At 57.3% G+C, this 115,052-nt stretch carries 106 protein-coding genes, 14 tRNA genes, 1 other RNA gene and 2 pseudogenes (2 of these 123 only partly in view); 65 read left to right on the top strand and 58 right to left on the bottom strand.

The annotated features are described in order from the left end of the window. Positions 1-182, bottom strand: partial view of a cation-transporting P-type ATPase gene (locus CE636_RS23365; protein ID WP_004886078.1) — the beginning only. Its footprint begins 2,506 nt before the window's first position; 182 of the gene's 2,688 nt are visible here — the first part of the coding sequence; its start codon is at positions 180-182; the stop codon falls past the left edge of the window. 51 nt (positions 183-233) lie between these two features. Next, positions 234-665, bottom strand: a complete 432-nt coding sequence (locus tag CE636_RS23360; RefSeq protein ID WP_004886076.1) for a universal stress protein — start codon at positions 663-665, stop codon at positions 234-236. 534 nt (positions 666-1,199) lie between these two features. On the opposite strand from CE636_RS23360, the gene CE636_RS23355 reads away from it, so the two are divergent. Genes CE636_RS23355 through CE636_RS23345 form a run of 3 tightly spaced genes read left to right on the top strand, consistent with a single transcriptional unit; the run spans position 1,200 to position 6,313 of the window. After that, on the top strand, positions 1,200-2,285 hold the full coding sequence (locus tag CE636_RS23355; protein ID WP_017899624.1) for an efflux RND transporter periplasmic adaptor subunit: 1,086 nt from the start codon (positions 1,200-1,202) through the stop codon (positions 2,283-2,285). Then, on the top strand, positions 2,286-5,351 hold the full coding sequence (locus tag CE636_RS23350; RefSeq protein ID WP_017899623.1) for an efflux RND transporter permease subunit: 3,066 nt from the start codon (positions 2,286-2,288) through the stop codon (positions 5,349-5,351). Positions 5,352-5,389: 38 nt separating this feature from the next. Beyond that, complete coding sequence (locus CE636_RS23345) at positions 5,390-6,313, top strand: acyltransferase (protein ID WP_074186554.1); 924 nt, start codon at positions 5,390-5,392, stop codon at positions 6,311-6,313. A 16-nt stretch (positions 6,314-6,329) separates the two neighbouring features. On the opposite strand, the gene CE636_RS23340 is transcribed toward CE636_RS23345, so the two are convergent. After that, complete coding sequence (locus CE636_RS23340; protein WP_017899621.1) at positions 6,330-6,836, bottom strand: hypothetical protein; 507 nt, start codon at positions 6,834-6,836, stop codon at positions 6,330-6,332. 53 nt (positions 6,837-6,889) lie between these two features. Next, positions 6,890-7,186 carry a hypothetical protein gene (locus tag CE636_RS28975; protein WP_164852339.1) on the bottom strand — a complete coding sequence of 99 codons (297 nt, stop codon included), beginning with the start codon at positions 7,184-7,186 and terminating at the stop codon, positions 6,890-6,892. A 370-nt stretch (positions 7,187-7,556) separates the two neighbouring features. Between CE636_RS28975 and CE636_RS23330 the strand changes: the two genes are divergently transcribed. Both CE636_RS23330 and CE636_RS23325 read left to right on the top strand, forming a co-directional pair. Continuing rightward, entirely contained in the window at positions 7,557-7,769 is a 213-nt protein-coding gene (locus CE636_RS23330; RefSeq protein ID WP_004886058.1) for a biofilm development regulator YmgB/AriR family protein, read from the top strand. 82 nt (positions 7,770-7,851) lie between these two features. Beyond that, positions 7,852-8,406, top strand: a complete 555-nt coding sequence (locus CE636_RS23325; protein WP_017899620.1) for a helix-turn-helix transcriptional regulator — start codon at positions 7,852-7,854, stop codon at positions 8,404-8,406. Between the two features lie 41 nt (positions 8,407-8,447). Here the strand turns inward: CE636_RS23325 and CE636_RS23320 are convergent, their stop codons facing one another. Both CE636_RS23320 and CE636_RS23315 read right to left on the bottom strand, forming a co-directional pair. After that, positions 8,448-9,182 carry a MerR family transcriptional regulator gene (locus CE636_RS23320; RefSeq protein WP_017899619.1) on the bottom strand — a complete coding sequence of 245 codons (735 nt, stop codon included), beginning with the start codon at positions 9,180-9,182 and terminating at the stop codon, positions 8,448-8,450. 154 nt (positions 9,183-9,336) lie between these two features. Further along, entirely contained in the window at positions 9,337-10,548 is a 1,212-nt protein-coding gene (locus tag CE636_RS23315; protein WP_017899618.1) for a diguanylate phosphodiesterase, read from the bottom strand. Positions 10,549-10,875: 327 nt separating this feature from the next. Between CE636_RS23315 and ycgZ the strand changes: the two genes are divergently transcribed. From ycgZ to CE636_RS23300, 3 genes are all read left to right on the top strand, one after another. Beyond that, a complete protein-coding gene (gene ycgZ, locus CE636_RS23310) occupies positions 10,876-11,121 on the top strand; it encodes a regulatory protein YcgZ (protein WP_017899617.1) in 246 nt (81 codons plus the stop codon). Positions 11,122-11,245: 124 nt separating this feature from the next. Continuing rightward, a complete protein-coding gene (locus tag CE636_RS29205; protein ID WP_017899616.1) occupies positions 11,246-11,551 on the top strand; it encodes a hypothetical protein in 306 nt (101 codons plus the stop codon). 51 nt (positions 11,552-11,602) lie between these two features. Next, a complete protein-coding gene (locus CE636_RS23300; RefSeq protein WP_004886050.1) occupies positions 11,603-11,869 on the top strand; it encodes a biofilm development regulator YmgB/AriR family protein in 267 nt (88 codons plus the stop codon). A 109-nt stretch (positions 11,870-11,978) separates the two neighbouring features. Here CE636_RS23300 and pgl read toward each other — a convergent pair whose 3' ends face one another. Beyond that, on the bottom strand, positions 11,979-12,974 hold the full coding sequence (pgl, locus tag CE636_RS23295) for a 6-phosphogluconolactonase (protein WP_017899615.1): 996 nt from the start codon (positions 12,972-12,974) through the stop codon (positions 11,979-11,981). Positions 12,975-13,201: 227 nt separating this feature from the next. On the opposite strand from pgl, the gene CE636_RS23290 reads away from it, so the two are divergent. After that, on the top strand, positions 13,202-14,020 hold the full coding sequence (locus CE636_RS23290; protein WP_004886041.1) for a pyridoxal phosphatase: 819 nt from the start codon (positions 13,202-13,204) through the stop codon (positions 14,018-14,020). Here the strand turns inward: CE636_RS23290 and modC are convergent, their stop codons facing one another. The 4 genes from modC to CE636_RS23270 form a co-directional block, all read right to left on the bottom strand. Further along, complete coding sequence (modC, locus tag CE636_RS23285; protein WP_004886036.1) at positions 14,021-15,079, bottom strand: molybdenum ABC transporter ATP-binding protein ModC; 1,059 nt, start codon at positions 15,077-15,079, stop codon at positions 14,021-14,023. Positions 15,080-15,081: 2 nt separating this feature from the next. Further along, positions 15,082-15,771: a molybdate ABC transporter permease subunit gene (gene modB, locus CE636_RS23280; RefSeq protein ID WP_017899613.1), complete on the bottom strand. Its 690-nt coding sequence runs from the start codon at positions 15,769-15,771 to the stop codon at positions 15,082-15,084. Further along, on the bottom strand, positions 15,771-16,544 hold the full coding sequence (modA, locus tag CE636_RS23275; protein WP_004886031.1) for a molybdate ABC transporter substrate-binding protein: 774 nt from the start codon (positions 16,542-16,544) through the stop codon (positions 15,771-15,773). Before modA ends, modB begins: the two co-directional genes overlap by 1 nt. Before the next feature lie 142 nt (positions 16,545-16,686). Beyond that, a complete protein-coding gene (locus tag CE636_RS23270) occupies positions 16,687-16,836 on the bottom strand; it encodes an AcrZ family multidrug efflux pump-associated protein (RefSeq protein ID WP_002895156.1) in 150 nt (49 codons plus the stop codon). Between the two features lie 152 nt (positions 16,837-16,988). Between CE636_RS23270 and modE the strand changes: the two genes are divergently transcribed. From modE to gpmA, 7 genes are all read left to right on the top strand, one after another. Beyond that, complete coding sequence (gene modE / locus CE636_RS23265; protein ID WP_017899612.1) at positions 16,989-17,777, top strand: molybdenum-dependent transcriptional regulator; 789 nt, start codon at positions 16,989-16,991, stop codon at positions 17,775-17,777. 67 nt (positions 17,778-17,844) lie between these two features. Continuing rightward, a complete protein-coding gene (gene modF / locus CE636_RS29200) occupies positions 17,845-19,317 on the top strand; it encodes a molybdate ABC transporter ATP-binding protein ModF (protein ID WP_017899611.1) in 1,473 nt (490 codons plus the stop codon). 209 nt (positions 19,318-19,526) lie between these two features. Next, the gene (galE, locus tag CE636_RS23255) at positions 19,527-20,543 is read left to right on the top strand and encodes a UDP-glucose 4-epimerase GalE (RefSeq protein WP_017899610.1); all 1,017 of its coding nucleotides are present in this window, start codon (positions 19,527-19,529) and stop codon (positions 20,541-20,543) included. A gap of 9 nt (positions 20,544-20,552) precedes the next feature. Further along, on the top strand, positions 20,553-21,599 hold the full coding sequence (galT, locus tag CE636_RS23250) for a galactose-1-phosphate uridylyltransferase (protein WP_004886023.1): 1,047 nt from the start codon (positions 20,553-20,555) through the stop codon (positions 21,597-21,599). 2 nt (positions 21,600-21,601) lie between these two features. Further along, on the top strand, positions 21,602-22,750 hold the full coding sequence (galK, locus tag CE636_RS23245; protein ID WP_025999183.1) for a galactokinase: 1,149 nt from the start codon (positions 21,602-21,604) through the stop codon (positions 22,748-22,750). Beyond that, a complete protein-coding gene (gene galM, locus CE636_RS23240; protein ID WP_017899608.1) occupies positions 22,744-23,787 on the top strand; it encodes a galactose-1-epimerase in 1,044 nt (347 codons plus the stop codon). Before galK ends, galM begins: the two co-directional genes overlap by 7 nt. Before the next feature lie 290 nt (positions 23,788-24,077). Then, positions 24,078-24,830 (top strand): 2,3-diphosphoglycerate-dependent phosphoglycerate mutase, encoded by a 753-nt coding sequence (gene gpmA / locus CE636_RS23235; protein ID WP_002895089.1) that lies wholly within the window; start codon positions 24,078-24,080, stop codon positions 24,828-24,830. Positions 24,831-24,902: 72 nt separating this feature from the next. On the opposite strand, the gene aroG is transcribed toward gpmA, so the two are convergent. After that, positions 24,903-25,955, bottom strand: coding sequence for a 3-deoxy-7-phosphoheptulonate synthase AroG (gene aroG / locus CE636_RS23230; protein ID WP_017899607.1), 1,053 nt, complete (start codon positions 25,953-25,955; stop codon positions 24,903-24,905). 316 nt (positions 25,956-26,271) lie between these two features. Between aroG and CE636_RS23225 the strand changes: the two genes are divergently transcribed. Together CE636_RS23225 and zitB are read left to right on the top strand one after the other, a co-directional pair. Continuing rightward, on the top strand, positions 26,272-26,649 hold the full coding sequence (locus CE636_RS23225; RefSeq protein ID WP_017899606.1) for a YbgS-like family protein: 378 nt from the start codon (positions 26,272-26,274) through the stop codon (positions 26,647-26,649). A 118-nt stretch (positions 26,650-26,767) separates the two neighbouring features. Further along, a complete protein-coding gene (gene zitB / locus CE636_RS23220; RefSeq protein WP_017899605.1) occupies positions 26,768-27,712 on the top strand; it encodes a CDF family zinc transporter ZitB in 945 nt (314 codons plus the stop codon). Here the strand turns inward: zitB and pnuC are convergent. Together pnuC and nadA are read right to left on the bottom strand one after the other, a co-directional pair. Further along, entirely contained in the window at positions 27,709-28,428 is a 720-nt protein-coding gene (pnuC, locus tag CE636_RS23215; RefSeq protein WP_004151689.1) for a nicotinamide riboside transporter PnuC, read from the bottom strand. The two genes, zitB and pnuC, sit on opposite strands and share 4 nt — an antisense overlap. 35 nt (positions 28,429-28,463) lie before the next feature. After that, a complete protein-coding gene (gene nadA, locus CE636_RS23210) occupies positions 28,464-29,507 on the bottom strand; it encodes a quinolinate synthase NadA (RefSeq protein WP_017899604.1) in 1,044 nt (347 codons plus the stop codon). 69 nt (positions 29,508-29,576) lie between these two features. Here nadA and CE636_RS29435 point away from each other — a divergent pair. Further along, positions 29,577-29,739 (top strand): annotated as a pseudogene (locus CE636_RS29435) (hypothetical protein). A 59-nt stretch (positions 29,740-29,798) separates the two neighbouring features. On the opposite strand, the gene CE636_RS23205 reads toward CE636_RS29435, so the two are convergent. From CE636_RS23205 to sdhC, 27 genes are all read right to left on the bottom strand, one after another. Beyond that, positions 29,799-29,920, bottom strand: a non-coding RNA gene (locus tag CE636_RS23205) — RtT sRNA. Between the two features lie 36 nt (positions 29,921-29,956). Then, positions 29,957-30,032: transfer RNA gene (locus tag CE636_RS23200), tRNA-Lys, on the bottom strand. 134 nt (positions 30,033-30,166) lie between these two features. After that, positions 30,167-30,242, bottom strand: a tRNA-Lys gene (locus tag CE636_RS23195). A gap of 146 nt (positions 30,243-30,388) precedes the next feature. After that, a tRNA-Lys gene (locus CE636_RS23190) sits at positions 30,389-30,464 on the bottom strand. A 3-nt stretch (positions 30,465-30,467) separates the two neighbouring features. Continuing rightward, positions 30,468-30,543, bottom strand: a tRNA-Val gene (locus CE636_RS23185). A gap of 52 nt (positions 30,544-30,595) precedes the next feature. Then, positions 30,596-30,671: transfer RNA gene (locus tag CE636_RS23180), tRNA-Lys, on the bottom strand. Between the two features lie 2 nt (positions 30,672-30,673). After that, positions 30,674-30,749, bottom strand: a tRNA-Val gene (locus CE636_RS23175). A 125-nt stretch (positions 30,750-30,874) separates the two neighbouring features. Further along, positions 30,875-30,950: transfer RNA gene (locus tag CE636_RS23170), tRNA-Lys, on the bottom strand. A gap of 161 nt (positions 30,951-31,111) precedes the next feature. After that, positions 31,112-31,906, bottom strand: a complete 795-nt coding sequence (gene cpoB / locus CE636_RS23165) for a cell division protein CpoB (RefSeq protein WP_004886003.1) — start codon at positions 31,904-31,906, stop codon at positions 31,112-31,114. A gap of 9 nt (positions 31,907-31,915) precedes the next feature. Further along, on the bottom strand, positions 31,916-32,440 hold the full coding sequence (gene pal, locus CE636_RS23160) for a peptidoglycan-associated lipoprotein Pal (RefSeq protein WP_002895068.1): 525 nt from the start codon (positions 32,438-32,440) through the stop codon (positions 31,916-31,918). Positions 32,441-32,474: 34 nt separating this feature from the next. Continuing rightward, positions 32,475-33,767 (bottom strand): Tol-Pal system beta propeller repeat protein TolB, encoded by a 1,293-nt coding sequence (gene tolB, locus CE636_RS23155; RefSeq protein WP_004885999.1) that lies wholly within the window; start codon positions 33,765-33,767, stop codon positions 32,475-32,477. A gap of 132 nt (positions 33,768-33,899) precedes the next feature. Then, positions 33,900-35,240 (bottom strand): cell envelope integrity protein TolA, encoded by a 1,341-nt coding sequence (gene tolA, locus CE636_RS23150; protein WP_004885996.1) that lies wholly within the window; start codon positions 35,238-35,240, stop codon positions 33,900-33,902. A gap of 99 nt (positions 35,241-35,339) precedes the next feature. After that, positions 35,340-35,768, bottom strand: coding sequence for a colicin uptake protein TolR (gene tolR / locus CE636_RS23145; protein WP_002895061.1), 429 nt, complete (start codon positions 35,766-35,768; stop codon positions 35,340-35,342). 3 nt (positions 35,769-35,771) lie between these two features. Then, positions 35,772-36,464, bottom strand: a complete 693-nt coding sequence (gene tolQ / locus CE636_RS23140) for a Tol-Pal system protein TolQ (protein ID WP_004152221.1) — start codon at positions 36,462-36,464, stop codon at positions 35,772-35,774. Then, entirely contained in the window at positions 36,461-36,865 is a 405-nt protein-coding gene (gene ybgC / locus CE636_RS23135; RefSeq protein ID WP_002895056.1) for a tol-pal system-associated acyl-CoA thioesterase, read from the bottom strand. The genes tolQ and ybgC overlap by 4 nt, the downstream gene beginning before the upstream one ends. A 149-nt stretch (positions 36,866-37,014) precedes the next feature. Further along, on the bottom strand, positions 37,015-37,305 hold the full coding sequence (gene ybgE / locus CE636_RS23130) for a cyd operon protein YbgE (protein WP_002895053.1): 291 nt from the start codon (positions 37,303-37,305) through the stop codon (positions 37,015-37,017). Beyond that, positions 37,305-37,421: a cytochrome bd-I oxidase subunit CydX gene (gene cydX / locus CE636_RS23125; protein ID WP_002895051.1), complete on the bottom strand. Its 117-nt coding sequence runs from the start codon at positions 37,419-37,421 to the stop codon at positions 37,305-37,307. Before cydX ends, ybgE begins: the two co-directional genes overlap by 1 nt. Positions 37,422-37,436: 15 nt before the next feature. Beyond that, positions 37,437-38,576, bottom strand: coding sequence for a cytochrome d ubiquinol oxidase subunit II (gene cydB, locus CE636_RS23120; RefSeq protein WP_017901410.1), 1,140 nt, complete (start codon positions 38,574-38,576; stop codon positions 37,437-37,439). Between the two features lie 15 nt (positions 38,577-38,591). After that, positions 38,592-40,160, bottom strand: coding sequence for a cytochrome ubiquinol oxidase subunit I (gene cydA, locus CE636_RS23115; RefSeq protein WP_002895047.1), 1,569 nt, complete (start codon positions 40,158-40,160; stop codon positions 38,592-38,594). Positions 40,161-40,988: 828 nt separating this feature from the next. Continuing rightward, positions 40,989-41,858 (bottom strand): succinate--CoA ligase subunit alpha, encoded by an 870-nt coding sequence (gene sucD, locus CE636_RS23110; protein ID WP_004885990.1) that lies wholly within the window; start codon positions 41,856-41,858, stop codon positions 40,989-40,991. Further along, on the bottom strand, positions 41,858-43,024 hold the full coding sequence (sucC, locus tag CE636_RS23105; protein ID WP_002895039.1) for an ADP-forming succinate--CoA ligase subunit beta: 1,167 nt from the start codon (positions 43,022-43,024) through the stop codon (positions 41,858-41,860). Before sucC ends, sucD begins: the two co-directional genes overlap by 1 nt. A 103-nt stretch (positions 43,025-43,127) precedes the next feature. Next, the gene (odhB, locus tag CE636_RS23095; protein WP_004885986.1) at positions 43,128-44,354 is read right to left on the bottom strand and encodes a 2-oxoglutarate dehydrogenase complex dihydrolipoyllysine-residue succinyltransferase; all 1,227 of its coding nucleotides are present in this window, start codon (positions 44,352-44,354) and stop codon (positions 43,128-43,130) included. 14 nt (positions 44,355-44,368) lie between these two features. After that, the gene (gene sucA / locus CE636_RS23090) at positions 44,369-47,176 is read right to left on the bottom strand and encodes a 2-oxoglutarate dehydrogenase E1 component (protein ID WP_017901411.1); all 2,808 of its coding nucleotides are present in this window, start codon (positions 47,174-47,176) and stop codon (positions 44,369-44,371) included. A gap of 440 nt (positions 47,177-47,616) precedes the next feature. Continuing rightward, entirely contained in the window at positions 47,617-48,333 is a 717-nt protein-coding gene (gene sdhB, locus CE636_RS23085; RefSeq protein ID WP_002894954.1) for a succinate dehydrogenase iron-sulfur subunit SdhB, read from the bottom strand. Between the two features lie 15 nt (positions 48,334-48,348). After that, complete coding sequence (gene sdhA, locus CE636_RS23080; RefSeq protein WP_004179067.1) at positions 48,349-50,115, bottom strand: succinate dehydrogenase flavoprotein subunit; 1,767 nt, start codon at positions 50,113-50,115, stop codon at positions 48,349-48,351. After that, on the bottom strand, positions 50,115-50,462 hold the full coding sequence (gene sdhD / locus CE636_RS23075; protein ID WP_002894949.1) for a succinate dehydrogenase membrane anchor subunit: 348 nt from the start codon (positions 50,460-50,462) through the stop codon (positions 50,115-50,117). The genes sdhA and sdhD overlap by 1 nt, the downstream gene beginning before the upstream one ends. Continuing rightward, entirely contained in the window at positions 50,456-50,860 is a 405-nt protein-coding gene (sdhC, locus tag CE636_RS23070) for a succinate dehydrogenase cytochrome b556 subunit (protein WP_004142216.1), read from the bottom strand. The genes sdhD and sdhC overlap by 7 nt, the downstream gene beginning before the upstream one ends. A 640-nt stretch (positions 50,861-51,500) precedes the next feature. Between sdhC and gltA the strand changes: the two genes are divergently transcribed. After that, positions 51,501-52,784: a citrate synthase gene (gltA, locus tag CE636_RS23060; RefSeq protein WP_004885983.1), complete on the top strand. Its 1,284-nt coding sequence runs from the start codon at positions 51,501-51,503 to the stop codon at positions 52,782-52,784. 89 nt (positions 52,785-52,873) lie between these two features. On the opposite strand, the gene nei is transcribed toward gltA, so the two are convergent. The 6 genes from nei to CE636_RS23030 are packed head-to-tail and all read right to left on the bottom strand — an operon-like array spanning position 52,874 to position 57,437. Next, positions 52,874-53,665 carry an endonuclease VIII gene (gene nei / locus CE636_RS23055; RefSeq protein ID WP_017901412.1) on the bottom strand — a complete coding sequence of 264 codons (792 nt, stop codon included), beginning with the start codon at positions 53,663-53,665 and terminating at the stop codon, positions 52,874-52,876. 15 nt (positions 53,666-53,680) lie between these two features. Continuing rightward, on the bottom strand, positions 53,681-54,325 hold the full coding sequence (gene pcp / locus CE636_RS23050; protein WP_017901413.1) for a pyroglutamyl-peptidase I: 645 nt from the start codon (positions 54,323-54,325) through the stop codon (positions 53,681-53,683). Between the two features lie 29 nt (positions 54,326-54,354). Next, positions 54,355-55,107, bottom strand: a complete 753-nt coding sequence (gene pxpA, locus CE636_RS23045; protein ID WP_017901414.1) for a 5-oxoprolinase subunit PxpA — start codon at positions 55,105-55,107, stop codon at positions 54,355-54,357. Next, a complete protein-coding gene (pxpC, locus tag CE636_RS23040; protein ID WP_004885976.1) occupies positions 55,097-56,029 on the bottom strand; it encodes a 5-oxoprolinase subunit PxpC in 933 nt (310 codons plus the stop codon). The genes pxpA and pxpC overlap by 11 nt, the downstream gene beginning before the upstream one ends. Continuing rightward, a complete protein-coding gene (pxpB, locus tag CE636_RS23035; protein WP_017901415.1) occupies positions 56,023-56,679 on the bottom strand; it encodes a 5-oxoprolinase subunit PxpB in 657 nt (218 codons plus the stop codon). Before pxpB ends, pxpC begins: the two co-directional genes overlap by 7 nt. Before the next feature lie 14 nt (positions 56,680-56,693). Beyond that, positions 56,694-57,437: a type 2 GTP cyclohydrolase I gene (locus CE636_RS23030; protein WP_004885970.1), complete on the bottom strand. Its 744-nt coding sequence runs from the start codon at positions 57,435-57,437 to the stop codon at positions 56,694-56,696. Between the two features lie 267 nt (positions 57,438-57,704). Between CE636_RS23030 and dtpD the strand changes: the two genes are divergently transcribed. Next, entirely contained in the window at positions 57,705-59,183 is a 1,479-nt protein-coding gene (dtpD, locus tag CE636_RS23025) for a dipeptide permease DtpD (RefSeq protein WP_017901416.1), read from the top strand. On the opposite strand, the gene phrB is transcribed toward dtpD, so the two are convergent. Then, a complete protein-coding gene (phrB, locus tag CE636_RS23020; RefSeq protein WP_017901417.1) occupies positions 59,155-60,597 on the bottom strand; it encodes a deoxyribodipyrimidine photo-lyase in 1,443 nt (480 codons plus the stop codon). The genes dtpD and phrB overlap by 29 nt on opposite strands. A 183-nt stretch (positions 60,598-60,780) precedes the next feature. Next, on the bottom strand, positions 60,781-60,990 hold the full coding sequence (locus CE636_RS23015) for a DUF2517 family protein (protein WP_004142243.1): 210 nt from the start codon (positions 60,988-60,990) through the stop codon (positions 60,781-60,783). Between the two features lie 306 nt (positions 60,991-61,296). Here CE636_RS23015 and kdpF point away from each other — a divergent pair, with 306 nt between their 5' ends. Genes kdpF through kdpE form a run of 6 tightly spaced genes read left to right on the top strand, consistent with a single transcriptional unit; the run spans position 61,297 to position 69,082 of the window. Further along, entirely contained in the window at positions 61,297-61,386 is a 90-nt protein-coding gene (gene kdpF / locus CE636_RS23010) for a K(+)-transporting ATPase subunit F (RefSeq protein WP_020323459.1), read from the top strand. Further along, on the top strand, positions 61,386-63,065 hold the full coding sequence (gene kdpA, locus CE636_RS23005; RefSeq protein WP_017901418.1) for a potassium-transporting ATPase subunit KdpA: 1,680 nt from the start codon (positions 61,386-61,388) through the stop codon (positions 63,063-63,065). Before kdpF ends, kdpA begins: the two co-directional genes overlap by 1 nt. A gap of 20 nt (positions 63,066-63,085) precedes the next feature. After that, positions 63,086-65,134, top strand: a complete 2,049-nt coding sequence (gene kdpB / locus CE636_RS23000; protein ID WP_017901419.1) for a potassium-transporting ATPase subunit KdpB — start codon at positions 63,086-63,088, stop codon at positions 65,132-65,134. A gap of 10 nt (positions 65,135-65,144) precedes the next feature. Next, positions 65,145-65,720: a potassium-transporting ATPase subunit KdpC gene (gene kdpC, locus CE636_RS22995; protein ID WP_004885963.1), complete on the top strand. Its 576-nt coding sequence runs from the start codon at positions 65,145-65,147 to the stop codon at positions 65,718-65,720. Further along, a complete protein-coding gene (kdpD, locus tag CE636_RS22990) occupies positions 65,721-68,408 on the top strand; it encodes a two-component system sensor histidine kinase KdpD (RefSeq protein WP_017901420.1) in 2,688 nt (895 codons plus the stop codon). After that, the gene (kdpE, locus tag CE636_RS22985; protein WP_002894776.1) at positions 68,405-69,082 is read left to right on the top strand and encodes a two-component system response regulator KdpE; all 678 of its coding nucleotides are present in this window, start codon (positions 68,405-68,407) and stop codon (positions 69,080-69,082) included. The genes kdpD and kdpE overlap by 4 nt, the downstream gene beginning before the upstream one ends. Here kdpE and CE636_RS22980 read toward each other — a convergent pair. Genes CE636_RS22980 through seqA form a run of 3 tightly spaced genes read right to left on the bottom strand, consistent with a single transcriptional unit; the run spans position 69,064 to position 71,777 of the window. Beyond that, positions 69,064-69,501, bottom strand: coding sequence for a hypothetical protein (locus CE636_RS22980; RefSeq protein ID WP_004885958.1), 438 nt, complete (start codon positions 69,499-69,501; stop codon positions 69,064-69,066). The genes kdpE and CE636_RS22980 overlap by 19 nt on opposite strands. Positions 69,502-69,555: 54 nt before the next feature. Then, positions 69,556-71,196, bottom strand: coding sequence for a phosphoglucomutase (alpha-D-glucose-1,6-bisphosphate-dependent) (gene pgm / locus CE636_RS22975; RefSeq protein ID WP_002894773.1), 1,641 nt, complete (start codon positions 71,194-71,196; stop codon positions 69,556-69,558). A 32-nt stretch (positions 71,197-71,228) separates the two neighbouring features. Then, complete coding sequence (seqA, locus tag CE636_RS22970) at positions 71,229-71,777, bottom strand: replication initiation negative regulator SeqA (RefSeq protein ID WP_017901421.1); 549 nt, start codon at positions 71,775-71,777, stop codon at positions 71,229-71,231. 183 nt (positions 71,778-71,960) lie between these two features. Here seqA and ybfF point away from each other — a divergent pair, with 183 nt between their 5' ends. The 8 genes from ybfF (at position 71,961) to CE636_RS22930 (ending at position 79,620) form a co-directional block, all read left to right on the top strand. Then, positions 71,961-72,734, top strand: a complete 774-nt coding sequence (gene ybfF, locus CE636_RS22965; protein WP_004885955.1) for an esterase — start codon at positions 71,961-71,963, stop codon at positions 72,732-72,734. A 133-nt stretch (positions 72,735-72,867) separates the two neighbouring features. Then, on the top strand, positions 72,868-73,161 hold the full coding sequence (gene ybfE / locus CE636_RS22960) for a LexA regulated protein (protein ID WP_004885954.1): 294 nt from the start codon (positions 72,868-72,870) through the stop codon (positions 73,159-73,161). A gap of 151 nt (positions 73,162-73,312) precedes the next feature. Continuing rightward, positions 73,313-73,843 (top strand): flavodoxin FldA, encoded by a 531-nt coding sequence (gene fldA / locus CE636_RS22955; protein ID WP_002894765.1) that lies wholly within the window; start codon positions 73,313-73,315, stop codon positions 73,841-73,843. A 291-nt stretch (positions 73,844-74,134) separates the two neighbouring features. Next, positions 74,135-74,587 (top strand): ferric iron uptake transcriptional regulator, encoded by a 453-nt coding sequence (fur, locus tag CE636_RS22950; RefSeq protein WP_004885952.1) that lies wholly within the window; start codon positions 74,135-74,137, stop codon positions 74,585-74,587. A gap of 127 nt (positions 74,588-74,714) precedes the next feature. Continuing rightward, complete coding sequence (gene tcuR / locus CE636_RS22945; protein ID WP_017901422.1) at positions 74,715-75,641, top strand: tricarballylate utilization LysR family transcriptional regulator TcuR; 927 nt, start codon at positions 74,715-74,717, stop codon at positions 75,639-75,641. Between the two features lie 97 nt (positions 75,642-75,738). Next, a complete protein-coding gene (tcuA, locus tag CE636_RS22940) occupies positions 75,739-77,142 on the top strand; it encodes an FAD-dependent tricarballylate dehydrogenase TcuA (RefSeq protein WP_017901423.1) in 1,404 nt (467 codons plus the stop codon). Next, the gene (gene tcuB / locus CE636_RS22935; protein WP_017901424.1) at positions 77,129-78,268 is read left to right on the top strand and encodes a tricarballylate utilization 4Fe-4S protein TcuB; all 1,140 of its coding nucleotides are present in this window, start codon (positions 77,129-77,131) and stop codon (positions 78,266-78,268) included. The genes tcuA and tcuB overlap by 14 nt, the downstream gene beginning before the upstream one ends. A gap of 56 nt (positions 78,269-78,324) precedes the next feature. Next, positions 78,325-79,620 carry an MFS transporter gene (locus CE636_RS22930; RefSeq protein ID WP_004885943.1) on the top strand — a complete coding sequence of 432 codons (1,296 nt, stop codon included), beginning with the start codon at positions 78,325-78,327 and terminating at the stop codon, positions 79,618-79,620. A gap of 51 nt (positions 79,621-79,671) precedes the next feature. Here CE636_RS22930 and chiQ read toward each other — a convergent pair whose 3' ends face one another. From chiQ to nagE, 4 genes are all read right to left on the bottom strand, one after another. Then, on the bottom strand, positions 79,672-80,004 hold the full coding sequence (chiQ, locus tag CE636_RS22925; protein WP_004885941.1) for a ChiQ/YbfN family lipoprotein: 333 nt from the start codon (positions 80,002-80,004) through the stop codon (positions 79,672-79,674). 47 nt (positions 80,005-80,051) lie between these two features. After that, positions 80,052-81,455, bottom strand: a complete 1,404-nt coding sequence (gene chiP / locus CE636_RS22920; RefSeq protein WP_017901425.1) for a chitoporin ChiP — start codon at positions 81,453-81,455, stop codon at positions 80,052-80,054. A gap of 437 nt (positions 81,456-81,892) precedes the next feature. After that, positions 81,893-83,560 carry a glutamine--tRNA ligase gene (gene glnS, locus CE636_RS22910; protein WP_004885933.1) on the bottom strand — a complete coding sequence of 556 codons (1,668 nt, stop codon included), beginning with the start codon at positions 83,558-83,560 and terminating at the stop codon, positions 81,893-81,895. A gap of 178 nt (positions 83,561-83,738) precedes the next feature. Further along, complete coding sequence (nagE, locus tag CE636_RS22905; RefSeq protein ID WP_017901426.1) at positions 83,739-85,694, bottom strand: PTS N-acetyl glucosamine transporter subunit IIABC; 1,956 nt, start codon at positions 85,692-85,694, stop codon at positions 83,739-83,741. Positions 85,695-86,009: 315 nt separating this feature from the next. On the opposite strand from nagE, the gene nagB reads away from it, so the two are divergent. The 12 genes from nagB to CE636_RS22845 all read left to right on the top strand — a co-directional run bounded on the left by nagB (position 86,010) and on the right by CE636_RS22845 (position 93,106). Next, positions 86,010-86,810, top strand: coding sequence for a glucosamine-6-phosphate deaminase (gene nagB, locus CE636_RS22900; RefSeq protein ID WP_002894749.1), 801 nt, complete (start codon positions 86,010-86,012; stop codon positions 86,808-86,810). A gap of 113 nt (positions 86,811-86,923) precedes the next feature. Continuing rightward, positions 86,924-88,072, top strand: coding sequence for an N-acetylglucosamine-6-phosphate deacetylase (nagA, locus tag CE636_RS22895; RefSeq protein ID WP_004885928.1), 1,149 nt, complete (start codon positions 86,924-86,926; stop codon positions 88,070-88,072). An 8-nt stretch (positions 88,073-88,080) separates the two neighbouring features. Further along, positions 88,081-89,301 (top strand): DNA-binding transcriptional regulator NagC, encoded by a 1,221-nt coding sequence (nagC, locus tag CE636_RS22890; protein WP_004885919.1) that lies wholly within the window; start codon positions 88,081-88,083, stop codon positions 89,299-89,301. 119 nt (positions 89,302-89,420) lie between these two features. Beyond that, positions 89,421-90,173, top strand: coding sequence for an HAD-IIA family hydrolase (locus tag CE636_RS22885; protein ID WP_004885918.1), 753 nt, complete (start codon positions 89,421-89,423; stop codon positions 90,171-90,173). A 278-nt stretch (positions 90,174-90,451) separates the two neighbouring features. Further along, positions 90,452-92,116 carry an asparagine synthase B gene (asnB, locus tag CE636_RS22880; protein WP_017901427.1) on the top strand — a complete coding sequence of 555 codons (1,665 nt, stop codon included), beginning with the start codon at positions 90,452-90,454 and terminating at the stop codon, positions 92,114-92,116. A 237-nt stretch (positions 92,117-92,353) separates the two neighbouring features. Next, positions 92,354-92,430, top strand: a tRNA-Met gene (locus CE636_RS22875). 9 nt (positions 92,431-92,439) lie between these two features. Further along, positions 92,440-92,524 (top strand) — tRNA-Leu (locus CE636_RS22870). 23 nt (positions 92,525-92,547) lie between these two features. After that, a tRNA-Gln gene (locus CE636_RS22865) sits at positions 92,548-92,622 on the top strand. Between the two features lie 36 nt (positions 92,623-92,658). Next, positions 92,659-92,733, top strand: a tRNA-Gln gene (locus CE636_RS22860). A 23-nt stretch (positions 92,734-92,756) separates the two neighbouring features. Then, a tRNA-Met gene (locus CE636_RS22855) sits at positions 92,757-92,833 on the top strand. A gap of 47 nt (positions 92,834-92,880) precedes the next feature. Next, positions 92,881-92,955 (top strand) — tRNA-Gln (locus tag CE636_RS22850). Positions 92,956-93,031: 76 nt separating this feature from the next. Continuing rightward, a tRNA-Gln gene (locus CE636_RS22845) sits at positions 93,032-93,106 on the top strand. A 119-nt stretch (positions 93,107-93,225) separates the two neighbouring features. Here the strand turns inward: CE636_RS22845 and ubiF are convergent. Continuing rightward, positions 93,226-94,401 (bottom strand): 3-demethoxyubiquinol 3-hydroxylase, encoded by a 1,176-nt coding sequence (gene ubiF, locus CE636_RS22840; protein ID WP_017901428.1) that lies wholly within the window; start codon positions 94,399-94,401, stop codon positions 93,226-93,228. A gap of 179 nt (positions 94,402-94,580) precedes the next feature. On the opposite strand from ubiF, the gene miaB reads away from it, so the two are divergent. The 13 genes and pseudogenes from miaB to CE636_RS22775 all read left to right on the top strand — a co-directional run bounded on the left by miaB (position 94,581) and on the right by CE636_RS22775 (position 108,882). After that, entirely contained in the window at positions 94,581-96,005 is a 1,425-nt protein-coding gene (miaB, locus tag CE636_RS22835; protein WP_017901429.1) for a tRNA (N6-isopentenyl adenosine(37)-C2)-methylthiotransferase MiaB, read from the top strand. 153 nt (positions 96,006-96,158) lie between these two features. Continuing rightward, positions 96,159-97,205 carry a PhoH family protein gene (locus CE636_RS22830; RefSeq protein WP_017901430.1) on the top strand — a complete coding sequence of 349 codons (1,047 nt, stop codon included), beginning with the start codon at positions 96,159-96,161 and terminating at the stop codon, positions 97,203-97,205. After that, positions 97,202-97,675, top strand: coding sequence for an rRNA maturation RNase YbeY (gene ybeY, locus CE636_RS22825; RefSeq protein ID WP_002894722.1), 474 nt, complete (start codon positions 97,202-97,204; stop codon positions 97,673-97,675). The genes CE636_RS22830 and ybeY overlap by 4 nt, the downstream gene beginning before the upstream one ends. 146 nt (positions 97,676-97,821) lie before the next feature. Further along, positions 97,822-98,700 (top strand): CNNM family magnesium/cobalt transport protein CorC, encoded by an 879-nt coding sequence (gene corC / locus CE636_RS22820; protein ID WP_004197606.1) that lies wholly within the window; start codon positions 97,822-97,824, stop codon positions 98,698-98,700. 126 nt (positions 98,701-98,826) lie between these two features. Further along, on the top strand, positions 98,827-100,365 hold the full coding sequence (gene lnt, locus CE636_RS22815; RefSeq protein WP_017901431.1) for an apolipoprotein N-acyltransferase: 1,539 nt from the start codon (positions 98,827-98,829) through the stop codon (positions 100,363-100,365). A gap of 354 nt (positions 100,366-100,719) precedes the next feature. After that, the gene (locus CE636_RS22810; protein WP_004885900.1) at positions 100,720-101,631 is read left to right on the top strand and encodes an amino acid ABC transporter substrate-binding protein; all 912 of its coding nucleotides are present in this window, start codon (positions 100,720-100,722) and stop codon (positions 101,629-101,631) included. Positions 101,632-101,795: 164 nt separating this feature from the next. Beyond that, entirely contained in the window at positions 101,796-102,536 is a 741-nt protein-coding gene (locus CE636_RS22805; protein WP_002894709.1) for an amino acid ABC transporter permease, read from the top strand. Next, complete coding sequence (gene gltK / locus CE636_RS22800) at positions 102,536-103,210, top strand: glutamate/aspartate ABC transporter permease GltK (protein ID WP_002894707.1); 675 nt, start codon at positions 102,536-102,538, stop codon at positions 103,208-103,210. The genes CE636_RS22805 and gltK overlap by 1 nt, the downstream gene beginning before the upstream one ends. After that, on the top strand, positions 103,210-103,935 hold the full coding sequence (locus CE636_RS22795) for an amino acid ABC transporter ATP-binding protein (protein WP_004885898.1): 726 nt from the start codon (positions 103,210-103,212) through the stop codon (positions 103,933-103,935). Before gltK ends, CE636_RS22795 begins: the two co-directional genes overlap by 1 nt. Before the next feature lie 300 nt (positions 103,936-104,235). Beyond that, on the top strand, positions 104,236-105,906 hold the full coding sequence (locus tag CE636_RS22790; protein WP_017901432.1) for a ShlB/FhaC/HecB family hemolysin secretion/activation protein: 1,671 nt from the start codon (positions 104,236-104,238) through the stop codon (positions 105,904-105,906). Between the two features lie 63 nt (positions 105,907-105,969). After that, positions 105,970-107,334 (top strand): annotated as a pseudogene (locus tag CE636_RS22785) (filamentous hemagglutinin N-terminal domain-containing protein); the annotation flags it as partial. A gap of 27 nt (positions 107,335-107,361) precedes the next feature. Then, complete coding sequence (locus tag CE636_RS22780; protein WP_072096747.1) at positions 107,362-108,330, top strand: IS5 family transposase; 969 nt, start codon at positions 107,362-107,364, stop codon at positions 108,328-108,330. 135 nt (positions 108,331-108,465) lie between these two features. Further along, positions 108,466-108,882: a hypothetical protein gene (locus CE636_RS22775; RefSeq protein ID WP_017899094.1), complete on the top strand. Its 417-nt coding sequence runs from the start codon at positions 108,466-108,468 to the stop codon at positions 108,880-108,882. A 308-nt stretch (positions 108,883-109,190) separates the two neighbouring features. Here CE636_RS22775 and CE636_RS22770 read toward each other — a convergent pair whose 3' ends face one another. Continuing rightward, positions 109,191-109,673 (bottom strand): zinc ribbon-containing protein, encoded by a 483-nt coding sequence (locus CE636_RS22770; protein WP_025999140.1) that lies wholly within the window; start codon positions 109,671-109,673, stop codon positions 109,191-109,193. Positions 109,674-109,899: 226 nt separating this feature from the next. Between CE636_RS22770 and leuS the strand changes: the two genes are divergently transcribed. From leuS to CE636_RS22745, 5 genes are all read left to right on the top strand, one after another. Then, positions 109,900-112,482 (top strand): leucine--tRNA ligase, encoded by a 2,583-nt coding sequence (gene leuS / locus CE636_RS22765; protein WP_017899092.1) that lies wholly within the window; start codon positions 109,900-109,902, stop codon positions 112,480-112,482. A 14-nt stretch (positions 112,483-112,496) separates the two neighbouring features. Further along, positions 112,497-113,087, top strand: coding sequence for an LPS assembly lipoprotein LptE (gene lptE, locus CE636_RS22760; RefSeq protein WP_004885890.1), 591 nt, complete (start codon positions 112,497-112,499; stop codon positions 113,085-113,087). Continuing rightward, the gene (gene holA / locus CE636_RS22755; protein ID WP_004885888.1) at positions 113,087-114,118 is read left to right on the top strand and encodes a DNA polymerase III subunit delta; all 1,032 of its coding nucleotides are present in this window, start codon (positions 113,087-113,089) and stop codon (positions 114,116-114,118) included. Before lptE ends, holA begins: the two co-directional genes overlap by 1 nt. Beyond that, entirely contained in the window at positions 114,111-114,761 is a 651-nt protein-coding gene (gene nadD, locus CE636_RS22750) for a nicotinate-nucleotide adenylyltransferase (RefSeq protein ID WP_017899090.1), read from the top strand. The genes holA and nadD overlap by 8 nt, the downstream gene beginning before the upstream one ends. A 72-nt stretch (positions 114,762-114,833) precedes the next feature. Beyond that, on the top strand, positions 114,834-115,052 hold the start of the coding sequence (locus tag CE636_RS22745) for an adenosylcobalamin/alpha-ribazole phosphatase (RefSeq protein WP_004885883.1). 411 nt of this gene lie beyond the right edge of the window; only the first 219 of its 630 coding nucleotides appear in the window; it begins with the start codon at positions 114,834-114,836; its stop codon lies off the right edge, out of view.

Raw genomic sequence — 115,052 nt, 5'->3', positions numbered from 1 at the left:
TGCACAATAAAACGCAGCCAGGCGGGTTTACCCGGCTTCTGCGGCAGGGCGTTTTCGCCATACTGCTGCAGGCGCGTGGCCGCCTCTGTTCCGCTAATCCCGTCCGGCGAACTCTGCACGCTGGCGAGCGTCTCCTCGACGGAGCGCTGATAGTAGGGCGCCCCCGGTTTATCTGTATTCATACTCTCTCCCTCGATTTATGAAGCGGAAGTCAGAACGACATCCCGCCGTCATCAGCGCACAACGAAAACCGGTACATGGGCATAGCGCACGATATTGGCCGCTTCCGAGCCCAGCAGGTGAGTCTGGATCCCCGGATTGCGTGAACCGACAATCACTACGTCCGCTTTTAGCTCATCGGCCAGGGCGATCACTTGATCGCGAACATTGCCACTGCGCACATAAAGATGGCTGGCGTCTTCCGCCAGGCCATTTTTTTTGACCAGCTCGGTCAGTTTTTCCTTAGCGGTAGTAATCAAATGGTCTTCCATCTTTCGGGCATCAGAGATAAATCCACGCGTTAACACCGGAGAGAATGCCGGAATGACATGGACAAGATGAATTTGCCCGGCAGAATGTTGGGCAAGGAATTTTGCATGAGAGAGCGCTTTGTCGGCCAGGCCTGCATCAAAAACGTCAACGGGAACAACGATATTTTTATACATGAGATAATCCTTTTATTACCAATACAATGCGTAGTGATGAATAACCCCATACTTGGGGAGGAACGAAATCTCAACAACAGAAGCGGCGAGCGGAATAGATGTTATTAAACGTAGCACAGGAAAATTAACATTAGAAAATGACGGATTAATAGACTGAAAAATATTATAAAAAGCTCTTATCACCTGCGAATCTCCTGCCCTTTCCCCAACGATGCCGCCAACGCTCGGGGTATTCACTTTTTTAACACTTCACCTTTTCTCCGACTATGCTGATTACAAGCAGGAGTGCCGCTCCGAATGTCCAGTGGTCACAGCGAGGGCCGAATTAAATGACATTCGCGGTTCGGGTGGGTGTTAAGGGAGAAAATCATGTTTGGTTATAGCCTGTTACGTCTGGGATTCTTTGTCGCGCTGGCCATTGTCGCCTGCACGCTGGTGGGACTATTCACCTATCTGGTTGTCGCCGCCCTCGCCGAATAAGCGTGCGCCGCGTAATAAAAATGTAAAATAAATCCTGAATCTGAGGGGAATACTGTGAACCGTTATTTTTCTCTCATCCCGGTTGTTATTTTATTGGCAACCGCTTGCGATCAGAAATCGCCGTCCGTCGAGTCCGCCCCGCGCATGGTCAAGGTGGCGCAGGTGACCGCCGTGGGCAATACCCAGCAGCGAACGTTTCCGGCACGTATCGAGTCTGGCGACTCCACCGAGCTGTCGTTTAAGCGGGGGGGCCAGGTGGAATCGCTGGATATTCGCCAGGGGGCGACCATCGCTCAGGGACAAACGCTGGCGCGCCTGAATGCCCGCGAGGCCCAACAGCGGGTCAATGAGCGACAAACGGCGGCCACCCTCGCCCAGCGTCAGTTCGACCGCTTCCAGACCCTGGCGGGACGTCAGGCCATCTCCCAGGCGGAAATGGACGTGCAGCGCGCCAATCGCGATGCCGCCAACGCGGCCTTAAAAATCGCCCGTGAAGAGCTGGCGCAAATGAGCCTCACCGCGCCCTTCGGCGGGATTGCCGCCGGCGTGCATATCCGCAACCATCAGGTGGTCGCCGCCGGCCAGCCGGTGATCACCCTGACGCGGACCGACCTGCTGGATGTAGTCTTCAGCATTCCCGAAAATCTGTTCACCTCCCTGGATATCCGTAATACCGCCTACCGTCCCGTCGTCAGGATCAATACCCTGCCGGGCCGCGAATTTACGGCGGAATACAAAGAGCATACCGGCAGCAGCGATAACAGCACCCTCACCTGGCAGATCATTTTAACCATGCCGCGGCCGGATGATTTTCCCACCGTCGGCGGGGTTAGCGGCACCGTGACGGTCAACCTTGGCAATTTACCGGCCAGCGCCGGAAAGGAAACCCTCGTGGTGCCAGTGGAGGCGGTGTTTAACCCGGATAACCGGCCGAAGAATGAACCCATCGTCTGGGTGGTGAAAGGCGACAATGCGCATCGGTTTCTTGAAGAGCGCAAAGTCACCGTCGGCGAGGTGACCGCGCAGGGAGTGACTATCACCGACGGTCTCCACGCGGGTGAGCAGGTGGTCGCGGCGGGCGTGAGCGAGCTGCATGCCGGGCAGCCGGTGCGGATCTGGACGCGTGAACGAGGATTATAAATGGACATTTCCCGTCAGTTTATTAATAACCCGACCCGCGTCTGGTTAGCCATTCTGCTGTTGGGGGTGGGGGGTCTGTTCGCCCTGCTCAATATCGGCCGTCTGGAAGATCCGGCCTTCACCATTAAAACGGCGGTGATCGTCACCCACTACCCTGGCGCGTCCGCTCAGCAGGTGGAGGAGGAGGTGACCCTGCCGCTGGAAAATGCGATTCAGCAGCTTCCCTCACTGGATAACGTCAGCTCCATCTCCTCAAATGGCTTATCGCAAATTACGGTGAATATCGCTTCGCAGTACCATTCCAGCGAGCTGCCGCAAATCTGGGATGAGCTACGTCGCCGCGTCGGTGACGCCAGCCGACTTTTCCCGCCTGGCGTCGTGACCCCCTTCGTCAATGACGACTTTGGCGATGTGTTTGGCTTTTTCTTCGCCATCTCGGGCGACAGTTTTACCAACCCCGAACTGGTGCGCTATGCCGAACAGCTGCGTCGGGAGCTGGTGCTGGTTCCTGGGGTCGGTAAAGTCGCTATCGGCGGCGTCATTCCGCAACAGATCAATGTTGATATCTCGCTGGCGAAGATGGCGGCGCGCGGGATCACGCTCAACCAGCTCGCCGCTATCCTGACCCGGCTCAACGTGGTGTCCAGCGCCGGAGAGATCCGCGTTGGCAGCGAATCGATCCGCCTTCACCCCACCGGGGAGTTTCAGAGCATCGATGAGCTGGGGGATCTGCTGGTCAGCCCTCACGGCGCCAGCGCCACCACCCGACTGCGGGATATTGCCACACTGTCGCGCGGGCTGACCGACTCGCCGTCCAGTACCTATCATGCCAACGGCCGCCAGGCGGTGACCATGGGGGTCTCTTTTATTCCTGGCGTCAACGTCATTGACGTCGGGCACGCCCTTGAAGCCCGCCTCCAGCAGATGGCCGCCGACAAACCGGCGGGGATCGACATCGCCATTTTTTACGATCAAGCGGCAGAGGTCGCCCACTCGGTCAATGGCTTTATTACCAACTTCCTGATGGCCCTGGCGATCGTGGTCGGCGTGCTGCTGGTGTTCATGGGGGTACGCAGCGGGATCATTATCGCTCTGTCGCTGGCGCTCAACGTTCTCGGCACCCTGCTTATCATGTATATCTGGGGGATAGAGTTACAGCGGATCTCCCTCGGGGCGCTGATCATCGCCCTGAGTATGCTGGTGGACAATGCCATCGTCATTGTCGAAGGGGTGCTGATCGCCCGCCAGCAAGGTTCGCCGCTGCTGGGCGCCATTAACTATGTGATCCGCCGCTCCGCCCTGCCGCTGCTCGGCGCCACGATCATCGCCATCCTCGCCTTCGCGCCGATTGGCCTCTCGCAGGACTCCACCGGGGAGTATTGCAAATCCCTGTTCCAGGTGCTGCTGATCTCGCTGATGCTAAGCTGGTTCTCCGCCCTGACCATCACGCCGGTACTCATTAAGTGGTGGTTGTTTAAACACGCCCCGTCGGCCGCCGCGTCGGCGGAAAAAGCCGATCCATACCGCGGCCGCTTTTATCGCGGCTATCAGCAGACGCTGCGAATACTGCTGCAGCAAAAGACCGTGACCCTGGTGCTGATGGGCGCCCTGCTGGCCGCGGCTATCTGGGGCTTCACCTTCGTTCGGCAGAATTTCTTTCCGTCATCGAATACGCCCATTTTCTTTGTCGACCTGTGGCTCCCCTACGGTACCGATATTAACGCCACCGAGCAGATGACCCGCGATATTGAGCGGTCGATCGCCGGCCAGCCGGGGGTAGTCACCACCGTCGCCACCATTGGCCAGGGCAGTATGCGTTTTATTCTTACCTACAGCGGCCAGCGGCAGTACAGCAACTACGCGCAAATTATGGTGCGGATGGACGACCAGCGCGGCATCGCCCCCGTCACCCGCCACGTGGAAGCCTGGATCGCCAGAAACTACCCGCAGGTGAACGCCAGCACTAAACGCATTATGTTCGGCCCCTCCGGGGATAGCGCAATTGAAGTGCGCATTAAGGGCCCTGACCCGGATACGCTGCGCGCGCTGGCCAGTCAGGTGAGCGATATTCTCGCCGAAGATCCGGCCACCGACAGCGTGCGTAACGACTGGCAGAACCGCAGCAAGGTGATCCGCCCACAGTACTCCCCGGCGCTGGGGCGCGAGCTGGGGGTGGATAAACAGGACATTGATCATGCGCTGGAGATGAATTTCTCCGGCAGTCGCGCCGGGTTATATCGCGAGGGCGCCGATCTGCTGCCGGTGATCGTCCGGCCGCCGGCAACGGAGCGACAGGATGCCAACCACCTGAATAACGTGCTGGTCTGGAGCCAGAGCCGCCAGCAGTATATCCCGTTGAGTAACGTCATCCATGGCTTCTCACTGGAGTGGGAAGATCCATTGATTCTCCGCCGGGATCGCACCCGGGTGCTGACGGTCCAGACCGACCCCAGTCCGCAAAGCGGCCAAACCTCGGGTGATATTCTCGCCCGGGTGAAACCGCGCATTGACGCATTGACGCTGCCGCATGGCTACCGTATCGAATGGGGCGGCGATGCGGAGAATTCCAGTGAGGCGCAGCAAGGGCTGTTCACGACCCTACCGCTTGGCTATCTGGTGATGTTTATCATTACGGTGCTGATGTTCAGTTCGCTAAAAAACGCCGTCGCCATCTGGCTGACCGTCCCGCTGGCGCTGATCGGCGTCACGCCCGGCTTTTTGCTGACTGGCATCCCCTTCGGCTTTATGGCTTTAATCGGCCTTCTCAGCCTCAGCGGCATGCTGATCCGCAACGGCATTGTGCTGGTGGAAGAGATAGAGCAACAAAAACAAGAGAAAGATCAACGACAAGCGATCATTGATGCGGCAACATCCCGTCTGCGGCCAATCCTGCTGACCGCCTTCACCACCGTGCTTGGCCTTGCCCCGCTGCTGCGCGATGTTTTTTTCCAGAGTATGGCGGTGGTGATTATGTTCGGTCTGGCCTTCGCCACCGTGCTGACGCTGCTGGTTCTGCCGGTGATTTACGCCTGCTTTCACCATAAGGATATGACGCATCAACGATGAACAGTACCGGTCTGAGCATTATTAAGACACTCGGCTGTATGACAGCGGTGACTTTTTTCACCATCTATAACACCTGGGATCGCTTTGATTATGACTATCACTGGATCCTCGGGCTGCTGACCTTCGTCTCGACCATCGCCACGCCGCTGTTTTTTGTGGTAGCCGGCTATCTTGATGCGCAGACGCGCCACGACGCCAACTGGCAAATTGGCAAAATTAAAAGCGTGGTGATCGTCTTTCTGTTTTGGATGACGGTCTATTATGTCTGGGAGCCTTATCAGCGCGGCTACCTGATCCAGCCCTGGTTTATTTTCGCCCTGATCGTCATCTATACCTTCCATCCCCTGATTGCCTGGCTCAGTCAGCGGCGCGGCCTGTTTTTCACCGTGGTCCTGACGCTGCTGTGCTGCTCTTATGGTTACGACCTGCTCTCAGTGCTCTATCCGGAAAGACATCTTTTCAGTCTGGCGCCGCAGTATCGTCTGTGGACATGGCTACTTTTTTATTTAACCGGGCAGTTGTTTAACGATCCGCGAGTCACGGAGTGGATACGCGACCCGCGGGTCATTAAAGGGTCGATTATCGCCCTGCCCTTTGTCTATTTATTTACCTGGTTTTATGAGCGCCACTTTTTCTTCGCGCTGTTTAAAGCCGATCGCAATGCGTTCATTCTCACGGGGTCGCAGATTTATATTCTGATCGTCCTGCTGGTGATCGCCGCTAACGCCGTGCAGTTTAAAAAGAACCGCGAGCTGAAGGAGGCGGTGCTGGCGACGGTTAGCAAAGCGATGACCGGGGTCTATATTCTGCACTACTCCGTTTTTCACCTGCTGGTGATGCTGATCCCTATACACTCGTTAGCCACCAAGCTGGGAGTGATTGCGCTAACGTTTGTCCTGTCGGTGCTCATTTCCCTTGCCGCGCTCTCCAGTACGCTGCTCAAGAAGGTGATAACCCTGTAACCGACAACGCGGCGATTTAGCGGAAGCTCCACTGAATGCTGATCACAAACACGCTGGGAATAATGATGCCACTCTCAAGAGCGAAATAGTCGGTAAAGTTGTACTGGATGGCATGGTAAATATAAGGTGAAAAGCCGATCCCGGTGGCATCCTTAAAATCTTTATAGGAGCCATGATCGCCGCAATGCTCGAAGGCGTCGAAGAAGAATTCGCCGGTATAGCCGTAAATGCCTTTGAAGGTCCATCCGCTGCCGTTGTGGTACCAGTCTCTTCTCACGCCCAGCGCCAGGCAGCGATCGTCGAAGCTATTATTCATAGTGCCAATCAGCAGACTGTATTTCGAGTCTTCTGAGAATTTACGTTCCACTGAGAAAAAGTGGTTTTCGAAATTCTCAGTATATTGCCCATGGTTATTGGTCAAATGGTAAACATAGGAACCGGTATTCATCGAATAGAGGTTAATCTCTTTCGCCTGCGCGAGAGTCGCTAACCCGGCCAGGAGCATTACGGTTCTACCGCGCATTTTCCCTCCTCAGTCTTCAAGGCCTGTCCATGGACAGATAGCTTCTGCCATATTTATCCGTCGGGACAAGGGGAAAAGCCCGAGAGGGAAATGGGGGAAAGATAACGATGCCGAACCGCCACATCGGTATTAAAAAGCGTAGCACACCCCTTATCCGCCAACAAACTGAGCAAACCGACAACGAAATGACCGATGTGTTTCCCTTTACCTAATTGTGCAAAAAAAAGACAAAACCTCACCTGCTTTTCGTTATGATCAGCGTCCGACGCGGAAGAAAGCCACCTGTCGACGACAGAGTTGCTGTGTACCCCTTCCTGCGTCGGCGCTATTTCATCCAGCACGCCGGTCAAAACATCACCTTCTCATTATCGTCAGCCTCTTCCCGCCAGTTTTACAAAGGTATCTTGCACAAACCGGATTTTATGTACAAGTAATGCAAACAACAAAATTCTTTAAAATCAATCAATTAATACAAAATACAAAAATAAGTCGTTCCGTTGTACATATAGTCCTGAAAAAAGTTGTACATAGCAGAATCACCGTCTATAGTTTTGGAGTGTTAACTGCTTGTTGCGCAACGAAGCGGGGATGTTTAACGGTGGCGCGGCAAGTCAGGCGGTGGTTCCTGGTTTTGCATTTCCTGTTCGTGACTTAGCGCGTACCAATGGTACGTAGCGACTTTTATTGTCAGTTTGCGTTATACGTGGGAGAGTTCGAGCTATGCATATTAAAAATACCATTCCAGCAGAGTTTGTCTTCAATTCGGCCCTGATGAAGAATATTGAAAATACGCTCATTAAGCAGCACAGAACGATAAATAATGAGCGGATGATTACGGAAATCCAGCATCGCCTGCAAACGGAAAGTAATGAAATACTTTCCGACCTCTATTTGCAGGCGCTGGATATGCTGTCCAGCAAACCTCATCATTAATTAACCCCGCGGAGCTGGCAGCAGGCTCACCCCCGCGGTGCCGGCACGCCTGGGTCTCTATCGGCTAACTGAGGCAAATAAAATGTCACACCATAATACCTGCTATCGTACTGAACATTACGATCTGTGGTTTGATAATCGTTTTCTTCTCTACGGGATGTCGCTGATCCTGAATAGTCTGCCGGCATCTTACTTTCGCAAAAAACATGTTTTCTTTACCAGCGACAATTATTTCGCAGTACTGCAGCACAACTATAACCGTCGGGATACGTTATTTATTCTGTTAACCGAAGGCAACGATCTTAATTTTCTGAGTGAACTGCCTATGCTGCGCTTACCGGCCAATTCAACGCCGGAAGAGTTAAAGATATTTCTGCACCAGCCCACCCGCTACTATAAAACCCACCCGGCGCCGGGCGCCTCGGTGCAGTTTACCGAGCGGGAAAAGAAAGTGATTCAACTTATCAGCAATGGCGAAGCGGTCGCCAGCATTGGCCGGTCGCTGAATCTGCATATTAAAACCATTTATCAGATCCGGCTGAATCTGATTAAAAAGCTCGGCTGTAGCGGTAGGACCGATTTTTTTAATATCAGCCGCAGCGAAACCTTTAAATCCTGGAGCCAGATCCACCTGTAACCCGGCGCGTTAGCCCCGGTCTGCTTTGCGGATCGGGGCGATTAATTATTACCGTGAAAATGGATGCTGAAGCCCTGCTCTTGCCAGTGGCTGAGCAGCTCTTCCTGCAGAGGGGTGGCAGCGCGTCCGGTCCAGACGAAGATATGCTGGCCGGGAAACAGCTCGGGCCGCGGCGACTCCAGCGGTTCGGCGAGGACGTTGACGTGCCAGCCACGCTGGGAAAGACGCCATGCTTCCAGCCACAGACGGGTCCTGTCCTCATTGCTCCAGCCCACCAGCAGCGTCTCCCTGCCGTTCTTCTTACGCGCTTCGGCAAGAAACAGCGCCACGCAGTCAATCAACAGACCATCCAGCATACTGCTAATCACCAGCGAGGTATTCTGATCGAGCTTCAGACGCTGACGTACCGGCACTAACAGGCTGTCGATGAGCGTGTCGACGGGGTGTTGATGGCTTAGCGCCATTAATTTGGCACGGATTCTGGCAGGCTGCATATAACGCAGAATGGACATCATCTCTTCCTGAAGATGCGCGGATTCGTCGCGCGCCGCCGGCAGGTTATCCTCCAGCAGCGCTTTAACTTTCCCTACTGATACACCGCGCTCTATCCAGCGCTTGATCTCTTCAATGCGCAGGATATCTTCTTCATCAAATTGTCGATGCCCACCTTCGCTACGCTGCGGTTTCAGTAGACCGTAACGACGCTGCCAGGCGCGCAGTGTGACCGGATTGATTCCGCAACGTTCGGCTACCTCACCGATACTGTAAAACGCCATAGCAGCCTCACATCAATCTGATACTTTAATACCTAAACTAACGAATTCAGGCATCCTGTACAACTCTATTTTCTTGTACAGATAAAGATATCAGGTTGTGGCTCACAGCGCTTGGGAAAAAGATGAAAAAATAATTAGCTGATTTCGAGATGGATCATTTTTTCTCTGGCCAGGCGACGGCGGGCAAGCCTCCCAGACGCGCGCTGGCGAACAAATTCCCTTGAAACTGCGAAATACCGGCTGATTCCAGCCACATCCACTCTTCAGCGCGCTCAACGCCGACGGCTGAGACCGCAATCTCCAGTGAAAAACAGCATTTGATAATCGCCTGTACAATCGACTGGCGCGGCCCATCCTGGTGGATATTGCGGATCAGCTCATGGTCGATTTTAATTCTGTCGGGCTGGTATTGCGCCAGCAGTGACAGCCCGGCAAACCCGGCGCCGAAGTGGTCGATGGCGAGATTGATGCCCGCCCCCTTTAGCTTTCGCACCGCATCGGTAAAATCATCCATCCGCGAAATCACTTCCCGCTCGGTAAACTCGACAATAATCTGCTCAGGAATAAGATCATTCCGCTGAATTTGATCGAGCAGGAAACCCACCGCGTTCGGCGCTTTAACCAGCGTCATCGGCAGTAGATTAATACTTAACGCCTTATTGCGTAAGCCTAATTTCCCCGCCAGCGACAGCGCCACCCGTTTACTGTGCAGATCGGCGAGATAAATGTCGTCCCCGGAAAGCCCGGCAAAATAGGCGCCAGGCGACTGGCCGTCCGGTGTGCGTAACAGCGCTTCCCACGAAATAATTTCGCAGGCGAAAGGGTCGACGATCGGCTGGAAGGCAAAGGACCAGCTTTCCTTATTATCAATTATCGGGGTATCAGGATAGAAAGTATTCTGATCGGGGATGAATACCCAGCTGTCAGCGGAAGGAATCTCAAAATAGTTCGCTTTTTCCGTTGATTCGACGAAGGTACGGAAAAATTGCAGTGCCCGGTCGTCATAGGTGAGCTGATATTTTGAGGTCCCGCGGTCCATCACCGTCTGCAGCACTTCCTCGCGATCATGTTCGCGTAAATCAAACAGTTCCATGCCGACATTACCGAAACGGCGGGACGGCGCATAGTCGCACAGAAGCTCCACCAGGTTATAGTGGCGGGGATCGCGGCAAATATGCTGATAAATATCCCGAACCTTTTCTTCAGGCCCCTCAATGAGTTGAAAAAAATGCGTCCCGTTAAAAAGTAAAATACCGGTGACGTCCGCCTGCCCATTTCTTTCGTTTGCCCTGGCGACCATGGCCTCGATCGATTTGAATGAGACATTGTCGCAGATATGGCTGCGATAAATGATGGTGGTTAGCATAGTGATTCCAGATGGGAGGGTAAGCATTCACAGTAGCAGTTATCAGGCTAATCGTCTTGTAAAACTACGTTTTGTCTTAACAAAAAAGATACACTAAAAATCCCTTTTTTGTGCAAGGCTTTTTCATTTTTCTTTTCTTGTACAACATGCAACGCTAAACCCTACCTTCACAAGCCAGAAACACACCAAACATAAAAAATTAACCGATTATAAATCAAAACGTTAACACGTTTTTAATCATTTCTGTGCAACTTTGTGTGTACAGGTTAGTAAATATTGTATAAGTTTAATAGCAGTTAACAGATGAATGAAATGAAAGGAGCACATATGCAGCAGAATGGTTACATTCCAGATACAGCGAACGCAATTGCCCAGTATTTCAACAAAGCATCGTTACCTTCCCAGCAGGAAACGCTGGGTCAGATTGTGATGGATATTCTCAACGAAGGGCGTAATCTCAACCGCAAAGCGCTGTGCACCAAACTGTTGAGCCGCCTCGACCGCGCCCGTGCCCCAGAGGAAGAGAGTCACTATCAGACCTTAATTGGTCTGCTGTTTGCCGGTCAGGAATAACGTCATCGATCGTCGCCTGTTGCGCCGCAGTAGCAGATGAGGGGCGATCGCTTCCACAAACCTGCTGCTGACCTGAATGCCCGTTCGCAGATTCAGGGAGAGAGTGGCATGCAGAGAGACGGTTATGAATAGCAGTGAAACTGAGGAAATCACCGATGAGATCATCGGCGAGGCGGTGCTCGCGCTTCTGAAAACGAATCGCCCGATTACCACTCCGACCCTGCTGGTGCGACTTCGGTTGATGCAGGCGACAGAGTCAGACCGACAGCGAAGAAAGCTCATCGCTGCTGTGATCGAAGAAATTTGCGCGAAGCTTGCCCGTCAGCGCAAGCAAGCGCCTTTGCAGGTAAAGAAAATCAATGGCCGTTGGGAAACCCGAGGTTCGCCGACACAAAGCGCCATGGCGCTGGAAGGTAAAAAGATCCACTGAGTCTCCCAACCATGGTGAATAACACAGAGTGAGAATGTGATGAGACAGACTATGCATCAGCAACCCGATATTTACGCAGGACTGCAGGACACCGCGCTCTCCGACTATTTCCGTAACGCCGGTGATAAGCTGGTTGATGAGTCCGCCGTGATGTCGCTGGCCATCAACAGTATTCTCCAGTCCGAGGGTCACCTGAACAATAAGGCCATTATTTTATGGTTGATTCAGGCGCTGGAAAGCACCGATGACGTGGTGACCGCAGACGTGATCCGTAAAACGCTGGAGATTGTCGTCGGCTACACCATGGACGATATCTAAAGCCATCACGCTTCAGGTCTACCAGGGCAACACCTTCCCTACAGAGCCTGTCCGCTCTGATCAAAAAAACCTCGCTCACGCGAGGTTTTTTCTTTTACCGCCTGACGGATCAGTGAGCGTTGACCACCACCCACATCGGTCCCTGCCCGACCGCATAGCGGCCTTTCTCCTGCAGCAGCCCCTGCTCGCCGGTAATTTCGTACACCGCGATATGGTGCGACTTCTGCCCGGCGGCAATCAGATACTTACCGCTGTGATCGAGATTGAAGCCGCGCGGCTGGGTCTCGGTCGGCTGATAGCCTTCCACCGCCAGCACGCTACCATCTTCCGACACGCTGAACACCGTGATGATGCTGGCGGTACGATCGCAGGCGTACAAATGACGCCCGTCCGGAGTGATATGAATATCCGCCGCCCAGCGCACGCCGGTGAAATCAGGCGGCATCATATCCAGAGTTTGTACACATTCGATGTTGCCATTCGGGTCTTTCAGCTCCCAAACGTCAATTGAGCTGTTCAGCTCATTGACGCAGTAACCATACTGCTGGTTCGGATGGAACACCATGTGGCGCGGACCCGCCCCCTCGACGGTGGTGACTTCCGCTGGCTCCTGGGCGGAGAGGAAACCATCTTCGCTGAGGGTAAACAGGCAGATGCGATCCTGCTTCAGCGCCGGCACCCACAGGGTACGGTTGTCCGGGGAGATATTGGCCGAGTGGCAGCCTTCCAGCCCTTCCACCACGGTGATAGTTTCAGCCGGCAGGCCATCCTGCAGCGGGGTCACGCTGACGCAGCCCTGATTGTAGGAGGCGCTGAAGACAAAGCGGCCATGATGATCGGTAGAAATGTGGGTCGGGCTGCCCGGCAGCGCCGCTTCTCCCGCAAAGGTCAACGCCCCGTTATCCGGCGTGATGCGATAAGCTAACACGCGAAACTCCGGACGAACGCCAACGTACAGATACTCCTTATTGGGACTGACCACCATCGGCTGGACCTGACCCGGGGCATCAACCACCTGCACCAGCGTCAGTTTGCCGTCCGCTTCAAGACTCCAGACGTGGATTTGTTGGCTTTCCGGGCTGGCGGTATAAACGGTTTGTTTCATGACTACTCCTTCCCTCACTGCACGTGGATTTTTCATTTTCAGGATAACAGCACCCTGAAAATTATAAGACATCCGCCCATGATACTCGCATCGCCGACCGAATTACCGACGGAAGGCGGCACAAAGGGCATACAGACATTCACGGCAGATGTGGAAAAATTGGTCCTGACGCCACGGCGGTGTACCATCATGGCCAGGTAATTTTCAACATCAACCGGAAATAACACATGACAACACGCGTGATTGCCCTGGATTTAGACGGCACCCTGCTTACCAGCAAAAAAACCATCCTGCCCGCTTCGCTGGAAGCGCTGGCCCGCGCCAGAGAGGCGGGCTACCAGGTGATCGTCGTTACCGGACGTCATCACGTCGCTATTCATCCTTTTTATCAGGCACTGGCCCTCGATACACCTGCAATTTGTTGTAATGGCACTTATTTGTATGATTATCACGCAAAAAAGGTTTTGGCGGCCGATCCTATGTCGGTGGAACACGCGGTAAGCCTCACCGCCATGCTCGCCGAACAGCAGATCCACGGTCTGGCCTATGTGGATGACGCGATGCTTTACGAACAGCCCACCGGGCATGTGATCCGCACCCGCAACTGGGCGCAGGCGCTACCGGAGGATCAGCGCCCGGTCTTCAGCCAGGTCGACTCGCTGGCGCAGGCGGTCCGCGAGGTCAAAGCGGTATGGAAATTCGCCCTCACCGACGATGACATTCCCCGTCTGCAGCGCTTTGCGCAGGAGGTCGGCGAGACGCTGGGCCTGGCGTGCGAATGGTCGTGGCACGACCAGGTGGATATTGCCCGCGCCGGCAACAGCAAAGGCAAACGCCTGGCGCAGTGGGTCGCTGACCAGGGGCTGTCGATGCAGAATGTGGTGGCCTTCGGCGATAACTACAACGATCTGAGTATGCTGGAAGCAGCAGGCACCGGGGTGGCGATGGGCAATGCGGTGGACGAGGTCAAAGCCCGCGCCAACGTGGTCATCGGCGACAATGAGTCCGCCAGCATCGCCGAGTTTATCTACCGTCAGCTGCTGTGATCAGGCGGCGATCGACACGCTTTTGATCTGGGCAAACACCTGCTGGCCTGGCGCTATCGCCAGGTCATCCCGCGCCCACGGGCTGATTCGAGCCCACAGAGGATGGCCGCTCACCCTGAGCTGAACCTCGATCTGTCCGTTGACCTCCAGACACTGAACCACCTCGGCGCGCAAGATGTTGCGGATGCTGGTGGCGGACGGCTGGGCCAGCACCAGCGAAACATCCGACGCCTGAATGCGGATCCGCGCGGTATCACCTGCGGGACGTTCGAGCCGGTTGACCCACAGCATTTGATCCCCCAGCGTCAGCGCGGTCATCGCGTACTGCGGATGCTGCGCGGCGATGGTGGCGCTGAGGATCGTACTCTGCTGTTCCGCCGGCAGCCAGGGGTGCATCACGCTGCTGCTCCAGACCTCCTCCAGCGGACCGAAAGCCTTCACCTTACCGGCCTCCAGCACCAGCACGCGATCGGCCAGATGCTGGATCTCGTCCAGCGAGTGGCTGACGTAAAGCATCGGAATATGGATCTCCTGCGCCAGTCGCTGCAAATAGGGCAACAGTTCGCGTTTGCGCGGAATATCCAGCGAGGCCAGCGGCTCGTCCAGCAGCAGCAGCTCCGGCGCGGTCAGCAAAGCGCGGCCGATGGCTACACGCTGCTTTTCGCCGCCGGATAACCGGCCAGGCAGGCGATCCAGCAAGGGAGCGATCCCCAGCAGCTCCACCAGCTTATCGAACTGGCTGACCATGGATTTCGCCATGCCGTACTGTAGATTGCCGCGCACTTTATAGTGGGGAAACAGGCGCGCATCCTGAAAGACATAGCCGATCCGCCGCTGCTCCGGCGCCAGGCAGATACGCTGCGCGGTGTCGTTCAGCACCCTGCCGTTGAGCACGATCCGCCCCGCCTGCGGCCGGGTCAGGCCGCTGATAGCGTTGATCAACGACGTTTTCCCGGCGCCGGAGACGCCAAAGATGGCGGTGATCCCGCTGCTGGGCAGCGTTTCACGGATCTGCAGACAGTGGCTGCCGAGGGTCTGGGTAAAGTCCAGCTCCAGCATCATTATCCTCCTATACGCTGGCGGCTCACGCGGGCCAGCCATTCTGATATCAAGAGCGAGACCAGCGCCAGGCCGATAGCGATGAGGCACAGACGAGCCGCCGCCCCCTCCCCGCCCGGAGTCTGGATCAGGGTGTACATCGCCGAAGGCAGGGTACGCGTTTCGCCGGGAATATTGGAGACGAAGGTGATGGTCGCGCCAAATTCCCCTAACGAGCGGGCGAAGGCCAGCACCGTGCCAACAATAATTCCCGGCAGAGTCAGCGGCAGCGTAATGGTGAAAAATACCCGCCAGCGGTTGGCCCCGAGGGTTCTCGCCGCCTGCTCCAGTTTGATGTCCACCCCCTCCAGCGCCAGGCGGATGGCGCGCACCATCAGCGGGAAAGACATCACCGCCGCCGCCAGCACCGCCCCGCGCCAGCTGAAGGCAAAGCTGATGCCGAACCAGTCATACAGCCAGCTGCCAATAAACCCGCGCCGCCCCATGGCCACCAGCAGCAGATATCCCACCACCACCGGCGGCAGCACCAGCGGCAGATGGAGAAGGCTGTCGAGCAGCGCCTTGCCGGGGAAGGTGCGCCTGACCAGCAGCCAGGAAAAAAAGATGCCAAAGGGCAGGCTCAAGGCCACCGCCAGGGAGGAGACTTTCAGGCTCAGCAGCACCGCCTGCCATTCGGGTTCGCTCAGAAACATCAGCGGGTGGTAAATCCGTAACGTTGGAAAATCGCGGACGCTTCCGGCCCTTTCAGGTAGTCATAGAAAGCGCTCACGGCCGCATTGCGATGGCCATCGACAATCGCCAGCGGGTATTCGACTTTCTGATGCGACGCCTCCGGGAAGGTGCCCACCACTTTCACCCCTTTGCTGGCCACAGCATCCGATCCGTAGACGATGCCCAACGGCGCTTCGCTACGCTCCACCAGCGCCAGCGCGCCGCGCACGTCTTCCGCCGGCGCAAGCTTCGGCGACAGGGTCTCCCAGGCGCCCAGTTTCTGCAGCGCTTCTTTGGCGTAGATCCCTGCCGGAACGTGCTGCGGATCGCCCACCGCCAGACGGCCCCCTTTCAGCAGGCTGGTCCAGTCGGTTTTCTCATCAATGGTAATCGCACCCTGCGCGCTGGCTTTCGGCGCCACCACCACCAGGCTGTTGCCAAGCAGGGTGGCGCGGGTCGCCGGATCGATGGCCTTTTTGTCAGCCGCGTAGTCCATCCACTTTTGATCGGCGGAGATAAACAGATCCGCCGGGGCGCCTGCTTCAATCTGCCGCGCCAGCGTCGACGACGAGGCAAACGACGAGACGACCTCGACGTTTTTCTCTTTCTTATACGCCTGGGCGATATCCTGCATCGCGTTGGTTAACGATGCGGCGGCGAAAACGGTCACTTTCCCCTCTGCCGCCAGCGCCTGACCCGCGACGCACAGCGTGAGTGATACCCCGATAACCCCGCGTAACCAAGAACCTGCCATCTGAATCTCCTGTCAATGCGTTATGTATTCGACAATATAACGATATGCAGAGCATTTTTATAGTGACACAGGACAATAAAACGAAGGGAAATGATACAGGAGGGAAATAGCACAGCGCCCGGTTAAACCGGGCGCCGGGAAATCAATGATTTTGCTGGCTGCGATCTTTGTGGCCTACGCCGGAGAAGAGGTTGAACACTTCGCCAAGACCGTAAATCAATCCCAGGATGACCGCCATCACCACCGGTACCATGATGACCGCAAAAACCAGACTTTTCAAAAGCTCTAACATGGTTCACTCCAGATAGTATGATTCCCTGATTGTAACGGTTTCAGCCGAAAAAACACGCCCCATTTGTGCGGTGGTTAATGACAAACCGCGCAGAGAGGTTTTGCAACTGGGTGACTATCGGTCACAATACGCTTTTTTGTCAGGAAACGATTATGCAGGCCGAAATTCTTCTCACCCTTAAGCTACAGCAGCGCCTGTTTGCCGACCCCCGGCGGATCGCCCTGCTCAAACAGATTGACCAGACCGGTTCGATAAGCCAGGGGGCGAAGCACGCGGGTATCAGCTATAAAAGCGCGTGGGATGCCATCAACGAGATGAACCAGCTCAGCGAACAGCCGCTGGTGGATCGCGCCACCGGCGGCAAAGGCGGCGGCGGCGCGGTGCTGACCCGCTACGGGCAGCGTCTGATCCAACTGTACGATCTGCTGGCGCAGATCCAGCAGAAAGCGTTTGATGTCCTCAGCGATGACGACGCCCTGCCACTGGACAGCCTGCTGGCGGCCATCTCGCGCTTTTCCCTGCAGACCAGCGCCCGCAACCAGTGGTTCGGCACCATTACCGGCCGCGATCGCCAGCAGGTGCAGCAGCACGTCGAGGTGCTGCTGGCCGACGGGCAAACCCGCCTGAACGTCGCCATTACCGCCCAGAGCGCTGAAAAGCTGGGGCTCGATGAGGGCCAGGAGGTGCTGGTTCTGTTGAAAGCGCCCTGGGTCGGCATCACCCTCGACCCGGCGGTGGCCCGCCAGGCCGAGAACCAGCTGTCGGGTCGTATCAGCCATATCGAATGCGGCTCCGGGCAGTGCGAAGTGCTGATGACCCTCGCGGACGGCCAGACCCTGTGCGCCACTCTGCCACAGGCGCAGACGTCTGGCCTGGCGGAAGGGACGGAGGCGATCGCTTACTTCAACGCCGATCGCATCATTCTCGCTACGTTATGCTGACCCCATTGACATTACGCGCCTGAAGTCGTATCCCTGATGCACATCGCTGCAAAAAATGGGATACATCATGTCATCATTGCAAATTTCGCAAGGCACGTTTCGCCTGAGCGATACAAAAACCTTAAAAATAGACCACCTGAGCGTGGCGGCGGGTGAAAGCTGGGCGTTCGTCGGCAGCAACGGCAGCGGCAAATCCGCCCTCGCGCGAGCCCTGGCCGGCGACCTGACCCTGCTCAGCGGCCAGCGCGAAAGCCACTTCTCCCGCGTAACCCGCCTCTCCTTCGAACAGCTGCAGAAGCTGGTCAGCGACGAGTGGCAGCGCAATAACACCGACCTGCTTAGCCCCGGAGAAGAAGATACCGGCCGCACCACTGCGGAGATTATTCAGGACGAGGTGAAAGATCCTGCCCGCTGCGCGCAGCTTGCCGAACAGTTTGCCATCAGCGCCCTGTTGGACCGCCGCTTTAAGTATCTGTCCACTGGCGAAACGCGTAAGACCCTGCTGTGCCAGGCCCTGATGAGCGATCCGCAGCTGCTGATCCTCGACGAGCCTTTCGACGGCCTCGACGTCAACTCCCGCCAGCAGCTGGCCGCGCTGCTGGCCGACCTGCATCGCGCCGGCCTCACCCTGGTGCTGGTGCTCAACCGCTTCGATGAGATCCCGGAGTTTGTGCAATACGCCGGCGTGCTGGCTGATTGCCTCCTCAGCGAGACCGGCGAGAAGCGCGCTCTTCTGCAGCAGGCGCTGGTCGCTCAGCTGGCGCACAGTGAAAAACTGGACGGCATCACCTTGCCTGAGCCAGATGTACCACCAGCCCGTCGTGCGCTGGCAGACTCGGCGCCGCGTATCGTGCTCAATGACGGCGTGGTCTCCTACAACGATCGTCCGGTCATCAACCACCTCTCATGGACCGTGAGCCCGGGCGAACACTGGCAGATCGTCGGCCCCAACGGCGCCGGTAAATCCACGCTGCTGAGCCTTATCACCGGCGATCATCCGCAGGGCTACAGCAACGATCTCACCCTCTTTGGCCGCCGCCGCGGCAGCGGCGAGACCATCTGGGATATTAAAAAGCATATCGGCTACGTCAGCAGCAGCCTGCATCTGGACTACCGGGTCAGCACCAACGTCCGCAACGTTATTCTGTCGGGCTATTTTGACTCGATCGGCATTTATCAGGCGGTGTCCGATAAACAGCATAAGCTGGTGCAGCAATGGCTGGATATTCTCGGCATCGATAAGCGCACCGCCGACGCGCCGTTTCAGAGCCTGTCGTGGGGCCAGCAGCGGCTGGCGCTTATCGTTCGCGCGCTGGTCAAGCATCCAACCCTGCTGATCCTCGATGAACCGCTGCAGGGGCTGGATCCCCTCAATCGCCAGCTGGTACGCCGCTTTGTCGACGTCCTGATTGGCGAAGGCGCCACGCAGCTGCTGTTTGTCTCGCACCATGCGGAAGATGCCCCGGACTGTATTACCCATCGCCTGGTATTCGTTCCCAGTGGAGACGGTTACACTTATCAGCTCGGCCCCGTGGCCTGACGCCTCCTGCCGGGGATCGAAAGATCCCTGGTATTTTTCAGAAAAATAGCGCCAACCTCATATAACCAATTGTATATAAAACAAAATAAATTAAATGATGTCGTTTCACCCTCAAGTGTAAACGATTCCACTAACTTGTTCTGTGTCACACTTTTCACTTCTTTGATATGCTATCTTCCTCATACACGATAAGCCGAATGGAGCGAATCATGAAAGTTCTGGTTACAGGTGGTAGCGGTTACATTGGAAGTCATACCTGCGTTCAACTGCTGCTGCAGGGGCATGAGGTGGTGATCCTCGACAATCTCTGCAACAGCAAGCGCAGCGTACTGCCGGTGATTGAGCGTCTCGGCGGCAAAAAAGCCACCTTTATTGAAGGCGATATTCGTAATGAAGCGCTGATGACCGAGATCCTCCACGACCACGCCATTGAAGCGGTGATCCACTTCGCCGGGCTGAAGGCCGTCGGGGAGTCCGTCGCCAAACCGCTGGAATATTACGACAATAACGTCACCGGCACACTGAAATTAGTCTCCGCCATGCGCGCCGCGGGCGTGAAGAACTTCATCTTTAGCTCCTCCGCCACCGTCTACGGCGACCAGCCGAAAATCCCGTATGTCGAAAGCTTCCCGACCGGCACCCCGCAAAGCCCCTACGGTAAAAGCAAACTGATGGTGGAGCAGATCCTGACCGACCTGCAGAAAGCCCAGCCGGAGTGGAGCATTGCCCTGCTGCGCTACTTCAACCCGGTCGGCGCCCACCCGTCGGGCGACATGGGGGAAGACCCGCAGGGGATCCCGAATAACCTGATGCCCTACATCGCCCAGGTCGCCGTTGGTCGTCGTGAATCGCTGGCCGTGTTTGGTAACGACTACCCGACCGAAGATGGCACCGGCGTGCGCGATTATATCCACGTGATGGACCTCGCTGACGGTCACGTCGCGGCCATGGAAAAACTGGCTGACAAAGCCGGGGTCCATATCTACAACCTTGGCGCCGGCGTCGGCAGCAGCGTGCTCGACGTGGTCAATGCTTTCAGCAAAGCCTGCGGCAAACCCATTAACTACCATTTCGCGCCGCGCCGCGATGGCGACCTCCCGGCCTACTGGGCGGATGCCGCCAAGGCCGACCGCGAGCTGAACTGGCGCGTGACGCGCAACCTGGACGAAATGGCGCAGGACACCTGGCACTGGCAGTCCCGCCATCCGCAGGGTTATCCAGACTAAGGAACCTTCATGAGCGTATTTAACCCCGTTGACCATCCGCATCGTCGTTATAACCCGTTAACCGGGCAGTGGATTCTGGTTTCTCCGCATCGCGCCAAGCGCCCCTGGCAGGGGGCGCAGGAAACGCCGGCAAAACAGACCTTGCCGGCCCACGATCCGGACTGTTTCCTGTGCCCGGGCAACACCCGGGTCACCGGCGACACGAATCCGAATTACACCGGTACCTACGTGTTTACCAACGACTTTGCGGCCCTGATGACCGACACCCCGGACGCCCCGGAGAGTGACGATCCGCTGATGCGCTGCCAGAGCGCGCGCGGCACCAGTCGGGTGATCTGCTTCTCGCCAGACCACAGCAAAACGCTGCCGGAGCTGAGCCTTGAAGCGCTGGAAGGCGTGGTTAAAGCGTGGCAGGAACAGACCGCGGACCTTGGAAAAAGCTATCCGTGGGTACAGGTCTTTGAAAATAAAGGGGCAGCGATGGGCTGCTCCAACCCGCACCCGCATGGTCAGGTGTGGGCCAACAGCTTCCTGCCCAATGAAGCGGAACGGGAAGACCGTCTGCAGAAAGAATATTACGCCAGCCAGGGCCAGCCAATGCTGCTGGACTATGCCCGGCGCGAACTGGCCGACGGCAGCCGCACCGTGGTCGACACCGAGCACTGGCTGGCGGTCGTGCCCTACTGGGCCGCGTGGCCGTTTGAAACGCTGCTGCTGCCGAAAGCGCCCGTGCAGCGTATTACCGATTTAACCGACGCCCAGCGCAGCGATCTGGCGCTGGCGTTGAAAAAGCTGACCAGCCGTTACGACAACCTGTTCCAGTGCTCATTCCCCTACTCCATGGGCTGGCACGGCGCGCCGTTTAACGACGAAAACCATAACCACTGGCAGCTCCACGCCCACTTTTATCCGCCGCTGCTGCGATCCGCGACGGTCCGCAAGTTTATGGTTGGCTACGAAATGCTGGCCGAAACGCAGCGCGATCTGACCGCCGAGCAAGCTGCCGAACGACTGCGCGCCGTCAGCGACGTCCATTTTCGTGAATCCGGAGTGTAATGATGAGTCTGAAAGAGAAAACCCAAACCCTGTTTGCTGAGGCCTTCGGTTACCCGGCCAGCCATGTCATTCAGGCGCCAGGCCGCGTCAACCTGATCGGCGAGCATACCGATTACAACGACGGCTTTGTGCTGCCCTGCGCTATCGACTACCAGACGGTGATCAGCTGTGCGCCGCGCGACGATCGTACCGTGCGGGTGATTGCCGCCGATTACGACAATCAGAGCGATGAATTCTCTCTCGACGCGCCGATTATCAGCCACGACAGCCAGCAGTGGTCGAACTATGTCCGCGGCGTGGTGAAGCATCTGCAGCAGCGGAACAGCCACTTCGGCGGCGCGGATCTGGTGATCAGCGGCAATGTGCCGCAGGGTGCGGGGTTAAGCTCCTCAGCCTCGCTGGAAGTCGCCGTCGGCACCGTGTTCCAGCAGCTCTATCATCTGCCGCTGGATGGCGCGCAAATCGCCCTCAACGGCCAGGAGGCGGAAAACCAGTTCGTCGGCTGCAACTGCGGCATCATGGATCAGCTGATTTCGGCGCTGGGCAAAAAAGACCATGCGCTGCTGATCGACTGCCGTTCTCTGGGCACCAAAGCCGTCTCGATGCCGAAAGGCGTGGCGGTGGTCATCATCAACAGCAACTTTAAGCGCACCCTCGTCGGCAGCGAGTACAACACCCGTCGTGAACAGTGCGAGACCGGCGCGCGCTTCTTCCAGCAGCCCGCTCTGCGCGATGTCACCCTTGAGCAATTCAACGCCGTCGCCCATGAGCTGGATCCGGTCGTCGCGAAGCGGGTACGCCATGTGCTGACGGAGAATGCCCGCACCGTAGAAGCCGCCAGCGCCCTTGAAAAAGGCGACCTGAAGCAGATGGGCGAGCTGATGGCCGAATCCCACGCCTCGATGCGCGATGATTTCGAGATCACCGTCCCGCAGATCGACACCCTGGTGGAGATCGTCAAGGCGACAATCGGCGATAAAGGCGGCGTGCGCATGACCGGCGGCGGCTTTGGCGGCTGCGTGGTAGCGCTGGTCCCGGAAGATCTGGTCGATACCGTGCAGCAGGCCGTTGCCAACGAGTATGAAGCGAAAACCGGAATTAAAGAGACGTTCTATGTCTGCAAACCGTCACAGGGGGCTGGCCAATGGTAACGCAAACCACCGCGCTGGCGCCGGACGGCCAGCCATGGCAGCAGGTAACCCTGCGCAATAAGGCGGGGATGACCGTCACCGTGGCGGACTGGGGCGCAACGCTGCTCAGCGCCGAGGTGCCGCTGGCCGATGGCAGCCTGCGCCGCCCGCTGCTGGGCTGCGCGAAGCTGGAGGACTATGCCCGCCAGGCCGCGTTTCTTGGCGCCTCGGTAGGCCGCTACGCCAACCGCATCGGCAATAGCCGCTTCCCGCTTGACGGCCAGCTCGTCAACGTCACGCCGTCAAACGACGCGGGCCACCAGCTCCACGGCGGCCCCGAAGGGTTTGATAAACGTCGCTGGCGCATCGTCCGCGCCGACGAGCAGGAAGTGCTCTTCGCCCTGACCTCGCCCGATGGCGATCAAGGCTTTCCCGGCACGCTGCAGGCCACCGCGCACTATCGTCTGACCGACGATAACCGCATCGCGATTACCTATCGCGCCACCGTGGATAAACCCTGCCCGGTGAACATGACCAATCACGTCTATTTCAACCTCGACGGTGAACAGCGCGACGTGCGCCAGCACCAGTTGCAGATCCTCGCCCAGAGGTATCTGCCGGTGGAAAGCGACGGTATCCCGGGTGGTGAACTCAAAGATGTTGCTAACACCAGCTTTGATTTCCGCCAGCCGAAAACCATCGCCGCCGACTTCCTCGCCGACGCCGATCAGCAAAAGGTGAAAGGATACGATCATGCCTTCCTGCTGGACGCCGGAGGCGACGCCAGTCAGCCTGCGGCGCAGGTCTGGTCGCAGGACGGTAAGCTGCAGATGACGGTCTATACCTCCGCTCCGGCGCTGCAGTTTTACTCCGGCAACTATCTCGGCGGCACCCCGTCGCAGACGACAGAGCCCTACGCCGACTGGCAGGGGCTGGCGCTGGAAAGCGAATTCCTCCCGGATTCGCCGAATCATCCGGAATGGCCGCAGCCGGACTGTGTGTTACGTCCGGGCCAGGAGTACGTCAGCCTGACGGAATATCAGTTTATCGCCCGATAATCGCCAGCGCCCTCCGCCGGGGGCGCTGCTTTTCGTCCCCGCCCTCCTCTCTGGCGCCTCTTTTTTCAGCAACCTGCTCTATTTTCCGTCACCAAAGGGCAAAAAAATAACCTGTGTTTTACAAGCACCTTACACTGAGCCACTATTTTCGCTATGGTTAGGGATAAGCATTGCCGTGAGCCAAATCACGGCAATATAATGAGAATAGTTATCAATCAATAACACATACACCAACATATTCAGCGCACCGTTCGCGGCGCGAGGGATGGCGTGTAGAGAGGAGTAAGAGAATGGCTGTAACTAAGCTGGTACTGGTTCGTCATGGCGAAAGCCAGTGGAACAACGAAAACCGCTTCACCGGTTGGTACGACGTTGATCTGTCCGAGAAAGGCGTTAGCGAAGCGAAAGCGGCAGGTAAACTGCTGAAGGCTGAAGGCTTCAGCTTTGATTTTGCTTATACCTCCGTGCTGAAACGTGCCATCCATACCCTGTGGAATGTACTGGACGAACTGGATCAGGCCTGGCTGCCGGTTGAGAAATCCTGGAAGCTGAACGAGCGTCATTACGGCGCGCTGCAGGGCCTGAACAAAGCGGAAACCGCTGAGAAATACGGTGACGAGCAGGTTAAACAGTGGCGTCGTGGCTTCGCTGTCACTCCGCCGGAGCTGACCAAAGACGACGAGCGCTACCCGGGCCACGACCCGCGCTATGCAAAACTGACCGACGCCGAACTGCCGACCACTGAAAGCCTGGCGCTGACCATCGACCGCGTCGTGCCTTACTGGAACGAAACCATTCTGCCGCGCCTGAAAAGCGGTGAGCGCGTGATCATCGCCGCTCACGGTAACTCCCTGCGCGCGCTGGTGAAATACCTCGACAACATGGGCGAAGACGAGATCCTCGAACTGAACATCCCGACCGGCGTACCGCTGGTGTATGAGTTCGATGAAAACTTCAAGCCGATCAAACATTACTATCTGGGCAATGCGGAAGAGATCGCGGCGAAAGCGGCTGCCGTCGCCAACCAGGGTAAAGCGAAGTAATTTCCCCGGTCAAAACAAAAAAGCGTGGAAATCTCCACGCTTTTTTTATGACCTGCGCTAACGCAGAGTAGCTTAGCCGCGACGGGTTTTCACTGCTTCCGCCAGCTGACGCAGGATCGTTTCGGTATCCTCCCAGCCGATGCAGGCGTCGGTGACGCTCTTGCCGTAGGTCAGCGGTTCACCGCTCTCGAGGCTCTGGTTGCCTTCCACCAGATGGCTTTCAATCATCACGCCCATAATGGCGCGCTCGCCGCCGGCAATCTGCTGGCATACGTCGGCGCCCACTTCCATCTGCTTCTTGAACTGCTTGCTGGAGTTGGCATGGCTGAAGTCGATCATTACCTGGGCCGGAAGACCCGCTTTCGCCAAACCGATTTTCACTTCCGCCACGTGCTTCGCGCTGTAGTTCGGCTCTTTGCCGCCGCGCAGAATAATATGGCAGTCGCCGTTGCCGCTGGTATTAACGATAGCGGAGTGGCCCCACTTGGTGACCGACAGGAAACAGTGCGGCGCGCCGGCGGCGTTAATCGCGTCGATAGCCACCTTGATGGTGCCATCGGTACCATTCTTAAAGCCCACCGGGCAGGAGAGCCCCGAGGCGAGCTCGCGGTGAACCTGAGATTCGGTGGTACGCGCCCCAATGGCGCCCCAGCTCATCAGATCGGCGACATACTGCGGGGTGATCATATCGAGGAATTCCCCCGCCGCCGGCAGACCGCTGTCGTTAATGTCCAGCAGCAGTTTGCGCGCAATGCGCAACCCGTCGTTGATGCGGAAGCTGTTATCCATATGGGGATCGTTGATAAGCCCTTTCCAGCCGACGGTGGTTCGCGGTTTCTCAAAATAGACGCGCATGACGATCTCGAGCTCGCCCTTCAACGCCTCGCGCAGGGTCAGCAGACGGGAAGCGTACTCTTTCGCCGCCGCCGGGTCGTGAATAGAACAAGGCCCAATCACCACCAGCAGGCGGTCATCATCGCCTTTGAGGATCTGGTGGATCGCTTTGCGAGCATGTGCAACGGTGTTTGCAGCATTTTCGGTAGCAGGGAATTTTTCCAGGAGCGCAACGGGAGGTAATAATTCGTTGATCTCTTTAATGCGTAAATCGTCGTTCTGATAATTCATCTTCTTTCCAGCGTTGCCATACTTATTCAATGAAATGCAATCCCTCCAATCTATCTCTTCGCTGAAATAGTGTAAACGTGATTTTACAGTAGTGATGGAATAATCCTGGAAATAGGCAAAAATACGCCATAAAGTAGCGAACCCAGGCTCATGAACTACAATATTTAACTGTTAAAGCTAATTAAGTCTTACGTTTCAGGATTATATAGTGACACTGCGATCGTCTGCGGAGTCTTAAACCATAGCGAGTCAGATCCCTGGCACACTTACCGCTGGAGGCGTTTTTTACCGCTTCCCGACCCAACAGGAGTATCCGATGAACATGAAAAAACTGACGACCCTTTTGCTCACCGCCACCTTAAGTCTTGCCAGCGGCGCGGCCCTGGCGGCAGACACCGGCGCCCAGTCCAACAATGGCCAGGCCAACTCTTCCGCTGATGCCGGCCAGGTGGCGCCGGATGCCCGTGAAAACGTGGCGCCGAATAACGTGGATAATAGCCAAATTAACTCTGGCTCTGGCGGCACCATGCTTCATCCTGACGGCTCGACGATGAGCCAGGACAATATGTCGAGCGATGAGGTACATAAAAACTCGATGTGTAAAGACGGCCGCTGTCCGGATACCGGTAAGAAACTGGACAACGGCGACAGCATGAACCATGACAACAGCAAAACCGACGGCACCACCCAGTAATTGATGCGGTGAGTGCAAACAGAGAAAAGGCGAGCTGGGCTCGCCTTTTCTCTGTTTGTTATCGTTCTCTGTTTATGCTGTCATAGCGTGATAATGATAACTATCAAGGGACGACACCATGGCGCATTCGCATTCGCACTCCCCTGCCCAGGCTCCGGATAACGGCAACGCTCGCCGGCTACTTTGGGCGTTCATCGTCACCGCCGGTTTTATGCTGATAGAAGCCATCGGCGGCGCGATCTCCGGCTCGCTGGCCCTGCTGGCGGATGCCGGCCATATGCTCACCGACTCCGCCGCCCTGCTGTTTGCGCTGCTGGCGGTTCGCTTCGCCAGCCGTCCCCCGAACGCCCGCCATACTTTTGGCTGGCTGCGTTTGACCACCCTGGCGGCGTTTCTCAATGCCATTGCTCTGGTGGTGATCACCATGCTGATTGTCTGGGAGGCCATTCAGCGCTTCCAGCATCCGCAGCCGGTTGCCGGGGTGACGATGATGGTCATTGCAGTCGCCGGTCTGCTAGCCAACGTGCTGGCGTTTTGGATCCTACATCGTGGCAGCGAAGAGCGGAATCTCAACGTGCGCGCCGCGGCGCTACACGTGCTCGGCGATCTGCTGGGTTCGGTTGGCGCGATTGTGGCCGCCGTGGTGATCCTCACCACCGGCTGGACGCCTGTCGATCCGATCCTTTCCGTGCTGGTTTCCTGCCTGGTGCTACGTAGCGCATGGCGGCTGCTGAAGGAGAGTCTGAATGAGCTGCTGGAAGGCGCACCGCGTTCGCTGGATGTGGCGGCCCTACAGCGGGATATCCGCCGCTCTATCCCGGAGGTGCGCGATGTTCACCACGTTCACGTCTGGCTGGTGGGGGAAAAACCGGTGATGACGCTGCATGTGCAGGTGGTCCCGCCGCACGATCATGATGCGTTACTCAACCGCATCCTGCATTTCCTGGAACATAAATATGAAATTGAGCATGCCACGGTGCAGATGGAGTACCAGCCCTGCAGCGGCCCGGAGTGCCATCTCAACACGATGCACGCCGGGTACGATCATCACCACCATCATTAGCCAGAAAACGCGTGAGAACCTCGCTCACGCGCGCTGTTTATCCACATTCGGCTGCCGTTCAGCGCAATGAACGTCAGCAAGAGATATTCCAGCGACATAGCATAGACGCCCTGACGGGCAAAAATCACCACGCTTATGACGTTGACGATGACCCACAGCAGCCAGTTCTCAACGTATTTGCGGGTCATTAAGATCATCGCCACTACCGACAGCACCGTCATACAGGAGTCCCAGAACGGGAAGGCATCCGGCTGCAGTTCCGGCATCGTGACCTGCAAACCAAGCGCTTGCATCAGGCTGACCGCGATTCGCGTCAGGAAGGCAAAAAACGGATTGATAAACAGGGTCAGCAAGCCGATCGCCACCACGCAGGCCGCCAGCCAGCCCAGGGCTTTACTGCGCGGTAGCCAGCGGATCTGCAGCTCAGCCTCATGATTGCTGCTTTGCCGCGACCAGGCATACCAGCCATAAACGTTAGCGGCAAAGAAGAACAGCTGCAGCAACAGGCTGGCGTACAGCTGGATCTGAAAGAAGATGATGGCGAACAGCGTGACGTTGACCAGACCGAATGCATAGTTGCTGATCTTCTCCAGGCTCGCCAGCCAGATACACAGCAGCCCGGCGATGGTCCCCACGGCCTCTATCCAGGAGAGATCGTACCCCCCGGCGCCGATGGGTATATGTACTAAAATATTCTGCGTGCTAAAAAAATCCATTTTATCCTCTCAGCGTCAGATGACGCGGCAATAGGTTATCCCCGTAGTGTAGCCGCAAAATCCAGCATCCGGTTAAGGGGAATTAATGCGCCGGTCCGCAGCGCTTCGTCGACGTGGATTTCATGTTCAGCGCCGCCCTGCTCGAGCCCCTCGGCAATGGCTTTCAGGCCGTTCATCGCCATCCACGGACAATGCGCGCAGCTGCGGCAGGTCGCCCCTTCACCAGCGGTGGGCGCTTCCAGCAGCGTTTTCTCCGGCACCGCCTGCTGCATTTTATAAAAGATACCGCGATCGGTCGCCACGATCAGCTGGCGCTGGGGCAGGCTTTTCGCCGCCGCGATCAGCTGACTGGTGGAACCTACGGCATCGGCCATCTCGACGATTGCCTGCGGCGACTCGGGATGGACCAGTACAGCAGCTTCAGGATAGAGGGCCTTCATACGCGTCAGTGCCTGGGTTTTAAACTCATCGTGCACGATGCACGCCCCCTGCCAGCAGATCACGTCTGCGCCGGTCTGACGCTGAACATAGCGGCCAAGATGGCGGTCCGGCGCCCAGAGGATCTTTTGACCAAGACTATCCAGATGGTCAATGAGTTCCACGGCGATGCTGGAGGTCACCACCCAGTCGGCGCGAGCCTTCACCGCGGCGGACGTATTGGCATAGACTACCACGGTGCGATCGGGATGGGCGTCGCAGAAGGCGTTGAATTCCTCAATCGGACAGCCCAGATCCAGCGAACACTCGGCGTTCAGGGTCGGCATCAGAATGGTCTTTTCCGGGCTAAGGATTTTGGCGGTTTCCCCCATAAAACGCACCCCGGCGACCAGCAGCGTGGAGGCCGAATGGCGGGCGCCAAAGCGCGCCATCTCCAGCGAGTCGGCTATACAGCCGCCGGTCTCTTCCGCCAGTTGTTGAATTTCAGGATCGGTGTAGTAATGCGCCACCATCACGGCATCGCGCTCGCGCAGCAGACGCTTGATTTTCTCGCGGTAAAACTGCTTTTCGTCGACGGTCAGCGGCTGCGGTTTCGGTGGGAAGGGATAAATCGCCGTTTCAGGATCAAACATTACGCTCATCATGCAATCTCGTTTTACTGGCTTAACTCTAAGACCGTCACTATGGCCTGTCTGCGCCTTAACACGGTCATGGTGTTTTATATGCTAAACAAGATAGCGGATTACGAGCAAAAAGTCGTGATGAATTTTGTACATGAGCACCTATTCCCCGGGGACGATGCTACGCATCTTCCCGGGCTACCGGTTCGTGCCTTATGGCGTCACGGTAAGCGGCGGCAGGGGGTCATGCTGAAGTAGGATTGTGGAGAATGACGCATAGCAAAAAGGCGCCTTTAGGGCGCCTTTTTACATTGGTGGGTCGTGCAGGATGACTCGGCTTCGCCTCGCCCTTCGGGCCGTCGCCGCAAGCGGCTCCGTTGTCTCACTACGTGAGACCCGAACCTGCCGCAGGTTCGAATCGTTGAGTTCAACGCATAGCAAAAAGGCGCCTTTAGGGCGCCTTTTTACATTGGTGGGTCGTGCAGGATTCGAACCTGCGACCAATTGATTAAAAGTCAACTGCTCTACCAACTGAGCTAACGACCCCTCGCGGGATTTTGCTACTGTAATCATTCAGGATGGTGGGTCGTGCAGGATGACTCGGCTTCGCCTCGCCCTTCGGCGCCGTTGCTGACGCAACGTTATCCTTCACTTTTCTACCAGTTACCATCATTAAAGATTGGTGGGTCGTGCAGGATTCGAACCTGCGACCAATTGATTAAAAGTCAACTGCTCTACCAACTGAGCTAACGACCCGCTCTGGTACTACCTGAATAATTTCACTCGACACCAATATTAAAATTGGTGGGTCGTGCAGGATGACTCGGCTTCACCTCGCCCTACGGGCCGTTGCTGACGCAACGTTATCCTTCACGTTCAACATCTGAGTTAAATGCTGAAATTGGTGGGTCGTGCAGGATTCGAACCTGCGACCAATTGATTAAAAGTCAACTGCTCTACCAACTGAGCTAACGACCCGAGTGGTGGGTGATGACGGGATCGAACCGCCGACCCCCTCCTTGTAAGGGAGGTGCTCTCCCAGCTGAGCTAATCACCCGAAACTGCGCTGGATACTACTGATACTGCCTCCACCGACCCCATCATTATAATGGTGGGTCGTGCAGGATTCGAACCTGCGACCAATTGATTAAAAGTCAACTGCTCTACCAACTGAGCTAACGACCCGGTGGTGGGTGATGACGGGATCGAACCGCCGACCCCCTCCTTGTAAGGGAGGTGCTCTCCCAGCTGAGCTAATCACCCGATACTACGCTGGATACTGCTAATTGGTGGGTCGTGCAGGATGACTCGGCTTTGCCTCGCCCTATGGGCCGTTGCTGTCGCAACGTTATCCTTCACGTTTTACTATCGCGTTCCACCAGAACGATTGGTGGGTCGTGCAGGATTCGAACCTGCGACCAATTGATTAAAAGTCAACTGCTCTACCAACTGAGCTAACGACCCACTCTGGCGTCGCTTTGGGCTTGTTTGATATCCCTTGGCAACGGCGGCATATATTACTGATTTCAGAATTCAGCGCAACTAAAATTTCGATAAAGATCACTTAACTGCTGGCGATTCAGGCGACAAGACCAGAAATGATGCGATTTCTGGTCATGCCGTAATCAACCAAGGGCATTAAGTCGTTTTTGCGCTTGTTTCGCACCGTCGGTGCCGGGGAATTTGTTGATCACCTGCTGGTAAACCGCTTTCGCTTTCGCGGTATCACCTTTGTCCTGCATGATCACGCCGACCTTAAACATGGCGTCTGGCGCTTTTGGCGATTTCGGGTAGTTCTTCACCACCGAGGCGAAGTAAAACGCCGCATCGTCTTTTTTCCCCTTATTGTAGTTCAACTGTCCGAGCCAATAGTTGGCGTTCGGCTGATAAGTCGAATCCGGGTACTTTTTAACGAAGTTCTGGAACGCCGCCATGGCGTCATCCTGGCGTGAAGCATCCTTCACCAGGGCAATGGCCGCATTGTAATCGGTGTTCGCATCGCCGGTCATCGCCGGAGCGCCTGAAGAGGCCGCTGGCGCTGCGCTGGTAGCAGCCGCGCTCTGATCGCCGGAAGACGACGTCTGGGCGCCAGCCGCTGCTGCGCCACCCCCGCTCGTCAGCCCGTCAATCTGCAGCAGAATCTGCTTTTGACGCTCAACGATCTGATTCAGCTGATACTGGTTCTCCTGGATCTGACCACGGAGAGAATCAATGTCAGTCTGGTTATCAGAGAGTTGTTGCTGGAGTTGGGTTAAAAGCTGGCTGTGAGCATTGGAAATACGCTCAAGTTGAGTGACACGGTCTTCGACCGAGCCTGAGCCGACACTACTGATTGGCGCCTGAGCAAAAGCGGCCCAGGGGGCCGCTATGCCAACCAGTAACGACAGACTCAATAAATGATGTCTGAAGTTACTGCTCATGCAATTCTCTTAGTAAACCAGTACGGCGCGACGGTTTTTGGCATATGCCGCTTCGTCATGACCCAGTACTGCTGGTTTTTCTTTACCGTAAGAAACGATGGAGATCTGATCGGCAGAAACACCTTTGCCCTGCAGATACATCTTAACGGCGTTAGCACGACGCTCACCCAGCGCGATGTTGTATTCCGGCGTACCGCGCTCATCCGCGTGACCTTCTACAGTCACTTTGTAGGACGGGTTGCTGCGCAGGAAGTTAGCGTGCGCGTCCAGCATGGCAGCGAAGTCAGAACGGATATCGTACTTGTCCAGATCGAAGTAAACGATGTTGTTCTGCTGCAGCTGCTGCATCTGCAGACGAGCTTGCTCTTCAGAAGACATGTTGCCGCCGTTACCGTTAGCGTCCATACCAGTGCCGGCACCCAGCATGCCTTCACCGCTCTGGTCGTTGCTGGCGTTCTTGTTAGAAGAACATGCCGCGATTGCCATAACCGGCAGAGCGATCATCAGCCCTTTCAGCACTTTGTTCAGTTGCATTTCTTTGATTCCTTTAATAATCAATTATTTATTATCACAGATACGGCGACCAGGCAGGTGATTTTACCTGTCCATCAGTTGCCGGAAGACGCGCTTTGAAACGCCCATCTGTAGAAACCAGATTCAGCACGGATCCCATCCCCTGAGAAGAGCTGTAGATTACCATAGTGCCGTTAGGTGCCAGACTTGGCGTTTCGTCTAAAAACGTTGATGACAGAACCTGTACACCACCCGCTTCCAGATCTTGTTTGGCAATGTGCTGCTGGCCGCCGGCCGAGCTGACCATTACCATCGTTTTACCATCCGCGCTCACGTCAGCGTCCTGGTTCTGCGAACCTTCCCAGGTGATACGCTGCGGCGTGCCGCCATTAATATTGACTTTATACACCTGCGGACGACCTGCCTGATCAGAGGTGAAGGCCAGGTTCTGGCTGTCCGGGAACCAGCTTGGTTCGGTGTTGTTGCTGCGACCGTTGGTCACCTGACGAATCTGACCCGAGCCCAGATCCATCACGTACAGGTTCAGGCTACCGGTTTTCGACAGCGCGAAAGCCAGTTTAGAGCCATCCGGCGAGAACGCCGGCGCGCCGTTGTGCTGCGGGAAGGAGGCAATCTGACGCACTGCGCCGTTCGCCAGGGTCTGCACCACCAGCGCAGAACGACCGCTTTCGAAGGTTACGTAAGCCAGTTTTGAACCGTCCGGAGACCAGGCCGGGGACATCAGCGGCTGGGAGGAGCGGTGAACCACGAACTGGTTGTAGCCATCATAATCGGAGACACGCAGCTCATACGGGAACTGACCGCCGTTGGTCTGCACCACGTAGGCGATACGGGTACGGAAGGCGCCTTTAATACCAGTCAGCTTTTCAAATACCGCATCGCTGGCAGTGTGCGCTGCATAGCGCAGGTACTGCTTAGTGACTTTGAAAGAGCCTTGCGCCAGCGTTGTGCCCGGCGCACCGCCGGTATCCACCAGCTGATACGCGACCTGATAAGAACCATCCGGGTTTGACGTCACCTGACCGACGACCACGGCGTCAATACCCAGCGCAGACCAGGCTGCAGGCTGCACTTCCTGGGGACTGGTCGGCTGCTGCGGCAGACGCGAGCGATCCAGCGGGTTGAATTTACCGCTGTTGCGCAGGTCAGCTGCCACGATACCGCCAACATCTTCCGGCGCAGCGCCCTGGCCGGCCCACTGGAACGGTACCACGCCGATGGGGCGCGCCGAGTCCACCCCCTGGGTGATCTCGATACGTACTTCTGCGTGCAGCACCGCCGCCCACAGCATTAAAAAACCAAATGCTACTCGTAATGCCTGCTTCATCATATCTCCCTTATCCGGGCGGAAAGCCCACGATAATTTAGCAGAATGTTAACAAACTCAAATACACAAAACTACCAAAACCCATGACCGCCCTATTTTCTTTCCCCCCGCTAACGCGGGGAGAAAAAGCGCTTAAGGTTTGAAGTCCAGTGGCGCATTTTTGAACGTTTCATAAACAGCCTGCGACGGCGGTTTAGGGAATTTGCTCATCCGACTGGTAGCCGCCAGCATTTGCTGGCAGAAAGCCGGATCGCCGCCTTCCGATTTCACACTCAACAACGTTCCATCCTGAGCCAGGTTTACGCGCAACGTACATACTTTACCCTTGTACGTATCCCAGTCATAGAGATGTCCTTTAATCGCGGCCTGCACCTGCGAAATATAGCTGGCAATCTCCGCCTGAGATGCACCGCCCTGCCCCGGTTTACTTCCTTTAGCAGGTGAAGAGCCACCTGTGCTACCGCTGGTGCTACCTTTCGGCGCATTCTTACCAGAGCTCAGATCGCCGAGCAGGTCGTCAACGCCGTCCGCTTCTTTCGCTGCAGCCGCTTTCTTCGCTGCCGCGGCTTTTGCTGCTGCCGCTTTGGCCGCTTTATCAGCCGCCGCCTTCTCAGCAGCTGCCGCTTTGGCTGCCGCTGCTTTTTCAGCTGCGGCGGCTTTCTCGGCGGCGGCCTTCTCCGCGGCCGCTTTTTGCGCGGCCGCTTTCTCAGCTGCTTTTTCGGCGGCTTTTTCTGCAGCCGCTTTTTCAGCCGCTGCCTGTTTAGCCGCTTCCTGCTGGGCCTTCTTCTCCGCTTCCTGTTGCGCTTTCTTCGCCGCTGCCGCTTCTGCTTTCTTCTGCGCCTCTGCCGCGGCTTTCGCCGCTTCGGCTTCCGCCTGTTTCTTCGCATCGGCCGCTGCTTTCGCGGCGGCGGCTTCGGCCTGTTTCTTCGCGTCAGCAGCCGCTTTCGCTGCCGCCAGTTCAGCCGCTTTCGCCTGGGCATCCGCCTTCGCTTTCGCCTCGGCGGCCGCTTTGGCCGCTGCTTCCTGCGCTTCTTTAGCCTGCGCATCCGCTTTGGCTTTCGCCGCCGCGGCAGCCTTGGCTGCGGCTTCCTCAGCCTGCTTCTGTTGTTCCTTCGCTTCTTTCGCCGCTTCCTGCGCCTGCAGCCGCTCCTGTTCGAGCTGTTTCAGCCGTTCCTGTTCCGCCGCCTGCTTCTCACGTAACTCTTCCGCCTGCTGCTGCGCCTGTTTTTCGCGCTGTTCAGCGGCGCGACGTGCGCTGGCCTGCTGCTGTTGCTGACGGTTATAGTTATTTACCACCGCCCCCGGATCGACCATGACGGCATCAATCGACGATCCCCCGCCGCCGCCGGCAGAGGCATCAAGATGCTCGTCAAACGAACTCCAGATCAGCAGCGCGATCAGTATGATGTGCAGCGCGACTGAAATGATGATCGCTCGTTTAAGCTTGTCGTTTTGTTCGGTTGCCTTTGACACTATCGGTTCCCAAAAACTGTTCGCCTGTACCCGCGATGCGCACCGACGGCGAGCGATACTCGCCGCCGAACGCCGCGCGGACGCACCTACCTGAAGCGATTAAATAGGTTTGGTCATCAAGCCGACCGATTTAACCCCTGCACTATGCAACAGGTTCAGCGCTTTAATAATTTCATCGTAAGGGACGTCTTTCGCACCGCCGATCAGGAATACCGTTTTCTCATTGGCTTCAAGACGACGCTTCGCTTCGGCAATCACCTGCTCCGGCGGCAGCTGGGACAGCGTCTCCTGCCCCACTTTCACGCTGTACTGCCCTACCCCGGAGACTTCCACAATCACCGGCGGATCGTCATTGCTTTTCACCGCTTGCGATTCCGTGGCGTCCGGCAGATCGACTTCCACGCTCTGCGTAATGATCGGCGCCGTTGCCATAAAGATCAGCAACAGCACCAGCAGGACATCCAGCAGCGGAACGATGTTGATCTCGGACTTCAGTTCGCGACGTCCGCGTCCACGTGCTCTGGCCATGGCTTACCCCTTATTGCTTTCGCTGGTGGTAAAAGCCTGACGGTGCAGAATGGCGGTGAACTCTTCCATGAAGTTGTCGTAATTCAGTTCAAGCTTGTTCACGCGCTGGTTCAGGCGGTTATACGCCATGACCGCCGGGATAGCAGCGAACAGACCGATCGCAGTGGCGATCAGCGCTTCGGCGATACCCGGCGCCACCATCTGCAGGGTGGCCTGCTTCACCGCGCCAAGAGCGATAAAGGCGTGCATGATCCCCCAAACGGTACCGAACAGACCGATATACGGGCTGATGGAGCCTACGGTGCCGAGGAACGGAATATGGGTCTCCAGCGTTTCCAGCTCGCGGTTCATCGAAATACGCATCGCGCGCGATGCCCCTTCGACGATCGCCTCCGGCGCATGGCTGTTGGCCCGATGCAAGCGCGCAAACTCTTTGAAGCCGCTGTAGAAGATCTGCTCCGAACCGGTCAGATTATCGCGACGCCCCTGGCTTTCCTGATACAAACGGGACAGTTCAATCCCGGACCAGAATTTGTCCTCGAACGCTTCAGCTTCGCGCGCGGCCGAGTTAAGGATACGCGTTCTCTGAATAATGATAGCCCAGGAAGCGATAGAAAAACCAATCAAAATCAACATGATAAGTTTAACCAGAAGGCTCGCCTTCAGGAACAAATCAAGGATATTCATGTCAGTCACTGCTTAAACTCCGCGACAATAGACTTGGGAAGCGCACGTGGCTTCATTAAGAGTGGATCAACGCACACAATGAGAACCTCAGCTTCGTTTAACACTGTATTCTCGGCGTTGACGATTCGCTGCGTGAAAACCAAAGAGGTGCCGCGCATCGAGGTAATTTCCGTCTGGACTTCGAGCATGTCGTCGAGTCTGGCGGGGGCAAAATACTCCAGCGTCATTTTGCGAACCACGAAGGCAACGCGTTCAGCCAACAGAACCTGTTGACTAAAGTGATGGTGGCGCAGCATCTCTGTGCGTGCTCTTTCATAAAAAGCGACGTAACTGGCGTGGTAAACCACACCACCGGCGTCGGTATCTTCGTAGTAGACCCGAACCGGCCATCGAAACAGCGTTGTATTCACTTTACATCCCGGTAATGCAAAAAAAGGTTAGAGCTTTCAAACTTCGCTACTATACGCGCGGGAAAGGTGGTTTGGAATGGGGGAAAGTAAACGGGGCGTAAATTTTTATGGGCTTATGCAAGCCCATAGCATTAACAGAGATCTCTTATTCAAAAGAAGAAAAAGAAGAGACCTAAAGCGAGCACGATATCAGCGATAAGCGGACAAAAAATCCCCTGCCAGTGAACGGCACGCGGGCGGAAGCCCACGCCGTGAATAACGCCGCTGCAAACTGCCCACATCAGCAAGAAACCATGCCAGATTTCCAGCTCGCTGGTCTTCGCGGCAAAGCGCGACGGATCCCAGAAGATGCAGCCTGCCAGCAGCAGCGCCATCAATAAGGAAAGCGCCCGGAGCGGGCGCTTGTCCATTATCGCGTACAGAGTAGCGATAAATTTCATCAGATTTCTTCTTTCTTCCCGGCTTTGGTGGCTTCCACGTGCTCAAGCGCCAGCGCGGTAATCACCCCAAAGGCACAGGCAAGAAGCGTTCCCAAAATCCATGCGAAGTACCACATATATAGCTCCTTACCTTAGTACAGCGAGTGGGTGTTCTTTTCGATGTCTTCGCGCGTGATGCGGCCAAACATTTTCCAGTAACACCAGCTGGTGTAGCCCAGAATGATCGGCACGAATACAATCGCCACGTAGGTCATCAGATTCAGCGTCCGCTGGCTGGAGGTCGCGTCCCACATCGTCAGGCTGGCGTTCAGCATAGTGCTGGACGGCATGATGAACGGGAACATCGCGATACCGGCAGTCAGAATGATGCAGGCCAGGGTCAGCGAGGAGAACAGGAATGCCCAGGCGCCTTTATCCGCTTTGGTCGAAACGACGGTCAGCAGCGGCAGCACCACGCCCAGGGCAGGGATCGCCCACAGCGCTGGTATATTGTTAAAGTTCACCATCCACGCGCCAGCTTCACGCACCACTTCTTTGGTCAGCGGATTAGACGGGCCGGTATGGTCAATCACCGATTTCACCACATAGCCGTCGATACCGTAGTAGACCCACACGCCCGCCAGCGCGAAGCAGACCAGCGTCACCAGCGCCGCCACCGTGGAGACGGTGCGGGTGCGCAGGTGCAGTTCGCCTACGGTACGCATCTGCAGGTAGGTCGCGCCCTGGGTCAGGATCATCGCCACGCTGACGATACCGGCCAGCAGACCAAACGGGTTCAGCAGCTGGAAGAAATTACCGGTATAGAAGAGACGCAGGTATTCGTCGACATGGAACGGCACGCCCTGCAGCAGGTTGCCGAAGGCCACGCCAATCACCAGCGGCGGCACGAAGCTGCCGATGAAGATGCCCCAGTCCCACATGTTGCGCCAGCGGGTGTCCTCGATCTTGGAACGGTAGTCGAAACCGACCGGACGGAAGAACAACGAGGCCAGCACCAGAATCATCGCCACATAGAAACCGGAGAACGCCGCGGCGTAGACCATCGGCCAGGCAGCGAACAGCGCGCCGCCGGCGGTGATCAGCCACACCTGGTTACCGTCCCAGTGCGGGGCGATGGCGTTGATCATAATCCGACGCTCGGTGTCGTTACGGCCGAGGAAGCGGGTGAGCATGCCCACCCCCATGTCGAACCCGTCGGCGACGGCGAAGCCAATCAGCAGGATGCCAATCAGCAGCCACCAGATAAAACGCAATACTTCATAATCGATCATTTGACGACTCCTGTCTTAGCGTGCCGACTGAATAGCCGCAGAGGACTGTTCAAAGTGATAGCGGCCGGTTTTCAGGCTGCTAGGTCCTTTGCGGGCAAACTTGAACATCAGGAACAGTTCAGCCACCAGGAACAGCGTGTACAGGCCGCAGATCAGCAACATAGAGAAGATCAGATCGCCCGCGGTCAGCGACGAGTTGGCCACCGCCGTCGGCAGGACTTCACCAATCGCCCACGGCTGACGGCCGTATTCGGCAACAAACCAGCCCGACTCCACGGCAATCCATGGCAGCGGCAAGCCATAGAACGCGGCGCGCAGCAGCCATTTTTTCTCGCCGATACGGTTACGGATCACGCTCCAGAAGGAGGCGCCGATAATCAACAGCATCAGGATGCCGCACGCCACCATGATACGGAAGGCGAAGTACAGCGGTGCGACGCTTGGAATAGAGTCTTTGGTCGCTTTGGCGATCTGCTCTTCCGTGGCGTCAGCGACGTTCGGGGTATAGCGTTTCAGCAGCAGACCATAGCCAAGATCTTTCTTCACGTTATTGAACTGGTCGCGAACGGCCTGGTCGGTGGAACCGGCGCGCAGTTGCTCCAGCAGCGCATAGGCCTTCATGCCGTTACGGATACGCTCTTCGTGCTGAACCATCAGATCCTTCAGACCGATAACCGGCTTATCCACCGAGCGGGTGGCAATGATGCCCAGCGCGTAAGGGATCTGGATGGCGAAGTGGTTGGTTTGCGCATTCTGATCGGGAATACCAAACAGGGTAAAGGCCGCCGGCGCAGGCTGGGTTTCCCACTCTGCTTCGATAGCCGCCAGTTTGGTTTTCTGCACGTCGCCCATTTCGTAACCAGATTCGTCACCCAGCACAATAACGGAGAGGATCGCTGCCATACCGAAGCTGGCTGCGATGGCGAAGGAGCGCTTAGCAAAGGCAAAGTCACGGCCTTTCAGCATGTACCAGGAGCTGATAGCCAGGATGAACATCGCACCGGTGACATAGCCAGACGCCACGGTGTGAACGAATTTCACCTGAGCAACCGGGTTGAGCACCAGTTCGGAGAAGCTAACCATCTCCATACGCATGGTTTCAAAGTTGAAGTCCGATGCGATAGGGTTCTGCATCCAGCCGTTTGCGACGAGGATCCACAGCGCGGAGAGGTTGGAGCCCAGTGCGACCAGCCAGGTGACGGCCATGTGCTGAACTTTACCCAGACGATCCCAACCGAAGAAGAACAGACCTACAAAGGTGGATTCGAGGAAGAAGGCCATCAGACCTTCAATGGCCAGCGGCGCACCGAAGATATCCCCCACGTAGTGTGAGTAATACGACCAGTTAGTCCCGAACTGGAACTCCATGGTCAGACCGGTCGCCACACCCAGCGCGAAGTTGATACCAAACAACTTGCCCCAGAATTTGGTCATATCTTTATAAATCTGTTTGCCGGAAAGGACGTAGACCGTTTCCATAATGGCCAGCAGGAACGCCATACCGAGCGTCAGTGGCACAAACAGGAAGTGGTACATCGCGGTCAAGGCAAACTGTAAGCGCGACAGTTCGACTATATCTAACATCATGACTCCTTGCTCATCGCATGAAGACTCCGAAAATGAACCGAGAAGCTCTGGCTCATACGCATGCCCCAATACAAATTTTTATTTGTCGCCCGCCCGGAGCGGGTTTCAACCGAAAGTGAAACCACGCCAGGACAAGGTTACAAATACGTTAACGAAAAACCCAATTGATTCCCCAATATATTACGCCGCAATAACCTTACAATAAATATGTTTTTATTGTTCCAGTTTTACATTTTTCGACGGTGATCAATATATAGCGAAGATGGCCAGTTTAGGCCAATTTGACTTGAGACAATTTAACGTTTTTTGAAGGATTTTTCCAAGCATTAAGTATTGATATAAATCAATTTTTACTCTACGTGTTAATTATGTAGCCCAATAAAGAATATTGGTAAACTTAATGTTAATACTGTGTTTAAAGTATACTTTGATTGGTTACTAAAAAGGGAGAGATGAGAATCATAGGTAATATTATTTAACGCCGCAGGAAAAAAAAGAAAAAAAAGAGCCGATCCGATTAATGCTAGACCGCTCACAGTATTTTTTCCTGTTTTCTTATCCCCTCCCCCACTCTTTTTTTAGTGTCTGTTTTGCTTCCCTCCGGTACGGCCAGGGCATATTTTCCTTTCCGACAACCGCACGTCGAGAATATTTATGAAATAATTCTTAAAATCAATATGATAGATAAGGTTTTCGCCAAACGCGGGGTTTGCTGGCTCAGCGGCTTTCGGGAGAAGCGGATAACGGCCAAAAAAAAGGCCACCTGACGGTGGCCAACCATGTCGAAATCGGACAGATTTCTGCTTGCGGACAAGCAGAGAGGGTTTACTTGATGATCGCTTTCAGCGCTTCGCCGATATCGGCCAGGCTGCGAACGGTTTTCACACCGGCTGCTTCCAGGGCTGCGAATTTCTCATCAGCAGTACCTTTACCGCCAGCGATGATGGCGCCCGCATGGCCCATACGCTTGCCTTTCGGCGCGGTCACGCCCGCGATGTAGCCGACAACCGGCTTGGTCACGTGCTCTTTGATGTAGGCAGCCGCTTCTTCTTCCGCGCTGCCGCCGATCTCACCGATCATGACGATCGCTTCGGTCTGCGGGTCTTCCTGGAACAGCTTCAGGATATCGATGAAGTTAGAGCCCGGGATCGGGTCGCCGCCGATACCGACGCAGGTAGACTGGCCGAAGCCGTAGTCGGTGGTCTGCTTAACCGCTTCATAGGTCAGGGTACCGGAACGGGAAACGATGCCCACTTTACCCGGTTTGTGAATGTGACCCGGCATGATGCCGATTTTGCATTCGCCCGGGGTGATCACGCCTGGGCAGTTCGGGCCGATCATGCGCACGCCCGCTTCGTCCAGTTTCACTTTCACAGTCAGCATATCCAGGGTCGGGATACCTTCGGTGATGGTGATGATAAGCTTAATGCCCGCGTCAATCGCTTCCAGAATGGAATCTTTGCAGAACGGCGCCGGAACGTAGATCACGGTCGCGGTAGCGCCGGTCGCTTCAACGGCTTCGCGCACGGTGTTGAACACCGGCAGGCCCAGGTGCGTGGTGCCGCCTTTGCCTGGCGTCACGCCGCCAACCATTTGCGTACCGTAAGCGATCGCTTGTTCAGAGTGGAAGGTCCCCTGGCTACCGGTGAAGCCCTGGCAGATAACCTTGGTATCTTTATTAATTAAAACTGACATTATTTCCCCTCCACTGCGGCAACAACCTGCTGTGCTGCGTCCGTCAGACTTTTCGCTGCAATAATATTCAGGCCGCTGTCAGCCAGTTTTTTCGCGCCCAGTTCGGCGTTGTTACCTTCCAGACGAACCACCACCGGAACGTTAACCCCAACTTCCGCTACCGCACCGATGATACCGTCAGCGATCAGGTCGCAGCGTACGATACCGCCGAAGATGTTAACCAGCACCGCTTTCACGTTGTCATCAGAGAGGATGATTTTGAACGCTTCGGTGACGCGCTCTTTGGTGGCGCCGCCGCCCACGTCGAGGAAGTTAGCCGGTTCGCCGCCGTGCAGTTTAACGATGTCCATGGTACCCATCGCCAGGCCCGCGCCGTTAACCATGCAACCAATGTTGCCGTCCAGCGCGACGTAGTTCAGTTCCCACTGCGCCGCCTGCGCTTCACGCGGATCTTCCTGAGACTGGTCGCGCATTTCGCGCAGATCCGGCTGGCGGAACAGCGCGTTGCCGTCAGCGCCCAGTTTGCCGTCCAGGCAGATCAGGTCGCCCTGCTTGGTGATCACCAGCGGGTTAATTTCGATCAGCGCGAGGTCGCGCTCCAGGAAAATGGTCGCCAGGCCCATGAAAATCTTAGTGAACTGCTGAACCTGCTTACCTTCCAGGCCCAGTTTGAACGCCAGTTCACGGCCCTGGTAAGGCATCGGGCCAGCCAGCGGATCGATGGCGATCTTGTGGATCAGGTGCGGGGTCTCTTCCGCCACTTTTTCGATTTCCACGCCGCCTTCAGTAGAGGCCATGAACACCACGCGACGGGAACTACGGTCAACGACCGCGCCCAGGTACAGCTCTTTGTCAATATCGGTCGCCGCTTCAACCAGGATCTGGTTAACCGGCTGGCCGTTCGCATCTGTTTGATAGGTCACCAGACGTTTGCCCAGCCAGTGCTCGGCAAATGCGCGGATCTCTTCTTTGCTCTTCACCACTTTCACACCGCCCGCTTTGCCGCGGCCACCAGCGTGAACCTGACATTTCACTACCCACGGACCCGCGCCGATTTTTGAAGCGGCTTCTTCTGCTTCACGCGGAGTAGTACAGGCATAACCCACCGGCGCCGGTAAGCCATAGCGGGCAAAAAGTTGTTTTGCCTGATATTCATGTAAGTTCATGTGTTCAGTCCATCCTTCAGGGTGTAATTATCTTTAAACCTGTAGGCCTGATAACGGCGCTAACGCGTGTTATCCGGCCTACGGTAGGTAATACGCTTGCTGACTACACGTCCAGCAGCAGACGGGTCGGATCTTCCAGCAGCTCTTTAATCGCCACCAGGAAGCCTACCGACTCACGTCCGTCGATCAGACGGTGATCGTAGGAGAGCGCCAGGTACATCATCGGCAGGATCTCTACCTTGCCATTCACCGCCATCGGGCGGTCTTTAATGGCATGCATACCCAGGATGGCGCTCTGCGGTGGGTTGATGATCGGCGTGGACATCAGGGAGCCGAACACGCCGCCGTTGGTGATGGTGAAGTTACCGCCGGTCAGGTCATCTACGGTCAGCTTGCCGTCGCGGCCTTTCACTGCCAGCTCTTTAATATTCTTTTCGATATCCGCCATGCCCAGCAGGTCGACGTCACGCAGAACCGGGGTGACCAGGCCGCGCGGGGTGGATACGGCCATGCTGACGTCGAAGTAGTTGTGGTACACCACGTCGTCGCCATCGATGGAGGCGTTCACTTCCGGATAGCGTTTCAGCGCTTCCACTACCGCTTTCACGTAGAAGGACATAAAGCCCAGGCGGATGCCATGACGTTTTTCGAACGCCTCACCGTACTGCTTACGCAGATCCATGATTGGCTTCATGTTGACTTCGTTGAACGTGGTCAGCATGGCGGTGGAGTTTTTCGCTTCCAGCAGACGCTCGGCCACGCGTTTACGCAGGCGGGTCATCGGGACGCGTTTTTCAGAACGATTGCCCAGCTGCGGCGCCGGCGCGACTGCCGCGGCGGAGGCTGGCGCTTTGGCTTCTGCCGGCGCCGGGGCTTTCGCCAGATGTTTCTCAACGTCTTCGCGGGTCAGACGGCCGCCGACGCCAGTGCCTTTGATGGCCGCTGCGTCGAGGTTGTGTTCAGCCAGCAGACGACGGATCGCCGGGCTCAGCGCGTCGTTGTTCTGCTCTTCCAGAGAAGCCTGCTGACGCTGCGCCGGCGTGGACGCCTTCGCATCGGCTTTTTCGCTGCTTTCTTTACCTGCGCTGTTACCTTCGCGCAGGCGGCCAAGGATCTGGCGAGACAGGACGGTAGCGCCCTCGTCTTCCAGCACTGCATCCAGAATGCCGTCCGCTGATGCCGGTACTTCCAGTACCACTTTGTCAGTTTCGATTTCGACCAGGACTTCGTCACGGACGACCGCGTCGCCCGGTTTTTTGTGCCAGGTGGCGACGGTTGCGTCAGCTACGGACTCAGGCAGGTCGGGAACCAGAATATCTACGCTACTCATTGTGTATCCTTTAATTAATCGACGTTCAGCGCGTCATTGACCAGATCTTGTTGCTGTTTCTGGTGAACGGACATATACCCTACCGCCGGAGAGGCGGAGGCCGGGCGGCCTGCATAACGCAGAGAGGCCCCAAACGGAATCACTTCACGGAAGTGATGCTGGCTGCAGTACCATGCGCCCTGGTTGAGCGGCTCTTCCTGGCACCAGACAAAATCATGCACGTGCGCATACGCTTTCAGCGCTTCCTGCACCGCCTGATGCGGGAACGGATAGAGCTGCTCGATACGAACGATAGCGACATCTTTTTGCTCGTTTTTGCGGCGCTGTTCCAGCAGGTCGTAGTAAACCTTACCAGAGCACAGCACAACGCGCTTCACAGCCTGCGGATCAAGTTGATCGATTTCACCGATGGCCGGCAGGAAAGTGCCGTTCGCCAGCTCATCCATGCTGGAGACTGCCAGCGGATGACGCAGCAGCGACTTCGGCGACATCACCACCAGCGGACGACGCATACCGCGCAGCGCCTGACGACGCAGCATGTGGTACACCTGCGCCGGTGTGGACGGTACGCAGACCTGCATGTTCTGCTCAGCGCACAGCTGCAGATAACGCTCCAGACGCGCGGAGGAGTGCTCCGGACCCTGGCCTTCATAGCCGTGCGGCAGGAGCATCACCAGGCCGCACATCCGGCCCCACTTCTGCTCACCGGAGGAGATGAACTGGTCGATCACCACCTGAGCGCCGTTGGCGAAGTCGCCAAACTGCGCTTCCCAGATGGTCAGGGTGCGCGGCTCAGCGGTGGCGTAACCATATTCAAACGCCAGTACGGCTTCTTCAGACAGCACCGAGTCCCAAACGCGGAACTGGCCCTGACCGTTATGGACATGCTGCAGCGGGGTGTAAGTTGAACCATTGGTCTGGTTATGGATCACCGCATGACGATGGAAGAAGGTGCCGCGACCGGAGTCTTCCCCGGACAGACGCACCGGAATACCTTCGTCAACCAGCGTGGCGTAGGCCAGGTTTTCGGCGCCGCCCCAGTCGAACAGCTTCTCACCTGCCGCCATCGCCTGGCGGTCGGCGTAAATTTTCGCTACGCGGGACTGCATTTCGATACCTTCCGGCACCGTGCTGATGCGTTTCGCCAGCTCCTTCAGACGCTTCGGCTCCACTTTATCCGGATAGCTCTCGTCCCACTCATGATTGAGGTACGGCGACCAGGTAAAGGAGTGCATGTTCATCGGACGCCATTCCTGCACCACGCATTCGCCGGCATCCAGCGCATCGCGGTAGAGGTTAACCTGCTCGGTCGCGTCTTCCAGAGTCGCCACCTTCTCCTGCTCCAGCTTGTCAGCATAGATTTTGCGCGGGGTCGGGTGCTTTTTGATCTTCTGATACATCAGCGGCTGAGTTGCGCTCGGCTCATCGGCTTCGTTATGGCCGTGACGGCGGTAGCACACCAGATCGATGAAAACATCGCGTTTGAAGGTATTGCGGAAATCCAGCGCCAGACGAGTGACGAACGCGACCGCTTCCGGATCGTCGGCATTGACGTGGAAAATCGGCGCCTGCACCATTTTACCGATGTCGGTGCAATACGGGGTCGAACGCGCATCCAGCGGGTTAGAGGTCGTGAAGCCCACCTGGTTGTTGATAACGATGCGCACGGTACCGCCCACTTCGTAACCGCGGGCTTTCGACATGTTCAGGGTTTCCTGAACCACGCCCTGACCGGTGACGGCGGCGTCGCCGTGGATAGTGATCGGCAGAACCTTGTTGCTGCTCGGCTCGTCCAGACGATCCAGACGGGCGCGTACGGAACCGATAACCACCGGGCTGACGATCTCGAGGTGCGACGGGTTAAACGCCAGCGCCAGGTGCACCAGACCGCCTTCGGTTTCCATATCGGATGAGAAGCCCATGTGGTACTTCACATCGCCGGTACCGAGATGTTCTTTATGTTTGCCGGCGAACTCGTCGAACAGATCCTGCGGTTTTTTACCCAGCACGTTGACCAGCACGTTGAGACGACCGCGGTGCGCCATGCCCAGCACCACTTCGCGGGTGCCGCTCTTGCCCGCATGGCGGATCATCTCTTTGAGCATCGGGATCAGGGCATCGCCACCCTCCAGCGAGAAGCGCTTCGCCCCCGGGAATTTGGCGCCGAGGTAGCGCTCCAGGCCTTCCGCGGCGGTCAGTTCGCTGAGGAAGCGTTTTTTCTCTTCCGCGGTAAAGCTCGCTTTGCCAGCTACCGATTCAATGCGCTGCTGGATCCAGCGTTTTTCTTCGGTAGAGGTGATATGCATGTATTCCGCGCCGATGGAGCCGCAGTAGGTTTGCTTGAGGGCGGCAATCAACTCGCCCAGCTTCATCGTGTCTTTACCGATGGCAAATGAACCTACGTTATAGCTTTCCTGGAAATCGGCCTCGGTCAGATCGTGGTAGGCCGGATCGAGATCCGCCACTCTCTCTTGCTTCCACAGCCCCAGCGGATCGAGATTCGCATGCTGGTGGCCACGGAAACGGTATGCGTTGATGAGCTGCAGGACTTTAACCTGCTTCACATTGGTGTCTGGGTCGGAAATCGAAGAAGTGTAACGTGAGGCATCCTTCGCCAGTCGACGGAAATAATCACGCGTTTTGGAATGAAATTGATCCGGTTTAACTCCGGTGCCAGGTAACTGCTGGAACATTGAACGCCAGTTGGCGTCAACAGAGTCAGGATCGGTTAAGAAGTCTTCATAGAGCTGTTCTATCCAGCTCTGGTTCGAACCAGAGAGGTAAGAAGAGTCCAGCCAGGCTTTCATTGCGCCGTTCTGCATCGTGATCCCTTAAGCATTCATATGCTTATTTCGCCGTAGAAACTACCACGCACACCGAGTGCACGTGCCGGGGTTCACTTGTTGCGGACGAGTTGTGGTTTCTATCCGCTAAGGAACCTTTAAAAACTGCCATTAATCTTCGGCGTTCAGGCTGCGGTTGCGTTAGCTGCCTTCACTTACCCCGGTCACATAGTTCGCTATGCTCCCGGGGATGCGTTCAGTTGCCGCCTTACCTCGCACTGAACGCCTTGATTACTGGTACATCTTGTGGCGGTTTTTAAAGATTTCCTGCTATCCCTTCATACTTCAAGTTACATGTACGTTGTCCTGTAACTCGAATTATTTAGGGTATTCATTTCCCGGTAGCACAAACGCTACCGGGGTTACTGCTTTTGGTAGCCCGGATAAGCGGTAGCGCCATCCGGGATACACCGGGTTTCTTACGCGCTGCGCTGCAGCAGCATCGACTTAATATGGCCGATGGCGCGCGTCGGGTTCAGCCCCTTCGGACACACACTGACGCAGTTCATAATGCTGTGACAGCGGAATACGCTGAAAGCATCGCTCAGGCCGTCCAGACGCTCGCTGGTTTCGGTATCGCGACTGTCGATCAGGAAGCGATACGCGGCCAACAGGCCAGCCGGACCAATGAACTTATCCGGGTTCCACCAGAACGACGGGCACGAAGTCGAACAACATGCGCAGAGAATACACTCGTACAGACCATCGAGTTTCTCACGCTGCTCAGGCATCTGCAGATGCTCGCGAGCCGGAGGATTTTGCCCATTATTCAACAAGTAAGGCTTAATCTTCTCATATTGTGCATAGAATTGCCCCATGTCCACCACCAAATCACGAATAACAGGTAATCCTGGCAGCGGACGGATAACAATCTTCTTGCCCGGCTGATTCAGCGCGGAGATCGGCGTGATGCACGCCAGACCGTTTTTCCCGTTCATATTCAGGCCATCGGAACCACAAACCCCTTCACGGCAGGAGCGGCGGAACGACAGCGACGGATCTTTTTCTTTCAGCTGGATCAGCGCATCCAGCAGCATCATGTCACGACCTTCTTCCGCTTCGAGGGTGTAATCCTGCATGTGCGGAGCGTCATCAACATCCGGGTTATAGCGATAAATTGAAAACTCGAGTTTCATTTTCCTGTCTCCGCATTAGTAAGTACGAATCTTCGGCGGGAATGCCGGACGCAGTTTCGGTTCCATGTTGACGCTACGACGCGTCATGGATTCCGACTCTGGCAGATACAGGGAATGGCACAGCCAGTTTTCATCATCACGATCCGGGAAGTCGAAGCGGCTGTGGGCGCCACGGCTCTCGGTACGGAAGTTAGCGGATACGGCGGTCGCGTACGCGGTTTCCATCAGGTTATCCAGCTCCAGGCACTCAACGCGCTGGGTGTTGAACTCGCTGGAGGTATCGTCGAGACGGGCGTTTTTCAGGCGCTCGCGGATCACTTTCAGCTGTTCCAGACCCTTGTGCATCGCATCGCCTTCGCGGAACACCGAGAAGTTATGCTGCATACATTCCTGCAGCGCTTTGCGGATTGCCACCGGATCTTCACCGGAACGGGTGTTGTTCCAGCGGTTGAGGCGGTCCAGCGAGCCTTCGATATCGGATTCGCTGGCGTCGCGCAGCGTGCCCTGCTCGGCGATGGATTCCTGCAGATGCAGGCCCGCCGCGCGGCCGAAGACCACCAGGTCGAGCAGCGAGTTGCCGCCAAGACGGTTAGCGCCGTGGACCGATACGCAGGCGATTTCGCCTACCGCGAACAGGCCCGGGATCACCACGTCTTCGCCCTTCTCATTGACGGTCAGCGCCTGGCCGGTCACTTTGGTCGGAATACCGCCCATCATGTAGTGGCAGGTTGGGATAACCGGGATCGGCTCTTTCACCGGATCGACGTGAGCAAAGGTACGGGACAGCTCGAGGATACCCGGCAGACGAGATTCCAGAACCTCTTTACCCAGGTGATCCAACTTCAATTTCGCGTGCGGGCCCCACGGGCCATCGCAGCCGCGACCTTCGCGGATTTCGATCATGATGGAACGCGCCACCACGTCACGACCCGCCAGGTCTTTGGCGTTCGGGGCATAACGCTCCATAAAGCGTTCGCCGTGTTTATTGAGCAGATAACCGCCTTCGCCGCGGCAACCTTCGGTGACCAGAACCCCTGCCCCGGCGATGCCGGTCGGGTGGAACTGCCACATTTCCATATCCTGCACCGGCACGCCGGCACGAATGGCCATCCCGACGCCGTCACCGGTGTTGATGTGGGCGTTGGTGGTGGACTGATAGATACGGCCTGCGCCGCCGGTCGCCAGCACGGTGGCGCGGGCTTTAAAGTAGACCACTTCGCCGGTCTCGATGCACAGGGCGGTACAACCCACCACCGCGCCGTCCTGGTTTTTCACCAGATCGAGGGCATACCATTCGGAGAAAATAGTGGTGTGGTTTTTGAGGTTCTGCTGGTACAGGGTGTGCAGCAGGGCGTGGCCGGTACGGTCAGCCGCCGCCGCGGTGCGCGCCGCCTGCTCGCCGCCGAAGTTCTTCGACTGGCCGCCGAACGGGCGCTGATAAATACGGCCGTCGTCAAGACGGGAGAACGGCAGGCCCATGTGCTCCAGCTCGAGAATCGCTTCCGGGCCGGTCTTACACATATATTCGATGGCGTCCTGGTCACCGATATAGTCCGACCCTTTTACGGTGTCGTACATATGCCATTCCCAGTTATCTTCATGGGAGTTACCGAGCGCGACGGTGATACCCCCCTGCGCTGACACGGTATGGGAACGGGTCGGGAAGACTTTAGAGAGCAGCGCACAGGTCTGTCCGCTCTGGGAAATTTGCAGCGCCGCGCGCATACCTGCGCCGCCGGCACCGATGACAACAGCATCAAACTCTCTGACTGGCAATTTCATTACACACCCCACACCACAACAAATCCATAAAGAACGTAAGCCACCAGCGCCACAACGATAGCCAGCTGCAGAACCAGGCGCAGAGCCAGTGGTTTAACGTAGTCCGTTAACACCTGCCACATCCCGATCCAGGCATGGATAAGAATGGAAACGAGAGCCAGCAGAGTGAAGACTTTAGTGAAGCCGGAGGCAAAGAATCCGGTCCACACTTCCCATGAGATCTCACCGGTGGTAGCGAAGAAGCCAACCATGTAGATGATGTAGAGGGTCAGAACGATGGCGGTAGCACGGACCAGAATAAAGTCATGTACGCCGTTGCGTCCCAGTGCTGAGGCGTTGCTTACCATACGAGGACTCCTGCGAGAAGTGAAAGCACGACAGTAATAACAAAAGAAATCTTGGCGGAACGTTTCCCTGCTTCGAGGGTTTCGTCCAGGTAACCAAAGTCCATCATCAGATGGCGGATACCGACAACGACGTGATAGGCCAGCGCGGTGAGAATGCCCCACATGATGAACTTCACAAAGAAGCTATCCATGATCGAGGCCGCCGTCAGAAAACCTTCAGGGGAGGAGAGGCTGGTGCCCAGCAGCCAAAGCAGAATTCCGACCGCCACGAAGGTGATGACACCGGAAACGCGATGGAGAATGGACGCTATCGCCGTGATTGGGAACCGTATCGTTTGTAGATCCAGATTGACAGGTCTTTGTTTTTTCACATTTCTTACCATGAATAACGCCCACATGCTGTTCTTATTGTTTCCTTCCTCCGGTCTGCTTGCGGGTCAGACAGCGTCCTTTCTATAACCAGAAGTCATGTTAAAACGTCTTTTCAGGCATTAAAACATCACTAAACAACGCTGGGTGGCTCGGGATTGCAGGGTGTTCCGGAGACCTGGCCGCAGTATAGGCCGTTCACAAAATCATTACAATTAACCTACATATAGTTTGTTGGGTTTTCTCCGGAACAGTGATCAAGGTCACGATAACAACATTTTTTTAATTTTTAATCACCTGATTTGACAAATATTAAACATTCTTGTTACAACCATTACCAGTTAAATGCAATAATGCTCAAAAGTTATGGGGTCACTCTTTCACCTGAGAATAAGTTATGTAACAGTGTGTCAGTATTGACCGATGTAATCAGGACAGTTATTAGTGGTATACAGGTTTTAATATTCGGACTGCTAAAACGCTGATTTGCTGTTGTTTCACCGCAGCCCTGAAGAACGTGCCATCAAGCGCCGTTGCTCTGTACCCTGCCCTTTTCGCTGACGCAGAGCTGTGTGCAACATAACAAACTGGTAACGTATACGGGCGCGGGCCGAAAGCAAATCCACCACCCGGCAGTCTTAAGCAATAAAGGCGCTAAGGAGACCATAAATGTCTGATGCTAAAGCAAAAATCACCCTGGGTGGTGACACTGCTATTGAACTGGATGTGCTAAAAGGCACGCTCGGTCAGGATGTTATTGATATTCGTAGTCTTGGTTCAAAAGGCGTATTTACCTTTGACCCAGGTTTCACATCTACCGCTTCCTGTGAATCTAAAATTACGTTTATCGATGGTGACGAGGGGATCCTGCTGCACCGCGGCTTCCCGATCGACCAGTTAGCGACCGAATCAAACTATCTTGAAGTTTGTTACATTCTGCTGAACGGTGAAAAACCAACCCAGGCCGAATATGACGAATTCAAAACCACCGTGACCCGTCACACCATGATCCATGAGCAGATCACCCGTCTGTTCCATGCGTTCCGTCGCGATTCTCACCCGATGGCCGTTATGTGCGGGATCACCGGCGCCCTGGCGGCGTTCTATCACGACTCCCTCGACGTGAATAACCCGCGTCACCGTGAAATCGCCGCCTATCGCCTGCTGTCCAAAATGCCGACCATGGCAGCTATGTGTTACAAGTATTCTATCGGCCAGCCGTTTGTTTATCCGCGCAACGACCTCTCCTACGCCGGCAACTTCCTGCGCATGATGTTCGCCACGCCGTGCGAAGAGTACGAAGTCAATCCGGTGCTCGAGCGCGCCATGGACCGTATTCTGATCCTGCACGCCGATCACGAGCAGAACGCCTCGACCTCGACGGTACGTACCGCGGGCTCTTCCGGCGCTAACCCGTTCGCCTGTATCGCAGCCGGCATCGCCTCTCTGTGGGGACCGGCGCACGGCGGCGCCAACGAAGCGGCGCTGAAAATGCTGGAAGAGATCAGCTCCGTTGAACACATTCCGGAATTTGTTCGTCGTGCGAAAGACAAGAATGACTCTTTCCGCCTGATGGGCTTCGGCCATCGTGTTTACAAAAACTACGACCCGCGCGCCACCGTGATGCGTGAAACCTGCCATGAAGTGCTGAAAGAGCTGGGCACCAAAGACGACCTGCTGCAGGTGGCAATGGAGCTGGAGCATATCGCGCTGAACGACCCGTACTTCATCGAGAAGAAGCTCTACCCGAACGTCGACTTCTACTCCGGTATCATCCTGAAAGCGATGGGTATTCCGTCCTCCATGTTTACCGTTATCTTCGCCATGGCGCGTACCGTGGGCTGGATTGCGCACTGGAACGAAATGCACAGCGACGGCATGAAGATCGCCCGTCCGCGTCAGCTGTACACCGGCTACGCCAAACGCGACTTCCAGTCCGACATCAAGCGTTAATCTCGCTGTCCGGATGATAAAAACGCGCCTGCAGGCGCGTTTTTTATGCCTGACGATGAAGCCTGGCGCTGACACTGCCTGCTGCCGGCTTAATGCTGGCAGTGCGGACACCAGTAAAACGGCCGCGATGAGAGCATGGTCTTCTCAATCACGCCCCCGCAGCGCTCGCACTTTTCCCCATCGCGATGGAAGACCTTAAAGCGGAACAGCGCGCCGTGGTGCTTGTTGTTATCGGGCTGGCCGCGAGTGCGATAAGAAAGCCGTGGGATATCGAGTAGCGCGTGCGCCAGCGCATCCAGCTGTGTTTCATTAAGCTTCGAGGCCTTATGCCCCCCGGTCAGCCCCACCTGCCAGAGGATTTCCACCCGCAGATAGTTACCCAGACCGGCAAGAAAAGCCTGATCCAGCAGCAGGCCGGAAAACTGACGATTGCGGAATTTGGCCGACAGCAGTCGCGCTTTCACCTGCTCCGCGGTTAACGTCATATCCAGCACGTCTGGACCGACGCGCAGCAAGAACGGATGGTTGGCCTCCTGCTCCGCCGTGAGCATCTCAATGTCCGACGCGCTGTAGAGCAAAATCGCCTTGCTGGCCGTCTGTAGCCTGACGCGCAGCACCCGGTTAGAGTCAGGCGGTTCGCCGGCCTCAACCACGCGCCAGACGCCGTACAGCTGATTATGGCTGTACAGGGTCAGGCCGCCGGAGAAGCGGGTTAGAAGGGCCTTGCCCCGGGTGTCGATATGGGTAACCCGCTGACCAATCAGTTCGGTTTGATAGGGTTGCAACCGGGGAAAAGCGAACCAGACGTCGGTTAAGGGTTCGTCTTTGATTGCTGCCTCCAGTGTATCCGCCGCGCGGCGGATCTCCGGACCTTCCGGCATACTGTCATCCTTCTGTTAGTGGGTGGCGCCGCCGCCCAGTTTACTATCCACCGGCTGGTGCAGGGCTACGGCTATGGCCGCCTCCAGCGCTTCCCGCACGGTGGCGGTCGCCATACTCGGCTCGCCGGGATGGGCCGCCGCCTGCGCCGGTAGCCATGGAATATGGATAAACCCGCCCCTTACCTCATTCTGTCCCTGCAGCTTGTGCAGCAGACCGTACATGACGTGATTGCAGACGAAGGTGCCGGCGGTTTGCGACACCGAGGCCGGGATCCCGCGATCGCGCAGCGCGCTGACGATCGCTTTGATCGGCAAGGTGCTGAACCACGCGGCCGGCCCGCCGTCGACGATCGGCGTGTCGATGGGTTGCTGGCCTTTGTTATCGGGGATACGCGCATCATCGACGTTAATCGCCACACGTTCGACGCTGATATCGACCCGGCCGCCGGCCTGTCCCACCGCGATAACCAGCTTCGGCTGCAGGTCTTCAATCGCCGCGTCCAGCGCCGACAGCGCCTCGCCAAACACGCAGGGAAGCTGCCTGGCAATCACCGGCTGACCAGCAATCATTGTACCGTCAAGCTGCTGCACCACTTCCCAGGAAGGGTTCACCGTCTCGCCGTCAAAGGGTTCAAAACCGGTGAGTAATACGCCCGCCATCGTCTTCTCCTTCGCGGTCCTTCAGATTGTCATATCTCAGCCTCTGGCTGAGCGCTGACCATAATATGGCGCCCGGCGAACGCCGCCCGCAAACGGCGGGCAAATTCGAGGGCATGCGAACCATCGCCATGCAGACATACCGTCTGCGCCACCACGTTCGCCCATTCGCCGCTGACGCTACGCACCCGGTGGTGTTGCACCATTTCGAGGGTTTGCGCCAGGGCCTGCTCTTCGCTGTCAATCAGCGCGCCAGGCTCGGTGCGCGGCACCAGGCTGCCGTCGGCCAGATAACCGCGATCGGCAAACACCTCCTGACGCGTCGTCAAGCCATAGCGTTGCCCAGCGCGGATCAGTTCGCTGCCCGCCAGACCCACCAGCACCAGCTGCGGGTTAACATCGCGGACCGCGCGGGCGATCGCGTCGGCCAGCGGCGGCGATTTGGCCGCCTGGTTGTAGAGCATGCCGTGCGGCTTTACGTGCTGCAACTCGCCGCCCTGAGCCTGAACGATCGCCGCCAGAGCGCCAATCTGATACAGCGTCTGGGCATAGACCGTTTCCGGCGGCAGATCCATCGCCGTGCGGCCAAAATTTTCCCGGTCGGGATATCCCGGATGGGCGCCCACCGCCACGCCGTACTTCAGCGCCTCGCGCACGCTCTGCACCATCAGCCCGGCGTCGCCGGCGTGAAAACCACAGGCGATATTCGCCGACGACACCAGCTGGAGCAGCGCGCTATCGTTCGCCCCGCCTTCCCCGAGATCGGCATTGAGATCAATCATCATCGTGGAGTCTCCACGCCAGTTGTTCAAGATAACGCTGACGATCGGCCCGCGCCTTCAGCGCCTCCTCCAGCGAGCAGGCCACGAAATGGATCGGCTGCCCGAGCGGGATCTGCGCCAGCTGGTACATATCGGCATCGATGATGCAGGCGATCCGCGGATAGCCGCCGGTGGTTTGCGCGTCGTTCATCAGCACAATGGGCTGGCCGTTGTGCGGCACCTGCACCACGCCCGGCAGCAGGCCGTGCGACAGCATTTCGCGATCGGTGGTGCGTTTCAGCGGCTGCCCCTGCAGGCGGTACCCCATGCGGTTACTCTGCGGACTGAGCTTCCAGGGGGCGCGCCAGAATGACGCCTGCGAGGCCGCGTCAAATTCGTGGTACTCCGGCCCGGGCAGCGCACGAATGCGGTTGCCCAGCGGCAGCTGCTTGACGCCGCGCGGGGTGGTGAAGCGGCGGGCGGCTTTCCCAAGCTTCAGCTTGTCGCCGTCCTGCAGGCGGCGTCCTTCCAGACCGCCAATCCCCGCCTTGAGATCCGTGCAGCGCGAGCCAAGGACCTCGGGTACCGCAATCCCGCCCGCCACCGCCAGATAGCTGCGAATGCCATGCTGCGGCGTTTTCAGCACCAGCCGCTGCCCGGGCCGGTAGGCGGTGCGCCAGCCCACCCAGACCGCTTTACCGTCCAGCGTCGCTTCGCAGGCGGCGCCGGTCAGCGCAAACCAGCCGCTGCGGGCAAATTCGATCTCCACCTGGCCGAGGGTAATCTCCAGCCCGGCGGCATTCGCCTCGTTGCCAACCAGCAGATTGGCAATCACCAGCGAGGGATAATCCAGAGCGCCGCAGCGGCTGATGCCAGACTGGCGCAGGCCTTCTCGTCCACCGTCCTGTACCGAGGTGTACAGGCCGGCGCGGATCAGAGTCAACATACCCCCTCCTTTTGCGGCACAAAGCGAATTTTATCGCCCACGCGCAGCAGCGCAGGCTCCTTCCGCGACGGGTCGAACAGCGTTAGCGAGGTCCGCCCCAGCAGCTGCCAGCCGCCGGGCGTCGCCAGCGGATAGATCCCGGTTTGCGCGCCGCCGATACCCACCGACCCGGCCGGGACGTGCACGCGCGGTTCGGCGCGACGCGGCGTCGCCAGCGCCGCTGGCAACCCGCCCAGGTAGGGAAATCCCGGCTGAAAACCAATAAACCAGACCAGATACTCCACCGAGGCGTGCAGCTCCACGACCTGCTTTTCACTGAGGCCGCTGTGCTGCGCCACCACCCCGAGATCCGGTCCGGCCTCGCCGCCGTAGACGACCGGAATGGTCAGCGAGCGCGACTCCGGCTCGATCGCGAGGCTCTCCTCCCACCAGCGCTGCAGACGATCTATCGCCTCCCACGCCACCTCCTGCGGGCGGCGGAGCACCACAGTGATATTGTTCATGCCGGGAATGGCGTCAATCACTTCCTCATGGTTCGCCAGACGCTGGGCTAAGCCCCAGATCCGCTGCTGGCTCTCAAGGGTGACCGGCGGCTCCAGCTCCAGCACGACGGCCGTTTCTCCTAACAGATAACAACGCGCTCGCTGCACTTTTCTCTCTCCCGTCAGGCAGGGTTGGGAATATCAATAAAGGTGACGTCCAGGTCAGTGGTTTCCGTCAGCCATTCGCTGAGGGCGCGAATACCGCCCCGCTCGGTGGCGTGGTGGCCGGCGGCATAAAAATGCAGGCCCTGCTCGCGGGCGGAATGGATGGTTTGTTCCGACACCTCGCCGGTGATAAACGCGTCCACGCCAAAGCGCGCCGCGGCGTCGATAAAGCTCTGGCCGCCGCCGGTACACCAGGCGACGCGGCTGACGGTGTCCGGCCCGGTATCGCCGCACCACAGCGGCTTACGCCCCAGCCGCGCTTCAATCCATGAGGCCAGTTCAAGGCCGGAAACCGGCATCGACAGTTCGCCCCAGGGCACCAGCGGTTCGATTTCCCCCAGCACGTTAATCCCCAGCAGATGCGCCAGTTGCGCGTTATTGCCCAGCTCGGGATGGGCATCCAGCGGCAGGTGCCAGCCGTAGAGATTGATATCATTGGCCAGCAGGGTTTTCAGGCGCCGGCGCTTCATACCGCGGATCACTGGCGATTCGTTTTTCCAGAAATAGCCGTGATGGACAATCACCGCATCCGCCTGAAGACGAACGGCCTCATCCAGCAGCGCCTGGCTGGCCGTCACTCCGGTGACGATCTTGTGCACCGTGTCGCGCCCCTCCACCTGCAGACCGTTAGGGGCGAAGTCACTGATGGCTGCACTATTGAGCTTGTCGTTTATCAGTTGTTCCAGTTCGCTATTTTTCATCGCCACTCCAGCAGATAATCAGGGTATACAAAGGCATAACATAACCAGATCTATTCGGGTCGTCGATAGTCCGCCTCCGACACTGACGATGACTTTTTACCGAATAGCGCAATTTGTCTATTCACCCCGCCGCGCATTCGTGTATATTTATGCACTAATAAAGCATATTAAATAATCAGAAAGCCCCTCAAGCCATGAATATGACTAATTAAACGCTATTCATGCAGAACGATCGACTTTCGCTTTAGGCCAGGAAACACACTTCTCATGAAGACAACATCATCGCAACCGCGGGCGATTTACTACGTCGTGGCGCTGCAAATCTGGGAATATTTTAGCTTCTACGGCATGCGCGCCCTGCTGATCCTCTATCTCACCAATCAGCTCAAATATGATGATAACCACGCTTACGCCCTGTTCAGCGCCTACTGTTCGCTGGTCTATGTGACGCCGATCCTCGGCGGCTATCTGGCCGATAAGCTGTTAGGCAACCGGATGGCGGTCATGCTCGGCGCGCTGCTGATGGCCATTGGCCATCTGGTGCTCGGGGCCAGCGAAACCGCCCCGGCCTTCCTCTACCTGTCGCTGGCGATCATCGTCTGCGGCTACGGGTTGTTTAAATCCAACGTCAGCTGTCTGCTGGGCGAACTGTACGAACCCGCCGATCCGCGTCGCGATGGCGGCTTCTCGCTGATGTATGCCGCGGGCAATATCGGCTCGATCATCGCGCCCATCGCCTGCGGCTACGTTCAGGAGGAGTATAGCTGGGCGATGGGCTTTGCCCTGGCGGCCATCGGCATGGTGGCGGGACTGGTGATCTTCCTCTGCGGCAACCGTCATTTCCAGCATACCGCCGGTGTGAACCGCCAGGCGCTGTGCGCCCGCCGCTTCCTGCTGCCGAACTGGGGCTGGCTGCTGGTGCTGCTGGTCATCGCGCCGCTGCTGATTGCCGTGCTGTTCTGGCAGGAGTGGTCGGTGTATGCCCTGATGGTGGCCACGGCCATTGGCCTCGCGGTGCTGGCGCGGATCTACCTGCGTGCCGAGACCGATAAACAGCGCAAGGATCTGCGCCTGATCGTCGTCCTGACCGCCTTCAGCCTGCTGTTCTGGGCCTTCGCCCAACAGGGCGGCAGCTCCATCAGCCTGTATATTGACCGCTTCGTTAACCGCCATATCATGAGCTACGAAGTCCCTACCGCTATGTTCCAGTCGATCAACGCCTTTGCGGTGATGCTCTGCGGCATGGTGCTGGCGTGGCTGGTGAAAGAGAGCGTCGGCGGTAACCGCACCGTGCGCATCTGGGGGAAATTTGCCCTCGGTCTGGGCCTGATGAGCGCCGGGTTCTGCATTTTGACCCTCAGCGCCCGCTGGTCGGCGGCCTATGGCCAGTCGTCCATGCCGCTGATGGTGCTGGGGCTGGCGGTGATGGGTTTTGCCGAACTGTTTATCGACCCGGTCGCGATGTCGCAAATCACCCGCATTGAGATCCCGGGAGTGACCGGGGTGCTGACCGGCATCTATATGCTGCTCTCCGGGGCCATCGCCAACTATCTGGCCGGCGTTATCGCCGACCAGACCTCGCAGGCGTCATTCGACGTCGCCGGGGCGGTGAACTATTCCATTGACGCCTACATCAACGTCTTCAGCCAGATCACCTGGGGCGCGCTGGCCTGCGTCGGCGTAGTGCTGGTTATCTGGCTGTATCACTCGCTGAAGGTCAGGACCCGCAGTCTGGCGGTGGAATAATCCCCTTTCTGGCGGCCTCCCAGGCCGCCAGCGTCTCCTGCCGCGCCTGCTTGTGATCGACTATCGGGCGCGGATAATCCAGCGTCACCCCCTGTTTATCCGCCCACACCCACGGCTGATGCAGCGCCTTCTCCGGCACCTTTGCCAGCTCCGGCAGCCAGCGACGTATAAACACCCCCTGCTTATCAAACTTCTCGCCCTGGGTGGTGGGATTAAATATGCGGAAATAGGGCGCGGCGTCGGTGCCCGTCGAAGCCGCCCATTGCCAGCCGCCGTTGTTCGCCGCCAGGTCGCCGTCAATCAGCTGGCTCATGAAATAGCGCTCCCCTGCCCGCCAGTCGAGGCGCAGATCTTTGGTCAGGAAGCTGGCGACAATCATGCGCAACCGGTTATGCATCCAGCCGGTGGCGTTAAGCTGGCGCATGGCGGCATCGACTATCGGAAAGCCGGTCTCCCCGCGCTGCCAGGCCTGCAGGGCGCCATCCTCTTCGCGCCAGGCGACTTTATCGGTCCAGGCGACAAACGGCCGACCTTTACAGAGTTTCGGATAGTAGACCATCAGATGACGGTAAAACTCGCGCCAGATCAGCTCATTAAGCCAGGTGGCGCCTGCCCCGCCATCCAGTGCGGCGGGGTGTTCCGTCAGCAGCCGATGCAGGCACTGGCGCGGCGACAGCACCCCGATGGCCAGGCAGGGCGACAGGCGACTGGTCCCTTCCACGGCCGGGAAGTCGCGCTGCCCCTCATAATCCGCCGCCGGTTGCTGACAAAACGCGCGCAGCCGCGCCAGCGCCGTTTTTTCATCCGCGGCAAACAGCAGCCCATCGAACGGCGTTTGCGGATAGTTAAGCTCCGGCACCGGCGGCGCCAGGCGAGCGGGCGCCTGGCGCGGCTTTGGCGCGGCCACGCACGCCGGCAATCCTTCCCGCAGCCGGCGAATAAACGCGTTCTTAAACGGGGTGAAGACTTTATACATTTCGCCGCCGCCGGTCAGTACGCTGCCGGGCGGCAACAGGACGCTGTCGTCAAATCCCTGGCAAATCACTTCGCTCAAGGAGCTCTCAACGGCGGCATCGCGCTGGCGTTCATTGAATTCGTACTGATAGTTGTAGAACAGGTGACTGACCTGGTGCTGCTGGCAGAAATGGGCCAGCCGCTCGACGCTGGCGCTAAAATCGTCCGCCTCTTCTACCCACAGCGGTATGCCCCGCTCCGCCAGCGCGGTGTGCAGACTGTGCAAATGGCTGGCGATAAAAGCGGCCTGCCGCGGCGCCAGGTGATGTTCGCGCCACTGCCCCGGGGTGGCAATATACAGCGCCAGCACCTGCGCCTGCGGATCGCGGCAGGCGGCGGCCAGCGCCAGGTTATCATGAATGCGTAAATCCGTGCGTAACCAGACCAGATGGGTGGCCATATCACTCCTCACTCTCCGTCAGCAAAACTCATCTTATGATCTAAGCCGGCAAAAATAGCGCGCCCCGGCAAAATAAGCACCTGCCAATTCCGCTGCGGCGCCTGAAAACGAGTGTAGACAAGCGGCGAAAAAAAACCGCCGGGGGCAACCGGCGGTTAGTGGTTTTCCTCGCAGCAGGGCGAATTAGTAGAAGTCGTGCGCGGCTTTTTCCGCCTGCGCCATCCACACCGGCTGCTCGCTGGTTTTCGACCATACACGGTGCAGCCAGCTGTAATAGCGGGCGCGATCCTTCCAGAACAGCATCACCGGCAGCGCCGCGACGCCAGCCACGACGGCGAAAGCACGACGCAGCAAAATAATATGAGCAGGATAAGCTTTGTACAACGCCATCATTTCTCTCCCCTTTGTCAGGCCGGCAAGCAGCGCCGGTAAAATTAATCATGTTTGTCTGAGCAAAATAATACCGCTCTGGTTGTAATTTTACTACTCATCCGACCACTAAAAAGCACGTATTTATACTTAATTTACATTCGCTACGTAAATTAGTTACGAAAAAGTTAAATTAATACTAACCATCAGTTAAATTGTGCCTTTGTCATTTTTATACTTTTTTTACACCGCGCCCGCGGATTTTTGCGAAATCTTTGCGTCGTAATTTCTATCCTCCAGGTAAATCAAAAACACACCCGGAGGTGGATTGTGACTGCAGGCGTACTCACTGGCGTTGGGCTGGTGTTCCTGTTACTGGCTTATCTGGTTTATGCCTTGATACATGCGGAGGCATTCTGATGGCTGCCCAGGGATTTTTATTATTAGCCAGCTATCTGCTGGTTTTGCTGGTGCTGGCGCGCCCGCTGGGGATGTGTCTGGCAAGAATGGTGAATGACATCCCGCTTCCCGGCCTGGCCGGGGTCGAGCGCGTCCTGTGGCGCGTGGCCGGAATCCGGGCCGAAGAGATGGGCTGGCTGCAGTATTTGCTGGCGCTCCTGCTGTTCAACGCCCTCGGCGGCCTGGCGCTGTTTGCCCTGCTGATGCTGCAGGGCGTGCTGCCGTTTAACCCGCAGCACCTGCCGGGGCTGACGTGGGATCTGGCGCTCAATACCGCGGTCAGCTTTGTCAGCAATACGAACTGGCAGGCCTACGCCGGCGAAAGCACCATGAGCTATCTCAGCCAGATGGTGGGGCTGACGGTGCAGAATTTCCTCTCCGCCGCTACCGGCATCGCCGTGGTCTTCGCCCTGACCCGCGCCTTCGCCCGGCAGAAAATGTCCACCCTCGGCAATGCCTGGGTCGACCTGACGCGCATTACCCTGTGGCTGCTGCTGCCGCTCTCTCTGCTGGTGGCCCTGTTCTTTATTCAGCAGGGCGTGCCGCAGAACCTGCAGGCCTACCAGCCCTTTACCACCCTCGAAGGGGCGCACCAGCTGCTGCCGATGGGGCCCGTCGCCTCACAGGAAGCGATTAAGCTGCTGGGCACCAACGGCGGCGGTTTCTTTAACGCCAACTCCGCCCATCCGTTTGAAAACCCGACGGCGCTGACCAATCTCGTGCAGATGCTGGCCATCTTCCTGATCCCGGCGGCGCTGTGCTTCGCCTTCGGCGAGGTGGTGAGCGATCGCCGCCAGGGGCGCGCCATCCTGTGGGCGATGACGCTGATCTTTATCCTCTGCGTCGCCGTGGTGATGTGGGCGGAAACCCGCGGCAACCCGCACCTGATGACGCTGGGCGCCGACAGCAGCCTGAATATGGAAGGTAAAGAGAGCCGCTTCGGTATTCTCGCCAGCAGTCTGTTCGCGGTGATCACCACCGCCGCCTCCTGCGGCGCGGTCAACGCCATGCATGACTCCTTCACCGCGCTGGGCGGGATGGTGCCGATGTGGCTGATGCAGATTGGCGAAGTGGTGTTCGGCGGCGTCGGCTCGGGTCTTTATGGCATGCTGCTGTTCGTTATGCTGGCGGTGTTTATCGCCGGCCTGATGGTCGGCCGCACCCCGGAGTACCTCGGAAAGAAAATCGATGTCCGGGAAATGAAAATGATCGCCCTGGCCATTCTGGTCACCCCGACGCTGGTGCTGCTCGGCACGGCGCTGGCGATGATGACCGAGGCTGGCCGCGCCGGGATGTTCAACCCCGGACCGCACGGCTTTAGCGAAGTGCTGTACGCCGTCACTTCGGCGGCCAATAACAACGGCAGCGCCTTCGCCGGCCTGGGCGCGGCGACGCCATTCTGGAACCTGCTGCTGGCGTTCTGCATGCTGGCTGGACGCTTCGCCGTCATCATTCCGGTGATGGCTATCGCCGGCTCGCTGGTGGCGAAGAAAATTCAACCGGCCAGCCCCGGCACCCTGGCCACCCACGACGCCCTGTTTATCGGTCTGCTGATCGGCACCGTGCTGCTGGTTGGCGCCCTGACCTTTATTCCTGCGCTGGCGCTTGGCCCGCTGGCCGAACACTTTTCCTTACTTTGAGCGATGCGGAGCACCCTGTTATGAGTCGCAAACAATTAGCCCTGCTGGAGCCGACGCTGGTGCGCCAGGCGCTGCTGGATGCCGTGAAAAAACTCAGCCCGATGGTGCAGTGGCGCAATCCGGTGATGTTTATCGTCTGGGTGGGCAGCCTGTTAACCACTCTGCTGGCCATCGCCATGGCTGGCGGCGCCCTGACCGGCAGCGCCACTTTTACCGCCGCCATCAGTATCTGGCTATGGTTTACCGTGCTGTTCGCCAACTTTGCCGAAGCGATGGCGGAAGGCCGCAGCAAAGCCCAGGCCAATAGCCTGAAAGGGGTGAAAAAAACGGCCTTCGCCCGTAAGCTGCGCGCCCCGCAGCATGACGCGACGGTCGACCACGTGCCGGCGGAAGACCTGCGCAAAGGCGACGTGGTGCTGGTGGAAGCCGGGGATATTATCCCCTGCGATGGTGAAGTCATCGAAGGCGGCGCCTCGGTGGATGAAAGCGCCATTACCGGCGAGTCTGCTCCGGTGATCCGCGAATCCGGCGGTGATTTCGCCTCGGTGACCGGCGGGACGCGCATCCTCTCCGACTGGCTGGTGATCCGTTGCAGCGTTAACCCGGGAGAAACCTTCCTCGACCGGATGATCGCCATGGTGGAAGGCGCCCAGCGCCGTAAAACGCCGAACGAAATCGCCCTGACGATCCTGCTGATCGCCCTGACGCTGGTGTTCCTGCTGGCCACCGCCACCATCTGGCCATTCTCGGCGTGGAGCGGCAATGCGGTCAGCGTCACCGTACTGGTGGCGCTGCTGGTGTGCCTGATCCCGACCACCATCGGCGGTCTGCTGTCGGCCATCGGCGTCGCCGGGATGAGCCGTATGCTGGGCGCCAACGTGATCGCCACCAGCGGCCGCGCGGTGGAAGCGGCAGGCGACGTTGATGTGCTGTTGCTGGATAAAACTGGGACCATTACGCTCGGCAACCGCCAGGCCTCCGCTTTCCTGCCGGCGCGCGGTGTGGAAGAGCGAACCCTCGCCGATGCCGCCCAGCTCTCCTCGCTGGCGGACGAAACCCCTGAGGGACGCAGCATCGTGGTGCTGGCGAAACAGCGCTTTAACCTGCGCGAACGCGATCTGCAGTCGCTGCACGCCACCTTTGTCCCCTTTACCGCGCAAACGCGGATGAGCGGCATCAATATCGATCAGCGCATGATCCGCAAAGGGTCGGTGGACGCCATTCGCCGCCACGTAGAGGCCAACGGTGGCTACTTCCCTGCCGATGTCGAGAAGCAGGTGGAAGAGGTCGCCCGCCAGGGGGCCACGCCGCTGGTGGTCGCCGAAGGGGAAAAGGTGCTGGGGATTATTTCACTCAAAGATATCGTCAAAGGCGGCATCAAAGAACGTTTCGCCCAGCTGCGCAAAATGGGCATTAAAACGGTGATGATCACCGGCGATAACCGCCTGACCGCTGCGGCGATCGCCGCCGAGGCCGGCGTCGACGATTTCCTCGCCGAAGCGACGCCGGAAGCCAAGCTGGCGCTGATCCGCCAGTATCAGTCGGAAGGTCGGCTGGTGGCGATGACCGGTGACGGCACCAACGACGCGCCCGCGCTGGCGCAGGCCGACGTGGCGGTAGCCATGAACTCAGGCACCCAGGCGGCGAAAGAGGCGGGCAACATGGTCGACCTGGATTCCAACCCCACCAAGCTGATTGAGGTGGTCCATATCGGCAAACAGATGCTGATGACGCGCGGCTCGCTGACCACCTTCAGTATTGCCAACGACGTGGCGAAATATTTCGCCATTATTCCGGCGGCGTTTGCCGCGGTCTATCCCCAGCTGGCCATGCTGAACGTGATGGGCCTGCATTCGCCATCGTCGGCGATCCTCAGCGCCGTTATCTTCAACGCGCTGATCATCGTCTTCCTGATCCCGCTGGCCCTGAAAGGGGTGAGCTATCGCCCGCTCTCCGCCTCGGCGATGCTGCGCCGCAATCTGTGGATCTACGGCCTCGGCGGTCTGCTGGTGCCTTTTATCGGTATTAAAGCCATCGACCTGCTGCTGACCCTGAGCGGTCTGGTGTGAGGAACAAACTATGTCATTGATTCGTCCAGCACTTGTGCTATTTATTCTGTTAACCCTGCTCACCGGCGGCGTTTATCCTCTGCTGACCACCAGCCTGGGGCAGTGGTGGTTTAACTCACAGGCCAACGGCTCGCTGATCCGCATGAACGGCGAGGTGCGCGGCTCGGCGCTGATTGGCCAGAACTTTACCGCCGCAGGCTATTTCCAGGGTCGCCCGTCAGCCACCGCGGAGACAGCGGATAACCCGATGGCCTCTGGCGGCAGCAACCTCGCCGCCAGCAACCCGGCGCTGGATAAGGCGGTGAGCGAGCGGGTGCAGGCCCTGCGCGCCGCAAACCCGGATGCCGACCCGCGTGTGCCGGTCGAACTGGTCACCACCTCGGCGAGCGGTCTCGATAACAACCTGACCCCGGCCGCCGCGCTGTGGCAGGCGCCGCGGGTGGCCAAAGCGCGCCAGCTGAGCGTCGACCAGGTGACTGCGCTGGTTAACCAGGCCACACAAAAGCCGCTGCTGAGCTTCCTTGGCCAGCCGGTGGTCAATATACTGCAACTCAATATGGCGCTGGATGCCCTGAAGGATAAGTAAATGAGTGACGAGCCGCTGCGTCCGGACCCTGACCGCCTGCTGCAGCACACCGCCGCCCCGCATCGCGGCAAACTAAAAGTGTTCTTCGGCGCCTGCGCCGGGGTGGGGAAAACCTGGGCGATGCTGGCGGAAGCGCAGCGGCTCCGGGCGCAGGGGTTGGATATTCTGATTGGCGTGGCGGAGACCCACGGCCGGAAAGAGACCGCCGCGATGCTGCAGGGCCTGAGCACCCTGCCGCCGCGGCGGCTCGCCCACCGCGGGCGCTACGTGTATGAGTTCGATCTCGACGCCGCCCTCGCCCGCCGTCCGGCGCTGATTCTGGTGGATGAGCTGGCGCACAGTAATGCCCCCGGCTCCCGCCATCCGAAGCGCTGGCAGGATGTGGACGAACTGCTCGAGGCCGGGATTGACGTCTTCACCACCGTTAACGTCCAGCATCTGGAAAGCCTGAATGACGTCGTCAGCGGGATCACCGGCGTGCAGGTGCGAGAGACCGTCCCCGATCCCTTCTTTGACGCCGCGGACGACGTGGTGCTGGTGGATCTGCCCCCTGACGATCTGCGCCAGCGGCTCAATGAGGGCAAAGTCTATATCGGTGGCCAGGCCGAGCGCGCTATCGAGAACTTTTTCCGCAAAGGGAACCTGATTGCGCTGCGTGAACTGGCCCTGCGCCGCACCGCCGATCGCGTCGATGAGCAGATGCGCGCCTGGCGCGACCGCCAGGGCCAGGAGAAAGTCTGGCACACCCGCGACGCGATCCTGCTCTGTATCGGGCACAACACCGGCAGCGAAAAGCTGGTGCGTACCGCCGCCCGCCTCGCCGCCCGTCTGGGCAGCGTCTGGCATGCGGTGTATGTCGAAACGCCTTCCCTGCACCGCCTGCCGGAAGCCCGGCGACGGGCCATCCTCGCCGCGCTGCGTCTGGCCCAGGAGCTGGGCGCCGAAACCGCCACCCTCTCCGACCCGTCAGAAGAGAAAGCGGTTCTCCATTACGCCCGCGAACACAACCTTGGGAAAATTGTCATCGGCCGCCAGAGCAAGCGCCGCTGGTGGGATCGTAGCGGTTTTGCCGACCGTCTGGCTCGCCACGCGCCGGACCTCGATCTGGTGGTCATCGCTCTGGATGAAAAGCCCTTCCCCCTTCAGGCGCGCGCCAGCGACAGCCGTCCGGCGCTGGAGAAATGGCGGCTACAGCTGCAGGGCTGCGCGGTGGCGGTGGCGCTATGCGCCATCATTACCCTGGTGGCCATGCAGTGGCTGATGGCCTTCGAAGCCGCCAACCTGGTGATGCTCTATCTGTTAGGAGTGGTGATCATCGCCCTGCTCTACGGCCGCTGGCCGTCGGTCCTGGCGACGGTGATCAACGTTATCAGCTTCGATCTCTTTTTTGTCGCCCCGCGCGGCACGCTGGCGGTGTCCGATGTCCAGTATCTGCTCACCTTCGGCGTGATGCTCACCGTGGGCCTGCTTATCGGTAACCTCACCGCCGGCGTGCGCTACCAGGCGCGGGTGGCGCGCTACCGCGAGCGGCGTACCCGCCATCTGTATGAGATGTCCAAAGCGCTGGCGGTGGGTCGCAGCCAGCAGGATATCGCCACCACCAGCGAGCGGTTTATCGCCTCCACCTTTCAGGCCCGCAGCCAGCTGCTGCTCCCGGACGCCCAGGGGAAACTGTTGCCCTTAACCCACCAGCCCGGGCTGACGCCGTGGGATGACGCCATCGCCCGCTGGAGCTTTGATAAGGGTCAACCCGCCGGCGCCGGCACCGATACCCTGCCCGGCGTGCCGTATCAGATCCTGCCCCTGAAGAGCGCCGCCCGCACCTGGGGCCTGCTGGTGGTGGAGCCGGCGAATCTGCGCCAGCTGATGATCCCGGAGCAGCAGCGGCTGCTGGAGACCTTCACCCTGTTGGTGGCCAGCGCCCTGGAGCGTCTCACCCTGACCGCCAGCGAAGAGCAGGCCCGACTGACCAGCGAGCGCGAAAGCCTGCGTAATTCGCTGCTCGCCGCCCTGTCGCACGATCTGCGTACCCCGCTGACCGTGCTGTTTGGCCAGGCGGAAATCCTGACCCTCGATCTGGCCAGCGAGGGCTCGAAGCATGCCCCGCAGGCCAACGAAATCCGCCAGCATGTGCTCAACACCACCCGGCTGGTGAACAACCTGCTGGATATGGCGCGGATCCAGTCCGGCGGCTTTAACCTGCACAAGGAGTGGCTGACGCTGGAGGAGGTGGTCGGCAGCGCGCTGCGCATGCTCGAACCGAGCCTCGGCGGCCAGCACGTTCAACTGGATTTACCCGATCCGCTGCAGCTGGTGCATGTTGACGGGCCGCTGTTCGAGCGGGTGCTGATTAATCTGCTGGAGAATGCCCATAAGTATGCCGGCGCCCGGGCGGACATCGGTATTCGCGCCGAAGCGGACGCCCGGCAGCTGTCGCTGGAAGTATGGGATAATGGTCCAGGGATCCCGGCGGGCCAGGAACAGGCTATCTTTGATAAATTCGCCCGCGGCAACAAAGAATCGGCGATCCCCGGCGTCGGGCTGGGCCTTGCCATCTGTCAGGCCATCGTCGACGTCCACGGCGGGACCATCTCCGCCTGCAACCGGCCAGAGGGCGGCGCCTCATTCCGTGTTACACTGCCGGGAGAAACGCCCCCTGAACTGGAAGAGCTATCTGAGGAATTGTGATTAACGTTCTGATTATCGAAGACGAACACGCTATCCGTCGCTTTCTGCGCACCGCGCTGGAAGCCGACGGCATGCGCGTATTTGAAGCGGAAACCCTGCAGCGCGGGCTGATCGAAGCCGCCACCCGTAAGCCCGACCTCGCGATCCTCGATCTCGGCCTGCCGGATGGTGACGGCATTGATTTTATTCGCGACCTGCGCCAGTGGAGTCAGATGCCGATTATCGTCCTGTCAGCGCGTAGCGAAGAGCATGACAAAATTGCCGCCCTGGATGCCGGCGCCGATGACTACTTAAGTAAACCCTTTGGCATCGGCGAGCTGCAGGCCCGCCTGCGCGTCGCGCTGCGTCGCCACGGCGCGGCGCAGGCCGACGAGCCGGTGGTGCGCTTCGCCGACCTGGAGGTCAATATCCCCGCCCGCCGCATCCTGCGCGGCAGCGAAGAGATCCACCTGACGCCCATCGAGTTTCGCCTGCTGGCGGCGCTATTGAATAATCCCGGCAAAGTGCTTACCCAGCGCCAGCTGCTGAATCAAGTGTGGGGCCCTAACGCCGTGGAGCACAGCCATTATCTGCGGATCTATATGGGTCACCTGCGGCAAAAGCTGGAGGCCGATCCGGCGCGCCCTCAGCATCTGCTGACCGAAACCGGGATTGGCTATCGCTTTATGCCCTGAGCCCCGCCTCTGCAGTACCAGAGGCTGGTGATTTTCAGCCCTTCAGAGAGCAGCAGGAAGCCTGCCAGGATCGCTAAATGCCTGACGCCGGCGGCCTGAATCAGCCACAGACCCAAAGAAAGCGAAGGCTGCATAAACACCAGCCTGAGCGGCGCCTGCCCCCAGGCCAGCCACAGCCCATAGCGGCTCTGACGGAAAAAGAGGATCATCGACAACGGGATGCTGATAATCAGCAGCACATTTAGCGGATAGAGCCAGACCGCCGCAGAGCCCCAGGTGTGCAGCAGCTGGAGATAAGCCAGCAGGTCGTCGTAAAAAGGGAGTCGGCGGTGGGCAATATTCCACCATAAGAATTGCAGGACGAAAAAGAGATCCATCCACGCCCAGAACAAAAACAGGGACTTCCGTTGTATTTTCATCGCTATCCTTGCGAAAAAAATCAGGCCCGCAAGGGGCCTGATGATCGTGCGCCGTTAAGCGTTCTTCAGCACTTCACTGACAATCTCTACCGCTTCTTTTTCAATCAGCTTGCGATGTTCTTCGCCGAGGAAGCTTTCGCAGTAGATCTTGTAGGCGTCTTCGGTGCCTGACGGGCGTGCCGCAAACCAGCCGTTGTCGGTCATCACTTTCAGGCCGCCAATCGCCGCCCCGTTGCCCGGCGCCGCGGTCAGACGAGCGGTGATTGGATCCCCCGCCAGGGTGTCAGCACTGACCATTTCCGGCGACAGCTTAGACAGCGCCGCTTTCTGCGCGGAGGTCGCGGAAGCCTGCAGACGGTTGTAGCTCGGCGCGCCGAAGCGTTCCGCCAGCTCGTTATAGTGCTCCTGCGGGTTTTTCCCGGTCACTGCGGTGATTTCCGCCGCCAGCAGGCACATGATGATGCCGTCTTTATCGGTGGACCACGGCGTGCCGTCGAAGCGCAGGAAGGAGGCCCCGGCGCTCTCTTCGCCGCCGAAGCCGAAGCTGCCGTCGAACAGGCCGTCAACGAACCACTTAAAGCCCACCGGCACTTCCACCAGCTTGCGGCCCAGATCGTTCACCACGCGGTCAATCATCGCCGAGGAGACCAGGGTTTTACCGACCGCTACCTCTTTACCCCACTGCGGACGATGCTGGAACAGGTAGTTAATCGCCACCGCCAGGTAGTGGTTCGGATTCATCAGCCCGGCAGGGGTGACAATCCCGTGACGGTCGTAATCCGGGTCATTGGCAAATGCCAGATCGAACTTATCGCGCAGCGCCAGCAGGCCCGCCATCGCACATTCCGAGGAGCAGTCCATGCGGATGGCGCCGTCTTTATCGAGGTGCATAAAGCGGAAGGTCTGGTCCACCTGGTCGTTCACAATGGTCAGATTGAGCTTGTAGTGCTCGCCAATGCGCTTCCAGTATTCGATACCGGAACCGCCCAGCGGATCGACGCCCAGCGTCAGGCCCGCTTTCTGGATCGCCGCCATGTCGACGATGTCCGCCAGGCCTTCAATGAACGGCTGCACCAGATCCTGCTCTTTGACGTGGCCGGAAGCCAGCGCCGCGTCCAGAGAAATGCGTTTCACACCCTGCAGGCCAGCGGCCAGCAGTTCGTTGGCACGGTTTTCCACCACTTTGGTGACGTTGGTATCAGCCGGACCGCCGTTTGGCGGGTTGTACTTGATACCGCCATCTTCCGGCGGGTTGTGTGACGGGGTGATCACAATGCCGTCCGCCAGCGGACCGCCTTTTTTGTTATGCACCAGAATCGCGTTGGAGACCGCCGGCGTCGGGGTGAATCCGTTGTTTTCCTGAACGATAACGTCAACGCCGTTGGCGGTTAACACTTCCAGCACCGAAATAAACGCCGGCTCGGACAGGGCGTGGGTATCTTTACCGACATAGCACGGACCGGTGATCCCGTTCTTCGCACGATCTTCCGCAATAGCCTGGGCGATGGCCAGGATATGCGGTTCGTTGAAGTTGTGACGCGCCGCGCTGCCGCGATGGCCGGAGGTGCCGAATTTGACCGCATGCTCCGCATTACCGACTTCAGGCTTCAGCACGTAGTACTGAGCAGTCAGTTGGGCGACGTTAATCAAATCACTCTGTTGCGCAGGCTGCCCCGCACGTTTATCGATTGCCATTGCCTGATCCTTCTGGTGCAAATGTTAAAAAGCTAGATCGTGCCGCAAACCTTTTCAATCAGCTCCGCAGGGAACTGCATCGACTGCATGATGTGCTCAATCATGCTGCATTTACGGCCGGTATTGGTATTGGTGATCACCCACCACGGTGTACCAGGAACCTGTTTCGGTTTGGTCTGATTACCGCTTTTCAGCAGCGTACGCGCATCTTCCGCGAAGTAAACGCGCGTGCGGCCGTGCAGAGACTCAGTGGCCTCGGCAAATGCTTTACTGTCCAGGGAATAGAGGGTGGTCAACACCAGCATAAAACGGTTCACCGCGCGCTTCTGCTCGGCGTATTCATCAGATAACAGCATCTCGCGCATGGCGCGGACTTTATCTTTCACCGGGTTAGCGGGTTTCACCTCAGCGGCAGGCGTGGGCGCCAGCGTCGGCGCGGCTTTGCTGACCGGTGTAGCCGGTTGGGAAACGGCGGAAAATTTCAGCATACGCCGTAAAATGTCGGATGCGCTCTCGCCGATATGCAGAGTGTGGCTGGCAATATAGCGGTAGAGTTCATCATCAACTTCAATTGTTTTCATCTTAATCCAGTGCGATATCTTTTCTGAATACAAATCGTTGGGATTATAAGTACAAATCCCAACCGCGGATAGCGTCAAACCAGGATGGCGGTAAAACTCAGAAAACTTCTGGGTCTTGCAGCCGGATGGCAGAATGTCCAACATAATACCCTAACCCGACGGAGCGAAAAAAAGAACTTTGCCATGAAATTAAATAGCCGAGCGCAATCTGCACAGAATCCGCACAACCACTCCCCGATCGTGCTGGTCCATGGTCTGTTTGGCAGCCTGGACAACCTGGGCATCCTCGCCCGCGACCTGATCGCCGACCACGATATTCTGCAGGTCGATATGCGCAACCACGGTTTGTCGCCGCGGTCGCCAGAGATGACCTACCCCGCGATGGCGCAGGATCTGCTCGACACGCTCGACGCGCATCAGATCGAACGGGCCACCTTTATCGGCCATTCGATGGGCGGCAAAGCGGTGATGGCGTTGACCGCCCTGGCCCCGGAGCGCATCAGCGGTCTGGTGGCTATTGATATCGCGCCGGTGGATTATCACGTTCGCCGCCATGATGAGATCTTCGCCGCTATTCGCGCCGTCAGCGTATCCGCCGCCAGCACTCGCCAGCAGGCGGCGCAGGTGATGCGCGAGCATCTGCAGGAAGAGGGCGTGATTCAGTTCCTGCTGAAATCTTTCGTCGACGGCGACTGGCGCTTCAACGTCCCAGTGCTGTGGGACCAGTACCCGCATATCGTCGGCTGGGAAACCATCCCGGCCTGGCCGCACCCAACGCAGTTTATTCCCGGCGGCAACTCCCCCTATGTGACCGACGCCTACCGCGACGCGCTGCTGGCCCAGTTCCCGCAGGCTCGGGCCCACGTCATTGCCGGCGCCGGACATTGGGTCCATGCCGAGAAACCCGAGGCGGTGTTGCGCGCGATCCGCCGCTATCTGACGAGCATAGCCGCCTGATTGGCTAAAATATGCCCGACCGCGCCGCAGAATGCCCGCGGTCGTTGGCGCAGCCGTTCGCCTGATGTATGATGGCGCGCTATCTGCGCCGGCTAGAGCCCGGCAGCTTGTTTCCCCGAAGTCACTCAGAATCATGGCAAAAGAACAAACGGACCGTACGACATTAGATTTGTTCGCAAACGAGCGTCGCCCGGGAAGACCGAAAACCAATCCGCTGTCGCGCGATGAACAACTGCGCATCAACAAACGTAATCAGCTGAAACGCGATAAAGTGCGCGGGCTGAAGCGCGTGGAGCTAAAGCTCAACGCCGACGCGGTCGATGCGCTTAACGAACTGGCGGAAGCGCGTAATATGAGCCGCAGCGATCTCATTGAAGAGATGCTGATGACGCAATTAACCGCCCTGCGCAGCCAGGGAAAACTCTAACTTTCCGCGAAAAATCCGCATTCATGTAGCAGAGTGTGCAGTCGGGCGTGATTGCTGTTTCCGCGCCCTTGCCTGTTCTGCTATGATTGCCGTTATCTGTGGGCATCGCGTCCCTACCACATCATTTAAGTTTCAAGAGGTTATTTTACTCATGGCAATCATCGGCATCTTTTTTGGCAGCGACACCGGCAACACCGAAAATATTGCAAAAATGATTCAAAAGCAGCTTGGTAAAGATGTTGCTGATGTTCACGACATTGCCAAAAGCAGCAAAGAAGATCTGGAAGCCCACGACATCCTGCTGCTCGGCATCCCGACCTGGTACTACGGTGAAGCGCAGTGTGACTGGGACGACTTCTTCCCGACGCTGGAAGAGATCGACTTTAACGGCAAACTGGTGGCGCTGTTCGGCTGCGGCGACCAGGAAGACTACGCAGAGTACTTCTGCGATGCGCTGGGCACCATCCGCGACATCATTGAGCCACGCGGCGCGACCATCGTTGGCCACTGGCCGACTGCCGGCTATCACTTCGAGGCCTCTAAAGGCCTGGCGGATGACGACCACTTCGTCGGCCTCGCCATTGATGAAGACCGCCAGCCGGAGCTGACCAACGAGCGCGTTGAGAAGTGGGTGAAGCAGGTGGCCGAAGAGCTGCACCTCGAAGAAATCAAAAACGCCTGATGATTAAGCGGCGCAATCATTGAGTTGCGTCGCATTAATAGACAAAAGCAATCAAACTAATAGCTACAAGTTTTTAACTTTTAATCACATATCTGTACAATGTCCTCTGATTCTACGAGGCACGTGACGCAGTTTGTAGCTGGTGCCTCGTTTTTGACAGCAAACCAGGCCCGATACTTGCAGTTTTCATTTACCAGTGGCAGTTCTATAATGAGACGCATTACGTCGGGTTAATTTCTGTATGACTTCCGTTGAAGGAAGTAGATCGTTTAGCAACAGGACAGATTCCGCATGACTGACAACAATACCGCATTAAAGAAGGCTGGCCTGAAAGTCACACTTCCTCGACTGAAAATCCTTGAAGTGCTGCAGGAACCGGATAACCATCATGTCAGTGCGGAAGACTTATATAAACGCCTGATCGACATGGGCGAAGAGATTGGTCTGGCGACCGTTTACCGCGTCCTCAACCAGTTTGATGACGCCGGTATCGTGACTCGTCATAATTTTGAAGGCGGTAAATCCGTTTTCGAACTGACTCAGCAGCATCACCACGATCACCTGATCTGCCTCGACTGCGGCAAAGTGATCGAATTCAGTGATGACTCTATCGAAGCGCGCCAGCGTGAAATCGCTTCCCGTCACGGCATCCGCCTGACCAACCACAGTCTGTATCTGTACGGCCACTGTGCGGAAGGTGATTGCCGCGAGGACGAACACGCCCACGACGCGGTGGAAAAGTAATTCCCCGCTTCGCCTGCTCTGAAAAGCCAACCAGTCGGTTGGCTTTTTTATGGGCGCTTCTGCCGCGCTTCCCGCTCACGTCCCGGCGGCGCCCCTCGCGAGTCCCCGCTTTGTCCGGAGAGTTGATATGGAACTTCGCCAGCTACGCTATTTTGCGCGCATTGTTGAAACCGGCAGCATGGGCCGCGCCGCGCTCGATCTGAATATCGGCGTCTCGGCGCTCAGCCAGCAGATCGCGCGTCTGGAAAATGAGCTGGCCATTCGCCTCCTGCAGCGGACCTCCCGCGGCGTGACGCCCACCAGCGCGGGCCTTGCTTTCTACTCACAGGCGCAGCTGGCGCTGCGTCATGCCGATGATGCCATCCTCGCCGCCCGCGAGGCGCGGCTGTCGGGCCACGTCAGCGTCGGCATGGCTCCAAGCACCGCCTCCGTTCTGGGCGTTCCGTTCATCAACGCGATGCGCGAGAGCTACCCCGACGTCCGCCTGCACCTGGTGGAAAGCCTCTCCGGGAATCTGGAGCGGATGATCAACACCCGCCAGCTGGATTTAGCCATCGTCTTCCAGCAGGAGAAGATCCTGCGCTGGAGCGCCAGACCGGTGCTCGAAGAGCGCCTGTTCCTGATTGGCACCCATGCGCTGTTGGCCTCGCTGCCGGATGATCCTGTATCCCCTGACCAGCTCACCACCCTGCCGCTGATTATGCCAAGCCAGGGCCACGGCCTGCGCGGCAGGCTGGAGGCGGTTTGCCAGCAGCACAACCTCAGCGTTGAGGTGGTGGCGGACATTGACGGTCTGGCCCTGCTGATGCAGGCCGTGCGCAGCGGGCTGGGCGCTACCCTGCAGCCCGGGGCCGCCATTTCCCATCTCGACCATCAGGCGCTGAGGGTGATCGGCATCGCTAATCCGGTCCTCAGCCGTCCCAACTTTCTGGTCAGCCTGTCGGATGATGAGCTCACCCCGGCAGGCCTTGCGGCAAGGGTAATACTGAGCAAAGTCATGCGCCAGCTGGTGGAGTCCGATCGCTGGCCAGGTGCTACCCTTTACGTTAACTAAACCCCTCTTTAGCGCTACGCCATAGCGCCCTGCCGCCGTTACCGCCTACATTCCCATTACAAATTTAACAATTAATTAAATTACAAGGGAACCGATAATGGTGGATGTACTGGTCATTGGCGGCGGCAATGCCGCGCTATGCGCCGCCTTAACCGCCCGGGAAGCCGGCGCCTCGGTGCTGCTGCTGGAGGCGGCGCCGCGGGAGTGGCGAGGCGGCAACTCGCAGCACACGCGTAACCTGCGCTGTATGCACGATGCGCCACAGGATGTGCTGGTCGACAGCTACCCGGAAGAGGAGTACTGGCAGGATCTGCTGCGCGTCACCGAAGGGAACACCAACGAAGCGCTGGCCCGGCTGGTGATCCGCACCTCATCCCAGTGCCGGGACTGGATGCGCCAGCACGGGGTTAACTTTCAGCCGCCGCTCTCCGGCGCCCTGCACGTGGCCCGCACCAACGCCTTTTTTATGGGCGGCGGCAAAGCGCTGGTCAATGCCTATTACCGCAGCGCAGAGCAGATGGGGGTGCAGATCCGCTACAACACGCCGGTGCAGGCCCTGGAGCTGCGCAACGGTGAATTTGTCGCCGCGCTGGCGGGCGAGGAACGGATTGTCGCGAAAAGCTGCGTTCTCGCCGCCGGCGGATTTGAATCCAACCGCGAGTGGCTGCGCGAGGCCTGGGGGCAAAATGACCGCGGCGAATGGCCCGCCGATAACTTTCTCATCCGCGGCACGCGCTTCAACCAGGGGGTGCTGCTCAAGTTTATGATCGACGCTGGGGCCGATATCATCGGCGATCCTTCTCAGTCCCACTGCGTCGCCATTGACGCCCGGGCGCCGCTCTATGACGGCGGGATCTGCACCCGCGTCGACTGCGTTTCGCTGGGGGTGGTGGTCAACCGCGATGCCGTGCGCTTTTATGATGAAGGGGAAGATTTCTGGCCTAAACGCTACGCCATCTGGGGCCGACTGGTCGCCCACCAGCCCGGCCAGATCGGCTACTCGATCATCGACAGCAAAGCCATCGGCCACTTTATGCCCCCGGTCTTTCCCGGCGCTCAGGCCAATACCATCGCGGAACTGGCCCGCCAGCTGGGGCTTGACGGCGAACGTTTAGCGCAAACCATCGCCGACTATAATGCCGCCTGCGCGCCGGGCCAGTTCGATCACACCCGCCTGGATAACTGCGCGACCTCTGGCCTCACGCCGGCGAAAACTCACTGGGCGCGCCCCATCGATACGCCGCCTTACTACGGCTACGCCCTGCGTCCGGGGATCACCTTCACCTACCTCGGGCTATACGTCGACGACACCGCCGCCGTCCATTTCGCCGGTCAACCCAGCCGTAATCTCTTCGTCGCCGGGGAAATGATGGCTGGCAACGTGCTGGGCAAGGGCTACACCGCCGGCGTTGGGATGTCGATCGGCACCACCTTCGGCCGTATCGCCGGCCAGCAAGCCGCCCGGGCGGCGCAGCAGGAGAAACACCATGAAGTCGCTTGAAAAGCTGATCATTGACGCGCAGATCATCACCGAACCGGAAGCGGAAGTCGAACGGGTGATGCAGGTGTGTAACGCCTGCCGCTACTGCGAAGGGTTTTGCGCCGTCTTCCCGGCGATGACCCAGCGCCTGGCCTTTGGCAAGGCGGATATCAACTATCTGGCTAACCTGTGCCATAACTGCGGCGCTTGCCTGCACGCCTGCCAGTACGCACCACCGCACGAGTTTGCCATTAACGTGCCGAAGGCGATGGCCGAAGTCCGGCTCGAGGCCTATCAACACTACGCCCAGCCCGCCGCCTTTGGCAGCCTGTACCGCCGGGCCGGCATGACCACCGTGCTGGCGCTGGTCGGCGGCCTGATTATCTTTCTGCTGCTGGCGATGGGGCTCAAAGGCTCGCTGCTTCATCCGCCGCTGGCGGGCGACTTCTACCAGATATTCCCCCATAACCTGCTGGCGTGGATGTTTGGCTCGGTCTTTGTGCTGGCGATTGGCTTACTGATGACCGGGGTGATCCGCTTCTGGCGCGAGATCTCCCCTGGCCAGCCGCAACCGATTGATATCGCGAAGGCATCCCATGACGCGCTGACGCTGAAATATCTCGACGGCGGGCACGGGAAAGGCTGCAACGAAGCCGATGACGCCTTCACCCTGCTGCGCCGCCGATTCCACCACTGCACCTTCTACGGTTTTATGCTCTGCTTCGCCGCCACCGTGGTGGCCACGTGCTATCACTATATCGCCGGCCGGGAAGCCCCCTACCCGTTCTTCAGCCTGCCGGTGCTGCTCGGCACCCTCGGCGGCATCGGCCTGCTGGTCGGCCCGGCGGGCCTGCTGTGGCTGAACCTGCGCCGCTCGCCGCTGCACGGCGACGCGCGGCAGAAGCCGATGGATCGCGGATTTATTCTGCTGCTGCTGCTGACCAGCTTCACTGGCCTGGCGCTGCTGGCGGGGCGGGATACCTCGTGGATGGGCATCCTGCTCGCCATCCACCTCGGGGTGGTGATGGCCCTGTTCTTAACCCTGCCGTATGGAAAATTTGCCCACGGATTTTATCGCTGTGCGGCGTTACTCAAGTGGGCGATTGAGAAACGCCGCGGAAAACAGGTGGGCGTCGCCGGCGACTGACTTACCCCCCTCTGCACCCGATAACAACAAGATAAAGACAATGGAGAGCACCCCCTATGACCCAACAACCCACCCGCGCCGGCACCGTCGGCGCTATCCTCCGCGTGACCAGCGGTAATTTTCTCGAACAGTTCGACTTCTTCCTGTTTGGCTTTTACGCCACCTATATCGCCCGCACCTTCTTTCCGGCGGAGAGCGAGTTCGCGGCGCTGATGCTCACCTTTGCGGTATTTGGCTCGGGCTTCCTGATGCGTCCCATCGGCGCGGTGGTGCTCGGCGCCTATATCGACAGAATCGGTCGCCGCAAAGGGCTGATGGTCACCCTGGCGATCATGGGCTGCGGGACGCTACTCATCGCCCTGGTCCCTGGCTATCAGACTATCGGTGTGCTGGCGCCGATCCTCGTGTTAGTGGGCCGTCTGCTGCAGGGGTTCTCGGCGGGCGTCGAGCTTGGCGGAGTGTCGGTCTATCTCTCTGAAATCGCCACGCCGGGCAATAAAGGCTTCTATACCAGCTGGCAGTCCGCCAGCCAGCAGGTGGCTATCATCATGGCGGCGCTGATCGGCTATGCGCTGAACGCCACGCTGGAACATGAGGAGATCGCCGCCTGGGGCTGGCGCATCCCCTTCTTTATTGGCTGCCTGATCATTCCGCTGATTTTCGTGCTGCGCCGCTCACTGCAGGAAACCGAGGAATTCCTGCAGCGTAAACATCGCCCGGATACCAAAGAGATCCTGACCACCATCGCCAGGAACTGGCGCATTATTACCGCGGGGACCCTGCTGGTGGCGATGACCACCACCACGTTTTACTTTATTACCGTCTATACGCCCACCTACGGCAGAGCGGTGCTGCACCTCAGCGCCCGCGACAGTCTGCTGGTAACCATGCTGGTGGGCATCTCCAACTTTATCTGGTTGCCGATTGGCGGAGCCATCTCTGACCGGATCGGTCGTCGCCCGGTGCTGATGGGGATCACCGTGCTGGCGCTGCTCACCACCTGGCCGGTGATGCACTGGCTCACCGCCGCGCCGGATTTCACCCGCATGACGCTGGTCCTGCTGTGGTTCTCGTTCTTCTTTGGCATGTATAACGGCGCGATGGTGGCGGCGCTCACCGAAGTGATGCCGGTTTATGTCCGCACCGTGGGCTTTTCGCTTGCCTTCAGCCTCGCCACCGCCATCTTCGGCGGCCTGACGCCGGCTATCTCCACTGCCCTGGTCGAGCTTACCGGCGATAAAAGCGCGCCGGGATGGTGGCTAATGTGCGCTGCGCTGTGCGGGTTCATCGCCACCGCGCTGCTGTTTGTGCGCCTGAGTCGCGGCTATCAGCCGGCGGAGAGTCAGCGCTAAAAAAGCAAACGGGCGGAGATATGCTCCGCCCGTTTGCCGCTGCCGTCTGGCTTAATGGGTCGAATTATTGCTGCGGATCTCTTTCCAGATCTGGTCGCAGCGCGCTTTTACCGCCTGATCGTTGCCGGTGCGGGTAGCCTGGATACACTGTTGGTAATCCAGCACCCGGACGCTCTCCTGGTTAGCAAACTGCTGGTGCTGTTTATCCTCTTTCAGGACATTCAGTACGCTCTGGCAGGCTTCAATCTTGTCCGGATTGCCTTCCGCCGTATTAATACAGGCGCTATAGGCATCTTTCAGTTTGGTGTCTTCTTTCGGGGCCGGGGACGTGGTGCAGGCCACCAGAGCCGATGCCATTATGGCAATAAGCAGCATTTTTTTCATAGTCGTTCTCCCAGAGGTGCGGCAGGCTCACGCCCGCCGCGCAGGCATCAGAAAATGGTGAACGGGGCGATAACCATGAACTTCACGTCGCGCTCATCCTGGAAGATATTGCCGTAGCCGCCGCTCCAGCTCGGAATATCGGAATGGTTGTCGTACTGGGTAAAGTGCAGTTTAAACAGCGTGCCCTTCGCCCGGCCTTCCTGCACGGTATACATGGCATCGAGGCTATAGGCCGACTCTTTCAGGCGATAGTCAGGGTCATAGTACGCATCCGGAGAAGCCATTCTGCCAGGCTTCGCATCCCAGGCGTACACATAAGACGCGCCAAACGCCCAGCCCGGCATATCCCAGTTTTTCATGTCATACATCGCGCCGAAGAAGACCGCTTTTTCACCGTTGGCGTTGAAGTCGGAGCGGTTATCCCACCAGATATCGAGACGACCGTTGGAGGAGGCGTAGGTCGGGGTCATACGCTGCAGGAAGTAGCCCTGCTGGCCATCGGCCTTCACCCAGGTCCCTTCCAGACGCAGATCCAGCACATCCGCTACTTTATAGCCAAAGGTTAACGCCTGCAGCCATGCGGTGCCGTCATAGATGTCGTTGACCCCGCCGTTGCTGACCTTATCGCGAGTGCCGTAGAACTGGTAGCTGGTGCTCAACGGCGCGCCGGCGACGTCAAATTTGTAGCTGGCTTTAGCAAAGTACTGATCGATATAGCCCTGAGCCTGACCAAATGCCGCCTCCAGCACCAGGTCGTTTTTGAAATCATATTTGGCGCCGATGGAGTGAAGATAATCAACTTTGGTCTTCTTATCGTTCTGGTAGAAATCATCCATTTCGATATGCCATGGCGCTTTATACTCGTTCGTCCACATGTAGGAGAAACTTAACGCGCCCGCGGTGCCATAGTCGAAGTTGGCCCCGGCTTCCGCCCCCTGATAGGTCCCCGGCATGAAGCTCCAGTGCGGCGCCAGCAGGGTCTGACCGGTTGGCTGGATGTAGCCCGCGCGCGCCCACGCCGGACCGTATTTGAATTTCGCGGCGGCTTTATACAGGCTGATGCCGCTCTTATCGCCGGAGTAGTCTTCGTCATAGGCTTTGTTGCGCGACGAGAAGGCGATTTCGTTCGGGTGGCCGCTGTCGCCGTTCTCCGCCATTTCAATCGCGGTAAACGCCGCAATATCAAGGCCAAACATATCGGCGGCATAGCCGGACTGGAAGTCCAGGTTGGCGTTCCAGGTGGAGTGGGAAAGGTTGGTTTTGTATTTGTCGCCGTCGGTCACATCTTTACGGTCACGCTCACGCTGCCAGTAATAGATACCGCCGGTTAAAGTAGAATCATCGATAAAGCCTGCTGCGCTGGCCTGCGGAATCACAACCCAGCCCGACATCGCGGTGACGGCGGCAATAGCCAGCGCCAGCGTACTACGTTTGCCACTAAACGTACGCATGTGCATATCCTCTTTGACGTTTTAAAAGGCGAAGACCAGGGGTCATTCGCTAAAAAAATAAATAAAACTGAAAAATGTGGGGCGGCGAAAAAGGCCGCGAAACCACTGTAGATAGACTATTTTTCGTGACGCGAATTATCAATGTTTTTCGTGAGGCAAAGCTTAAGATTATGACAAAGCGCACATAATTTATGTCGTTTTGTTACAGTCTTATCTCTGATGATTTTGTCATGGAAGTCATTGCTAAATCAGGGAAAAATTCGAAGACTGAAAGCGATTACATTGGTTTTTTATATGAGACAGGAAATATCAGAAGCGTTATTTATTTCCGGAGCGAAACAGAATTAATTCGCTTCGCGAAAATAAAAAGAGTAATTGGCTGATTCTGAAACAAAAAAAGCGCCGCAGAGTGCGGCGCTTTGACGGTAGGGAAAATGTTATTCGCCCGCTTTCGCCCAGGTATCGCGCAGACCGACGGTGCGGTTAAACACCAGACTGGTTGCGGTTGCATAGCGGCTGTCGAGGCAGAAGTAACCTTCACGCTCAAACTGGTAAGCTTTACCGGCTTCCGCCTGCGCCAGGCTCGGCTCCGCGTAACCCTGTTTGATCACCAGCGATTCCGGATTGATCACCGCGAGGAAATCCTCCGCTGCGCCCGGGTTTGGTACGCTGAACAGGCGATCGTAGAGACGGATCTCTACCGGCAGCGCATGCGCCGCGCTCACCCAGTGGATCACGCCTTTGACCTTGCGGCCGTCAGCCGGATCTTTGCTCAGGGTGTCGGCATCGTAGGTGCAGAAGATAGTAGTGATATTGCCTTCGGCATCTTTCTCCACGCGTTCCGCTTTGATGACGTAGGCGTTGCGCAGACGTACTTCTTTGCCCAGCACCAGACGCTTGTACTGCTTGTTGGCTTCTTCACGGAAGTCCGCGCGGTCGATCCAGATTTCCGCGCTGAACGGCACTTCGCGGCTGCCCATCTCCGGCTTGTTCGGATGGTTCGGCATCGCCACCATTTCGCTTTCGCCCTGCGGGTAGTTCTCGATAACCAGTTTCACCGGATCGATCACCGCCATCGCGCGCGGCGCGTTTTCGTTGAGATCTTCGCGAATGCAGGACTCCAGCGACGCCATCTCAATGGTGTTGTCCTGCTTGGTCACGCCGATACGCTTGCAGAATTCGCGGATGGATTCGGCGGTGTAGCCGCGACGACGCAGACCGGAGATGGTCGGCATCCGCGGATCGTCCCAGCCTTCCACGTGCTTCTCAGTCACCAGCTGGTTCAGCTTACGCTTGGACATCACGGTGTATTCGAGATTCAGGCGCGAGAATTCGTACTGGCGCGGGTGAACCGGGATGCTGATGTTGTCCAGCACCCAGTCGTACAGACGACGGTTGTCCTGGAACTCCAGGGTACACAGCGAGTGGGTAATGCCTTCCAGCGCATCGCTGATGCAGTGGGTGAAGTCGTACATCGGGTAGATGCACCACTTGTTGCCGGTCTGATGATGCTCAGCGAACTTAATGCGGTACAGCACCGGATCGCGCATCACGATGAACGGCGACGCCATATCGATCTTCGCGCGCAGGCAGGCCTTGCCCTCTTCGAAGCCGCCGCTGCGCATTTTTTCGAACAGCGCCAGGTTTTCTTCCACGCTGCGGTCGCGATACGGGCTGTTTTTACCCGGCGCTTTCAGGGTGCCGCGGTATTCGCGGATCTCATCAGGAGAGAGTTCATCAACGTAGGCCAGGCCTTTGTTAATCAGCTCAACCGCATACTGATGCAGCTGATCAAAGTAATCAGACGAGTAGCAAACGTCCCCGGACCAGTGGAAACCTAACCACTGCACGTCGTTTTTAATCGACTCCACGTATTCGATATCTTCTTTCACCGGGTTGGTGTCATCGAAACGCAGGTTGCATTGGCCCTGATAATCCTGGGCGATGCCGAAGTTCAGGCAGATGGATTTCGCATGGCCAATGTGCAGATAACCGTTCGGCTCCGGCGGGAAGCGGGTGTGAACGGTGGTGTGCTTACCGGTAGCCAGATCTTCATCAATGATCTGACGGATAAAGTTAGTCGGGCGGGCTTCTGCCTCACTCATCACGGGTTCCTCAAAGCGTAAACAACGTATAACGGCACATGATCTTACAAGCAGGGCGTAGTGACAACTATTAGTTACGTAAAATAGGTATCAGAAGAGGATTATGGGGCCGATTGCTGGAAAAAAAAGCGGCGAAGGTTTCCCTTCGCCGCTGAGGCATAAACTCGACTCAGGAGCCTTACTTGCCTTTAATCTCATACAGCGGCGTCTGGCCGGCTACGACCTTACCGCTCGCCAGTATCACCAGCGCGCTGTAGTCATCGCTATTGCTGCAGACTACCGGGCTAATCATCGAGCGCGCGTTGGCGTTGAGGAAGTCCAGATCCATTTCCAGAATCGGCTCGCCCGCCTTCACGTCCGTGCCCTCTTCAACCAGACGTTTGAAGCCCTTGCCTTCCAGCGCCACGGTGTCGATACCCATGTGGACGACGATTTCCGCACCGTTGTTGGTTTCGAGGCAGAACGCGTGGTTAGTGTTGAAAATTTTCACCACGGTACCGGCGGCCGGGGCCACCACGATGTTGCTGGTCGGTTTCACCGCGATACCGTCGCCGACGGCTTTGCTGGCGAAGGCTTCGTCCGGCACCTGCTCGAGGGCCACCACGTCACCGGTAATCGGCGAAACCAGCGACTCAACGGTCTTCGCGTTCGCTACCGCCTGCGGTTTAGCCGCTGGCGCTGCGGTGGCGACGTTGCCAGCCGGTGCGGTTGCCGCTGCCGCTACCGGGCCGCGGGTAACCACTTTTTTCATCTCATCGCCGATAGACTCTGCCTTCGCGCCGACGATAACCTGGATGGTTTGCTTATTCAGTTTCACCACCCCGGATGCGCCGAGACGTTTACAGGCGGCGTCGTTCACTTTCGCCGAATCGCCCACGGTCAGACGCAGACGGGTGATACAGGCGTCAATCGCTTTCAGGTTGTCCGTTCCGCCCACCGCGGCGATATAGCTGGTCGCCAGCTGGGTCAGGCCTTCTTCAGTGTTGCTGTTGGCTTCTTCCGTTACCACGTCAGCGGCTTTGTCTTCACGACCCGGTGTTTTCAGGTTGAACATGCGGATCACCGCGCTGAACAGCAGGAAGTAGACGAAGAAGAAGACCACGCCCATCACCAGCAGCATCCAGACGTTTTTGCTGGCGGCCGGCAGGCTGTACATCAGCACGTAGTCAATGGCGCCGGCGGAGAAGGAGAAGCCTGCATGAATGCCCAGCGCCGTTGCGATGAACAGGCTGATACCGGTCAGTACCGCGTGCAGGAGGTACAGCAGCGGAGCCAGGAACATGAACAGGAATTCCAGCGGCTCGGTTACCCCGGTCAGGAACGCGGTGATGGCAACAGACAGCAGCATACCGCCCACCATTGGACGACGCGCTTTCGGAGCGGCCAGATACATCGCCAGCGCCGCGCCCGGCAGACCAAACATCATGATTGGGAAGAAGCCGGACATGAACATCCCCGCGGTGCCGTCGCCGGCGTAGAAGCGGTTGATGTCGCCGTGGAACACGGCGCCTGCGGCGTTAGTAAACTCACCAATCTGGAACCAGGCGATGGTGTTCAGCACCTGATGCAGGCCGGTCGGGATCAGCAGACGGTTGATAAAACCGAAGATACCGGAACCCAGTGCCCCTGCGGAAACGATCCACTCGCCGCCCGCATGGATAGCGTGCTGCACCGGCGGCCAGACGTAGCCGAAGATCGCCGCGAGAATCAGACAGAAGAAGCCGGTGGCGATCGGCACGAAGCGTTTGCCGCCAAAGAAGCTCAGGAAGTCCGGCAGCTTGATGCCGGCCCAGCGGTTGTACACCGCCCCTGCTACCAGACCGGTAATGATACCGGCCAGTACGCCCATGTTAATTTCCGGATTGATGGTGACCATCGCTTTGGTCATCACGAAATAACCTACTGCCCCGGCCAGCGCCGCAGAACCGGCGTTATCCTTGGACCAGCTTGACGCCACACCGATAGCAAAGATCAGCGCCAGGTTGTCGAAGATAGCCCCACCCGCTTGCGCGATGAAGGGTACATTCAACAGGTCTGGTTGCCCGAAACGCAGCAGCAATGCTGCGACCGGCAGCACTGCGATAGGGAGCTGTAACGCCCTACCCAGCCGCTGAAAGAAACCTAAAATATTCATCTTATTCCCCCTATGAGACCCCGATGAGGCTCATTTTCAAAGCCACTTTTTTATTGTGTAACAAGGTCGGTTTTATCACTTACCGGCAAAGTGTGTGAAAAATTAATTCGTATCGCAAATTAAACGGGTATTTTTTGTGATAATTATCACCAAATATCGTATTCCCCCCTCCCTTACACTGGCTAACATCGAAAACTTATTTTATCATTCAAAAAATCAACACGGATTGACCCCGGTCGGCGCAGTTGCTGCAATACTCTCCTCAGAGTGCTGGCGCCAATCCGCCAGAATCTACTTTAACTATAGAGGTGAAGAATGAGACTGATCCCCCTGGTAACCGCTGAGCAGGTCGGTAAATGGGCTGCCCGCCATATCGTTAACCGCATTAATGCATTTAAACCAACCGCGGACCGTCCGTTCGTCCTGGGACTGCCGACCGGCGGCACCCCACTCACCGCCTACAAGGCGCTGGTTGAAATGCATAAAGCAGGCCAGGTTAGCTTCAAACACGTCGTCACCTTCAACATGGATGAATACGTTGGCCTGCCGAAAGAGCATCCGGAAAGCTATCATAGCTTCATGCACCGTAATTTCTTTGACCACGTTGATATTCCGGCAGAAAATATCAACTTGCTGAATGGTAACGCGCCGGACATCGATGCGGAATGCCGTCGCTATGAAGAAAAAATTCGTTCCTACGGTAAAATCCACTTGTTCATGGGCGGCGTGGGCAACGATGGTCACATCGCGTTTAACGAACCGGCCTCCTCTCTGGCGTCTCGTACCCGTATTAAGACCCTGACCCATGAAACCCGCGTGGCGAACTCCCGCTTCTTCGACGGCGACGTGGATCTGGTGCCGAAATATGCGCTAACCGTCGGCGTGGGCACCCTGCTGGATGCAGAAGAGGTAATGATTCTGGTGCTGGGCCATCAGAAAGCGCTGGCGCTGCAGGCGGCGGTAGAAGGTAACGTCAACCACATGTGGACCATTACCTGTCTGCAGCTGCATCCGAAGGCGGTGATCGTCTGTGACGAACCGTCTACCATGGAGCTGAAAGTGAAGACACTGAAATATTTCAACGAATTAGAAGCTGAAAATATTAAAGGTCTGTAATGTAGTCGTGTCCCGCGATTTGCGCGGGACCATCTTTTTCTTTGTATGCATCATCATGCCGGCGGCAAACGAACGTACCCGGGCCTGATGAGGCGTATATACCGGGGGTCGTAATGTATGCATTAACCCAGGGCCGGGTTTATACCGGTCATGAAATTCTTGATGACCATGCGGTTGTTATCGCTAATGGCCTTATCGAACGTCTTTGTCCGCTGGCAGATTTGCCGTCTGACATCGAGCAGCGCTCAGTCAACGGCGCCATCCTCGCCCCCGGTTTTATCGACGTCCAGCTCAACGGCTGCGGCGGCGTGCAGTTTAACGACAGCCCTGACGCGGTCACTGTCGACACGCTGGAGATCATGCAGAAGGCCAACGAACGCTCAGGCTGCACCAGCTTCCTGCCGACGCTGATTACCTCCAGCGACGATCTGATGAAGCAAGGCGTGCGCGTGATGCGCGAATACCTGCAAAAGCACCCGAACCAGGCGCTGGGTCTGCATCTTGAAGGACCGTGGCTGAATATCGTCAAGAAAGGCACCCACAACCCGGACTATGTGCGTAAACCGGACGCGGCGCTGGTCGATTTCCTGTGCGACAACGCCGATGTGATCACCAAAGTGACCCTCGCCCCTGAGCGCGTTGAGCCGGAAGTGATCCGCAAACTGGTCGCCGCCGGGATCGTCGTCTCCGCGGGCCACTCCAACGCCACGCTGAAAGAGGCGAAAGTGGGCTTCCGCGCAGGCATTACCTTCGCCACCCACCTGTATAATGCAATGCCGTACATTACTGGCCGCGAACCGGGTCTGGCCGGGGCGATTTTTGACGAGCCGGATGTCTACTGCGGTATTATTGTCGACGGGATGCACGTCGATTACGCCAACGTGCGCAACGCCAAGCGCCTGAAAGGCGACAAACTGTGCCTGGTCACCGACGCCACCGCGCCGGCGGGGGCGAATATTGACCAGTTCATTTTTGCCGGGAAAACAATATACTACCGCAACGGGCTGTGCGTAGATGAAAACGGCACCCTCAGCGGATCTTCCCTGACCATGATTGAAGGGGTGCGTAATCTGGTTGAGCATTGCGGTGTGGCGCTGGACGAAGTATTGCGCATGGCGACGCTCTATCCCGCGCGCGCCATTGGTGTGGACAAGCAGCTCGGCAGTATTGCGCCGGGTATGGTCGCTAACCTGACCGCCTTTACACGCGATTATAAAATCACCAAGACCATCGTTAATGGTAACGAGGTCGTCACTGAGTAAGTAAAAGTATGACAGCAGGCGGACAAGCTCAAATTGGTAACGTTGACCTCGTAAAACAACTGAACAGCGCGGCCGTGTACCGCCTGATTGACCAGCATGGGCCTATCTCGCGCATTCAGATCGCGGAACAAAGCCAGCTTGCCCCTGCCAGCGTGACCAAAATCACGCGTCAGCTTATTGAGCGCGGCCTGATCAAAGAAGTCGATCAGCAGGCCTCCACCGGGGGGCGCCGCGCCATCTCCATCATTGCGGAGACGCGCAACTTCAACGCCATTGGCGTGCGCCTTGGCCGCTATGACGCCACTCTCACCCTCTATGATTTAAGCAGCAAGACCCTGGAAGAGGAGCATTTCCCGCTGCCCGAGCGCACCCAGGAAACGCTGGAACACGCCCTGCTGAATATCATCGCCACTTTTATTGAAAACTGTCAGCGCAAAATTCGCGAGCTGATCGCCATCTCGGTGATCCTGCCGGGGCTGGTGGATCCGGAAAGCGGGGTGATCCGCTATATGCCGCACATTGCGGTGGAAAACTGGGGCCTGGTCGGGGCGCTGGAAAAACGCTTCAACGTTACCTGCTTTGTCGGACACGATATCCGCAGCCTGGCGCTGGCCGAGCACTATTTTGGCGCAAGCCAGGATTGCGAAGACTCCATTCTGGTGCGCGTGCACCGCGGCACCGGGGCAGGGATCATCTCCAACGGACGCATTTTTATCGGCCGTAACGGCAACGTCGGCGAAATCGGCCATATTCAGGTCGACCCGCTGGGCGAGCGCTGCCACTGCGGCAACTTTGGCTGTCTGGAGACCGTCGCGGCTAATGCCGCCATCGAACATCGCGTTCGCCACCTGCTGGAGCAGGGCTATCAGAGCCGTCTGACCCTCGATGACTGCACGATCAAAACCATCTGCAAAGCGGCCAACAAAGGCGATGCCCTGGCCTGCGAAGTGGTCGAGTACGTAGGGCGTCACCTCGGAAAAACGATCGCCATCGCCATCAACCTGTTCAATCCACAAAAAATCGTCATCGCCGGCGAAATTGTGGAAGCCGAGAAAGTGCTGCTCCCGGCCATTGAGGGCTGCATTAACGCCCAGGCGCTGAAGGCGTTTCGTAAGAACCTGCCGGTGGTGCGCTCCACCCTCGATCATCGCTCAGCGATTGGCGCCTTCGCGCTGGTCAAACGCGCCATGCTCAATGGCACGCTGCTGCAGCGCTTGCTTGAGAGCTAACCGCCCCCCTTTATTGATAAGCGCGTCGCTCTGTCGTTGGCGGGCATCGCCCGTCAGAGGTGTGAAACCTCATCAATGACGCGTATAGTTTCGTCTTTGATAATGATTCTGGACCCACCATGACCATTCAAAACATAATTTGTGATATTGACGGTGTGCTGATGCACGATAACGTCGCCGTTCCCGGCGCTGCCGAGTTTATCAAGCGCATCCTCGAGAAAGGCATGCCGCTGGTGATGCTGACCAACTACCCGTCGCAAACCGGCCAAGATCTGGCGAACCGTTTCGCCACCGCCGGGATTGAGGTTCCGGATAGCGCCTTCTACACCTCGGCGATGGCGACGGCCGATTTTCTGCGCCGCCAGGAAGGTAAGAAAGCCTATGTGGTGGGTGAAGGGGCGCTGATCCACGAGCTGTACAAAGCCGGCTTTACCATTACCGACGTCAACCCGGATTTTGTCATCGTCGGGGAAACCCGCTCCTTTAACTGGGAGATGATGCATAAGGCGGCCTTCTTTGTCGCCAATGGCGCCCGCTTCATTGCCACTAACCCGGATACTCACGGTCGCGGCTTCTACCCGGCCTGCGGCGCCCTGTGCGCCGGGATCGAGAAGATCTCCGGCCGTAAGCCGTTTTACGTCGGTAAACCCAGCCCGTGGATCATCCGCTCAGCGCTGAACAAAATGCAGGCCCACTCCGAACAGACGGTGATTGTCGGCGACAATCTGCGCACCGACATTCTGGCTGGCTTCCAGGCGGGGCTGGAGACCATTTTGGTGCTCTCCGGAGTCTCGACCCTCGACGACATCGACAGCATGCCGTTCCGCCCGTCGTGGATCTACCCCTCCGTCGCGGAAATCGATATTTTCTAATGTCAGCCACGTCTCAGGACGTGGTTGTTCATTTTTGACGCCTGCCAAAAGTACCATATCTAATAAAAACGGCTTAAAATTGCGTATTCTTCAATGAAGCCGTTCAAAAGATACTCTTTTTTTACTATTCAACAATCGCAGTTGCGTTTTTTCTTTTTCCAGCCGTAAAACCCTTGCGCCTGCTCCCCCTTTACGGCATTTTCTTAAGCACGCACTCAGGCTTCGCCACGAGACGAAGCCAGCACAACATCAAACACGACAGGGTAATGGAGAAGGCTATGTGTTCTATTTTTGGCGTACTGGATATTAAAACTGACGCAGGCGAGCTGCGTAAAAAGGCGCTGGAGCTTTCCCGCCTGATGCGCCATCGCGGTCCGGACTGGTCTGGCGTGTATGCCAGCGACAAAGCGATTCTGGCGCACGAGCGCCTGTCGATTGTCGATGTCAACGCCGGCGCTCAGCCGCTGTACAACGCCGAAAAAACCCATGCGCTGGCCGTTAACGGCGAAATCTACAACCATCAGGCGCTGCGCGCGGAATATGGCGACCGCTATCAGTTCCAGACCGGCTCCGACTGCGAAGTGATCCTCGCGCTGTATCAGGAAAAAGGCCCGGCGTTCCTCGACGACCTGCAGGGGATGTTCGCCTTCGCCCTGTACGACAGCGAAAAAGACGCGTACTTAATTGGCCGCGACCATATCGGCATTATCCCGCTGTATATGGGGCATGATGAACACGGCAACTTCTATGTCGCTTCCGAAATGAAAGCCCTGGTGCCGGTGTGCCGCACCATTAAAGAGTTCCCGGCGGGTAGCTACCTGTGGAGCAAAGACGGTGAAATTCGCCAGTACTATCAGCGCGACTGGTTCAATTACGACGCGGTAAAAGACAACGTTACCGATAAGAACGAGCTGCGCCAGGCACTGGAAGAGTCGGTGAAAAGCCATCTGATGTCCGACGTCCCCTACGGCGTGCTGCTCTCCGGCGGCCTTGATTCTTCGGTCATCTCCGCCATCACCAAGAAATTTGCCGCCCGTCGCGTTGAAGATCAGGAGCGTAGCGAAGCCTGGTGGCCGCAGCTGCACTCCTTCGCGGTCGGTCTGGAAGGCTCTCCTGACCTGAAAGCGGCGCAGGAAGTGGCTAACCACCTCGGCACCGTGCACCATGAAATTCACTTTACCGTCCAGGAAGGGCTGGATGCGATCCGCGACGTTATCTATCACATCGAAACCTACGATGTGACCACTATTCGCGCTTCGACGCCGATGTACCTGATGTCGCGGAAAATTAAAGCCATGGGCATCAAAATGGTGCTTTCCGGCGAAGGCTCGGACGAAGTGTTCGGCGGCTACCTCTACTTCCATAAGGCGCCGAACGCCAAAGAATTGCACGAAGAGACGGTACGTAAGCTGCAGGCGCTGCATATGTTTGACTGCGCCCGCGCCAACAAAGCGATGTCCGCCTGGGGCGTGGAAGCCCGCGTGCCGTTCCTTGACAAGAAGTTCCTCGACGTGGCGATGCGCATCAACCCGCAGGATAAGATGTGCGGCAACGGCAAAATGGAAAAACACGTGCTGCGCGAATGCTTTGAATCCTATCTGCCGGCCAGCGTTGCCTGGCGGCAGAAAGAGCAGTTCTCTGACGGCGTCGGCTACAGCTGGATCGATACGCTGAAAGAAGTGGCCGCGAAACAGATCAGCGACCAGCAGCTGGAAACCGCAAGCTTCCGCTTCCCGTACAACACGCCGACCTCCAAAGAAGGCTATCTGTACCGCGAGATCTTCGAAGAGCTGTTCCCGCTGCCAAGCGCGGCGGAGTGTGTTCCTGGCGGTCCGTCGGTGGCCTGCTCTTCTGCTAAAGCCATTGAGTGGGATGAAGCATTCAAAACCATGAACGATCCGTCAGGCCGCGCGGTAGGCGTCCACCAGTCGGCCTATAAATAAGCCCTGACAGGCGTTGAAACGCGAAACGGACCCTCCGGGGTCCGTTTTCTTTTTGCGGGAATTATGCCGCTGAAAAACGATAAATAACCAATAATTGCCGATTATTGCAGCGAGCTGTTCGCAACCTAACCAAACAGTCACATTACAACGATTTTCCTTGAAAAAGAGGTTGACGCTCGCAGGCCCAATACGCATAATGCGCCCCGCAACGCCGATAAGGTTACGCGAAAAAAAGATGGCTACGTAGCTCAGCTGGTTAGAGCACATCACTCATAATGATGGGGTCACAGGTTCGAATCCCGTCGTAGCCACCATCTTTTTTTGCGGGAGTGGCGAAATTGGTAGACGCACCAGATTTAGGTTCTGGCGCCGCAAGGTGTGCGAGTTCAAGTCTCGCCTCCCGCACCATTCACCAGTCAGCGTTGTACGGATGGGGTATCGCCAAGCGGTAAGGCACCGGTTTTTGATACCGGCATTCCCTGGTTCGAATCCAGGTACCCCAGCCATATTTCTTCGATATTTGCGGGTCACCGCGACGGTATTGGGGTATCGCCAAGCGGTAAGGCACCGGTTTTTGATACCGGCATTCCCTGGTTCGAATCCAGGTACCCCAGCCATCGAAGAAACAGTAAGACAATTTGGCTACGTAGCTCAGCTGGTTAGAGCACATCACTCATAATGATGGGGTCACAGGTTCGAATCCCGTCGTAGCCACCATATTCGGGACGTATCGATACACATCGATAAATCCGCAAACAATTTGTTGGGGTATCGCCAAGCGGTAAGGCACCGGATTCTGATTCCGGCATTCCGAGGTTCGAATCCTCGTACCCCAGCCAAATTAAAAAGTCGTTCAGCAATGAACGCACTGTTGCTCTTAAACCGGGATAGTGACGGTCAGGCGCAACAGACAATTGGGGTATCGCCAAGCGGTAAGGCACCGGATTCTGATTCCGGCATTCCGAGGTTCGAATCCTCGTACCCCAGCCACTTAAATGCAAAAAAGCCCACCTCGGTGGGCTTTTTTGCTATTGGCGTATAGCCATCCTGGCGCGTTACTGACTGCCGGGCAGGCGCTTTCCACTACGCCCCTGCCCGGGAAGCCGGAGTTACAAGCCTAACGCATACTTCAGCGCCTGACGCTTCAGCACCCCGGCGCGTTCGGCCGCCATCAGGCCAATATTACGCAGCATCCGCACCGGCGCCAGGTCATTGCTGAATCCGGCGTAAAACAGATCCATCCCCGACTGCATAATAAAATTATCCGCCCGCCGCCGCGCCTGGTAGCGCTTGAGCACCGGCAGGCTGGCCCACTCTTCGCCTCGGCCGCGCGCTTGCGCCAGGATCTCCAGCAGGGCGTCGACATCGCGATAGCCAAGGTTAACCCCCTGCCCCGCCAGTGGATGAATGGTGTGCGCCGCATCGCCCACCAGCGCCAGACCGGGCTGAACATACTGCAGCGCATGACGCCGGGTGAGCGGGAAGGCGCCGGCCGCCTGCGGCGTCACCCGTCCGAGACGCGCCGGGAAATGGCGGGCGATCTCCTGCTGAAGCTGGGGCATGGACATGCCCTGTAGCTGACGGATCCGCGCCGGGGCGTCATACCACACCAGCGAGGCCCAGTTGTCGAACAGCGGCAGGAAGGCGCGCGGTCCGCTGGGGGTAAACTGCTGCCAGGTGCTGTCGCCGGGATCGTCGGCGCATTGGACGCTGATGAGCATACAGGACTGCTGATATTGCCAGGCATGCACGCCGATGCCGGCCATCTCCCGCACCTGAGAGCTGGCGCCGTCGGCGCCGATAACCAGCCGGGCGTGGATCGTCTCCCCCTCGCGTAAACGCAGCGCCGTCTGCGCCTCGCCGCGCTGCATCGCCTCCAGTTCGCCGCCAACGCGGAGGGTAACCCCTTCGTGCGCCGCCAGCGCTTGCCACAGGCCCCACTGCAGGACCTTGTTCTCAACCATATAGCCCAGCTCTGGGAGCTTGAGCTCTGCGGCGTCAAAGGCGACGTGCGCGCTCTCCCACTCCCAGGTCTCCAGACGACGGTAAGCGTGGACGCGCATCGCCCGCACGGCATCCCAGACGTCAAGGCTTTTCAGCAGGCCGACCGAGGCCGCGCTGATCGCCGAGATCCGCACATCCGGGACGGATGCCGGATCGAAAGCCGGAGGCGCCGTTTTCTCAAGCACCGTCACGGTAAATCCCTGTTGCGCCAGCCCCAACGCCAGGGCGCCGCCGACCATGCCGCCGCCCACGATGGCGACATCTGTTGCGTGAATTGTCATGGCTATTATCCTTAAAGCAGAATCCGTTAAGTTTACCGGATTTTTCGCCCTCTTGCGGTGATAACGCTCGCACTGGTCAGGGGGCGACCAAAGCATTACAATACGCGCCCTGGAATGCGAAATTCACCCTGTATATATCCCCGCGTTTTGGATATCTATTACTGAGCATGAGCAAGTCAATGACAAAAAAACTCCATATTAAAACCTGGGGCTGTCAGATGAACGAGTATGATTCATCAAAGATGGCCGATCTGCTGGATGCGACACATGGGTATCAACTGACCGAAGTGGCGGAAGAAGCAGATGTGCTGTTGCTCAATACCTGCTCAATTCGTGAGAAGGCCCAGGAAAAAGTTTTCCATCAGCTTGGACGCTGGAAGCTGCTGAAAGAGAAGAACCCGGACCTGATTATTGGCGTTGGCGGCTGCGTGGCCTCCCAGGAAGGCGACCATATTCGTCAGCGCGCGCACTATGTCGATATTATTTTCGGGCCGCAAACCCTGCACCGCCTGCCGGAGATGATTAACTCTGTGCGCGGCAACCGCAGCCCGGTGGTTGATATCAGCTTCCCGGAAATTGAAAAATTCGATCGCCTGCCAGAACCGCGCGCCGAAGGCCCGACCGCCTTTGTCTCGATTATGGAAGGCTGCAACAAATACTGCACCTACTGCGTGGTGCCCTACACCCGCGGTGAAGAAGTCAGCCGCCCGTGCGACGATATCCTGTTTGAAATCGCCCAACTGGCGGCGCAGGGCGTGCGTGAAGTCAACCTGCTGGGCCAGAACGTGAACGCCTGGCGCGGTGAGAACTACGACGGCACCACCGGCAGCTTTGCCGATCTGCTGCGCCTGGTGGCCGCTATCGACGGCATCGACCGCATTCGCTTCACCACCAGCCATCCGATCGAATTTACCGACGACATCATCGACGTCTATCGCGATACGCCGGAGCTAGTGAGCTTCCTGCACTTGCCGGTGCAGAGCGGTTCCGACCGCGTGCTGAACCTGATGGGACGGACCCATACCGCGCTGGAGTATAAAGCGATTATTCGTAAGCTGCGTGAAGCGCGTCCGGATATTCAGATAAGCTCAGACTTTATCGTCGGCTTCCCCGGCGAAACCACGGAAGATTTCGAAAAGACGATGAAGCTTATCGCCGACGTCAATTTCGATATGAGCTACAGCTTTATCTTCTCCGCCCGTCCGGGCACCCCGGCGGCCGATATGGTCGACGACGTGCCGGATGCCGACAAGAAACAGCGTCTGTATATTCTGCAGGAGCGCATCAACCAACAGGCGATGGCCTGGAGCCGTCGCATGCTCGGCACAGTACAGCGTATCCTGGTGGAAGGCACGTCGCGCAAGAACATCATGGAGCTCTCCGGACGTACGGAGAACAACCGGGTGGTCAATTTCGAAGGCACCCCGGACCTCGTCGGCAAGTTTGTCGATGTCGAAATCGTCGATGTTTACACCAACTCGCTGCGCGGCAAAATCGTGCGCACCGAAGCGGAGATAGGTCTGCGTATCGCTGAATCACCCGAATCAGTGATTGCCCGCACCCGTAAAGAGAACGATCTTGGCGTGGGTATCTATCAGCCGTGATCCCTTCAGGCCTGTCGGTTCCGGCAGGCCTTGTAATTCCTCTCTCCGTCCCTATATCTACAGCAATGCTTGCGCCATTTTCCTGTGACGTAAATAATTTCCTGATTAGCCGGCCACGCGCCGCGTCCGGCCACCTGCGTAAAGAGGAACAGTTTGAACATAGACACTCGTGAAATTACCCTGGAGCCAGCGGATAACGCACGCCTGTTAGCCCTGTGCGGCCCGTTTGACGACAACATCAAACAGCTGGAGCGTCGGTTAGGCATTGAGATTAACCGCCGCGACAATCACTTTAAGCTGACCGGACGCGCCCTGTGCGTACACGCCGCCGCCGATATTCTGCGCAGCCTGTATGTCGACACGGCGCCGATGCGCGGTCAGATTCAGGATATTGAACCAGAGCAGATCCATCTGGCGATCAAAGAGGCGCGCGTGCTTGAGCAAAGCGCCGAGAGCGTGCCGGAGTACGGAAAAGCCGTCAATATCAAGACCAAGCGCGGGGTGATCAAACCGCGTACGCCGAACCAGGCGCAGTACATCGCCAATATCCTCGATCACGACATCACCTTCGGCGTGGGTCCGGCGGGTACCGGGAAAACCTATCTGGCGGTGGCGGCGGCGGTTGATGCGCTGGAGCGTCAGGAGATCCGCCGCATTCTGCTGACCCGTCCGGCCGTCGAAGCGGGTGAAAAGCTCGGCTTCCTGCCCGGCGATCTGAGCCAGAAGGTCGACCCGTATCTGCGCCCGCTGTACGACGCGCTGTTCGAGATGCTCGGCTTCGAGAAGGTGGAAAAGCTGATTGAGCGTAACGTCATCGAAGTGGCCCCGCTGGCCTATATGCGCGGACGGACGCTGAATGACGCCTTTATCATTCTTGATGAAAGCCAGAACACCACCATCGAGCAGATGAAAATGTTCCTGACCCGCATCGGCTTTAACTCCAAGGCGGTGATCACCGGCGATATCACGCAGATTGACCTGCCGCGCAGCACCAAATCCGGTCTGCGCCACGCCATCGAAGTGCTGGGGGAAGTCGATGAGATCAGCTTTAACTTCTTCCATAGCGAAGACGTGGTCCGCCATCCGGTGGTCGCCCGCATCGTGAACGCCTATGAGGCATGGGAAGCCGCAGACCAAAAACGTAAAGCAGAACTGGCCGCCGAGCGCAAACGCGAAGCCCAGGAACAGGAGCAAAAATGAGTCAGGTGATCCTCGATTTACAACTGGCCTGCGAAGAGACCAGCGGCCTGCCGGACGAAGCCCTTTTTCAACGCTGGGTCGACGCCGTCATTCCGCCGTTTCAGGAGGAGTCAGAGTTAACGATTCGTCTGGTCGACGTTGCAGAAAGCCATGAGCTGAACCTGACCTATCGCGGCAAGGATAAGCCGACCAACGTCCTCTCTTTCCCGTTTGAAGCGCCGCCGGGGATTGAAATGCCGCTGCTCGGCGATCTGATCATTTGCCGTCAGGTGGTGGAGCAGGAAGCCAGCGAGCAAGGGAAACCGCTGGAGGCGCACTGGGCGCATATGGTGGTGCACGGCAGCCTGCATCTGCTGGGCTACGATCACATCGAAGATGACGAAGCGGAAGAGATGGAAGGCCTCGAAACAGAGATAATGCTTGCTCTGGGCTATGAGGACCCGTACATTTCCGAGAAGATTGCTGAATAGCCCCCTGCCGGATCGTGGCGCTTGCGCCTCATCCGGCCGCTGTTCATGCATTTTACCCGCCTGAACGTCAGGCAACCCATGCCGTCCGGCGCTGAGTTTACGCGCGACGAGCGACATTAAATCAACATGAGAACCCAAACGACGCCATGAGCGACGACAATTCACACAGTAGTGACACAGTAAACAGCAAAAAGGGATTTTTCTCCCTGTTACTCAGCCAGCTCTTTCACGGGGAACCGAAAAACCGCGATGAACTGCTGGCGCTGATCCGTGATTCCGGGCAGAACGATCTTATCGATGAAGATACGCGTGACATGCTCGAAGGGGTAATGGATATCGCCGACCAGCGGGTCCGCGACATTATGATCCCCCGTTCACAAATGATTACCCTGAAACGCAATCAGACGCTGGACGAGTGCCTCGATGTCATCATCGAATCCGCTCACTCGCGCTTCCCGGTCATCAGTGAAGATAAAGATCACATCGAAGGGATTCTGATGGCCAAGGATCTGCTGCCGTTTATGCGCAGCGACGCCGAAGCCTTCAGCATGGAAAAAGTGTTACGGCCGGCGGTTGTCGTTCCGGAAAGCAAGCGGGTCGACCGCATGCTGAAAGAGTTTCGCTCACAGCGCTACCATATGGCGATCGTTATTGACGAATTCGGCGGCGTCTCCGGTCTGGTGACCATCGAGGATATCCTTGAGCTCATCGTCGGGGAAATTGAAGACGAGTACGACGAAGAAGAAGATATCGATTTCCGCCAGCTGAGCCGCCATACCTGGACGGTACGCGCCCTGGCCTCCATCGAAGACTTCAACGACGCCTTCGACACGCACTTCAGCGATGAAGAAGTGGATACCATTGGCGGGCTGGTAATGCAGGCCTTTGGCCACCTGCCGGCTCGCGGCGAATCTATCGACATTGATGGTTACCAATTCAAGGTAGCAATGGCAGATAGTCGTCGTATCATTCAGGTGCATGTTAAGCTGCCGGATGATGCTCCCCAGCCGAAGCTGGAAGAGTAAGCGGCGGCGCTGAAGGTCACGGCCAGCCGGGAGACAGACCGTGGCGATACTCGGTTGTCCCCTCCCCGGCTGGCAAACAGCATAGCCTGTGGCAACAGGCGTTAATTTACGGGACGATTAGCCTAAATGGTATTTGCCTCTCTTCTTGAACGCCAGCGCGTACGTCTGCTGCTGGCGCTGCTATTCGGAGCCAGCGGAACGCTGGCTTTTTCACCTTACGACTTCTGGCCCGCAGCGATTATTTCACTGGTCGGTCTGCAGGCGTTAACCCTCAACCGCCGCCCGCTGCAAAGCGCCGGCATCGGCTATTTCTGGGGACTTGGCCTGTTCGGCACGGGAATCAACTGGGTTTATGTCAGTATCGCGCAGTTTGGCGGTATGCCGGGTCCGGTTAACGTCTTCCTCGTCGTTTTGCTGGCGGCCTATCTGTCGCTCTACACCGGCCTGTTTGCCGGCCTGCTCGCCCGGCTGTGGCCCAAAACCAGCTGGCTACGGGTGGCGATCGCCGCCCCCGTCGTCTGGCAGATCACCGAGTTCCTGCGCGGTTGGGTGCTGACCGGCTTTCCGTGGCTGCAGTTCGGCTATAGCCAGATCGACGGCCCGCTGAAAGGCCTGGCGCCGGTGATGGGGGTTGAGGCGATCAACTTCCTGCTGATGATGGTTAGCGGCCTGCTGGCTCTGGCCCTCGTGCAGCGCAACGGGAAGCCGCTGGTGATCGCCGCGGTGCTGTTCGCCCTGCCGTTCCCGCTGCGCTATATCCAGTGGTATCAGCTGCTGCCGGAGCGCGCGACGCAGGTCTCGCTGGTGCAAGGCGATATCCCGCAGGCCATGAAGTGGGACGAGAAACAGCTGGTTAATACCCTGAAAACCTACCTGGCGCTGACCCAGCCGCATATCGGCCACTCGCAGCTGATTATCTGGCCTGAATCGGCGATCCCGGATCTGGAGATCAACCAGCAGCAGTTCCTCAGCATGATGGACGATCTGCTGCGCGCAAAAGACAGCTCGCTGATCACCGGCATCGTCGACGCGCGTCTTAATAAGCAGAATCGCTACGACACCTACAACACCATCATTACCCTCGGCAAAGATAACCCGTACCGCTACGACTCGACCAACCGCTACAACAAGAACCATCTGGTGCCGTTCGGCGAGTTTGTACCGCTGGAGTCGATTCTGCGTCCGCTGGCGCCATTCTTCGACCTGCCGATGTCCTCCTTCAGCCGCGGTCCCTACGTGCAGCCGCAGCTGATGGCGCATAACCTGAAGCTGACCGCGGCCATCTGCTACGAGATCATCCTCGGGGAACAGGTGCGGGATAACTTCCGTCCGGATACCGACTTCCTGCTGACCATCTCTAACGACGCCTGGTTCGGCAAGTCCATCGGCCCGTGGCAACACTTCCAGATGGCGCGGATGCGCGCCCTGGAGCTGGCCCGCCCCCTGCTGCGCAGTACCAACAACGGCATTACCGCCGTGATCGGCCCGCGCGGCGAGATCCAGAAGATGATCCCGCAGTTTACCCGTGAGGTGTTGACCACCACCGTGACGCCCACCAGCGGCATGACCCCTTACGCTCGCACTGGCAACTGGCCGCTGTGGGCGCTGACGGCGCTGCTCGGCTTCGGTGCGCTGCTGATGAGCCTGCGTCAGCGTCGCCGATAAGTTCTCTACCGGCGACGCCCGTCGCCGGCTTTTTTCTTCCCGTCATTTGCCACCCTGGCACAGTCATTGCTTTATTTAATCGGGTAGCGCCGTCCTCCGGCCCAGTGCAACCGGGTTGCACCATAAACGATCGGTGGTCGCGCTATTTTGGTGCAATGGAAGATATTTGCCTCCCATTGGTGCGGAGCGCTTCGCAAAAATAAACAATAAAGCAGCAAAATATTTACATTAAGCCAAACTAAATGCTAACAAACACATACAAATGCGGCACGTGGATGCGTGCCCCTAATAACAACACACACAATCACAATGGGTATCAATAGCGTCGGTGACGCTGCGGATAAGGAGTTGGATATGCAATTACGTAAACTGGCCACGGCAATGCTGGTAATGGGAATGACCGCTGGTCTGGCGCAGGCGGAAGATGCTGCCCCGGCGGCTGGCCAGAGCACTCTGGATAAGATCGCGAAAAATGGCGTTATCGTTGTCGGCCATCGCGAATCTTCCGTCCCTTTCTCTTACTACGATAACCAACAGAAGGTTGTGGGTTACTCTCAGGACTACTCCAACGCCATCGTCGATGCCATCAAGAAAAAACTGAACAAACCCGATCTGCAGGTCAAACTGATCCCGGTCACCTCGCAGAATCGTATTCCGCTGCTGCAGAATGGCACCTTTGATTTCGAGTGCGGCTCTACCACCAACAACCTCGAGCGCCAGAAACAGGCGGCCTTCTCCGATACTATCTTCGTCGTCGGCACCCGTCTGCTGGTGAAGAAAGGCGGCCCGATCAAAGATTTCCCGGACCTGAAGGATAAAGCGGTCGTCGTCACCTCCGGGACCACCTCTGAGATCCTGCTGCATAAGCTGAACGATGAGAAAAAAATGAATATGCGCATCATCAGCGCCAAAGATCATGGCGACTCTTTCCGTACTCTGGAAAGCGGACGCGCGGTGGCCTTTATGATGGATGACGCTTTGCTGGCCGGCGAACGCGCCAAGGCGAAGAAACCGGATAACTGGGAAATCGTCGGCACCGCGCAGTCGAAAGAAGCCTATGGCTGCATGCTGCGTAAGGACGATCCGACCTTCAAGGCATTGGTCGATGAAACCGTTGCCCAGGCCCAGACCTCTGGCGAAGCGGCGAAGTGGTTCGACAAATGGTTCAAAAACCCGATTCCGCCAAAAAATCTTAACCTGAACTTCGAGCTGTCGGACGACATGAAAGCGCTGTTCAAATCACCTAATGACAAAGCACTGAACTAATTATAACAACCAGGGGCGGGATATCCTGCCCTCCCGATGATTGTCACAGCACGGACAGACTATACGGCGGCTGGTCGTTCCCCAGCCGCCGCGAATACCGAAACAAGCTGGACAACCGTCTTCGAGGGTAGCAATGGCTACCCTTTTTTTTCCAGGAGTCATGTATGTCAATAGACTGGAACTGGGGGATATTCCTGCAACAGGCCCCCTTCGGCAACACTACCTACCTGGGCTGGCTGTGGAGCGGTTTTCAGATCACCGTCGCCCTCTCCATCTCGGCCTGGATCATCGCTTTTCTCGTCGGCTCGCTGTTCGGCATTTTACGCACGGTCCCCAATCGCTTCCTCTCGGGCATTGGCACCTGCTATGTCGAACTGTTTCGCAACGTGCCGCTGATCGTGCAGTTCTTTACCTGGTACCTGGTGGTGCCGGAATTCCTGCCGGAAAATATCGGCATGTGGTTTAAATCGGAGCTGGACCCAAACATTCAGTTCTTTGTCTCCTCCATGCTGTGCCTGGGGCTGTTTACCGCCGCTCGCGTCTGCGAGCAGGTACGCGCCGCTATCCAGTCGCTGCCGCGCGGGCAAAAGAACGCCGGTCTGGCGATGGGGTTGACCCTGCCGCAAACCTACCGCTACGTGCTGCTGCCGAACGCCTATCGCGTTATCGTGCCGCCGATGACCTCGGAGATGATGAACCTGGTGAAAAACTCGGCCATCGCCTCCACCATCGGTCTGGCCGATATGGCCGCGCAGGCGGGCAAACTGCTGGACTACTCCGCTCATGCCTGGGAGTCTTTTACCGCCATCACCCTGGCCTATGTTTTCATCAACGCGGTGATTATGCTGATTATGTATGTGGTCGAGCGTAAGGTTCGCCTGCCTGGCAATATGGGAGGCAAATAATGTACGATTTTGACTGGAGTTCGATCGTTCCCTCCATGCCCTACCTGCTGGCAGGGCTGGTGATCACCCTGAAGATTACGGTGATCGCCATCGTGGTCGGCATCGTCTGGGGCACCCTGCTGGCGGTCATGCGCCTGTCCAGCTTTCTGCCGCTGGCCTGGTTTGCTAAATCCTACGTTAACGTGTTCCGTTCTATCCCGCTGGTGATGGTTCTGCTGTGGTTCTACCTGATTGTCCCGGGCTTCCTGCAGAACGTGCTGGGACTGTCGCCGAAAACGGATATTCGCCTGATCTCGGCGATGGTGGCCTTTTCGATGTTCGAGGCCGCCTACTATTCAGAGATTATCCGCGCCGGTATCCAGAGCATCTCCCGCGGCCAGTCAAGCGCCGCGCTGGCGCTGGGAATGACCCACTGGCAGTCGATGCGGCTGGTGATCCTGCCGCAGGCCTTCCGCGCCATGGTGCCGCTGCTGTTAACCCAGGGGATCGTCCTGTTCCAGGATACCTCGCTGGTGTATGTATTGAGCCTCGCCGACTTCTTCCGTACCGCCTCCACGATTGGCGAGCGTGACGGGACCCAGGTCGAAATGATCCTGTTCGCGGGCGGCGTCTATTTTGTGATTAGCCTCAGCGCCTCGCTGTTGGTCAGCTGGTTGAAGAAAAGGACTGTGTAATGATTACCCTGAAAAACGTTTCAAAATGGTATGGTCACTTTCAGGTGCTGACCGATTGCTCCACGGAAGTGAAAAAAGGCGAAGTCGTGGTGGTCTGCGGGCCGTCAGGCTCCGGTAAATCCACGCTGATTAAAACCGTAAACGGCCTTGAGCCGGTGCAGCAGGGGCAGATTATCGTCGATGGCACCGTGGTTAACGATAAAAAGACCAATCTTGCCAAACTGCGCTCGCATGTCGGAATGGTGTTTCAGCATTTTGAACTGTTCCCGCACCTGTCGATTATCGACAACCTGACGCTGGCGCAGGTTAAGGTTCTCAATCGTGACAAAGCGTCGTCGCGCAAGAAGGGTCTCAAGCTGCTGGAGCGCGTTGGCCTGGCGGCGCACGCGGAAAAATATCCGGCGCAGCTCTCCGGTGGCCAGCAGCAGCGCGTGGCCATTGCCCGAGCCCTGTGTATGGACCCGATCGCTATGCTGTTTGATGAGCCCACCTCAGCGCTCGACCCGGAGATGATCAACGAGGTACTGGACGTCATGGTGGAACTGGCCAACGAAGGGATGACCATGATGGTAGTGACCCATGAAATGGGCTTCGCCCGTAAGGTGGCCAACCGGGTGATCTTTATGGATGAAGGAAAGATAGTCGAAGATGCCGATAAAGAGGCCTTCTTCGCCAATCCACAATCCGATCGCGCTAAAGATTTCCTCGCCAAAATTCTGCACTAACTTCTGCGGCGCGCACGATATCACCGTGCGCGCCTGTCAGCCCCTCCCCTTTTCAATTGCTTCATCTCAAAGCGACAGCTTCACAACGTGAAGTAAAAATTTCACAAAGAATTCAGGGGCCGTAGAATAGATTAACCGCCACGTCATCGTTAGCATACGGCATCTTGTAATAATCCCCGTGAGTTTAAATTTCTTGAAAATAATATTTCAATTGACTTGCTATACGCCGCGCAGGCTATTTCATGCCGTGCACAACCATTAATTATAATCTTACTCAATGAAACAAACGGATATTGCTTCATGCGGACTAACACTAACGGACTGGCCATTATTTTGTGTTTAAATTTGCTCACCTGCTTTACCGCGCGGGCGGGTATTGACTCCGCCACGGTAAACCAGGTAGAACAGGATAAAGCCCGTGAAAGCGCATTAATGCCCCATCAGCAGCAATACCAATCTTCTCGCACCTATGCGAAAACGCAAACCTTGATATTTCCCGAGGAAGCGACCTGTCGGTACATCACGAAAGTTGATATTGCCTCCGAGGACAACGCAAAAACCACCGCCCTCCTCGGGAAGATCGCTGCCCAGGCGCCCGGCCATTGCCTCGGAATAGAAGGGATTCGCCTGCTGACGAACGCCCTACAAAATGAACTGATAACACAAGGGTATATTACTTCCCTGATCGATATCCCTTCTCAGTCACTAGAAGGGGGCATTCTCAAAATAACGCTGACTTATGGCAAAACGGGGCATATTGATTTTGCGCCAAATAGTGCCGTGACGAACCTGTGGACCTCCATGCCCACCCATACCGGTAAAATCCTGCGCCTCAGCGATCTTGAACAAGGGATGGCTAACCTACAGCGCCTGCCTGGCGCCAGCGCCCATATGAAGCTGCGGCCCGGGGAACACATTGGCGAAAGTGATATTGAAATCGCCCGGGTAATGGATAAACAGTGGCAGGTTGGCGCCTGGCTTGATGACGCAGGCAGCCGCGCCAGCGGTCGCTATCAGGGTGGCGGCGCGCTATACCTTTACGATTTATCTTCATTGAACGATATTCTTTCCATCTCGGCAGGCGGCGACGTTGAATTCAACCAGCACAACGACGGCAACCATAACGGCAACCTTTACTACTCCGTGCCTTTTGGTTACTGGTCATTGAGCCTGTACGGCTCCTACAGCCAGTACCGCCAGCTGTTTAAAGGAAGATGGTCAAGCATCGACTATAAAAGTAAAAACCGTTATTACAGCGCGACCCTTAGCCGCCTGCTTTCGCATACCCGACAACAAAAAACGACCGCCGATCTGCGCATAGCGAAGAGCAGTTCGCACTATTTCTTTGGCGGCGATGAGTTGTATGTGATGCGTAAACAAAATCCTGTCTGGGAATTTACCGTGCGCCATCAGCACTATTTCAACAGGAAAATTATCGACGCAAGCCTGGGCGTTCAGCGCAGCCTGCCGTGGCTGAGCTCCGTCCCCACCCCCGAGGAAAAAGGCGGTTTATATAGCCATCAATCGCGCATTGTTCACGCCGATATACAGGCCTTGATGCAGTTTGCCGCAACCGGCGATAAGTTTAGCTGGATGCCGCGTTTCCATGCCCAGTTCAGCCCGGATAGATTATCTTCGGACAACCAGTTTAATATCGGCAATCGCTGGACGGTTCGCGGCTTTGACGGTGAAAATACGCTTTCGGCCAATCAAGGCTGGTACTGGCGCAATGATTTTAGCTGGAATATTCCCACCCCCGACCAGCAGGTATATCTTGGCCTTGACTTCGGCAGGATCATTGGTACCGAGCGCGCCAGGCAGGGAAAAAGCCTTTCAGGCGCAGTCGGCGGCGTCCGCGGAGAAATAGCGTCTACGCAATATGATTTTTTTATCGGCACGCCCATCAGTAAACCTGATGACTTTCATAGCGATGCCATGAACCTGGGCTTTTCATTACAGTGGAGGTATTAGTTTTCATCGGCGCATTACTGCAATTTACTGATTCATTTTTTACTATTTAAAGGAATAAATTACATGTTTAAATTCAAGGTTTCATATGTTGCGCTGGCTGCAGCGCTAAGTTCATCCGTTGTTTATGCCGATCCGTCAAGCTATACGCATAGATCAGGGGCAAATGTTATTGATATCGAAGCTCCTAATGCCGCTGGCGTCTCGCATAACTTATATCGCGAATTCAACGTCGGCCCTAACGGCACTATTTTAAACAACAGCGCCAGCGACGTGAACCACAGCACTCACGGTAATATCGCTAAGAATAATAATCTGACCAACGGCAGCGCTTCCGTTATTTTAAATGAAGTCACCTCCAATAAAATGAGTAATCTGCAGGGCTTTATCGAAGTTAACGGACAAAAAGCCGATGTCGTTATCGCCAACCCTAACGGCATCACCTGCTCCGGGTGCAGTTTTATTAATACTAACAAAGCAGTGCTGACGACAGGCCAGGTCAATCTGAGCGATACTGGCGCGATTGATAGCTATACGGTCACGCAGGGTAAGATCACCATTGACGATAAAGGTATGAACGCGTCTAACAGCTATGCAGCCTTGCTGGCCGACGCCATCGCGATTAACGGCACAATGACGGCAGCCAACGCTATGGTGGGCGCGGGCAACTTAACGTTTGATAACAAAACCGGAAAGATGACCAGCCTTGGAAAAGCAGCCACAGCCAAACAAATATTATATCCGGAATACAGCATTGATATTAGCCAACTAGGCGGAATCAAGGCCAACAGTATCACCATGACTGGTAATAATCTGGGTTTCGGCGTCCGGAATAAAGGCACGATGGCTGCAAACACCCTTCTCACCATGACCAGCAACGGTTCACTGATTAATGAAGGCGCTATCACTGGGAAAGGCATCGCGACGCAAATCGTCTCAGCAGGTGAGATGAAAAATAAGGGCAGCATTAACAGCAGCGCCCTCGCCACTCAGGTCACCACTCTGAACACATTGACCAATGAAGGCACGATTACCAGTGACAAAACGCTTAACGTGAGCGCCGCCGGCAACCTCGTCAATACCGGCAGAATTAATGGCACCAAGGCATTAACCTTAACCACCCTCGGCGATATCAATACCACCTATGGTTCAACGATTAACGCCGATGGCCAGTTAAATATTTCTGCCCACAATATCAACAACGGCGGTACAATGTGGGGCGAAATCACCAACGTCAAGTTTAGCGGCGATAATCTCACCGTCACCGGTAACCTTTGGGGCTACACTAATCTGGCTATCGTGTCGGCAAAGGATAGCAACGTCAGTTCAGGCAACATCCATAATACAGGGCGAATTTCTGGTATCGATATATCGCTTATCACTAATGGCGATATCATCCAGGACGGTAACCTTGTTAGCGGAAACTGGCTTTGTTGAATAAATCGAACTTTTGCTGAGTTGAAGGATCAGATCACGCATCTTCCCGACAACGCAGACCGTTCCGTGGCAAAGCAAAAGTTCAAAATCACCAACTGGCCCACCTACAATAAAGCCCTCATCAACCGTGGCTCCATAACTTTCTGGCTGGATGATGAAGCTATTCAGGCCTGGTATGAGTCGGCAACGCCTTCATCACGGGGAAGACCTCAGCGCTATTCTGATCTCGCCATCACCACCGTTCTGGTCATTAAACGCGTGTTCAGGCTGACCCTGCGGGCTGCACAGGGTTTTATTGATTCCATTTTTACACTGATGAATGTTCCGTTGCGCTGCCCGGATTACACCAGTGTCAGTAAGCGGGCAAAGTCGGTTAATGTCAGTTTCAAAACGTTCACCCGAGGTGAAATCGCGCATCTGGTGATTGATTCCACCGGGCTGAAGGTCTTTGGTGAAGGCGAATGGAAAGTCAAAAAACACGGCAAAGAACGCCGTCGTATATGGCGAAAGTTGCATCTGGCAGTTGACAGCAACACACATGAAATCATCTGTGCAGACCTGTCGCTGAATAACGTCACGGACTCAGAAGCCTTCCCGGGTCTTATCCGGCAGACTCACAGAAAAATCAGGGCAGCCGCGGCAGACGGGGCTTACGACACCCGGCTCTGTCACGATGAACTGCGGCGTAAGAAAATCAGCGCGCTTATCCCTCCCCGAAAAGGTGCGGGTTACTGGCCCGGTGAATATGCAGACCGTAACCGTGCCGTTGCTAATCAGCGGCTGAGCGGAAGCAATGCACGGTGGAAATGGACAACAGATTACAACCGTCGCTCGATAGCGGAAACGGCGATGTACCGGGTAAAACAGCTGTTCGGGGGTTCACTGACGCTGCGTGACTACGATGGTCAGGTTGCGGAGGCTATGGCCCTGGTACGAGCGCTGAACAAAATGACGAAAGCAGGTATGCCTGAAAGCGTGCGTATTGCCTGAAAACACAACCCGCTACGGGGGAGACTTACCCGAAATCTGATTTATTCAACAAAGCCGCGTATTGCCTGAAAATCCAGCCAGCTACAGGGTCGTTCGCACGAAATCTTATTTATTCAACAAAGCCGCGGAAACTCTATGACGGTTAAAAGCGTCCAGTTCAAAAATAACAACTACGTTTACGGAAAATCCGTACAGATTGAGAGTAATAACGTTCACAATAAGGCAACTATTGATAGTGTCGATGCGAATATCATCGCTTATTATGGTATGAAAAATGAAGGCCAAATCATCGCAGCCAAAGATCTCACCTTGGATACGAAAAATTTTGCCGATATCACCAACTACGGCACTCTTCAGGCAGGAGAGAATCTGACGATTATCGCTAATAAAGTCTATAATGGCGGCTATCGCTGTGGTTTCCTGAAGCTTTCAACTTGTAATGTTGGTTCTATCTCCACTAACAAACTGGTGCTGAACTCCGCGCACAACTATGTTTCCGAGATGGGCGGTCATCAGCAGTTTAAACAAGCTGAAATCACGACCAAGCGGTAAGAGCAGGCGATGCGCTGATGTCAGCGCATCGCCGGTAGTCATTTTATTATGGCGCACCATGCTGGCACACGCTTTCCATTCGCGCGGAAAGATCTATCACGAGATAGTAATCATCAAGCCGCATTCATGCTGAGGACGAGTGCTCTGCTCGCTCATAATGATTATATGAAGCGCGAAGTGATCAGGGGTAAAAGAGACAGCTGAGATATTTTACAATCACAGGGAAGACGTTTATCTATCTCGTTAATGCAATGATAGGTCGTTTTTAATCAGGCCCGATGCTATTAATACGCACCGGGCCGGATGCATCAGGGTTCAAATGGCCGGCGCTGGAACTGATCGTGGCCGCATTTCGGACAGCGCGGTAGCACATCCGGGGTATACACCGCCAGGTGATAGTGACACTTCTCACACACCAGGTTGCCTAAACCGACCACTTCGCCGCTGTGGTATACGCCGTGGTGATTCAGATCCTGAAAAACCTCCCGCCACTCAAGCTGGGTTTTGTCAGTGATATCGGCCAGCTCCTGCCACAGGCTCTCTTTGATCACCCGCATAAACACGCTGTCGCTCTCGTCTTCATGACTCTCTTCGTAGCTGCGGGCAAACTCCTCAAGATCGCGCTTGACCGCGGCTATCACCGACTCAATCTCGCTCTGCGTCAGATCGCCGGCGCGGACAATTTTATCGCGTGCCTGCGTCACCAGCGCGTCAATATCGCGTTCTCCATGGCGGAGCCGTTCGCTGAGCGAGGAGACCAGTTCACGGTAATATTGAGCAACCTTGTTCATCATTTCGCCTCCGGTGTGGTTAACGTCTTCTGATAATAGACCTTATTCCTCTCCCGCTGTGTCTGACAAGCCACAGACTCGCGAAATAATCTGCCCAGCTTTTGCCGATGTTGATGTGCGAAAAGCTGTTTTGACGTTGGCGTTTGGGCTATGCTATGCCGATCTGAAATAACACATCCATTGGCTACATTTTGTAGCTGTATTGAAAACAGGACCACTGGCTGCCATGCAAGAGCAATACCGCCCGGAAGAGATAGAATCGAAAGTCCAGCTTCACTGGGACGAAAATCGTACATTTGAAGTAACTGAAGACGAGAGCAAAGAGAAGTATTACTGCCTGTCGATGCTTCCTTATCCTTCTGGTCGACTACACATGGGTCACGTGCGTAACTACACCATCGGCGACGTGATTGCCCGCTATCAGCGCATGCTGGGTAAAAACGTCCTGCAGCCAATTGGCTGGGATGCGTTCGGTCTGCCGGCGGAAGGGGCGGCGGTAAAAAACAACACCGCGCCAGCGCCGTGGACCTACGACAACATCGCCTACATGAAAAACCAGCTCAAAATGCTGGGCTTCGGCTATGACTGGAGCCGCGAGCTGGCAACCTGCACCCCGGAATACTACCGCTGGGAGCAGAAGTTCTTCACTGAGCTGTATAAAAAAGGCCTGGTGTACAAAAAAACCTCCGCAGTGAACTGGTGCCCGAACGACCAGACCGTGCTGGCCAACGAGCAGGTTATCGACGGCTGCTGCTGGCGCTGCGACACCAAAGTCGAGCGTAAAGAGATCCCGCAGTGGTTTATTAAAATCACCGCCTACGCCGATGAGCTGCTGAACGATCTGGATAAGCTGGACCACTGGCCGGACACCGTGAAGACCATGCAGCGCAACTGGATCGGCCGTTCTGAAGGGGTGGAAATCTCCTTTGACGTCAACAACTACGCCGACAAGCTGACCGTCTATACCACCCGCCCGGACACCTTTATGGGCTGTACCTACCTGGCGGTCGCTGCGGGTCACCCGCTGGCGCAGCAGGCTGCGGCGAACAATCCGGCGCTGGCCACCTTCATCGACGAATGCCGCAACACCAAAGTGGCGGAAGCCGACATGGCGACGATGGAGAAAAAAGGCGTCGATACCGGCTTTAAAGCTATCCACCCGCTGACCGGTGAAGAAATTCCGGTATGGGCGGCTAACTTTGTGCTGATGGAGTACGGCACCGGCGCGGTGATGGCAGTTCCGGGCCACGACCAGCGCGACTACGAGTTCGCCAGCAAATATGGGCTGAACATCAAGCCGGTGATCCTCGCCGCCGACGGCTCCGAGCCGGATCTTTCCCAGCAGGCGCTGACCGAGAAAGGCGTCCTGTTTAACTCCGGCGAATTCAGCGGGCTCGATTATGAAGCGGGCTTCAACGCTATTGCCGACAAACTGGCTGCCATGGGCGTAGGTGAGCGTAAAATTAACTACCGCCTGCGTGACTGGGGCGTATCCCGTCAGCGCTACTGGGGCGCGCCGATCCCGATGGTTACCCTGGAAGACGGCACCGTGCTGCCGACCCCGGAAGATCAGCTGCCGGTGATCCTGCCGGAAGACGTAGTCATGGACGGTATTACCAGCCCGATCAAAGCCGATCCTGAATGGGCCAAAACCACGGTTAACGGCCAGCCGGCGCTGCGCGAAACCGACACCTTTGACACCTTTATGGAATCCTCCTGGTACTATGCGCGCTACACCTGCCCGCAGTATCAGGAAGGGATGCTGGATTCGCAAGCGGCCAACTACTGGCTGCCGGTCGATATCTACATCGGCGGCATCGAACACGCGATCATGCACCTGCTCTACTTCCGCTTCTTCCACAAGCTGATGCGCGACGCGGGGATGGTCAACTCCGATGAGCCGGCGAAACAGCTGCTGTGCCAGGGCATGGTGCTGGCTGACGCCTTCTACTACGTAGGCGAAAACGGCGAACGTAACTGGGTCTCCCCGGTTGACGCCATCGTCGAACGTGACGAAAAAGGCCGCATCGTGAAAGCGAAAGACGCGGCGGGTCACGAGCTGGTGTACACCGGCATGAGCAAGATGTCCAAGTCGAAAAACAACGGCATCGATCCGCAGGTCATGGTTGAGCGCTACGGCGCGGATACTGTCCGTCTGTTCATGATGTTCGCATCCCCGGCGGATATGACCCTCGAGTGGCAGGAATCTGGCGTCGAAGGGGCGAACCGTTTCCTGAAACGCGTCTGGAAGCTGGTCTACGAACACACCACCAAAGGGGACGTTGCGGCCCTGAACGTGGCGGCGCTGAGTGAAGATCAGAAAGCGCTGCGTCGCGATATCCACAAAACTATCGCCAAAGTGACCGATGACATCGGCCGTCGTCAGACCTTCAACACCGCCATCGCGGCGATCATGGAGCTGATGAACAAGCTGGCGAAAGCGCCGCAAGAAGATGAGCAGGATCGCGCCCTGATGCAGGAAGCCCTGCTGGCGGTAGTGCGTATGCTCAACCCGTTCACCCCGCACGTCAGCTTCACCCTGTGGCGTGAGCTGAACGGCGAAGGTGATATCGACAACGCGCCGTGGCCGGTGGCGGATGAAAGCGCGATGGTGGAAGACAGCACCCTCGTCGTCGTCCAGGTCAACGGCAAAGTTCGTGGTAAAATTACCGTTGCGGTAGACGCAACTGAAGAGCAGGTCCGCGAGCGCGCCGGCCAGGAGCATCTGGTGGCGAAATATCTCGACGGCAAAACCGTGCGTAAAGTGATTTACGTCCCGGGTAAACTGCTCAATCTGGTCGTTGGCTAAGCGCGGGAGGAAGCGTGCGATATCTGGTAACAATGTTGTTATCTCTGGCGGTGCTTGCCACCGCCGGCTGTGGCTGGCATCTGCGTAGCACTACCAAGGTGCCCACCACCATGAAAACCATGATTTTCCAGTCGAGCGATCCGAATGGCCCATTAAGCCGCGCGGTGCGCAATCAGCTGCGTCTTAACGGCGTGGAACTGATCGACGCCAGCACGCTGCGTAAAGATGTCCCTTCTCTGCGCCTCGATGGTTCGTCGATTCAGAAAGATACGGCCTCGGTGTTCCAGGACGGTCGTACGGCGGAATATCAGATGGTCATGACCGTCCATGCCAGCGTTCTGATCCCGGGTCACGATATCTATCCGATAACCACTAAGGTCTATCGTTCGTTCTTTGATAACCCGCAGGCGGCGTTAGCCAAAGACGCCGAGCAGGATATGATTATCCAGGAAATGTACGATAAAGCGGCGGAACAGCTGATTCGTAAACTACCAAGCGTTCAGGTAGCGGATGTTGAAGCCACCCAGCAGGAAGAAAAACCGGTCGCGGGCAGCACCGCGCCGGCGTCCTCGGGTAACCGCGTCTCCACCACGCTGGGTCAATGATGATTCGGTTGTACCCGGAACAGCTCCGCGCGCAGCTCACTGAAGGGCTGCGCGCGGCCTATCTGCTGCTTGGCAACGATCCTTTGCTATTGCAGGAAAGCCAGGACGCTATTCGCGAAGCCGCTGCCGCACAAGGCTTTACCGAACACCATACCTTTTCTATCGACAACAGCACCGACTGGCAGGCGCTTTTCGCCTTAAGCCAGGCGATGAGCCTGTTTGCCAGCCGGCAAACCCTGTTGCTAATCCTGCCAGAGAATGGCCCCAACGCGGCGATCAACGAACAGCTGGCGACGCTGGTCGGTCTGCTGCACGACGACCTGCTGCTGATAGTTCGCGGCAGTAAGTTGACCAAAGCCCAGGAGAATGCCGCGTGGCTCACCGCGCTGGCGCAGCGCGCCGTCCAGGTCAGCTGCCAGACGCCGGAATACGCGCAGCTGCCGCGCTGGCTTGCCGCCCGGGCCAAACAGCATCAGCTGCAGCTCGACGACGCGGCCAGCCAGCTGCTGTGCTACTGTTACGAAGGCAATCTGCTGGCGCTGGCGCAGGCGCTGGAGCGTCTGGCGCTACTCTGGCCGGACGGTAAGCTGACGCTGCCCCGCGTTGAGCAGGCGGTGAACGATGCCGCGCACTTTACCCCTTACCATTGGGTCGATGCCCTACTGGCAGGCAAAAGTAAGCGCGTGCTGCACGTCCTGCAGCAGCTCCGTCTTGAAGGCTGCGAGCCGGCGATCCTGCTGCGTACGCTACAGCGGGAGCTGCTGCTGCTGGTGACCCTCAAGCGCCAGTCGGCACAGACGCCGCTGCGTTCGCTGTTTGATAAACATCGGGTCTGGCAAAACCGCCGTCAGCTGCTCAGCGATGCCCTCGCCCGACTGAGCGGCGAACAGCTTCGCCAGGCGGTGACTCTTCTGACCCGCGCGGAACTGACCTTTAAACAGGATTACGGGTACGACGTCTGGCCCGAACTGGAAAGTCTTTCGTTGTTGCTCTGCCACAAAGCCCTGGCGGACGTTTTTATTGATGGTTGATATGACTCACTTACAGGCAATCTATGGCGGCACCTTCGATCCGGTGCATTATGGTCACCTCAAGCCGGTCGAGATCCTGGCGAATCAGATTGGCCTGAGCAAGGTCATCATCATGCCTAATAACGTCCCGCCGCACCGTCCCCAGCCGGAAGCCACCAGCGCCCAGCGCGTGCACATGCTGAAGCTGGCGATTGCCGATAAGCCGCTGTTCACGCTCGATGAACGCGAACTGCGGCGCGATACCCCCTCCTGGACAGCGCAAACGCTGCAGGAGTGGCGCCAGGAGCAGGGGCCGCACAAGCCGCTGGCGTTTATCATTGGCCAGGATTCGCTGCTCACCTTTCCCACCTGGCACCGCTATGAAACCATCCTCGACAATGTCCACCTGATTGTCTGCCGCCGGCCGGGTTACCCACTGACCATGGCCCATGAGGCCGATCAGCGCTGGCTGGATCGCCATTTAACCCACGATGTGGAATCTCTGCATCGCCGCCCTTCCGGCGTGATCTACCTGGCTGAGACACCGTGGTTCGATATTTCGGCGACGATCATTCGCCAGCGCCTCGAGCGCGGCGAGTCCTGCGCCGAGATGCTGCCGGCCGCGGTGCTGGACTACATCCGCGAGCAGGGTCTCTATTGCTGACCCCGCGCTGGGCCTGACGCGAAAAAAGCGCTATGGTAACGCCACCTCTCCATCGCCCGTCAGAGCCTGTTCATGAAATTATGGTTAGTTCGCCATGGCGAAACCGAAGCCAACGTTGCCGGATTATACAGCGGCCATGCCCCAACGCCCCTGACGCCGCGAGGCGTCGCTCAGGCGCGAGCGCTCGGCGAACGGCTGCGCGCGGTGCCTTTCGATAAAGTCTTCTGTAGCGAGCTGGCGCGGACCGGGACAACGGCCGATCTGCTGCTTGGCGATCGCGCTATCCCGCGC

Origin of the sequence: Klebsiella sp. LY, assembly GCF_004010915.1 — a bacterium.
Classification (GTDB): Bacteria; Pseudomonadota; Gammaproteobacteria; order Enterobacterales; family Enterobacteriaceae; genus Klebsiella; species Klebsiella quasipneumoniae.
This window is presented reverse-complemented; position numbering and strand designations above follow the sequence as displayed.

Bases quoted from the DNA above. Each gene is read 5' to 3' on its own strand.
- CE636_RS23360 (WP_004886076.1), bottom strand. From the start codon at position 665: ATGTATAAAAATATCGTTGTTCCCGTTGACGTTTTTGATGCAGGCCTG.
- CE636_RS23350 (WP_017899623.1), top strand. From the start codon at position 2,286: ATGGACATTTCCCGTCAGTTTATTAATAACCCGACCCGCGTCTGGTTA.
- CE636_RS23345 (WP_074186554.1), top strand. From the start codon at position 5,390: ATGACAGCGGTGACTTTTTTCACCATCTATAACACCTGGGATCGCTTT.
- CE636_RS23340 (WP_017899621.1), bottom strand. From the start codon at position 6,836: ATGCGCGGTAGAACCGTAATGCTCCTGGCCGGGTTAGCGACTCTCGCG.
- CE636_RS23330 (WP_004886058.1), top strand. From the start codon at position 7,557: ATGCATATTAAAAATACCATTCCAGCAGAGTTTGTCTTCAATTCGGCC.
- CE636_RS23325 (WP_017899620.1), top strand. From the start codon at position 7,852: ATGTCACACCATAATACCTGCTATCGTACTGAACATTACGATCTGTGG.
- CE636_RS23320 (WP_017899619.1), bottom strand. From the start codon at position 9,182: ATGGCGTTTTACAGTATCGGTGAGGTAGCCGAACGTTGCGGAATCAAT.
- CE636_RS23315 (WP_017899618.1), bottom strand. From the start codon at position 10,548: ATGCTAACCACCATCATTTATCGCAGCCATATCTGCGACAATGTCTCA.
- ycgZ (WP_017899617.1), top strand. From the start codon at position 10,876: ATGCAGCAGAATGGTTACATTCCAGATACAGCGAACGCAATTGCCCAG.
- CE636_RS29205 (WP_017899616.1), top strand. From the start codon at position 11,246: ATGAATAGCAGTGAAACTGAGGAAATCACCGATGAGATCATCGGCGAG.
- CE636_RS23300 (WP_004886050.1), top strand. From the start codon at position 11,603: ATGCATCAGCAACCCGATATTTACGCAGGACTGCAGGACACCGCGCTC.
- pgl (WP_017899615.1), bottom strand. From the start codon at position 12,974: ATGAAACAAACCGTTTATACCGCCAGCCCGGAAAGCCAACAAATCCAC.
- CE636_RS23290 (WP_004886041.1), top strand. From the start codon at position 13,202: ATGACAACACGCGTGATTGCCCTGGATTTAGACGGCACCCTGCTTACC.
- modC (WP_004886036.1), bottom strand. From the start codon at position 15,079: ATGCTGGAGCTGGACTTTACCCAGACCCTCGGCAGCCACTGTCTGCAG.
- modB (WP_017899613.1), bottom strand. From the start codon at position 15,771: ATGTTTCTGAGCGAACCCGAATGGCAGGCGGTGCTGCTGAGCCTGAAA.
- modA (WP_004886031.1), bottom strand. From the start codon at position 16,544: ATGGCAGGTTCTTGGTTACGCGGGGTTATCGGGGTATCACTCACGCTG.
- CE636_RS23270 (WP_002895156.1), bottom strand. From the start codon at position 16,836: ATGTTAGAGCTTTTGAAAAGTCTGGTTTTTGCGGTCATCATGGTACCG.
- modE (WP_017899612.1), top strand. From the start codon at position 16,989: ATGCAGGCCGAAATTCTTCTCACCCTTAAGCTACAGCAGCGCCTGTTT.
- modF (WP_017899611.1), top strand. From the start codon at position 17,845: ATGTCATCATTGCAAATTTCGCAAGGCACGTTTCGCCTGAGCGATACA.
- galE (WP_017899610.1), top strand. From the start codon at position 19,527: ATGAAAGTTCTGGTTACAGGTGGTAGCGGTTACATTGGAAGTCATACC.
- galT (WP_004886023.1), top strand. From the start codon at position 20,553: ATGAGCGTATTTAACCCCGTTGACCATCCGCATCGTCGTTATAACCCG.
- galK (WP_025999183.1), top strand. From the start codon at position 21,602: ATGAGTCTGAAAGAGAAAACCCAAACCCTGTTTGCTGAGGCCTTCGGT.
- galM (WP_017899608.1), top strand. From the start codon at position 22,744: ATGGTAACGCAAACCACCGCGCTGGCGCCGGACGGCCAGCCATGGCAG.
- gpmA (WP_002895089.1), top strand. From the start codon at position 24,078: ATGGCTGTAACTAAGCTGGTACTGGTTCGTCATGGCGAAAGCCAGTGG.
- aroG (WP_017899607.1), bottom strand. From the start codon at position 25,955: ATGAATTATCAGAACGACGATTTACGCATTAAAGAGATCAACGAATTA.
- CE636_RS23225 (WP_017899606.1), top strand. From the start codon at position 26,272: ATGAACATGAAAAAACTGACGACCCTTTTGCTCACCGCCACCTTAAGT.
- zitB (WP_017899605.1), top strand. From the start codon at position 26,768: ATGGCGCATTCGCATTCGCACTCCCCTGCCCAGGCTCCGGATAACGGC.
- pnuC (WP_004151689.1), bottom strand. From the start codon at position 28,428: ATGGATTTTTTTAGCACGCAGAATATTTTAGTACATATACCCATCGGC.
- nadA (WP_017899604.1), bottom strand. From the start codon at position 29,507: ATGAGCGTAATGTTTGATCCTGAAACGGCGATTTATCCCTTCCCACCG.
- cpoB (WP_004886003.1), bottom strand. From the start codon at position 31,906: ATGAGCAGTAACTTCAGACATCATTTATTGAGTCTGTCGTTACTGGTT.
- pal (WP_002895068.1), bottom strand. From the start codon at position 32,440: ATGCAACTGAACAAAGTGCTGAAAGGGCTGATGATCGCTCTGCCGGTT.
- tolB (WP_004885999.1), bottom strand. From the start codon at position 33,767: ATGAAGCAGGCATTACGAGTAGCATTTGGTTTTTTAATGCTGTGGGCG.
- tolR (WP_002895061.1), bottom strand. From the start codon at position 35,768: ATGGCCAGAGCACGTGGACGCGGACGTCGCGAACTGAAGTCCGAGATC.
- ybgE (WP_002895053.1), bottom strand. From the start codon at position 37,305: ATGAAATTTATCGCTACTCTGTACGCGATAATGGACAAGCGCCCGCTC.
- cydX (WP_002895051.1), bottom strand. From the start codon at position 37,421: ATGTGGTACTTCGCATGGATTTTGGGAACGCTTCTTGCCTGTGCCTTT.
- cydB (WP_017901410.1), bottom strand. From the start codon at position 38,576: ATGATCGATTATGAAGTATTGCGTTTTATCTGGTGGCTGCTGATTGGC.
- cydA (WP_002895047.1), bottom strand. From the start codon at position 40,160: ATGTTAGATATAGTCGAACTGTCGCGCTTACAGTTTGCCTTGACCGCG.
- sucD (WP_004885990.1), bottom strand. From the start codon at position 41,858: ATGTCAGTTTTAATTAATAAAGATACCAAGGTTATCTGCCAGGGCTTC.
- sucC (WP_002895039.1), bottom strand. From the start codon at position 43,024: ATGAACTTACATGAATATCAGGCAAAACAACTTTTTGCCCGCTATGGC.
- odhB (WP_004885986.1), bottom strand. From the start codon at position 44,354: ATGAGTAGCGTAGATATTCTGGTTCCCGACCTGCCTGAGTCCGTAGCT.
- sucA (WP_017901411.1), bottom strand. From the start codon at position 47,176: ATGCAGAACGGCGCAATGAAAGCCTGGCTGGACTCTTCTTACCTCTCT.
- sdhB (WP_002894954.1), bottom strand. From the start codon at position 48,333: ATGAAACTCGAGTTTTCAATTTATCGCTATAACCCGGATGTTGATGAC.
- sdhA (WP_004179067.1), bottom strand. From the start codon at position 50,115: ATGAAATTGCCAGTCAGAGAGTTTGATGCTGTTGTCATCGGTGCCGGC.
- sdhD (WP_002894949.1), bottom strand. From the start codon at position 50,462: ATGGTAAGCAACGCCTCAGCACTGGGACGCAACGGCGTACATGACTTT.
- sdhC (WP_004142216.1), bottom strand. From the start codon at position 50,860: ATGTGGGCGTTATTCATGGTAAGAAATGTGAAAAAACAAAGACCTGTC.
- gltA (WP_004885983.1), top strand. From the start codon at position 51,501: ATGTCTGATGCTAAAGCAAAAATCACCCTGGGTGGTGACACTGCTATT.
- nei (WP_017901412.1), bottom strand. From the start codon at position 53,665: ATGCCGGAAGGTCCGGAGATCCGCCGCGCGGCGGATACACTGGAGGCA.
- pcp (WP_017901413.1), bottom strand. From the start codon at position 54,325: ATGGCGGGCGTATTACTCACCGGTTTTGAACCCTTTGACGGCGAGACG.
- pxpA (WP_017901414.1), bottom strand. From the start codon at position 55,107: ATGATGATTGATCTCAATGCCGATCTCGGGGAAGGCGGGGCGAACGAT.
- pxpC (WP_004885976.1), bottom strand. From the start codon at position 56,029: ATGTTGACTCTGATCCGCGCCGGCCTGTACACCTCGGTACAGGACGGT.
- CE636_RS23030 (WP_004885970.1), bottom strand. From the start codon at position 57,437: ATGAAAAATAGCGAACTGGAACAACTGATAAACGACAAGCTCAATAGT.
- dtpD (WP_017901416.1), top strand. From the start codon at position 57,705: ATGAAGACAACATCATCGCAACCGCGGGCGATTTACTACGTCGTGGCG.
- phrB (WP_017901417.1), bottom strand. From the start codon at position 60,597: ATGGCCACCCATCTGGTCTGGTTACGCACGGATTTACGCATTCATGAT.
- CE636_RS23015 (WP_004142243.1), bottom strand. From the start codon at position 60,990: ATGATGGCGTTGTACAAAGCTTATCCTGCTCATATTATTTTGCTGCGT.
- kdpA (WP_017901418.1), top strand. From the start codon at position 61,386: ATGGCTGCCCAGGGATTTTTATTATTAGCCAGCTATCTGCTGGTTTTG.
- kdpB (WP_017901419.1), top strand. From the start codon at position 63,086: ATGAGTCGCAAACAATTAGCCCTGCTGGAGCCGACGCTGGTGCGCCAG.
- kdpC (WP_004885963.1), top strand. From the start codon at position 65,145: ATGTCATTGATTCGTCCAGCACTTGTGCTATTTATTCTGTTAACCCTG.
- kdpD (WP_017901420.1), top strand. From the start codon at position 65,721: ATGAGTGACGAGCCGCTGCGTCCGGACCCTGACCGCCTGCTGCAGCAC.
- CE636_RS22980 (WP_004885958.1), bottom strand. From the start codon at position 69,501: ATGAAAATACAACGGAAGTCCCTGTTTTTGTTCTGGGCGTGGATGGAT.
- pgm (WP_002894773.1), bottom strand. From the start codon at position 71,196: ATGGCAATCGATAAACGTGCGGGGCAGCCTGCGCAACAGAGTGATTTG.
- seqA (WP_017901421.1), bottom strand. From the start codon at position 71,777: ATGAAAACAATTGAAGTTGATGATGAACTCTACCGCTATATTGCCAGC.
- ybfF (WP_004885955.1), top strand. From the start codon at position 71,961: ATGAAATTAAATAGCCGAGCGCAATCTGCACAGAATCCGCACAACCAC.
- ybfE (WP_004885954.1), top strand. From the start codon at position 72,868: ATGGCAAAAGAACAAACGGACCGTACGACATTAGATTTGTTCGCAAAC.
- fldA (WP_002894765.1), top strand. From the start codon at position 73,313: ATGGCAATCATCGGCATCTTTTTTGGCAGCGACACCGGCAACACCGAA.
- fur (WP_004885952.1), top strand. From the start codon at position 74,135: ATGACTGACAACAATACCGCATTAAAGAAGGCTGGCCTGAAAGTCACA.
- tcuR (WP_017901422.1), top strand. From the start codon at position 74,715: ATGGAACTTCGCCAGCTACGCTATTTTGCGCGCATTGTTGAAACCGGC.
- tcuA (WP_017901423.1), top strand. From the start codon at position 75,739: ATGGTGGATGTACTGGTCATTGGCGGCGGCAATGCCGCGCTATGCGCC.
- tcuB (WP_017901424.1), top strand. From the start codon at position 77,129: ATGAAGTCGCTTGAAAAGCTGATCATTGACGCGCAGATCATCACCGAA.
- CE636_RS22930 (WP_004885943.1), top strand. From the start codon at position 78,325: ATGACCCAACAACCCACCCGCGCCGGCACCGTCGGCGCTATCCTCCGC.
- chiQ (WP_004885941.1), bottom strand. From the start codon at position 80,004: ATGAAAAAAATGCTGCTTATTGCCATAATGGCATCGGCTCTGGTGGCC.
- chiP (WP_017901425.1), bottom strand. From the start codon at position 81,455: ATGCGTACGTTTAGTGGCAAACGTAGTACGCTGGCGCTGGCTATTGCC.
- glnS (WP_004885933.1), bottom strand. From the start codon at position 83,560: ATGAGTGAGGCAGAAGCCCGCCCGACTAACTTTATCCGTCAGATCATT.
- nagE (WP_017901426.1), bottom strand. From the start codon at position 85,694: ATGAATATTTTAGGTTTCTTTCAGCGGCTGGGTAGGGCGTTACAGCTC.
- nagB (WP_002894749.1), top strand. From the start codon at position 86,010: ATGAGACTGATCCCCCTGGTAACCGCTGAGCAGGTCGGTAAATGGGCT.
- nagA (WP_004885928.1), top strand. From the start codon at position 86,924: ATGTATGCATTAACCCAGGGCCGGGTTTATACCGGTCATGAAATTCTT.
- nagC (WP_004885919.1), top strand. From the start codon at position 88,081: ATGACAGCAGGCGGACAAGCTCAAATTGGTAACGTTGACCTCGTAAAA.
- CE636_RS22885 (WP_004885918.1), top strand. From the start codon at position 89,421: ATGACCATTCAAAACATAATTTGTGATATTGACGGTGTGCTGATGCAC.
- asnB (WP_017901427.1), top strand. From the start codon at position 90,452: ATGTGTTCTATTTTTGGCGTACTGGATATTAAAACTGACGCAGGCGAG.
- ubiF (WP_017901428.1), bottom strand. From the start codon at position 94,401: ATGACAATTCACGCAACAGATGTCGCCATCGTGGGCGGCGGCATGGTC.
- miaB (WP_017901429.1), top strand. From the start codon at position 94,581: ATGACAAAAAAACTCCATATTAAAACCTGGGGCTGTCAGATGAACGAG.
- ybeY (WP_002894722.1), top strand. From the start codon at position 97,202: ATGAGTCAGGTGATCCTCGATTTACAACTGGCCTGCGAAGAGACCAGC.
- corC (WP_004197606.1), top strand. From the start codon at position 97,822: ATGAGCGACGACAATTCACACAGTAGTGACACAGTAAACAGCAAAAAG.
- lnt (WP_017901431.1), top strand. From the start codon at position 98,827: ATGGTATTTGCCTCTCTTCTTGAACGCCAGCGCGTACGTCTGCTGCTG.
- CE636_RS22810 (WP_004885900.1), top strand. From the start codon at position 100,720: ATGCAATTACGTAAACTGGCCACGGCAATGCTGGTAATGGGAATGACC.
- CE636_RS22805 (WP_002894709.1), top strand. From the start codon at position 101,796: ATGTCAATAGACTGGAACTGGGGGATATTCCTGCAACAGGCCCCCTTC.
- gltK (WP_002894707.1), top strand. From the start codon at position 102,536: ATGTACGATTTTGACTGGAGTTCGATCGTTCCCTCCATGCCCTACCTG.
- CE636_RS22795 (WP_004885898.1), top strand. From the start codon at position 103,210: ATGATTACCCTGAAAAACGTTTCAAAATGGTATGGTCACTTTCAGGTG.
- CE636_RS22790 (WP_017901432.1), top strand. From the start codon at position 104,236: ATGCGGACTAACACTAACGGACTGGCCATTATTTTGTGTTTAAATTTG.
- CE636_RS22775 (WP_017899094.1), top strand. From the start codon at position 108,466: ATGACGGTTAAAAGCGTCCAGTTCAAAAATAACAACTACGTTTACGGA.
- CE636_RS22770 (WP_025999140.1), bottom strand. From the start codon at position 109,673: ATGAACAAGGTTGCTCAATATTACCGTGAACTGGTCTCCTCGCTCAGC.
- leuS (WP_017899092.1), top strand. From the start codon at position 109,900: ATGCAAGAGCAATACCGCCCGGAAGAGATAGAATCGAAAGTCCAGCTT.
- holA (WP_004885888.1), top strand. From the start codon at position 113,087: ATGATTCGGTTGTACCCGGAACAGCTCCGCGCGCAGCTCACTGAAGGG.
- nadD (WP_017899090.1), top strand. From the start codon at position 114,111: ATGGTTGATATGACTCACTTACAGGCAATCTATGGCGGCACCTTCGAT.